This window comes from Thermus oshimai DSM 12092 (assembly GCF_000373145.1).
In the GTDB taxonomy this organism is placed as follows: Bacteria; Deinococcota; Deinococci; order Deinococcales; family Thermaceae; genus Thermus; species Thermus oshimai.
Window position 1 is genome coordinate 266,415 of record NZ_KB890602.1, and the last position, 107,686, is coordinate 374,100.

The window sequence follows — 107,686 nt, forward strand, 5'->3', positions numbered from 1 at the left end:
GGAGGAGGAGGGCCAGGACCCCCAGGAAGAGGAAGAGGAGGAGGAGGAGCAGGGGGGCCTTGGCCCGGGCCACCTGGAGGAGGGCCTCCTTGAGCGCCTCCTCGCCTTGGAGAAGGAGGAAAAGCCCTAAGGCGAGGCTTCCTCCCATGAGGAGAGCCCCCACCAAGAGGGCCCCCAGGAAGCGGAGGAGATCCCTCATCCCTCCCCCAGAAGCCTCCGCACCTCTTCCATCAGGGCCCGGGTGCTGAAGGGCTTGGTCATGAAGGCCTCCGCCCCTAAGGCCAGGGCCTTGGCCCGGTCCGCCTCCCGGCCCCGGGCGGTGAGGACCAGGACCTTGGGCCTTTCCGGCCTCCCCTTAAGGGCCTCCAGGACGGAAAACCCGTCCAGGCCCGGGAGCATCAGGTCCAGGACCACCAGGGCGAAGCCCCCTTCCTCCAGGGCCCTTAGGGCCTCCTCCCCCGTGCGCGCCAGCACCACCTCGTGCCCCCCCTTCCTCAGGAGGAACTCCAGGGGCACCAGGATGCTCTCCTCATCGTCCACCAAGAGAACCCGCATCCTCCACCTCCAGGGGCAGGGTGAAGGCGAAGCGCCCGCCGGGCCCCGCCTCCGCCCAGATCCTGCCTCCCATGGCCTCCACCATCCGCCGGGCCAGGGAAAGCCCCAGGCCCAGCCCGCCGGTTTTGCTCTGGAAGGGCTCAAACACCCGCTCCACCTCCTCCGCCCCAAGCCCCGGCCCGTCGTCCTCCACCCGGAAGAGGGCCTCCTGGCCCTCTTTCCTCAGGGTAAGCCGGACCTCCCTCCTGGCGTGGCGGAGGGCGTTGGAGAGGAGGTTGAGGAGGACCTGGAGGAGCCGGTCCCGGTCGGTCTGGGCGGAAAGGGCCTCCAGCCTTCCCGAAAGGACCACCCCCCTTTCCCCCGCCAGGGGGGCCACCAGGGCCAGGGCCTCCTCCGAAAGGGCCTTCAGGTCCACCCGTTCCCGCTTGAGGGGGAGGGCCTGGAGGCGGGAAAGCTCCAAGACCTCCTCCACCAGCCGGGAAAGCCGTTCCATCTCTTTGCGCACCAAGGTGGTGAACCGGGCCCTTTCCTCCTCCGGGAGGTCCTTGTGGTCCTCCAGGATCTCCACCAGGGCCCGGGCCGCGGCCAGGGGGGTGCGGAGCTCGTGGGCCACCGCGGCCAGGAACTCGTCCTTCGCCTGGTCCATGGCCTTGAGGCGCTCGTAGGCCTCGGAAAGTTCCGCCCGGGCCTCCTCCAGGGCCTTGGCGTAGGCCCTCACCGCCTGGGATTCCTGGGCGGCTTCCGCCACGGCCTCGAGGGGGGCCTCCTGGGTCACGGAGAGGAGGAGGAGGCGGGCGGTGGCGGGCCCCACCGCCCCCGCCAGGAGGGCCTCCGCCCGGGCGGCCAGCTCCGCCCCTTCCCCAAGCCCCCGGGCCTCTTCCAAAAAGGCCCGCTTGGCCTCAGGGCCCAGGACCCTTTCCAAAAGCTCCGCAAGCTCCTCCGCCTTCCCCAGCCGGGAGAGGGCGGGCACCCCTTGGGTGAAGGCCAAGGCCTCCCGGGCCTCCTCCTTCCGGGGGCGGGTGAGGTGGGAGACCAGGAGGTGCAGGGCCAGGTTGAGGGTGAGGCTTGCCAGGAAGCCGTGGGTCACGGGGTCCAGGTCTCTCACGCCCAAAAGCCCCTCGGGGCGGAGGAGGGGGTGGGGGCCCTCCAGGAAGGCCTCGGGAAGCCAGCCGGAGCGGGCTAGGGCGGGGAGGAAGAGGGTGTAGGCCCACACGCCCATCCCTCCCAGAAGCCCCGCCAGGGCCCCCTGCCTGGTGCTTCCCGTCCAGAAGAGGCCGAGAAGCCCCGCCGGGGCCAGCTGGGCCACGGCCACGAAGGAGATGAGCCCCATGGCCACCAGGGCGTAGGCCTCCCCCGCCAGGCGGAAGTAGAGGTAGCTCAGGAGGAGGATGAGGAGGATGGAGGCCCGCCGCCAGAAGAGGAGGCTTCCCAAAGCCCGGTAGCGGAGGAGGAAAGGGGAGAGGAGGTGGTTGGAGACCATGACCGAAAGGGCCAGGGTTTCCACGATGACCATGGCCGTGGCCGCGGAAACCCCCCCCAAAAAGGCCAGGAAGGCCAGGGCCTCGCTTCCCAAGGAAAGGGGCAGGGCCAGGACGTAGAGGTCCGGGGGGGCCTCGAGGCGGAGCCGCCCCCAAAGGGCCAGGGGGAGCACCGGGAGGTTGATGAGGAAGAGGTAGAGGGGAAAGGCCCAGGCCGCCTGGGGGAGGTGGCGCTCCTCCTGGTTCTCCACCACCGCCATGTGGAACTGCCGGGGGAGGAAGAGGAAGGCCAGGCCCGAAAGCAGGGTGAGGCTCACCCAGGCCAGGTGCCCCCCAAGCCCCTCAGGGGGGAGGAGGAGGGGGTGGAGCTCGGGCCGGGCCAGGGCCTCGGGGAAGGGGTTCCCGAGCTTCAGGAGCACCCACCCCCCCACCAGGAGGAAGGCGAAGAGCTTCACCAAGGACTCAAAGGCCACCGCCAGCACCAGCCCCTCGTGCCTTTCCGAGGGGTCCAGGCGGCGGGTGCCGAAGAGGATGGCGAAAAGGGCGAGGCTTAGGGCCACCACCAGGGCCACGTCCCCCAAAGGGCGGCTTTCCCCTTCCAGGTAGAGGAACCCCTGGGCGATGGCCTTCAGCTGGAGGGCCAGGTAGGGGAGGAGGCCCACCACCAAAAACCCCGCCACCAAGGCCCCGACAAGGGGGTCCCGGCCGTAGCGCACGGAGAGGAGGTCGGCCCAGGAGGTGAGGCGGTAGGCCCGGGCAAGCCTCAAAAGCCGGAGGTGCAAAAAAGGCCAGAGGGTGAGGACCAGGGTGGGCCCGAGGTAGACGGGGAGGAAGGTGGCCCCTTCCGTGGCCGCCCGCCCCACGCTCCCAAAAAAGGTCCAGGCCGTGGCGTAGACCGCGAGGGATAACGCGTAGGTCCAGGGGCTTCGCACCAGGGCCCGCCCCCGGCCCTCCCCCAGGAGGCCCACCAGGAAGAGGAGGCCCAGGTAGAGGAGGAGGCCCAGAAGGAGCCCGCTCATCGCCGCACCCCCAGGTAGAGGAGGAGGATGAGTCCCCCCCAGGCCAGGAAGAGGTAGAGGTAGAAGGGGGGCAGGCCCAAGGGCCCCTGAGGGCCGAAGAAGAGGGGAAAGGGCAGGCTGAAGAGGAAAGCCCCCAAGAGAAAGAGGAGAACGCTTCGCACCCTCATCGGAGCTGGAACCGGACGGCGGTGTTCTCCTGCACCTCCTGGATGGCCCGGAAGCCCTCCAGGGCCCGCCTCTTCTCCCCCGGGGAGAGGGCCTCCCAGCGCACGCGGTTTTCCGGAGGCCGCCCCTCCTCCAGGGCCTGGAGCTGGGCCTTGAGGCGGAGCCCGAAGAAAAAGCCGAAGGCCTCCTCCAGCCGTTCCGCCCCTTCCCGGCTTAGGGTGCCCCCCTGGGCCGCGGCCCTAAGCCGCGCCCCGGTGCCCTTGGCGGGGCTTCCCGCCATGAGGGCGTAGAGGCGGGCCAGGGCCACGATGGGGGCCAGGGCCTGCCGCTTTAGATCTATGAAGCCCCCTTCCGTGCGCACCCGTCCAAAGAGCCCCAGGGGAGGGCGGAACTCCAGGGCGGCCTGGGCCAGGTGGTAGAGGAAGACCCCCCGCTTGGCCCCCTGGAGGATGGCCTCCTCCAGGGGGGCGAGGGGGAGGCTTCCCCCCACGGGCCGCAGGTCAAAGAAGATCTGGGTTTCCAGGAGGGCCTTGGGTTCCGGGGCCTCCATCCAGCGGCGGAAGGTGTCCACCCATTCCTTTAGGGGCATCCGCCAGCGGGTGGCCATGTACCCCCCCTTGCACTCCGGGATGCCCGCCTGGATCAGCCCCCCCACCACCGCCTCGGCCAGGGGGGCGAAGTAGGCCTCATGCCCCCCCTCCGAAAGGACCAGGGCGTTGTCCTGGTCCGTGAGGAGGGCCTGCTCCCGCCGCCCTTCCGAGCCGAAGACCATGAAGCTGTAGGGCACAGGGGGCGGGCCCAGGCGGGCCTCCGCTTCCTTTAGGAGCCTCTTGATGAGGGCGTCGTTCAGCCCCGCCACCACCCGGCCGATGTCCCAGGGGGAAACCCCCCCCTGGAAGAGGTGGGCCACCAGCCGGGCCACCTCCTCCGCGTAGCGGGAAAGCTCCAGCCGCTCCACCCGCCTCAGGAGGACCAGGGGGCTTTCCATGCTGGGGAGGAGGTCGGTGTGGGTCACCACCCCCACCACCCGCTCCCCCTCCACGAGCACCAGGTGGTGGATGCCCCGCTCCACCATGGCCGCCAGGGCCTCGTAGAGGGGGGTGTCCGTGGGCAGGGCGAAGAGGGGCCGGGTGGCCACCTCCCCCACGGGGGTGGAGGGGGGAAGGCCCTGGGCCAGGACCCGGTTCCTCAGGTCCCGGTCCGTGAGGATGCCCAAGGGCTCCCCCTCCACCAGGAGGCTGGAAACCCCCTCCTGGGCCATCTGCCGGGCGGCCTCCTCCACCGTGGCCGTGGGGGCGATGAAAAGGGGCGCGCGGCGCACCAGCCGCCCCACGGGGGTGAAGAGGTTCGCCCGAAAGCCCTGGAGGCGCCCCCGTTCGGAGAGCCCCTCCAAGAAGAAGCGGGCGGCCTCGGGGAAGGTGAGGAGCCAGAAGAAGACCTCCTTGGGCCAGCGAAGGACCTCCACGGGCTCGAGGGCCTCCACCCCCAGGGCCGGGGGCTCCCCTAGGAGCAGGGAGGGGAAGCCGAAAAAGCGCCCTGGCCCTAAGACCTCCACCGGCCGCTCCCCGTCCTTCAGGGCCACCCGGCCCTGGGCCACCAGGTAGAGGTGGCGGGCGGGCTCCCCCCCCTGGACCAGGATCTCCGCCCCTTCGGGGTAGGTGGCCCGCTCCGCCTGGGCCCGTAGGCGCTCCAAGGCCGCCTCAGGCAGGGCCTTTAGGGGTGGGATCCGGGCGAGGTCCATGGTCTGGGGTGAGCCAGGCGAAGAGGGGGACAATAAAGTGCAGGGCCACCTGGGCCTGGAAGAGGATCAAAAGGCCGATCCCCAGCATGAAGGCCGGGGGGAGGAGGACGAAAAGCCGCACCACCCGGCCAAGCCCTGGGGGGGGCAGGGGCCAGAGGCGGTGGTAAAGGAGGCCAAGCCCCATGCCTATCCCTACCCCAAGGGCCACCTGGAAGAGGTGGAGGGGTGTGGGGAAGGGGAACCCCAAAAGGTAGTGCCCGAGGAGGTAGAAGGCGAAAAGCAGGCTTAGGCTTCCCAGAAAGAACCTTAGATGGCGCATAGCCTCACCTCTTAGCTTAAGCCGGGGGGCTGAACCCCCCAGGCCCTAAAGGGCCTGGGGGGTTAGCCGGAAGGCGTTAGTGGTCCACCGCGGCCCCGCTCCCCTTGGGGGTGCGGATCTCGTCCACCAGCTTCTGGATCTCCGCGGGGGGCGGTGGCGTGGCCCGGGAGACCAGGTAGGCCACCAGGAAGTTGAGGAGCATGCCCACGGTGCCGATGCCCTCCGCGGTGATGCCCAGGATGAAGTTGGGCCAGCCCAGGTACTTGGTGCCGATGATGTAGGCGGCGGTGAAGACCAGGCCCACCACCATGCCCGCCACCGCCCCTTGCATGTTCATCCGGCGGTCAAAGATCCCCAGGAGCAGGGCGGGGAAGAAGGTGCTGGCGGCCAGGCCGAAGGCGAAGGCCACCAGCTGGGCGATGAAGGCCGGGGGGTTGATGCCGAAGGGGGCGGCCAGGATCACCACCAGGGCGATGATCACCCGGGCAATGGTGAGCTTGGTGCCCTCCGAGGCCTGGGGGTTGATCATGCGGGTGTAGAGGTCGTGGGAGATGGCGCTGGCGATGACGATGAGAAGCCCCGCGGCGGTGGAAAGGGCCGCGGCCAGGCCCCCGGCGGCCACCAGGCCCACGATGAAGGGGGCCAGCTTGGCCACCTCCGGGGTGGAGAGGACGATGATGTCCCGGTCAATGGTGACCTCGTTTGCGTCCGCCTGCCCGCTCATCTGGAGGATGCCGTCCCCGTTCTTGTCCTCAAACTTGAGGAGGCCGGTCTTCTCCCACTTGGCCACCCAGTCGATCTGGCGCACCTCCTCTAAGGGCTTGTTCGCCAGGGTGTTCAGGAGGTTGTACTTGGAGAAGACGGCCACCGCGGGGGCGGTGGTGTAGAGGAGGCCGATGAAGAGCAGGGCCCACCCCGCGCTCCAGCGGGCATCGGAGGCCTTAGGCACCGTGTAGAAGCGGATGATCACGTGGGGCAGGCCGGCCGTGCCCACCATGAGGGTCAGGGTGATGAGGAGCACGTTGAGGGCCGAGAGGTTCTGGAAGGGGGCCACGTACTCCTTGAAGCCCAGCTCCACCTGGAGCTGGCTCAGGCGCACGGCGAAGTCGGAGAAGGTGAAGGAGAGCTGGGGGATGGGGTTGCCGGTGAGGAGGTTGGAGAGGGCGATGCCCATGATGAGGTAGGCGGTGATGAGCACCGCGTACTGGGCCACCTGGGTCCAGGTGATGCCCTTCATCCCCCCGATGACGGCGATGAAGGCGGTGACCAGAACCGCCGCCCAGACCCCCGTGGCCACGTCCACCCCCAGGTAGCGGGAGAGGACGATGCCCACACCCCTGAGCTGGGGCACCATGTACACGAAGGAGACGAAGATGGCGCTGATGATGGCCACCACCCGGGCCAGGTTGGAGTAGTAGCGGTCCCCCACGAACTCGGGCACCGTGTACTTGCCGTACTTCCGGAGGTACGGGGCGAAGAGAAGGGCCAGGAGCACGTACCCCCCTGTCCAGCCCATGAGGTAGACCGCCCCGTCGTAGCCCAGGAAGGAGATGAGGCCCGCCATGGAGATGTAGCTGGCCCCGGACATCCAGTCCGCGGCGGTGGCGGCCCCGTTGGCCACAGGGGGCACCCCCCGGCCGGCCACGTAGAAGCCCGCGGTCTCCCGCACGCGGGCCCAGTACCCGATGCCCAGATAGAGGGCGAAGCTCAAAAGAACGATAGTCCAGGTCCAAACTTCCGCGTTCATCCCCCACCCCCTAGTCGTGGACGTCGTACTCCCGGTCCAGCTTGGCCATGCGGTTGGCGTAGACGAAGATCAGGATGATGAAGACCCAGATGGCCCCCTGCTGGGCGATCCAGAAGCCCAAGGGGGCTCCCCCGAACACCCGTACCCCGTTGAGGGCTGGGGCTAGGAGGATGCCGAGCCCGTAGGCCACCACCGCCCAGATCACCAGGAGGTTGCGGATGAGGGCCAGGTTCTTCTGCCAGTACTCTTCCAGCCTTTTTCCGTCCATAGCCTCCCTCCCTACGCAAACCCGGCGCTTGGGGAAGAAGGGCGCCCTTTGGTTTGCGTGGGGGCCATCTTAGAGAGGGATGAGGGGCCTGTCAAGAAAAGGGGGTTTTTTCGCTATGCGCCAAAGGTGGGGTTTTTAAAGGGAAAGCGAAAGGGGACGCCCTTGGGCGCCCCCTTCGTCCCTAAGGAGGGTTAGGCCTCCACCTGCAAGGAGGCCGGGTCCAGGTTGGTGTAGACGTTTTGCACGTCGTCTAGGTCTTCCAGGGCCTCCACCAGACGCAGGACCTTGGCCGCCTCCTCGGGGGAGAGGGCCACGGTGTTCTGGGGGTGCTGGACCACCTCCACCGCCTCCACCCGGATGCCCTTCCCCTTTAGGGCCTCGGCGATGCGGTAGGCCTCCGCGGGCTCCGTGTAGACGGTGAGGGTTTCCCCTTCCTCCTCCAGGTCCAAGGCCCCCAGCTCAATGGCGGCCTCCTGGGCGGCCTCGGTGTTCTCCGTCACGATGACCCCTTTGCGCTCAAACTGCCAGGCCACGCTCCCCGAGGCCCCCAAGGAGCCCCCGTACTTGCTGAAGACGTGGCGCACCTCGCTAGCGGTGCGGTTGCGGTTGTCCGTGAGGGCGTAGACCAGAAGGGCCACCCCTCCAGGGGCGTAGCCCTCGTAGACGATCTCCTCGTACTGCTCCCCGCCTTCCCCGCCCCCCTGGAGCTTCTGGAGAAGGCGCTCAATGTTTTCCATGGGGACGTCGTCCGCCCGGGCGGCCTCGATGGCGTTTCTTAGCTGGACGTTGGCCTCCGGGTAGGGGCTTCCCCCCGCGCGGGCCGCCGCCTGGATGGCCCTCAGGTGCTTGGAGATGATTTTGCCCCGTTTCAGGTCGTTGGCGGCCTTTTTGCGCTTAATCTGAGCCCATTTGCTGTGACCGGCCATAGCTCACCCTATCCATTATAGCCGCCGCCTCCAGAACCCTTTCCGCCAGCTTTTCCCCTGCCTCCCGGAAGGGGTGGAAGATGAGGTCCACCCCCGCCCCTTCCAGGGCCGGGTCCTCCTCCAGGTGGAAGCTGGTGGCGGCGAGGAGCCCAGAAAAGCCCCGCTCCTTCAGCCAGCGGGCGGCGAGGAGCTTGGCCTCGAGGTCGGGCAGGGCCAGGACCACCCCCTTAAGCCCCTTTAGGTCCAGCCTTTCCCAAAGCTCCGGGTCCTCCGCGTCCCCGTAGAGGACCCGCCGCCCCTTGGCCCGGTGCCGCTCCACCTTCTCGGGGTCCGCGTCCAGGCCTACGGGAACCTCCCCTCGCTCCTCTAGCACCCGGTAGACCGCCCCCCCGGTGCGCCCCATGCCCACCACCAAGAAGGTGGCCCCGTCCAGCCGGGTGGGCTCCTGGTCCGGGTGGTGGCCCCTCCGCTCCAGGCGGAGGAGCCGGGGTTCCAGCCGCTTGTAGAGGGGGTGGGCGTACCGGGCGAGGAAGGCGGTGAAGGCCATGCTCAGGGCCACCCCCAGGGCCAGGGTGGAGAGAAGGCCCGGGGCCAGGCCCCCCGCCAGGGGCAGGGCCACGATGAGGGCGAACTCGGAGTGGCTGCCCAGGTAGGTGCCCGCCACGAAGGCCGTGCGGGCCCGAAGGCCAAAGAGGAGGAAGAGGGCGAAGAAGAGGGGGGATTTCAGAAGGTTCAGGGCCAAAAGGGCCAGGAGAAAGCCCCCTTCCACCCCCTTTAGCCCTTCCCGGAGGCCGATTTCCAGGAAAAACCCCACCAGGAAGGCTTCCTTCAGGCTCCAAAGGGCCTTGGAGAGCTCCGTGCCCCGTTCGTGCCCGGAGAGGAGGGCCCCCATCAGGAGGGCCCCGAGCTCCGGGGAAAGCCCCAGGGCCCTGAACCCCTCCCCCCCCGCCAGGGCCAGGGTGAGGCCGAAGAGGACCAAAAGCTCCTCGTGCCCGCTCCGCTCCAGGAGCCAGGCCACCCCCTGCCGGAGGAGGGGAAAGAGGAGAACGAGAAGGGCCCAGGGGCTTGGGGCCTTCTCCCCTCCAAAGGCCAAAAGCCCCACGGCCACCAGGTCCTGGAGGACCAAAACGCCGATGGCCAGGCGCCCGTGGTAGGTGGAAAGCTCCTTCTTGTCCTCCAGGACCTTGGCCACCAGCACGGTGCTGGAAAAGGCCAGTGCGAGGGCCAGGGCCAAGGGAAGCCCCGGGATGAGGAGGAAGGCCAGAAGGCCGAAGGCGAGGATCTCCACCCCCCCTACCCCCAGGACCTTGGGGTCCAGGAGGTCCTTGAGCCGGAGCTTAAGCCCCACGCTGAAGAGGAGGAGCAAAACCCCCACCTCCGCCGCCTGGTGCAAAAAGGGGGTGCTCCGCACCCCCAGGGCGTGGAGGAGGAAGCCCGCCAGGAGGTAGCCCACCAGGGCGGGCAGGCCCAGGCGGTTCACCAGAAGGCCCAAAAGGAAAGCCGTCCCCACCCACAGGGCTTCCATGGCCTAAGGGTAGCAGGGAAAAGCCCTGGGGACACCCCCAGGGCCTCGGGGTTTTTTACGCTACTTTCCTTCCAGGGCCTTGTCCAGAAGGGCCTTCCACTCCTCGTAGGGGAGGAAGCCCGTCTTTTTCTCCCCGGCGATGAAGAAGGTGGGGGTGCCGGTGAGGCCCAGGTCCGTGGCCGCCTTCTGGTCCGCCAGGACCCCGGCCCGCTTCTCCCCCGAGGCCAGGCAGGCCTGGAAGGCCCCCTGGTCTAGGCCCAGCTGGCCCGAAAGGTCCACCAGGTAGCGGTCCAAGGCCTCCCCCTGGAGGTTCCCCCAGGAAGCGGCCGCGCGGAAGAGGACCTCGTGGTACTCGTAGTACCGGCCCTGGTCAGCGGCGCAGGCCGCGGCCTCGCTCGCGCGGATCACCTGGGCCTGGCCGGGGAAGGGGAAGTCGCGGAAGAGGTAGCGGACCTTGCCCGTGTCGATGTACTCCGCCTTGAGCCGGGGCAGGACGTTCAGGGCGTGGTTCTGGCAGTGGGGGCAGAGGTAGTTGGAGAAGTCCACCACGGTTACGGGCGCGTCCTCCCGCCCCAGGGCGAACCGGGCCCCCTGGGCGGGGTCCAAGCCCTTCTGCCCCTTGGGACCGAAGAAGATCCAACCCAGGGCCAGGAGGGTCAGAAGGGCCACTATAAACGCTATAGCGCGCGGCATGGCCTTACTTTACCACGCCCTCCATGAGAGGGCTTAACCCCGGTAGGGGGCCTGGCGGGCCTCCCCCTCGGGGGTGAGGTAGAAGGGGTTTTGGTCGGTGGAGACCAGGGTCTCCCCCTCGATGGCCTCCTCGAGGTCCTTGGGCAGGACGAAGAGGGCCTCGAGGTAAGGGGCGCTGAGGTGGCGCAGGGCGAGGTTCCGCTCCAGGATGCGGGCTTCCAGGATGCCCTCGGAGAAGGCCGCGGGGTCAAAGGCGTCCGAGGCCAGGAGGAAGCCGAAGTTCAAGAAGAAGCCCGGGATGTGGTTCTTGTAGCTCCGCACGTAGCGGAAAACCTCCCGCACCGTGCGGTGCACCACGGGGTGCACCCGGTGGTGGGTGAGCATGATCATCCCCGCCTGCATGCCCATGACCCCCCCGGGGTTCAGGTGGGCCTTCACCAGGCGGTAGAACTCCACGGTGTAGAGGAGCCGGGCGGGGTTGTCCTCCCCCACGGGGTCGGTGAGGTCAATGAGGATGACGTCGTACTTTTCCTCGGTGGTCTCCAGGTAGGCCCGGGCGTCCCCGATGACCAGGACCGTCCGGGGGTCCTCAAAGGCCCCCTGGTGCCACTCGGGCATGTGGCGCTTGGCCAGCTCCACCAGCTCCCCGTCGATGTCCACCATCACCGCCCGCTCCACCGTGGGGTGCTTTAAGACCTCCCTCAAGGTGGCCCCCTCGCCCCCGCCCACGATGAGGACGCTCTTGGGCTCGGGGTGGGCCAGCATGGCGGGGTGGACCAGGGTTTCGTGGTAGATGTACTCGTCCCGCTCAGTGCTCTGGACGTCCTTGTCCAGGACGAGCACCTTGCCGAAGCCCTGGGTTTCAAAAAGGAAATAGTCCTGGTACGCCGTGCGGCCGGAGGCGATGACCCGCTCCATCCGCCGCACCATGGTCTCGTAAGGGGTGATGTGCTCAAAGAAGTACATGCCGTAGTCCATACCTAACCTCCTTGGGATCCGAAGCTCCGGCGCCGGATGGCGTGGTCCTGGCCGCGCCAGTAGCGGAAGGCCGACTCCTCCTTGGCCCCGAAGGCCCGGGAAAGCCCCTTTAGGACCTCCTCCGGGTCCACCCCGTCCCGGTAGAAGTAGAGGTCCAAGGTGGCGGAGGCGTTGTCCTCGGGCCAGGTGTGGATCATCACCGCGGCCACGGGGCTCACCACCGCCGCGGAGAGCCCCTGGGGGTGGAACTTGTACACCACGCTCTTGGCCGAGTCCTTAGGGGCTCCCAGGCGCAGCACCGCGTCCAGGAGGGCCGCCTCCACCATCTTGGGGTTTTCCAGCACGTCCAGATCGCAGCCGTAGATCTCCGCCACCCAGCGCCCGCCCGGCACCGTTTCCACAAGCCCCCATGTTAGCACACTAGCCGAAGAAGTCCTTGAGCTGGTCCTTGGTGATGAGGACCTCCCGGGGCTTGGACCCTCGGGCGGGCCCCACGATGCCCATGGCCTCCAGGGCATCCATGAGCTTCCCCGCGCGGGCGTGGCCGATGGAAAGCCGGCGCTGGAGGCGGCTTACGGAGCCGTACCCTTCCTCCACCACGATCTCCGCCGCCTTCCTCAGGAGGGGGTCGGAGAAGTCCACCTCCCCCGGGCCCGCCCCTTCGGGCCCTTTGGGGGGCTCAAAGTCCGAGGCGTAGGCCTCGGCGAAGCGGTCCTCAAAGCTCTGCCCCCGGAGGAAGCCCGCAAGCCGGGCCACCTCCTCCTCCGAGATGTAGGGCACCTGGAGGCGCACGGGCTTCACCAGCCCCGGCTGGTGGAAGAGCGCGTCCCCCTGGCCGATGAGCTTCTCCGCCCCCTGGGCGTCCAGGATGGTGCGGGAGTCAAAGCCGCTGGCCACGGCGAAGGCCAGGCGGGCGGGGATGTTCACCTTGATGAGGGAGGTGAGGATGTCCACGCTGGGCCTTTGCGTGGCCAGGATGAGGTGCATGCCCGTGGCCCGGCTCATCTGGGCCAGGCGCAGGATGGCCCCCTCCACCTCCTTGGGGGCGGTCATCATGAGGTCGGCCAGCTCGTCCACCACGATGACCAGGTAGGGGAGGGCCTCCTCCGGGCCCACCTTGGCGTTGTACTGCTCCAGGTTCCGGGCCCCCACCCCGCTCATCAGGCGGTAGCGCCGCTCCATGTGGGCCACCGCCCCCTGCAGGACCCCCGCGGCCTCCTCGGGGCTCGTGACCACGGGGCGCACCAGGTGGGGGATGCCCTCGTAGGGGGTGAGCTCCACCATCTTGGGGTCGATGAGGAGGAGGCGCAGGGTGGTGGGGAGGTGCTTAAAGAGAAGGCTTCCGATGAGGGTGTTGATGGCCACGCTCTTGCCGCTTCCCGTGGAGCCCGCGATGAGGAGGTGGGGCATCTTGGCGAGGTCGCGCACCCAGATCTCCCCCTCGATGCTCTTCCCCAGGATGAGGGGCAAAAGGGCCTTGGCGTTTTGGAAGGCGGGGGAAAAGACGGCCTCGGAGAAGCGCACCAGCTCCCGCTTGGGGTTTGGCACCTCCAGGCCCACGGTGTGCTTCCCGGGGATGGGGGCCTCGATCCGCACCGCCCCCACGGCCAGGGCCCGGGCCAGGTCGTTTTGGAGGCTCTGGATGCGGCTGATCTTCTCCCCAGGGGCGGGGAGGAGTTCAAAGCGGGTCACGGAGGGCCCCCGGGCGTGGCCCACCACCTCCGCCTGGAGGCCGAAGGTCTTGAGGGTCTCCGCGATGGCCCGGGCGGTGCGCTGGGCCTCCTCCTCCAGGGCGCGGTTTTTCTCCTTGGGCTCCGGGGGGTCCAGGAGGTCCGGGGAGGGGAGGGCGAGGGCGGCCGGTTGCGCCACGGGGGGCCTCCTTGTGGGGGTAGGCGGGGGCTCTTTGGGGGCGGGCTCGGGTTCGGGGAAGACCAGGTCCAGGTCCAGGGCCTCTTCCTGGGTGGTCTCGGGCTCCTTAGGGGCCGGAAGGGTCGGGGGGGCCTGGCCGGTGAGGAGGGCCTGAAGGCCCTCCCGCTCCGCCTCGGGGTGGGCCTCCAGGAAGTGGAGCCACTCCGAGAGGGCCTGGAAGCGCCCCTTCAGGTCCTCCAAAAGCCCCGCCGCCTCCTCCCAGGCCCCCTTTCGGGCCTCCCGGAGTTTTAGGCCCACTAGAAGCCCCTTCAGCGTGGGGGTGAGCCTGGGGGGCTGGGCCAGGCTTTCCAGCCGGGCCTTCAGGGCGCGGGCCTCGAGGAAAAGGGCCGCCCGCCGCTCCTCCAGGGCGTCCCTCAGGGGCCCCTGGCCGGGGAGGGGGGTTTTCAGGCCTTCCAGGAGGGTAAGGAGCTCGGGCAATAGGGGCCTTTGGTCCTCCTCAAGCCGCTTCCCAAGCTCCGCCACCCGCGCCTCGAGGAACTCCCTAAGGGCCTTTTCCACCTGGGGGAGCTCCGCAGGGGTTAGGCCCTGGGCCAAGGCCTTGAGGGCGGTGTGCTCGGGGTAGAGCCGGGCCAGGGCGAGGAGCCTTTGCCTGAGGAGGAGGGCTTTGAGGCGGTGGCGCAGGGCCCGCACCCCCTCCACCCCCTTCCGCACCCCCTGGCCCAGGAGGAAGAAGGGGGGGTGGCCCAGGAAGAGGTCCAGGAGGAGGCTGGCCAGGAGCAGGGGAAGGAGGAGGCCCAAGCCCCCCGCCCAGGCGAAGAGCCAGGCCCGCACCCCTTCCCCCAGGCGGCCCGACCAGGGCGGGGGCAGGAGGGGGAGGAAGAGGAGGGTAAAGAGGAGGAGGAAGCCCGCCCCGCGCAGGAAGGGCTTTAGGGGTTTTTCCAGGTAGAGGAGGAGGGCCAGGGCGAAGAGGAGGGGGGAAAGGAGGTAGGCGGAAAGCCCCAAGGCGCGGTAAAGGCTTTCCTCCAGGAAGGCCCCGATGGCCCCCGTGGGGACCGGCCAGAGGGGGGCGGTGAGGAAAAAGCCCAGGGCCCCCGCGGCCAGGGCCAGGGCCTCGAGGTCCCGGTTCTTTTTGGCCTTGGTGGAGCCCCGCTTGGCCATCAGGGGGATTATAAAGGGAAAACCCCGCCCTTAAGCGGGGGGCTTTCCCTATAGGGCCGGCTTAGCGCTTCAGCTCCCGGATCACCGCCTGGGTGAGGTCGGTGTCGTCGTCGGCGTAGACCACCAGGCCGGACTGGGCGGCCACCTGGCGGCTCATGACCACGGCGAAGCCCTGGGCCTTGGCCACCTTGGCGATGGCCTGGTCCACCTCCTCCAGGATGGGCTTAAGGACCGCGTCCTGCCTTTCTTGCCACTTCTTCAGGGTGTCCTGGTAGCTCTTGGCCAGGGCCTCGTAGTCCTGCCGCTCCTTGGCCGTGGCCTGCCCGGCGCGCACCTTCTGGTCCAGGGGCTTCAGCCTCTCCTCCAGGGGGGAGAGCTCCTTCTTGGCCTGGGCCTGGACCTCCTGGACCTTCTTGTAGTCCGGGTGGGCCTGGACCAGGGCGTTGGCGTCCACGAAGCCGATGCGGGTGGCCACGTTCTTGTTCTGGGCCAGCTGGGGGGTGAGGAGGGTGAGCCCTGCGGCCAGGAGGGCAAAGAGGGAAAACCGCTTCATGGCAAGGAGGTTACCCCTGGGGTGTGAAGGGGAGGTGAGAGAAAGCGCCCTTGCGGCTTAAGCCCAAGGGGCGTAGGGTAGGGGGCGGGAGGTTTAGGTATGCGCAAAGCCTGGGTTCTTCTCCTTCTTCTCGCCTTAGGAAGCGCGGTTCAGGCCCAGCGGGCGGTCTCCTTCAGGGTCTCCTTCCCCCCTTCGGGGGCGGGGATTGGGCTTGGCCTCGAGGCCCCCTTGGAGCGGGACACCGCCCTTAGGCTCTACGGGGAGCTCTTTCCCGGCGGGCCCAGCGTGCTCCTCATGGGGGAGTTCCTCTTCAAGCCGGACCTCGGCCAGCTGGACCGGGACTTGAGGGGGATCCGGCCCTACTTCGGCGGGGGGCTTGGGGTGAGGGTGCCCAGCGGGGCTAGCCCCGACCTGGGCCTGGGGCTCGCCTTGGGGGTGGAGTTCCTCCTGGAGGCCCGCACGGGGGTGTTCCTGGAGGGAGCCTACTTCTACCCCTTTGGAGGCGGGCAGGGGGGCCGCCTGGTCCTGGGGGCTAACCTCCGCTAGGGGCCTTCCGCCGGTGGCCCTGGCCCCGTCTTCCATACCGGAACGGGGCCAGGACATTTTTCCCCACCCTTCGGTTTAGACTGGAACCGGAGGTGAATAAGGATGTTCGTGCGGGAATGGATGACCCCGAACCCCCTCACCGTGGACCCCGATACCCCCGTATTGGAAGCCATCAACCTGTTGAAGCAGAAGGGGTTCCGCCGCCTCCCCGTGGTGAAGGACGGGAAGCTCATCGGCCTGGTGACGGACAAGGACCTCAAGGACGCCATGCCCTCCAAGGCCACCACCCTCTCCGTGTGGGAGATGAACTACCTCCTCTCCAAGCTCACGGTGAAGGAGGTCATGGCCAAGCCCGTGGTCACCGTGGGGGCAGACGAGCCCCTGGAAAAGGCGGCCCTCGTTATGGAGGAAAAGAAGATCGGGGGCCTACCGGTGATGGAGGGGGAGAAGCTGGTGGGCATCATCACCGTGACGGACGTCCTCCGGGCCTTCATCGAGGTCCTGGGCCTTAAGATGGGGGGCCTCCGCATCACCGTGGACATCCCCGACGTGCCCGGGGCCCTGGCCCAGATGGCCCAGGCTGTCCCCCCGGCCAACATCGTCTCCATCGCCACCGCCAAGCACCTCCCGGGCTACCAGCGCCTGGTCCTGAGGGTGGTGGGGGAGGGCGTGGAAGGGGTGCCCGACCGGCTTAGGGCTGCGGGGGAGAAGGTGGTGGACGTCCGCCCCGGTTAGGTGCCGTTCCGGTAGGCCGGGTAGGAGCCCAAGACCTTTAGGAAAGCCGCCCGGCGGAGGAGGGCGAGGAGGGCCTGGGCGGGGCCTGGGTCCTCCACGTGCCCTTCCAGGTCCAGGTAGAAGAGGTAGCTGAAGGGCTTGTCCCGGCGGGGGCGGGACTCCAGCTTGGTGAGGTTCACCCCCGCCTCGGCGAAGACGGAAAGGGCCTCCAAAAGCCCCCCGGGCCGGTGGCGCACCGCGAAGACGATGCTGGTCTTGTGGGGGCCCTCGCCCTTGGGGGGTTCCTGGCGGCCGATGATGAAGAAGCGGGTGTAGTTGTGGGGGTAGTCCTCGATGTTCTCCGCCAGGACCTCCAGGCCGTAAAGCTCCGCCGCCCGCCTCGAGGCGATGGCCCCCACCCCCGGCTCCGGGGCCTCGGCCAGGGCCTTGGCCGCCCCCGCGGTGTCAAAGACGGGGATGGGGGTGAGGCCCATGCGGGCCAGGAAGCCGTCGCACTGGGCCAGGGCCTGGGGGTGGCTTTTCACCGCCTTGAGGCTCCTCAGGTCCGTACCCTTGGGGGCCAGGAGGCAGTGCTCCACCCGGTGGACGATCTCCCCCACCACGTGGAGGTCGCTTTCCAGGAGGAGGTCATAGGTCTGGTTGATGCTCCCCGCGGTGGTGTTCTCCACCGGCACCACCCCGAGCTCCGCCTCCCCCCCCTCCACCGCGGCGAAGACCTGGTGGAAGGTGGGGAAGCCCAAAGGGGTGGCCCCGGGGAAGGTCTTGAGCAGGGCCTCCTCGCTGTAGGCCCCCTCGGTGCCCTGGAAGGCGATCCTCATGTCCTCCATGGTAAACCCGCCGGGGGGTCTTTAGGATAGAGCCGTGGCGCGGCTTCTGGTGGTGGACGACGACCCCAGCATCCGCTACCTCCTGGAGGTGGTCCTCTCCGCGGACGGCCACCAGGTGGTCCTGGCGGACTCCGCCCGTGCGGCCCTGGAGATCCTGAAAAGGGAAACCCCGGACCTCATCCTCCTGGATGTCATGATGCCGGAGATGGACGGGCTTACCCTCCTCGGGCGCATCCGGGCGGTGCGCAGGCTTTCCAAGGTGCCCGTGATCATGCTCACCGGGGGCGGGGCGGAGCTTTCTGGGCCCAGCCGGGCCCTGGGGGCGGACCTTTTCCTGGAAAAGCCCGTGAGCGGGAAGCGGCTCAGGGAGGCGGTGGGGGCCCTCCTCGCGCGCGAGGGCTACCTCCTGCCCGGGGGGGAGCGGGTGGAAAGCCTCGAGGCGGTGCGGGCCCACCTCCGGCCCCTCCTCCCCGAGGAGGGGCGTTTCAAGGCCCTTTGGCTCAAGACCCCAAGCCGCCGCGCCCTCCTCGCCAACCTGGTGGCCAAGGGCTGGACGGAAAGCCTCCTAAGGCGCCTCCTGCCTGGCCCCTACGACCTCTATGACCTCCTGGGCCACCTGGCCTACGGCTGGCCCCTCATCCCCTTGGAGGAGCGGGCCAAGCGGGCGGAGGAGCCCAGGTTCGCCCCTCTCCTTTCCCGGTACCGCCAACTGGGCCGCCTTCCCTTGGAGGGGGACGGCGAGGTGGAAGCCCTGGCCGCCCTCCTGTACGCTTGAGGGGTGCTCGAGGTCCGAGAGTTCACCGAAGCCCAGGCCTGGAACGAGTTCGTGGCCGCCTTCCCCATCGCCAGCGCCCTCCAGTCCTGGGGCTGGGGGGAGGTCAAGCGGCTTTCCGGGTGGGTGCCCCTAAGGCTTGGGGTGTACGAGGGGGGGCGCCCCTTGGGGGCGGCCCAGGTCCTCCTTAAGGCCCTCCCCGGGGGGCTCAGGCTGGCCTACGCCCCCAGGGGGCCGGCCCTCCTACGCCTAGAGGACCTCCCCCGGGTGGCCCGGGCCCTGGCCGGGCGGGTGAGGGGGACCTACCTTCACCTGGAGCCCGAGGCCGGCCTCCCCGCGGAGCTCCCCCCGCCCGCCTTCCCCGGCCTCCACCCCATAGAGCCCATCCAGCCCGCCTACTCCCTCTGGCTGGACCTCACCCAGGGGGAGGAGGCCCTCCTAAAGGGCATGAAGGAGATGCACCGAAGGAACGCCCGCCTAGCCCTAAAGCGGGTGGCCCTTTCCGTGGAGGGGGAGGAGGGCTTTCCCGAGTTCTTCCGCCTCTTTGAGGAGACAAACCGGCGCGCCAAGCTCCTCCAGCACAGCGAGGCCTACTACCGCGCGGTCCTCAAGGAGATGAACCAGCCCTTGGGGGAGGCCTTCCTCGCCCTGGCGCGGAAGGAGGGGGAGGCCTTGGCCGCGGGGCTTTTCGTGGCCTTCGCGGGAAAGGTGGACTACCTCTATGGGGGAAGCAGCCGCAAGCACCCCGAGGCCAAGGCCCCCATGGGGATGCACCTGGCCGCCATCCGCCACGCCCTGGCCCGGGGGTATGGGGTGTACGACCTCTGGGGGGTGCCCCGCACCCCGGAGGGGAGCCACGCGGAGGGGATCCACCGCTTCAAGGAGGGGTTTGGGGGAAGGCGGGTCCAGTTCCCCGCCTACGCCTACCCCCTTTCCCCCCTCTTCCGCCCCCTAACCCTCCTCCTCCGCCTGCGCAAGACCTGGACCAACCTCCGGGTGCGGGGGAATCCCCGGGACGTTTTGGGCTAGGCGTCATCTTTCTCAAAGGCCATGGGCTAAGGTGTAAGGCGTGTGGCGCTACCTCCTCCTTCTCCTCCCCTTGGCCCTCCTTCCCCTCCTCCTCCGGGGAGCGCCCCCCGAGGGGGAGGAGGGTGGGGGGGTGCGGCTTTACGGGGTGGAGTTCTACCTCTTCCCCGAGGAGGAGGGGGTGGAGTGGCGCTTCCAGGCGGAGGAGATGCGGGAGGAGGGCGGGGCCTTCCGCATCCTGGGGGGGCTTAAGGGGGAGCGGTACGTGGGGGGGCGGCTGGACCTGAGGCTTTCCGCCCCTGAGGTGGTGGTGGACCCCGGGGACAACCTCCGGGCCCCTTACGCCCAGGTGGAGATCCTAAAGGGTTGCTACCGCCTGGAGCTCTCCCGCCCGGGGCTTGGGGAGGTCCTCATCCGCCAGGAGGAGGGCTTTTTGGCCCCCTGGGTGCGGATAGAGGCCCCCAACCTCCGGGGGGAGGCCTGGAACTTCCGCTCGGACTTCGGGCTGAACCGCCTCGAGGCGGAGCGCCCCAGCTTTGAGTTCCCCGCCGGGGGGGCCTTTGGCCCCTGCACCGTGGAAGGAGGCGAAGGATGAAGAAAACCCTATTGTTCCTCGGCGTCTTGGGCTTGGCCCTCGCGGCCAGCAACGTGCGGGTGATCCAGGTGGAGGGGGGAAGGCTTTCCGGGGACCTGCGCTTCGGCCCCTGGACCTTTGAGGGCGGGGTGAAGGGCCGGGTGAAGGACTTGGCCATCGAGGCCCCCCGGGCCACCCTCACCGCCCCCAAGGGCAAGACCATGCAGGAGGCGGAAGGGGAACGGGAGGCCCGGTTTGAGGGGGGGGTCCTGGTCCGCCGGGGCCGGGTGGAGGCCAAAGGCCCCACGTTGGTCTACCGGGAGAAGACGGGGGAAGGGGAGCTTTTGGGCCCCGCGGAGATGCGCCAGGCCCCACGGCCCGGGGAGGACCCGGTGGAGGTCACGGCCAGCCGCATGACCTTCCAGGTGGACACGGACACCTCCACCAGCGAAAACGCCCTCCTCAAAAGCGGCAACCAGGAGGGGCGGGCGGGCTTCGTCTACTACGAGGAGGAAAAGGGCCTCGCGGTCTTCACCGACCCCAAGGAGGTGGTCCTCACCCGCAAGCGCCGGGACGGGGACCTCATCATCCGGGCCAAGGAGGTGCGGAGCCTTACCGGCCCCAAGAAGCTCATCGCCACCGGGGGGGTGCGCCTGGTGGACGGGGACCTGGTGACCGTGGGGGAGAGCCTCTACTACGACGACACCACCGGGGAGGCCCTCGTCCTGGGCCGGCCGGCGGTGAGCGAGAACAAGAAGGAGGGCTTTAAGCTCTCGGGGGCCACCCTCCTCCACAACGTGAACCGCCACCAGGTGCGGGTCTACGGCCGGCCCTTCCAGCTTCCCCTTGCCGAGTTCAAGAAGCTTGGGGAGAAGTAGGTGCGCATAGCGGCCTTCCTCCTTCTCCTGGCCTTTTTGGCCTTGGCCCAGGAGGTCTTCCGCCCGGAGGTGGAGCTCGTCCGCAAGGAGAAGCGGGTGGTGGCCTCGGTGAGCGGGGAGGAGGAAAGCCTCTTCTACGCCGATTACGGGGACCTCCACCGGGGGCCTTTGCTCGCTTTGGAGGAGGGCCGGGTCCAGGTGGGGGAAAGGGCCTTCTTCCGCGACGGGGGAAGCCTTCTGGAGGAGGGCCTACGGGTGGGGGAGGAGGTGGAGGCCGCCTACAACCCGGACCTGGAGCGGGAGGGCCTCCCCTACCTCATGCGCCTAAGGCGGGCGAGGGGAGAGGGGGCGCGCTACCTCCGCCTGGTCCTCTTTGACCCGAAGGGGGTGGAGGTGCGCATCGGGGAGGACCTCCTGGCCCAAGGCCCCCTGGCGGTGGTGGAGCGGGGCGGGGTGGAGGAGCTTTACCTAAGCGGGGGGGAGGCCCGCTACCGGGAGGAGGGCTGGCTGGAGCTTAAGCCCCTTCCGGGGACGGTGGCCGTGCGGCAGGGGGCGGTGCGGGTGGAGGGGAAGGCCCTCCGCTACCAGAACGAGACGGGGGAGGCCCTTTTGGAGGGCCCCCTATCCCTTAGGCGTGAGGGGGAGAAGCCCCTCGAGGGCCGGGCGGAGGGGCTCCGCTACCTCCTGGACGAGGACCGGCTCTGGCTTTTTGGGGTGGAGTTCCGCCAGGGGGGGAGGACCACCAAGGCCGAACGGGCCCTCCTCCGGGAGAAGGAGGGCTACGCCTACCTCTACGGGAACGTGGAGAGCCGGGACGAGAAGGGCTTCCTAAAGGGCGAGCGGGTCCTCTACGCCCTGAGGACGGGGGAGGCCCTCGTCCTCGGCAAGGTGGCGGGGGAGTTCAGGGAGTGACCCCGGCCATGAGGAGGCCCAGGCGCGCTTCCGTGGCCTCCTCGGGGGCCACCTCCCCCACCACCCGCCCCTCGTACATGACCAGGATGCGGTCGGAAAGGGCCAGGATCTCGTTCAGGTCCGCGGAGACCAAAAGGACCGCCAGGCCCCGGTCCCGGGCCTCCACCAGGGCCCGGTGGATGAACTCAATGGCCCCCACGTCCACCCCCCGGGTGGGCTGGGCGGCGATGAGGAGCTTGGGGCCCCGGAGGAGCTCCCGCCCCACCACGATCTTCTGCTGGTTGCCCCCGGAGAAGCGCCGGGCGGAAAGGGCCGTGGAGCGGGGCCGCACGTCAAAGCTTTCCACCAGCCTCCGGGCGTGGGCCTCCATGGCCCCGTCGTCCAGGAAGCCCAGGAAGCCCCGGAAGGGCCTCTCCTGCTGGTCCCCCAGGATGGCGTTTTCCTTCACGGAGAAGTCCAGGACCAGGCCCCGGGCCAGGCGGTCTTCGGGGATGTGGCTCACCCCTAGGGCCCGCACCTTGCGGGCGGAGGGGGGAAGGGGCTGGCCCAGGAAGCGCACCACCCCCTGGTGGGGCCGGAGGCCGGCGAGGGCCTCCACCAGCTCCGTCTGCCCGTTCCCCTCCACCCCCGCCACCCCCACGATCTCCCCGGCCCGCACCCCAAAGCTCACCCCCTTAAGGCGCGGGGGGGCGGCGAGGCCCTCCACCTCCAAGACGGTCTCCCCAGGGTGGGCGGGGGCCTTTTCCACCCTTAGGACCACCTCCCGGCCCACCATCATCCGGGCCAGGGCCTCGAGGGTGGTCCCCTCCTTGGGCACCGTGCCCACCACCCGCCCGTCCCGGATGACCGTGATGCGGTCGGAGACCTCCAGCACCTCCTTGAGCTTGTGGCTGATGAAGATGGCCGCGTTCCCCTGGGCCACGTAGGCCCTTAGGAAGCGGAAAAGCTCCTCCGCCTCCTGGGGGGTTAAGACCGCGGTGGGCTCGTCCAGGATGAGGATCCGGGCCTCGCGGTAAAGGGCCTTCAGGATCTCCACCCGCTGCTGCACCCCCACGGGGAGGTTCTCCACCCGCTCGTCCAAGGGCACCTGGAAGCCCAGCCGGTCCATAAGGGCCTGGGCCTTCCTGCGGGCCGCGTCCAGGTCCAGGTGGAGGGGGCTTCCGGGCTCGAGGCCCAGGACCAGGTTCTCCAGCACGGTAAAGGGCTCCACCAGCATGAAGTGCTGGTGGACCATGCCGATCCCCGCCCGGATGGCGTCCATGGGGCTTTTGGGCCGGTAGGGCCTCCCGTCCACCCACATCTCCCCGCGGTCTGGGGGCTGGAGGCCGTAGACGATCTTCATCAGGGTGGACTTCCCCGCCCCGTTTTCCCCCACCAGGGCCAGGACCTCCCCCCAGTGGAGGTCCAGGCTGATGCGGTCGTTGGCCAGGACCAGGGGAAAGCGCTTGGTGATGTCCTTAAGGACCAGGGCCTTCTCCACCCCCAAAGTATACCCCCCACCGTGGGAAGGCCCACGGCGGGGGCGCCGTTAGGGCTTAGCGGCTTTCGGGCACCTTGATCTGCCCGGCGATGATCTGCCGCTTCAGGGTCTCCAGCTTGGTCACCAGGGCCTGGGGCAGGAGGGCCTTGTTGTACTCGTCCAGGGCGTAGCCCACCCCGTTGTTGCTGAGGCCAAACTCCCGCACCCCGCCCTTGAAGCTCTTCTGCACCACGCTCTTGATGACCTCGTAGGTGGCCACGTCCACCCGCTTCAGCATGGAGGTGAGGCCGTGGTTCAGGGTGGCGGGGTTGTTGTCCGTGTCCCCCAGGTAGTTCTGGTTGGCGTCCACGCCGATGAAGAAGAGGGGGGTGGCCTTGGTGCCGTCCGTGCCGCAGCTCCGGGTGTAGTCCGCGTACTTGGGCACCTTGGCGTAGGGGTCGGCCTTGCGCACGAAGCGCACGTTGCCCCCTTCCTTGAGGCACTTGGTCTGCTTCACGTAGTCGATGAGCCCGAGGCCGGACCCCCCGGCGGCGGCGTAGATGATGTCCGCCCCCTGGCGGGCCTGGGCGGCGGCGATCTCCTTGGCCTTGGCGGGGTCGTTCCAGGCGGCGGGGGTGTTGCCCACGTACTGGACCAGGACCCGGCCCTGGATCTTGTCCTCCTTGAAGGCGTACTCCGCCCCGGCCCGGAAGCCGGCCTCAAACTTGTGGATGAGGGGGATGTCCATCCCGCCGATGAAGCCCACCACCCCGGTGCGGGTCATCTTCCCGGCGATGTAGCCCACCAGGAAGCTCCCCTCGTGCTCGCGGAAGACGAGGCCCACCGCGTTAGGAAGCTTCCCTTCCCCGGGCACCGCGTCGATCACCGCGAAGTTCACCTTGGGGAACTCCTTGGCGGTGGCGGTGATGGCGGGCTCGTTGGCGAAGCCCACGCCGATGACCAGGTCAAAGCCCTCCTGGGCGAAGGTGCGGATGCCCTGGCCCACCTGGGAGGGGTCCGCGGGCTCGAAGTCAAAGAGCCGCACCCCGAAGTCCTTGGCGGCCTTCTGCGCCCCTTCCCAGGCGGACTGGTTGAAGGAGCGGTCAAACTTGCCGCCCGCGTCAAAGGCGATGCCCACGCGCACCTGGGCGAGCCCCAGGCTGAGGGCCAGAACCGCGCTTAGAGCCAGAATCCTCTTCATGCTCACCTCCATACGGCAGTCTGCCGCCATGCATTATACCCGGGCGTAGACTAGGGCTATGACGCTGGAGGAAGCCAGGAGGCGGGTCAACGAGCTTAGGGACCTCATCCGCTACCACAACTACCGCTACTACGTCCTGAACGACCCCGAGATCTCCGACGCGGAGTACGACCGGCTCCTACGCGAACTCCAGGAGCTGGAGGCCCGGTTCCCCGAGCTCCAAAGCCCCGACTCCCCCACGGCCCAGGTGGGGGCGAGGCCCCTCGAGGCCACCTTCCGCCCGGTGCGCCACCCCACCCGCATGTACTCCCTGGACAACGCCTTCTCCTTTGAGGAGCTAAGGGCCTTTGAGGAGCGGATAGAGCGGGCCTTGGGGGAAAAGGGGCCTTTCCCCTACACCGTGGAGCACAAGGTGGACGGGCTTTCCGTGAACCTCTACTACGAGGAAGGGGTTTTGGTCTTTGGGGCCACCCGCGGGGACGGGGAGGTGGGGGAGGAGGTCACCCAGAACCTCCTCACCATCCCCACCATCCCCAGGCGCCTTAAGGGGGTGCCGGAGCGCCTCGAGGTGCGGGGGGAGGTCTACATGCCCATCGAGGCCTTCCTCCGCCTCAACGAGGAGCTGGAGGAGAAGGGGGAAAAAATCTTCAAGAACCCGAGGAACGCCGCCGCGGGCTCCCTGCGGCAGAAGGACCCCCGCATCACCGCGAGGCGGGGCCTCAGGGCCACCTTCTACGCCCTGGGCCTGGGCCTGGAGGAAAGCGGGCTCGGAACCCAGTACGAGCTCCTCCACTGGCTTAAGGAGAAGGGCTTCCCCGTGGAGCACGGCTTCGCCCGGGCAAAAGGGGCTCCGGGGGTGGAGGAGGTGTACCAAAAGTGGCTCAAGGAGCGGCACCGGCTTCCCTTTGAGGCGGACGGGGTGGTGGTGAAGCTGGACGAGCTAAAGCTTTGGCGGGACCTGGGCTACACCGCCCGCGCCCCCCGGTTCGCCATCGCCTACAAGTTCCCCGCGGAGGAGAAGGAAACCCGCCTGCTGGAGGTGGTCTTCCAGGTGGGGCGCACGGGCCGGGTCACCCCGGTGGGGATTCTGGAACCCGTCTTCTTGGGGGGAAGCGAGGTTTCCCGGGTCACCCTCCACAACGAAAGCTACATCGAGGAGCTGGACCTTCGCATCGGGGACTGGGTGCTGGTGCACAAGGCGGGGGGGGTGATCCCGGAGGTTCTAAGGGTTCTAAAAGAGCGGCGCACGGGGGCGGAACGGCCCATCCGCTGGCCCGAAACCTGCCCCGAGTGCGGCCACGCCCTGGTCAAGGAGGGCAAGGTCCACCGCTGCCCGAACCCCCTCTGCCCCGCCAAGCGCTTTGAGGCCATCCGCCACTACGCCTCCCGCAAGGCCATGGACATCCAGGGCCTGGGGGAGAAGCTCATAGAGAAGCTACTGGAAAAGGGCCTGGTGCGGGACGTGGCCGACCTCTACCGCTTGAGGAAAGAAGATCTGGTGGAGCTGGAGCGCATGGGGGAGAAGAGCGCGGAAAACCTCCTCCGCCAGATTGAGGAGAGCAAGGGGCGGGGCTTGGAGCGCCTCCTCTTTGCCCTCGGCCTTCCCGGGGTGGGGGAGGTCTTGGCCCGGAACCTGGCCCGGCGCTTCCGCACCGTGGACCGGCTCCTCGAGGCCTCCTTGGAGGAGCTATTGGAGGTGGAGGAGGTGGGGGAGCTCACCGCCAAGAACCTCCTCGCCACCCTAAAGGACCCCGCCTTCCGGGACCTCATCCGGCGCCTTAAGGCCGCAGGGGTGGAGATGGAGGCCAAGGAGGTGGGGGAAGGCCCCCTTTCCGGCCTCACCTTCGTCATCACGGGAGAGCTTTCCCGCCCCCGGGAGGAGGTGAAGGCCCTCCTGAGGCGCCTTGGGGCCAAGGTGACGGACGCCGTGAGCCGGAAGACGAGCTATTTGGTGGTGGGGGAGGCCCCGGGGAGCAAGCTGGAAAAGGCCCGGGCCCTGGGGGTGCCCGTTTTGGAGGAGGAGGCCTTCTGGCGGTTCCTGGAGGAGAAGGCGGGGGTGAGGGGAGCCTAGGCCTCCTCGGGGAAGACCTTTTCCAGGGCCTCCCGTAGGCGGCTTCCCTGGAGGCCCAAGGAGGAGAGGGCCTTCTCGTAGGCCTCGGGGGTGAGAAGCCCCCTCAAGGCCAAAAGCTCCGTGCGGGAGAGGCTCCTTCCATGGAGGACGTGCTCCTCAAAGGCGGCGTAGGCCATGGGCACGTGGGCCTTGACGATTTCCGCGATGGCCTTGGCGTACTCCCTTATCTCCAGCTGGGCCTCGGGGGCAAGCCGGAGAGCCAGGAAGTGGAAGAGGTTGTGCAGGTCCTGCTTCCAGTAGAACTCCGTGTAGAGGTTTAAGGGCAGGACCATGCGGGCCATCTCCCGGGCCACGCCCCTTTCCAGAAGGGCCTGGTAGGCCCGGTAGGCCTCCTCCTTCACCCGCTTGAGGAGGGCGGTCAGCTCTTCCCCTTCCTCCACCTCCCCCTCGGAGGCCTGCTTGTTCTTCCTGGCCTGCTTCCGCCAGGAGGCGGGCTCGTAGAACTCCTCCTTGAGGATGGAGTAGCGCCCGGAGATCTCGTTCACGCTGGCCGTGCGGTGGCGGAACCACTGCCGGGCCACGAAGATGGGGGCCTTCACGTGGAACTTGAAGACCACCATCTCAAAGGGGCTGGTGTGGCGGTGGCGCATGAGGTAGTCGATGAGGGCCCGGTCCTCCCGCACCGTCTTGGTGCCTTCCCCGTAGGACACCCGGGCGGCCTGGACGATGGAGTGATCCCCCCCCATGGCCTCCACCAGGCGCACGAACCCCTTGTCCAAAACCTTCCGCTCCATCCCCTAGAGTCTACGCCCTTGGCCTTCTCCCCCAAAAGGCGTAGGATGAAAAGGCTAGGCGCCCTGCGCCCTTCGGAGTCCATATGCGGAGCCTGCCGGATTTTCCCTTGCCCGATGCGCGGGGGCGTTTTGGCCCCTACGGGGGCCGCTATGTCCCCGAGACCCTCATCCCGGCCCTGGATGAGCTTTTGGAGGCTTACCTCGAGGCCAAACGGGACCCCGTCTTCCTGGCCGAGCTGGACCACTACCTGAAGACCTTCGCCGGCCGCCCCACGCCCCTCTTTCACGCCAAGCGCCTTTCGGAGTACTGGGGTGGGGCCCAGGTGTACCTGAAGCGGGAGGACCTCCTCCACACCGGGGCCCACAAGATCAACAACACCCTGGGCCAGGCCCTCCTGGCCAAGCGCATGGGCAAGAGGCGGGTCATCGCGGAAACGGGGGCGGGCCAGCACGGGGTGTCCGTGGCCACGGTGGCCGCCCTCTTCGGCCTGGAGTGCGTGGTCTACATGGGCGAGGAGGACGTGCGCCGCCAGGCCCTGAACGTTTTCCGCATGAAGCTTTTAGGGGCCGAGGTCCGGCCCGTGGCCGCGGGCAGCCGCACCCTGAAGGACGCCACCAACGAGGCCATCCGGGACTGGATTACGAACGTGCGCACCACCTTCTACATCCTGGGCTCCGTGGTGGGCCCCCACCCCTACCCCATGATGGTCCGGGACTTCCAGAGCGTCATCGGCGAGGAGGTGAAGCGGCAGAGCCAGGAGCTTTTCGGCCGCTACCCGGACCTCCTCATGGCCGCGGTGGGGGGCGGGTCCAACGCCATCGGCCTCTTCGCCCCCTTCGCCTACCTCCCCCAAGGGGAAAGGCCCAGGCTCATCGGGGTGGAGGCCGGAGGGGAGGGCCTTTCCAGCGGGCGGCACGCGGCCAGCATCGGGGCTGGGAAGCGGGGCGTCCTCCACGGGAGCTACATGTACCTCCTCTACGACCACGACGGGCAGATCACCCCCGCCCACTCCGTCTCCGCGGGGCTGGACTACCCGGGGGTGGGACCGGAGCACAGCTACTTCGCGGACCAGGGCCTGGTGGAGTACGCCAGCGTCACGGACGAGGAGGCGTTGGAGGGCTTTAAGCTCCTGGCGCGCCTCGAGGGCATCATCCCAGCCCTGGAGTCGGCCCACGCCATCGCCCACGCGGCCAAGGTGGTGCCCGAGATGGAGAAGGATCAGATCGTGGTCATCAACCTCTCCGGCCGGGGGGATAAGGACGTGACCGAGGTGATGCGCCTTTTGGGGGGAGAGCTATGACCACAGGGGAAGCGTTCCAAAGGGCTAAGGCGGAGGGCCGGGCGGCCCTCATCCCCTACCTCACCGCGGGCTTCCCCAGCCGGGAGGGGTTCTTGGAGGCGGTGCGGGAGGTCCTGCCCTACGCGGACCTCTTGGAGATCGGCCTGCCCTACTCCGACCCCCTAGGGGACGGCCCCGTGATCCAAAGGGCCAGCGAGGTGGCCTTGAGGAAGGGGATGAGCGTCCAGGGGGTTCTGGAGCTCTTGAAGGAGGTGCGGGCCCTCACCGAAAAGCCCCTCTTCCTCATGACCTACCTGAACCCCATCCTGGCCTGGGGGCCGGAGCGGTTTTTCAGCGCCTTCAAGGCCGCGGGGGCCACGGGGCTCATCCTCCCCGACCTCCCCCCGGACGAGGACCCCGCCCTGGTGCGGCTGGCCCAGGAGATCGGGCTGGAGACGGTCTTCCTCCTGGCCCCCACCTCCACCGACCAGCGCATCGCCACCGTGGTCCGCTACGCCACGGGCTTCGTCTACGCGGTCTCCGTCACCGGGGTCACGGGGGCGCGGGAACGCCTTCCCGAGGAGGTGAAGGACCTGGTGGCCCGCATCAAGGCCCAGACTCCCCTCCCCGTGGCCGTGGGGTTTGGGGTCTCGGGACGGGCCACCGCCCACCAGGCCGCGGTGGCCGACGGGGTGGTGGTGGGGAGCGCCCTGGTGCGGGCCCTGGAGGAAGGGCGCCCCCTGGCCCCTTTGTTGGGGGAGATCCGGGAGGGGCTTAAGGCCCGGGAGGCGGTCTAGGCCAGGGGAAGCTCCACCGGTTCGGGCTCGCTTAGGATGGCCTCCGGGTCGGGGTAGCGGAGGATGCGGTACAGCGGGTCCCGCTCCGCCGGGCGGAAGCCCGCGTCCACGATGTGCCGGACGATCTCCTTCACCGTGGCGTGGGTGCGTCCGTGCCCCCCGGCGGCGGAGACCACGTTTTCCTCCAGCATGGTGCTCCCGAAGTCGTCCGCCCCGTAGAAAAGGGCGGCCTGGGCTACCTTGAAGCCCAGGGTGGGCCAGGAGGCCTGGAAGTGGGCGAAGTTGTCCAGGGCGAGGCGGGCGACGCTGAGGGTCTTCAGGTACTCGTGGGCCGTGGCCCCGGGGGCCTTCCCCTTCAGGCGGGTGTGCTCCACCTGGAGGGTCCAAAGGGCGAAGGCGGAAAAGCCATTCCCGTAGCGTTCCAGGGCGCGGTCCTGCTGGGCGCGGAGGCCCAGGAGGTGGACCGTGCGCTCCCTCGGGCCCTCCCCGAAGCCGATGACCATGCTGGCCAGGGTGTAGAGCCCCAGGGCCTGGGCGGCGTCCATGATGCGGTACCAGTCCGCGGTGCGGATGCGGGCCGGGGCCGCTTTAAGCCGCACCTCGTCCACCAGGATCTCCGCCCCCGCCCCGGGCAGGCCGTCCAGGCCCGCCTCCTTGAGCTTTTCCAAAAGGGCCTCCGCCCTAAGGCCGGTAAGCCTTTCCAAGCCCAGGATCTCCTCCGGGCTGAAGGCGTCGATGCGCAGGTCGGGGAAGCGCTCCTTGAGGTAGCGGAGGAGGTCCAAATACCAGTCCAGGGGGAGTTCGGGGTTCACCCCCCCCTGCATGAGGATGCGCCGCCCCCCCACCTGGTAGAGCTCCTCCACCTTCCGGGCGATCTCCTCAAAGGTGAGGGTGTAGGCGTCCTGCTGCCTTCTCGTGCGGTAGAAGGCGCAGAAGGCGCAGGCCACGGTGCAGACGTTGGTGTAGTTGATGTTGCGGTCTATGAGGAAGGTGACCACCCCGGGGTCGGTCTTCCTTAGGCGCACCGCGTGGGCGGCGGCGGCCAGCTCGGGTAGGGGGAGGTGGAAGAGCTGGAGCACCTCCTCTTCGGAAAGCCTCTCCCCAGCCACGGCCTTCTCCAGGACGTCCATGCCTCCCATGCTACACCCCTTTCCCGGGGGGAGGGTGGCCTCCGGTAAAATCGGGGCATGGAGCTTAAGCTGATTCCCATTGAGAAGCCGGAGAACCTGAACGTCATCCTGGGGCAGGCCCACTTCATCAAGACCGTGGAGGACCTGCACGAGGCCCTGGTGACCGCGGTGCCGGGGATCCGCTTTGGCCTGGCCTTCTCCGAGGCCAGCGGCAAGCGCCTCATCCGCCGCTCGGGCACGGACGAGGCCCTTACTGAGCTTGCGGTGCGGAACCTCCTGAACCTGGCCGCGGGGCACACCTTCCTCATCGTGCTGGGGGAGGGGTTTTACCCCATCAACGTCCTGCACGCGGTCAAGGCCTGCCCCGAGGTGGTGCGCATCTTCGCCGCCACCGCCAACCCCCTAAAGGTGGTGGTGGCGGAGGAGGGGGAGCAGCGGGCCATCCTGGGGGTCATGGACGGCTTCAAGCCCTTAGGGGTGGAGGACGAGGCCGAGGTGGCCTGGCGGAAGGACCTCTTAAGGCGCTTTGGGTATAAGCTCTAAGTGCCCCACCGAAGCTTGCGCTTCGGTGGGGGCCCCAGAAAGAACATCCAGCACGCCTTTCCTACGGGTCCCGTGGGGGTTTTCAACACCGGGGCGCTTGGCCTTTTGGGGTGAAAGCCCCGATGGGGCGTTTAGAGGGCGCGGAAGACGGCCTCGAGGATCTCCAGCCCCATGGCCGCCTCCTCCGCCTTGAGCACCAGGGGCGGGGCGATGCGGAGCGCGGAGGGCCCCGCGGGGAGGAGGAGAAGCCCCTTATGGAAGGCGAGCTCCACCGCCTTGTCCCGGAGATCGGGCCGCTCCTCCTTTGGGCTTCCGAAGTCCAGCCCGATCATGAGCCCCCGGCCCCGCACGTCCCCCAGGAAGGGAAAGCGGGCCTGCAGGGCCCTAAGCTCCCCTAGGAGGAAGGCCCCCACCCGGGCGGCGTTTTCCATAAGGCCCCCCTCCAGGAGGTCCAGGGTGGCGAGGGCCGCGGCCGCAGAGACCGCCTGGCCCCCGAAGGTGGTGCCGTGGGCCCCCGGGCGCCAGCTCCCGAGCTCCTCCCGGAAGAGGACGGCGCTTAAGGGGTAGCCCGAGGCCAGGCCCTTGGCCAGGACGTAAATGTCCGCCTCCACCCCCTCGTGCTCCAGGGCGAAGAACCGCCCCGTGCGCCCCGCGCCCGTCTGGACCTCGTCCGCCACCAGGAGGATGCCGTGCCGCTCCAGGAGGGCCTTCAGCTTGGGGATGAAGCCCGGAGGGGGCACCACGTACCCCCCTTCCCCCTGGATGGGCTCGAGGAAAAGCGCGGCCACCTCCTCCGGGGGTAAGACGGTGCGGAAGAGGTGCTCCAGGTGGGCGAGGACCGCCTCCCCCACCTCCTCCGGCCGGGCCCCTAGGGGTGGGCGGAAGGGGTTGGGGAAGGGGAGGTGGACCACCCCGGGGAGGAGGGGGGCGAACCCTTTGCGGTACTTGGACTGGCTGGCGGTGAGGGAAAGCGCCCCCAGGCTTCTCCCGTGGAAGGCCCCGGTGAAGGCCAGGAGGTAGGGGCGGCCCGTGTGGTGGCGCACCAGCTTGATGGCCGCCTCTATCCCCTCCGTCCCCGAGTTGCCGAAGAAGACCCTATACCGCCCCCCGAGCTTTTCCGAAAGCCGCTCCGCCAGGGTGAGGGTGGGGTCGTGGGTGAAGTCGGAGAAGCACACGTGGGCGAAGCGCTCCGCCTGGGCCCGCACCGCCTCCAGCACCTTGGGGTGGGCGTAGCCCGTGGTGTTCACCGCGATGCCCGCCATGAAGTCCAGGAAGACGTTCCCGTCCACGTCCTCCAGGAAGGCCCCTTCCCCCCGCGCGGGGACGAAGGGGTAAGGGCGGACGTAGGAGGGGGAGAGGACCCTCTCCCCCCGCTCCAGCATGGCCTTGGCCTTGGGCCCCGGCAGGGGTGTTCTCACTTCCGGTCGCATGGGAGGAGTCTACCAGGAAGGGAACCTTCCCTGCAGGGGATTTTTATGCGCAGGCCCCGCGGTTTCATTCCGGGCTTTGGATTTTATTAAAGAAGATCCAGCTTTAAGAGGTGGGGCCGGGCGTAGAAGAGGGTGAGGGCGGTGGAGGCGTCCTGGATCTCCCCCCCTTCCAGAAGGGCGTAGGCCTCCTTTAGGGGAAGCTCCACCACCTCCAGTAGCTCCCCGTCCTCCAGCCTGGGCTCCGCCACCACCCGGGCCTCCAGGGCCAGAAAGGGGTGGAAGACCACCGCGGTGAAGGAGGGCTGGGGGTGGAAGGGGGGAAGGGGGATAAGGCCCCCCGCCTCCGCCCCCACCTCCTCCAGAAGCTCCCGGCGGGCGGCCTCCTCGGGGCTTTCCCCCGCGTCCACCTTCCCCGCGGGGACCTCGAGGAGAAACTTCCCCGTGGGGTGGCGGTACTGGCGGATGAAAAGCCCCGTGCCCCTTGGGGTGACGGGCAGGACGAAGCTCGCCGCCACCGGCCCCGGGCGGTAGATGTAGGTGAGCTCCCGCCCGGTGTGGGTCCTAACCCGCTCCCGGACGAGCCGCACGGGCTCGGAAAGGAGCTCTTCCAGTTCCAGGCGCTCCCAGGGGCTCATCGCATCTTCTCTATGACCCGCCGCACCTTGTCCCCGGGGGCCTTGGGGCCTAGGGCCTTGGTCACCACCCCGATGGCCGCCAGGGGGTTTTTGAACTGGGAAAGGTCCAGGTTTTCCCGGATCCAGGCCTCGATCTCCTCCTCCGTCATCTCCTTGGGGAGGAAGCGGTCCAAGAACTCCACCTCAAAGGCGTTCCCCTGCTCCAGGGCGATCTCCTTGAGGGCCTTTAGGACCTTCACCGCCTCCTCGTCGGGGAGGGGCTTGCCGTCCCCTTTCCGGTCCAGCTCCGCCTTCACCACCCGGGCGAAGTCCAGGGTCTTCTGGTCCCGGGCCTTCATGGCCTCCTTGATGGCCTCCTTGATGGCCTCGTAGATCATCCCCTTCAGTCTACCCCTTGCGGCCCGAGAGGTAGACGCCCAGGGCCACCAAGAGGAGGCCCGGGAGGTCCCAGGCCCCAGGGGCCTCCCCCAGGAGAAGGGAGAAGGCCAGGGCCGGGGTGAGGTTCAGGAGGGGGGCCACCTGGCTTGCGGGGTAGCGCCCCAGCACCCTGGCCCAGAGGGTGAAGGCCAGGAAGGCGCCCCCGAGGGCGGTGTAGAGGAGGGCCCCCCAGGCGGAAGGGGAGGCCTGGGGGAAGGGGGTGAGGAGGGCCGCGGGTAAGAGAAGGAGGCTTCCTAGGAGCATGCTGGCCGCGGTGACCTCCAGGGGGGTCCGCCTCTGGACGGCCAGGGTAACCCCCACGCTGTAAACCCCCCAGAGGAGGGCGGCCCCCACCAGGAGGAAGTCCCCCAGGAGCCGGCCTGGGGCCCCTCCCTGGACCCCGTGCCCCAGGGCCAGCAGGACCACCCCGCTTCCCGAAAGGAGGAGGCCCAGGAGGACGGGCCGTTTTAAGGGTTTTCGGAAGAAGAGGCTGTAGGCCAAGGCGGTGGCCAGGGGGTAGACCGCGGCCACCGCGGCCATGTCCGAGGCCGGGGCCAGCCGGGCCCCGGAGAAGAAGACCAGGTTGAAAAGGGCCACCCCGCTCACCGCGAGGAACAGGGTCTCCCCCCAGGGCCTCAAGGGGGGCAGGCGCCGGAGGAGGGGGAGGAAGAGGACCACCGCCAGGGCGAAGCGCAGGAAAGACCCCCACTCCGGGGGGATCTCCCGCATGGCGGCCCTCGAGGCCACCACGTTCAGGGCCCAGAGGAGGGGAGGGAGGTAGACCAAGGGGTCCCGGTGGGGGGGCATGCCCCGACTATACCGGGGTAGAATTCTTTCCGGAGGTCAGTCATGCAAGCTTTTCCCAGCAAGTACGGCAACGCCCTGGAGTTCGGGCACCTCATCGCCGGGGAGGAGGTCTTTGAGGGGCAGGTCCTGGAGCGGAGAAACCCTTCGGACCGGGAAGACCTCATCGCCCGCTTCCCCGAAGGCACCAAGGACACCCTGAGGCGGGCCGCCCTGGCGGCGCGGGAGGCCTTTGAGGCCTGGTCCCGCACCCCGGCCCCCATCCGGGGCCAGGTCCTCTTCAACCTGGCCAAGATCCTGGAGCGGGAAAAGCCCACCCTCACCCGGCTCATGGTGCGGGAGGTGGGGAAGACCCCCAAGGAGGCCGCGGGGGACGTGCAGGAGGCCATAGACACCGCGGTCTTCTTCGCCTCGGAAGGGCGGAGGCTCTACGGCCAGACCGTGCCCAGCGAGATGCGGGACAAGGAGCTCTTCACCTTCCGCAGGCCCCTCGGGGTGGTGGGGATGATCACCGCGGGCAACTTCCCCATCGCCGTACCCAGCTGGAAGCTCATCCCTGCGGTCCTCACCGGGAACGCGGTGGTCTGGAAGCCCTCCGACGACTCCCCCACCCTCTCCTACCTCTTCGTGAAGCTCTTTGAGGAGGCGGGCCTGCCCCCTGGGGTCATCAACCTGGTCTTTGGCGGCGGGAAGGACTCCACGGGCCAGTGGCTGGTGGAGCTCATGGACGAGGGGCTTTTCCAGAAGTTCGCCTTCACCGGGAGCACCAAGGTGGGGCGCTGGATCGGGGAGGTGGCGGGGCGGAACCTCATAAGGCCCACCCTCGAGCTCGGCGGAAAGAACCCCCTGGTGGTCATGCGGGACGCCGATCTGGACCTGGCGGTGGAGGGGGCCTGGTGGAGCGCCTTCGCCACCGGGGGCCAGCGGTGCACCTCCGCGGGGAACATCCTGGTGGACGCCCCCATCTACGAGGAGTTCAAAAGACGCTTCCTGGAGAGGGTGGAGGCCACCTGGGTGGGCAACCCCCTCCTCCACCCCGAGGTGACCTACGGCCCCTTCATCAACGAAAGGCTTTTTGAGCGCTGGCTGGAGCACTACGCCTGGGGGGAGAAGGAGGGGGCGGTCCTCCTCTATGGCCGGGGGCGGATCACCCGGGAGAACCCCTACCCCCATTTCCTGGGGGACCCCGAGGCGGGGCTTTTTGGCTGGCCCACGGTCTGGGAGGCCCGGCCGGGGATGCGCCAGTTTGAGGAGGAGATCTTCGGCCCCACCATCAACCTGGTGAAGGTGGACGGGATTGAGGAGGCCATCCGGGTGGCCAACAGCACCCCCTACGGCCTTTCCAGCGCCATCTACACCAACCACCGCCACTGGGCCTACCTCTTCAAGGTGGGCATCCGGGCGGGGATGACCAGCATCAACAACACCACCGTGGGGGCGGAGGCCCACCTGCCCTTCGGCGGGGTGAAGGCCAGCGGCAACGGGGCCCGGGAGTCGGGGATCTGGGTCATAGAGGAGTACACCTACTGGCACGCGGTGAACGAGGAGTACTCGGGCCGGCTGCAGCTTGCGCAGATGGACACCGGCTACATCAGCCCCAAGGCCCCCACCCCCTGGGGGGAGGTGCTGGGGTTTTAAGGAGTCCTCGCGGCAGGGGACCCCTCGTCGCCCCAAGGACAGGGGTCCCCTTTGGGGGGCGTATAATCCTTAGCGGTGATGCTATGGGAATCCCCGCCTACCGGCCCCCGGAGGACCCGGGGCTTTGGGACGTGTATTTGGAGTGGCTGGAGCGGGCCCTCAAGGTAGGGCAGGTGCACCCCACCACCCTCGAGTACCTGGCCCACCCCAAGAGGCTCGTCACCGTTTCCCTGCCCGTGGTGATGGACGACGGGAAGGTGCGCTTTTTCCAGGGCTTTAGGGTGGTGCACGACATCGCCCGGGGGCCCGCCAAGGGGGGGGTGCGCTACCACCCCCGCGTGACCCTGGGCCAGACCGCGGGCCTGGCCGCCTGGATGACCTTCAAGGCCGCGGTGTGGGACCTCCCCTTCGGGGGGGCCGCGGGGGGCGTGGCCGTGGACCCCAAGGCCCTCTCCGGGCGGGAACTTGAGCGTCTGACCCGCCGCTACACCGCGGAGCTCATCGGCCTCATCGGCCCGGACGTGGACATCCTGGGGCCGGACCTGGGCACGGACCAAAAGGTCATGGCCTGGATCATGGACACCTACTCCATGACCGTGGGCTCCACCGTGCCCGGGGTGGTCACGGGCAAGCCCCACGCCCTGGGGGGCTCTGAGGGGCGGGACGAGGCCGCGGGGTTTGGGGTGGCCCTGGTGCTCAAGGAGGTGGCCGAGCGGAGGGGCCTGCCCCTACGGGGGGCCCGGGTGGCCCTCCAGGGCTTCGGCCAGGTGGGGGCGGGCTTCGCCCTGAAGGCGGAGGCGCTGGGCCTTAAGGTGGTGGCCGTCTCCACCGGGCGGGGGGCCATGTACCGGGAGGAGGGCCTTCCCGTGAGGGAGGTTCTCGCCCACTACGAGGCCACGGGGGACCTACCCCAGTACGACCTTCCCCCGGAGGAGCTCTTCGCCCTCCCCGTGGACTACCTGGTCCTGGCGGCCCACGAGGGGGCGCTGGACGGGGAGGGGGCGCGGGCGGTGCGGGCCAAGGCGGTCCTCGAGGCCGCCAACTTCGGCCTCACCCTGGAGGCCGAGGCCCACCTCCTGGGGCGGGGGGTGCTGGTGGTCCCCGACCTCCTCACGGGGGGCGGGGGGCTTCTGGCGAGCTATTTGGAGTGGGTCCAGGACCTCAACATGTTCTTCTGGACCCGGGAAGAGGTGGAGGCGCACTTCGCCCGCAAGGTGGAGGCCACGGTGGGGGAGGTGCTTTCCGAGGCGGAAGGGAGGGGCCTGGACCTGCGCATGGCCGCGCTCTGCCTGGCCCTCAAGCGTTTGGACGAGGCCACCAGGCTTCGGGGGGTTTACCCTTAAAAGGACCTAAGCTATGAAGAGCGAACCGCTTTCCTACTTGGGTAAGGACGACGGACCTTGGCGCATCTTCACGGAGCAGGTGGACCGGGTGGTCCCCTACCTGGGGCGGCTTGCCCCCTTGGCGGAAAGCCTCAAGCGGCCCAAGCGCATCCTGGTGGTGGACGTGCCCATCCACCTGGACGACGGCACCGTGGCCTACTTTGAGGGCTACCGGGTCCACCACAACACCGCCCGCGGCCCGGCCAAGGGGGGGGTGCGCTACCACCCCCAGGTCACCCTCTCCGAGGTCATGGCCCTGGCCGCCTGGATGACCATCAAAAACGCCGCGGTGGGCCTGCCCTACGGGGGGGGTAAGGGGGGGATCCGGGTGGACCCCAAGAAGCTTTCCGTGAGGGAGCTTGAGCGCTTAACCCGCCGCTACACCTCGGAAGTGGGCATCCTCCTGGGCCCGGACCGGGACATCCCCGCCCCCGACGTGAACACCGGGGAGCGGGAGATGGCCTGGATGATGGACACCTTCTCCATGAACGTGGGCCGCACCGTGCCCGGGGTGGTCACGGGGAAGCCCATCGCCCTAGGGGGCTCTCTGGGCCGGAGGGACGCCACCGGGCGGGGGGTCTTCGTCACCGCCGCCGCGGCCGCGGCCAAGATCGGCCTCCCCATTGAGGGGAGCCGGGTGGCCATCCAGGGCTTCGGCAACGTGGGGAACGCCGCGGCCCGCATCTTCCACGACCACGGGGCCAAGGTGGTGGCCGTCCAGGACGCCACGGGCACGGTCTACCGCGAGGAGGGGATAGACCCCTACGACCTCCTCCGCCACGTGGCCGAGACCGGGGGGGTGCGGGGCTACCCCAAGGCCGAGCCCCTGCCGAACCCCGAGTTCTGGGCCCTGCCCGTGGAGTTCCTCATCCCCGCGGCCCTCGAGGCCCAGATCACCGAGCACAACGCCTGGCGCATCCAGGCCAGGATCATTGCCGAGGGGGCCAACGGCCCCACCACCCCCGCCGCGGACGACATCCTGCAGGAAAAGGGCGTTTTGGTGGTGCCGGATGTCATCGCCAACGCGGGCGGGGTCACGGTGAGCTACTTTGAGTGGGTGCAGGACTTCAACTCCTACTTCTGGTCCGAGGAGGAGATCAACGCCCGCCTGGAGAAGGTCCTGCGGAACGCCTTTGAGGCGGTGTGGCAGGTGGCGGAGGAGAAGCGGATCCCCTTGCGCACCGCCGCCTACGTGGTGGCCGCCACCCGGGTCCTGGAGGCCCGGGCCCTTCGGGGGCTTTACCCCTAGCCCATGCGCCCGGACTGGCCCCGCTTTGGCCGCGTGACCCTGAAGCCCATGGCCGAGGGGCTTTCCGAGGAGGAGTGGCGGGGCCTTTACGACACCTTTCGCGACCCCGAGGTGGCGGAGTGGAACGGGGCGAGCCCCCTAAAGACCCCCTTTTGGCTCTTCAAGCGCTTTGTATTGGCGGAGAACCGCCGCAAGGACCGCCTGGCCTTCGTCATCCTGGACGAGGAAGGGGCCTATGTGGGCACCCTGGAGCTCTACAACCTCACCCCGGAGGAGGCCACCCTGGGCATCCTCCTCAAGCGGGAGCGCTGGGGCCAGGGCTACGGCACGGAGGCGGTGCGGGCGGCTTTGGCCTACGCCTTCGGCCCCTTGGGGCTTAAGCGGGTGCGCCTCCGCACCTTTGCCCACAACCTCCGCGCCCGCCGGGCCTTCCTGAAGGCCGGCTTCCGGGAGGTGGGGGAAAGCCCCGGGCCCCGGGGCCAGCGGGACGTGCACATGGAGGTAAGGCGTGAGGATTTTAGCCCCCAGGCTTAGGGAAGAGGTCTTCGCCCTCCTCCCCGAGGGGGTGGAGGTGCGCTTCCTGGACGAGCCCTGGCCTAAGGGAGCGGACCTCTTCATCCCCCCCTTCGGCCAGGAAGAGGTGGTGCGGAAGGTGTTTGCGGAGGTGGAGGTGCGGGTGGTCCAGACCCTCTCCGCGGGGGTGGACTGGATCCTGCCCCTTCTCCCGCCGGGGGTGACCCTCTGCGACGGTTCGGGGATCCACGACGCCCCGGTGGCGGAGTGGGTGGTCATGGCCCTCCTGGCCCTCCTCAAGGACCTGCCGGGCTTCCTGGAGGCAAAGAAGGAAGGGCGCTGGGCCCCGAAGCGGCTTGAGGACCTCGAGGGCAAGACCGTCCTCCTCCTGGGCTACGGTTCCATCGGCCGGGCGGTGGAGGCCAGGCTTAGGCCCTTCGGGGTGGAGGTCCTCCCCGTGGCCAAGCACGCCCGGCCCGGGGTCTACACCCCCAAGGACCTCCCCCACCTCCTTCCCCAGGCGGACGCGGTGGTCCTCCTCCTCCCCCTCACCCCCGAGACCCAGAAAGCAGTGGACCAGGCCTTCCTGGAGCGGATGAAGCCGGGGGCCCTCCTGGTGAACGCGGGCCGGGGCGGCCTGGTGGACACCGAGGCCCTCCTTAAGGCCCTGGAGGCGGGCCGGGTGCGGGCGGCTTTGGACGTGACGGACCCCGAGCCCCTCCCCGAGGGCCACCCCCTGTGGGCCAGGGCCCAGCTCCTCACCCCCCACGTGGCCGGGCTTTCCGAGGGCTTCACCCGCCGGGCGGCCCGGTTTTTGGCGGAGCAGGTGGGGCGCTACCTCCGGGGGGAGCCCCTTCTTAACGTGGTGCAGGAGGGGTACTGATGGTGGTGATCCTCCACGGGGACCTGAGGCGCTTTGGGGAGCGGCTGGAGGTGGAGGCCAGAACCCCCCTGGAGGCCCTAAGGAAGCTCGGCATCCCCCTGGAGGAGGTTTGGCTTTTGGCGGTGGGGGATAGGCCGGTGGAGCCGGAAGAGGAGGTGGAGGGCCCCCTCGAGGTCTACCCTCCGGTGGCGGGGGGTGGTATACTTTTCTTCCTGCCCTGAGGCAGGCGGCGCACAAGGGGGGAGCCGGACGCCCACCCCGCGTAGAAAGGAGCGAAGATGGATAAGAAAACCCTCCTCTCTACGCCCGTGGAGCCCATTGACATCAAGGCCTTCGACGCCGGGCCCATCCTCGAGGCCATGGGCAAGACGGCCTTCCAGGCCAGGAACCTCCACCGCGCGGCGGAGATCTACCTGAAGATGCTCCAGGACGACTGCGCGGTGATCCTCACCCTGGCGGGGAGCCTGGTCTCGGCCGGGCAGGGCCTCATCGTCCACGACCTCATCCGCAAAGGGCTGGTGGACGCCATCGTGGCCACGGGGGCCAACATCGTGGACCAGGACTTCTTTGAGGCCCTGGGCCACCGCCACTACCAGGGGGACCCCAAGGCCGACGACGAGACCCTAAGGCGGCTCTGGATTGACCGCATCTACGACACCTACATTGACGAGGCCGAGCTCCGGCACACGGACTACACCATCGCCGAGATCGCGGACAGCCTCCCGCCCCGCCCCTACTCCAGCCGGGAGTTCATCTGGCACATGGGCCGGTATCTGGCCGAGCGGGGCCTGGGGGAGAAGAGCATCGTGCGGGCCGCCTACGAGGAGGGGGTCCCCATCTTCGTCCCCGCCTTCTCCGACTCCTCCGCGGGCTTCGGCCTGGTCTACCACCAGGTGAAAAACCCCAAGGCCCACGTGACCATAGACTCCGTGGCCGACTTCCGGGAGCTCACGGAGATCAAGCTCAAGGCCGGCACCACGGGCCTGGTCATGCTGGGGGGCGGGGTGCCCAAGAACTTCGCCCAGGACATCGTGGTGGCGGCGGAGGTCCTCGGCCACGAGGTGGAGATGCACAAGTACGCTATCCAGATCACCGTGGCCGACGAGCGGGACGGGGGGCTTTCGGGCTCCACCCTCTCCGAGGCCCAAAGCTGGGGCAAGGTGGACGCGGCCCTTTCCCAGATGGTCTTCGCCGAGGCCACCCTGGCCTTCCCCCTCCTCGCCTCCTACGTCTACCACCGGGCCCCCGCGCGGGCCAAGCGGCGCTACGCCGACCTCTTCTCCGTAGAGGTCCCCGCCTAAGCCCGGCTTTCCCCCCGGGGGGTGGCGGTCCCCCCGGGGGGTTTGCTAGACTCTTCGGCAAATGCCCGAGGAGCTGCGCGCGTATCTTAGGGAGCGTTTTTCCGTCCAGGGTCCCCTTTCCCCCGGGCGGTTTGAAGCGGAGCTCGCCAAGCGGGTGGGAAGCCCGGCCAAGCGGGCCCCCCTCCTCCGGGCCTGGCGGGCCTACCTGGGGGGCGGGGGGAAGGAGGCGGTGCGAAGTTTTTACCGCGAGGTCCTAAAGGTGCCCCGGGGGGAGGCCCTGGTGTACGGGATGCACCTTCCTTTTATGGAGTTCTACGCGGAGGCGGTGCCGGAAAGGGTGGAGGGGCGGGTGCTGGAGGTGGGGCCCTTCACGGGGGCTTTGGTGGGCTACCTCCAGAGCAAACGGCCCGACCTCTCCTGGCACGCCTTGGAGGGGGTGGAGGAGGCCTACCGCCTGGGGCAGGAGCGGGTGCCCGGGGTGGTCTGGCACCTGGGCTGGGGGGAGGAGGCGGAGCTTCCCCCCTTTGACACCCTCCTGCTCCTCTCCGTCTTCCCCGAGGGGTACCTGGGGGAGGTGGAGGGCCGGCTGGAGCCGGAGGAGTTTTGGGACCGCTTCCAGTTCTTCCCCCGCATCGCCGCCCTGGCCCGCCTCCTCCGCCCGGGGGGGCTTCTCGTCTACGGCCACGGGCCTTTCCTGGGCAAGTGCCCCGAGGGGGTGGAGGAGGGCCTTAGGCGCCTGGGCTTTTACGGGGTGGAGCGGGTGGGGGAGGGGGAGTACGTCCTGGTGCTCGCCCGCAGGCCCGAGACCCTGGCCCTGGAAAGGGCGGAGGCGGCGCGGGAGGAGGCCCAGGAGGAGCGGGTGCCCGTCCTGGCCTCCGGGGGTTACCCCTTGGAGGAGGCCCGGGCCCTTCTGGAGGCCGGGCGGTACGCGGAGGTCCTGGCCCTTCTCCCCGAGGAGACCCCGCCGGGGGCCCGGGAAGCGGCGTACCTGAGGGGCCGGGCCCTCTTCGCCCTCTCCCGCTTTGCCGAGGCGGAGGAGGCCTTCCGCGAGGCCCTTTCCGAGGAGGCGGAGGACTACAGGGCCTTGGCCCTGGTGGAGCTTGGGGACTACCAGCGGGCCCTGCCGCGCCTCGAGGGCCTGGCCGTGCGCGGGGGGCGGTACCGGCTCTATTTGGGCCGGGCCTACCTGGGCCTGGGGCGCTACGCGGACGCCCTCCGGCAGTTCGTGGAGTCGGGCCTCCCCGAGGCGGAGCTCTACATCCAAGACACCCTGGAGCGCATCGCCGAGCGCATGCGCCGCTTCGCCCGGGAAGGGGAGTGGAGCGAGGTGAGCCGCCGGGCGGAGTTCGTGGAGGACCTCTCCCCTAGGCTCCTCACCCGGGAGATCCTCCGGCTTGGGCTTAGGGCGGCCCTCCTTCAGGGGCTTTTCGCCCGGGCGGAGCGCTACGCCCGCCGCCTGGCCGACCTGGACGAGCCCGAGGGTTTCTTGGGCCTGGCCCTTTCCGCCCTTAGGGTCCGGAGCCCCCTGGAGCTTCGGGGCCAGGAGGACCTTAAGGGGGTGGAGCCCTACCTCACCGAAGCCCTGGCCCGCGCCGAAACCCCGGAGGCCCTCCTCCTCCTGGGGATGCTCCGGGAAAGGGAGGGGCGCTACCGGGAGGCCCTTTACCTCCTGGAAAAGGCGGCGGGCCGGGGGGAAGGGGAGGTGGCGGGCCTGGCCTACCACCACCTGGCCCAGGTGAAAAGGGCCCTGAGGCGCCCCCTCAAGGAGGTCTTGGGGGACCACAAGCGGGCCCACGCCCTAAGGGCCTACCCCGCCCCCTTCCTCTTCCGCCTGGCCCAGGAGGCCCTGGAGGGGGGGGAGGAGGTGCTGGCCCGGGAGCTCCTCTCCCGGGCCCGGGACGCGGGGCTTGGGGCGGTGGAGGAGGAGGACCTCTTGGGGCTTTTAACGCTCCTGGAACGGCTGGAGGGCCCCTGGGCCGCCTTCAGCGTCCTCTACGGGGCCCTGGCCAAGACCCCCCACCCCCCCTTGGAGCTCCTCGCCCTGGCCTACCGGCTTTCCCGCTCCTTCCGGGAGAGCCTCGAGGCCGAGGCGGTGCGGGGCCAGTACCTGGCGGCCCTCTACGGGGCGGGGCGGCTTGGCGAGGCGGAGGCCCTGCTCCTTTCCGAGCTGCAAAGCCGCCCCCAGGCCCTGGAGGTCCTCTTTGACCTGGCGGAGCTCTACGAGCGCAAGGGGGCCTGGGCCAAGGCGGCGGAGGCCTGGCAGAAGGCCCTGGAGGTGGCCTTCTACCGGGAAAAGGACCTGGACCTGGCCCGGGAGATCCTGAAAAACCTCCTCTTCCTGAGGCCCCAGGACGAGAGCCTGGCCCTCTACCTGGAGGAGCTAAAGGCGGTGCGGGAGGGCCTAAAGGCCTTGGGGGAGGAGGCCCGCCCCCTGCCCGAGGCCCCCAGGGAGCTTCTGGAGGAGGACCTCCCCCGCTTCCACGGGGAGCACCTTTTGGTGGTGGGGGGGCACACCCAGCTCCGCAGCCGCCTCCTCCCCTTCCTGGAGGAGCGGGGGCTAAGGGTGGACTGGTTTGACGCGGACAGCGTGGGCGTGGGGCGGGAGTCCTTGAGGCGCATCCAGACCCGCCTGGAGAAGGCCCACGGCCTCATGATCGTCTCCAGCTACGTGGGGCACGACCTTTCCGAGCCGGTGCGGGCCCAGGCGGAGGCCTTGGGGGTGCCGGTCTACATCATCCCCGGGCGGGCCCGCGGGGTGACGGGGTTCTTAAGGGCCCTCAAGGACTTCGCCCCCGAGGTCTTCAAGCGGGCCCTCAAGGGGGTACAGTAGGGGCATGGAGTTCGGTTTTTCTCCCTGCCCCAACGACACCTTCATCTTCTACGCCCTGGTGCACGGCCTGGTGCCAAGCCCCGTCCCCGTGGAGCCCGTCTTGGAGGACGTGGAAACCCTAAACCGCTGGGCCCTGGAAGGGCGGCTTCCCCTTACTAAGCTCTCCTACGCGGCCTTCGGCCGGGTGCGGGACCGGTACGTGGCCCTACGGAGCGGGGGGGCCTTGGGCCGGGGGGTGGGGCCTCTAGTGGTGGCCAGGGGGCCCCTTCGGAGCCTAAAGGGGGCCCGTGTGGCCATCCCCGGGCGGAACACCACCGCCTTCCTCCTCCTTTCCCTTTACGGGGAGGGGTTTGAGCCGGTGGAGGTGCGCTACGACCGGATCCTGCCCCTGGTGGCGGAGGGAGCGGTGGAGGCGGGGCTCATCATCCACGAAAGCCGCTTCACCTACCCCCAGTACGGCCTCGCCAAGGTGGTGGACCTAGGGGAGTGGTGGGAAGGGGAGACGGGCCTTCCCCTCCCCTTGGGGGCCATCCTGGCCCGGCGGGACCTGGGGGAGGACCTCATCCGGGCCCTGGACCTTGCGGTAAGGGCCAGCCTGGAGTACGCCTGGGCCCACCCGGAGGAGGTCCTCCCGTACCTCAAGGCCCACGCCCAGGAGCTTTCCGAGGAGGTCATCTGGGCCCATGTGCATACCTATGTGAACCCCTTCAGCCTGGACGTGGGGGCGGAAGGGGAGGAGGCGGTGCGGCGCTTCTTCCAGGAGGCGGAGGCCCGGGGCCTCCTCCCGCCCTCCCCCCACCCCCCTTTCCTATAGACTGTGGGGTATGTTCCAGGGTTTGGGCCTCGAGGCCAGGCGGGAGGCGGCCCGGGTCTTCCAGCCCCTTCGGGTGCGGCGGGGGGAGGTCCTCTACCGGGAGGGGGACCCCGCGGACGGGGTCTACCTGGTGCGGCAGGGCCTGGTCTGGCTCCACGCCGAGGAGGGGGAAGGCCTCACCTTGAGCCTTCTCGGCCCGGGGGACCTCTTCGGGGAGGAGGCCCTGGTGGGGGGGCTTCGCCGGGGCCTTTCCGCCCAGGCCCTGGCCTACACCGAGCTCCTCTTCGGGGAGAGGAAGGAGGTGGAGGCCCTAAGGGCCCGCTTCCCCGAGGTGAACGCCTTTCTGCTGGAAGCCCTTTATAAACGCCTCAAAGCCATGGAGGCGCGCTTCTTTGAGCTCCGCTTCCCCGTGGCCCAGCGCCTGGCCCGCCTCCTCCTCCGCCTGGGGGCGGAGGGGGAGGTCCTCTTCTCCCACCAGGACCTGGCCCGCATGGTGGGGGCCACCCGGGAGACGGTGACCAAGCTCCTGGGGGAGTGGGCCTTGGCGGGGGTATTGGACCTGGGCTACCGCCGGCTGGAGATCAAGGACCGGGAGGCCCTTGCCCGGTTGGCGGAGGCGCTATAAGGTTTGTAGCATGCAGGACCTCGCCGCTCGCCTTGGCCTGCCCTCGGGGGAAGAGGCCCTACGGGCCCGCCTGGGGCGGAGGGGCCACCCGGGGCTCCTTCCCGCCTTTTCCGCCTACCTCCGCCGCCTGGGGGCGCCTTCCTCGGTCCTGGAGGCCCTTAGGCGCCTGGAGGTGGGCGCGGTGGTGGCGGGCCAGCAGGCGGGGCTTTTGGGCGGCCCCGCCCTCACCTTCTACAAGGCCCACACCGCCCTGCGCCTGGCGGAGGGGGTGGGGGCGGCGGGGGTCTTCTGGATTGCCTCCCAGGACCACGACGTGGAGGAGGTGCGCCACCTCCACCTCCTCCGGGAGGAGCGCCTCGAAACCCTCTCCCTTCCCCTTCCCCCCCTGCCCGCGGGGCGCCTTCCCCTGGCCCCCTACCGGGAGGCCCTGCGGGCCTTCCTGGGCCCTTGGGCGGAGGAGGAGCGGGTGGCCTGGGCCCTGGAGGCCGAGACCCTTTCGGAGTTCTTCGCCCGGGTCCTCCTGGCCTTCCTGGGGGAGCGGGGCCTCCTCCCCTTTGACCCCATGGCCCCCGAGCTTGCCCCCCTCTTCCTCCCCGCCCTGGAGCGGGAGCTGGAAGACCCTTTGGGGAGCGCCCAGGCCATCAACCGGGAGGCGGAGCGCCTTAGGGCCTTAGGGGAAAAGCCCGCCCTGATGCGCAAGCCGGGGGCCACCAACCTCTTCCTGGAAACCGATGCCCGCCGCCTCCTCCACTACCAGGGGGGGCTTTTCACCGACGGGGTGCGCACCTACACCCGCAAGGCCCTCTGGGAGCTGGCCCAGGCGGACCCTTCCCGCCTCACCCCCGCCGCGGGGCTCAGGCCGGTGTTCCAGGACCTGGTCCTCCCCACCGCGGGGTTCGTGGTGGGGCCCAACGAGCTCCGCTACGTGGCCGAGCTTTCCGAGGTGTACGCCCTCTATGGCCTCTCCATGCCCGCCCTGTTCCAGAGGCTTAGGGCCCTGGTACTGGAGCCCCCGGTGGCCCGCATCCTGGGGAAGTACGGCCTAGACCCCTGGGCCTTTTTGGAGGAGGGGGAGGGGGCCTTCTTGAGGGCCGTGGGGGGGCGGCTTCAGGCCTTCGCCCGCTTTGAGGAGCGCCTCCGCCGCCTCCTCTCCGAGGCCGAGGCCCTGGCGGAGGAGGCGGGAGCCCTGGACCCTACCCTAAAGCGCCCCCTCCTCCGCTTCCGGGCCCGCCTGGGGGGAGAGGGGGAGCGGCTTCTCCGGAAGGCCCTAAGGGCCAGGCTCCAGGGGGACGGGGTCCTTTGGGCCCATCTGGAGCGGCTTAAGCGCCACCTCCTCCCCTTGGGCCTTCCCCAGGAGCGGGTCTTCCCCTTTCTCCAGTACGCCCTCCGCCACCCCGTGGCCCTAAAGCGCCTGGAGGAGGCCCCGGCTTTGGGGCGGGCCCTCCTTTACCTCTAGGGCCCGGGCGGGGTAGGCTAGACCCAAGGTCTATGAAGCGCCTCCTGGCCCTCCTCCTTCTCCTCCCCTGGGCCTTGGCCCAGGGCCTCACCCTGCGGGTCCTCCTCAAGGAGGTGCCCCTGGGGGAGGCCCTCCGCCTGGACCTGCCCTCGGGGCGGGTTCTGGCCAAGGGGGTGGAGGGCGGGGTGGTGGTGGACGGGAGGCTCTTCCCGAGCTTCCTTCACCCCGGCCCCACCTTCGCCCTGGACGGCACCCCCTACCGGGGCGGGCTCCTCCTCCTCCCTCAAGGGGAGAAGGTGATGGCGGTGAACGCCGTGGACCTGGAGGACTACCTCCTCGGGGTCCTCCCCGGGGAGATGCCCCCCTCCTTCCCCCTGGAGGCCCTGAAGGCCCAGGCCGTTTTGGCCCGCACCTTCGCGGTGAACCGCCTAAGCCCCTCCGCCCCCTACGACCTCTGCGCCACGGAGGCCTGCCAGGTCTACCGGGGCCTCTCCGCGGAAACCCCCAGGCACAAGGAGGCGGTCCTCGCCACCCGGGGCCTGGTGGTGAGCTACGGGGGGAGGGCCATCTCCGCCCTGTACCACGCGGACTCCGGGGGCATGACCGCGGGGAGCGAGGAGGTCTTCCAGAAGGCCCTTCCCTACCTTCGCCCCCGGGAAGACCCCTTTTCCGATGGGCCTAAAAGCCGGTGGACGGTGGACCTCACCCCGGAAAGGGTGGCGGCCGCCCTCCGGGCCTACGGCCTCGCCCCCCGCACCCTCGAGCCCCCGGAGGTCCTGGCCCTCACCCCCTCGGGGCGGGTGGGGCGGCTTTCCGCCCTGGGGGTGGTGGTGGAAGGCCCCCTGGCCCAGCGGGTGGTGCGGGCCATGGGCCTCCCCTCGGCCCTGGTGCGCTTTGAGGGCTGGCGGGCCTTGGGCCGGGGGGCCGGGCACGGGGTGGGGATGAGCCAGTGGGGGGCCAAGGGCATGGCGGAGCGGGGCTTTGAGTTTCGGGAGATCCTGGGCCACTACTTCCCGGGGACCTTCCTCTCCGACCTGGTGGTCCGGGCCGGCCTTCCCTGATGCTCCTCCCCACCCCCATCGGCCCCCTTTGGCTAGAGACCACCCCCTTGGGGGTGCGCCGCCTCGTCCCCACCCTTTTCCCCCAGGGCCGGGAGGCGGAAGGCCCCCTGGCGGAAAGGGTGGCGGAGGCGGTGGCCCGCTACTTCCAGGGGGAAAGGCCCGACTTCCTGGACCTCCCCCTGGACTACACCGGCCTTTCCCCGGCCCGGGTGGCGGTGTACGAGTGGACCCGCAGGATCCCTTACGGCAAGACGGAAAGCTACGGGGCCGTGGCCCGGGCCCTGGGCCTTGCCCCTAGGGCCGTGGGGGCGGCCCTCAGGGCCTCGCCCTTTTTCCTCCTGGTCCCCGCCCACCGGGTGGTCCACGCGGACGGCCGCCTTGGGGGCTTCGCCGGGCAGGAAGGGCTTAAGGCCTGGCTCCTCCGGTTTGAGGGCCTACACCTCCTGCCAGACCGCTAGGGAAAAGGGGGGAAGCTCCGGGCCGCAAAGCCTTCCTCCTTGGGGGTGGCAGACCGCCCCCGAGAGGAGGTCCACCGCCGCCCCACCCCGGGGGAAGTGGCCGTGGAGGGGGAGGTCCTGGAGGAAGGGCCTGTCCGTGGCGTTCACCACCACCAGGTAGGGTCCCCGGGCGAAGGCCAGGTGGCCGTCTTGGGCGTAGATGCGGGTGTAGGGGGCGCTCTTCAAGAGGGGGTGGGCCTTCCTGAGGGCGGCCATGCGCCTTATGGCCTCCCGGATCTCCCCCTTCCAGCGGGCCTCGTCCCACACCATCCCTCCCCGGTTTTCGGGGTCATGGCCCCCTTCCATGCCGATCTCCTCCCCGTAGTAGACCGTGGGGTTGCCGGGGAGGAGGAAGAGGAGGGAAAGGGCGAGCCTGGCCCGGGCCACCTCCCCCCGGAGGAGGGTGAGGAGGCGGGGGGTGTCGTGGGAGGTGAGGAGGTTCATCTGGGCGGTGACCGCCTCCCAGGGGTAGCGGCGGAAGAGGTCCTCGAGGCGGTGGCTGAAGGCCAGGGCCTGGAGGGGCTCTATCCGCCCAAGCCCCGAGCGGGTGGCGAGCTCCCGGTCCAGGGCCTCCCCCCCCACGAAGCCCAGGACGGCCCGCCCCAGGGGGTAGTTCATGGTGGCGTCAAAGAGGTCCCCCCTTAGCCAAAGGTCGGCCTCCTCCCAGATCTCCCCTACGATGTAGGCCTCGGGGTTTGCCCCCTTGACCCGCCTGCGGAACTCCCGCCAGAACTCGAGGTCCTGAATCTCGTTGGGCACGTCCAGCCGCCAGCCGTCCGCCCCGAAGCGGATCCAGTGCTCGGCCACCTTAAGGAGGTAGGCCCGCACCTCGGGGGTTTCCACCTTGAGCTTGGGAAGCTCGGGGTTCCCCCACCAGGCCTCGTAGTTGGGGGAGCTCCCGTAGGCGTTTAGGGGAAAGCCCTTCACGTAGTACCAGTCCCGGTAGGGGCTTTCCGGCCCGTTTTCCAGAAGGTGCTGGAAGGCGAAAAACCCCCGGCCCGTGTGGTTGAAGACCCCGTCCAGGATGACCCTCACCCCGTGGGCGTGGGCCACCTCCAAAAGGTGCCTTAAGGCCCCGTTCCCCCCGAGAAGGGGGTCCACCTGGAAGTAGTCCACGGTATGGTAGCGGTGGTTGGCGGTGGAGGCGAAGACGGGGTTCAGGTAGATGGCCTCCACCCCTAACTCCAGGAGGTAGGGGAGCTTCTCCGCCACACCAAAGAGCGTCCCCCCCTTGAACCCCCTTAGGGTGGGGGGCGCCTCCCAGGGCTCTAAGGGCCCCGTGGGGGCGGGGGGTGCGGGGGGTCCAGCGCGGAAGAAGCGGTCGGGAAAGATCTGGTAGAAAAAGGCGCCTTGATACCAAGCCACGCCCCTAAGCCTACCACGGGAAGAAGGTGCCCAGATCACAAAAATCCTTGCCCGGATGGAGGGGGGTCTGGTATCCTCCCGGGGTGAAGGGTATGCGGGGCCGCCTCTTCGTCATGACCGGGGCCAGCGGGGTGGGCAAGGGCACGGTGCGGGCCAAGGTGCTGGAGCGCACCCGCCTCTTCTACTCCATCTCCATGACCACCCGCCCCCCCCGCCCGGGGGAGCGGCACGGGGTGGACTACTACTTCGTGGACCGGCCCGCCTTTGAGCGGCTCATCGCCGAGGACGGCTTTCTGGAGTACGCAGAGTACGTGGGCCACCTCTACGGCACCCCCAAGGCCCCCGTGGAGCGGGCCCTTGCCCGCGGGGAGGACGTCCTTTTGGAGATTGAGGTCCAGGGGGCCCTGCAGGTGAAGGCAAAGGTGCCGGAGGCCATCCTCATCTTCCTCCTTCCCCCCTCCCTCTCCGAGCTCAAAAGGCGCCTGGTCCTCCGGGGCCAGGACCCCCCGGAGAAGATCGCCAAGCGCCTGGCCCGGGCGGAGGAGGAGATCCGAAACGCCCACCTCTTTGACTACGTGGTGGTGAACGATGTGCTGGAAAAGGCGGTGGGGGATTTCCTGGCCATCCTCACCGCCGAAAGGCGAAGGACCCCCAGGATGCAGGCCCACCTGGAGGAGGCCCTGCGCAAGGACCCCCTTTTGGAAGAGGAACTGGACGAGATCCTAAGGAGGAGCCATGGCGGAACCGGGCATTGACAAGCTGTTTGGCATGGTGGATTCCAAGTACCGGCTCACGGTGGTGGTGGCCAAACGGGCCCAGCAGCTTTTGCGCTACCGCTTCAAAAACACCGTCCTCGCCCCGGAGGAAAGGCCTAAGATGCGCACCCTGGAAGGGGTCTTTGACGACCCCAACCCCGTGACCTGGGCCATGAAGGAGCTCCTCACCGGCCGGCTGGTCTTCGGGGAAGGCCTTTTGGACGAGGACCGGCTCCAGAAGGAGCTGGACAAGCTCTACCCCGTAGAGGCGGAAGGGGCCTAGCATGGCCCGGGTCCTGGTGGCCGTCACCGGGGGGGTGGCCGCCATAAAGGCCCCCCACCTCCTGCGCCTCCTCAAGCGGGCGGGGCACGAGGTGCGGGTCCTCGCCACCCCCAGGGCCTTGGAGTTCGTCACCCCCCTTTCCCTGGCGGTGGCCGCGGGGGGGGAGGTGGCCACGGAGGAGGCCTGGTTCCGGCCGGACGGGCGGGCCTTGCACATCGACCTGGCCCGCTTCGCCGATCTGGTCCTGGTGGCCCCGGCCACCGCGGACGCCCTGGCCAAGGCCGCCTTGGGCCTGGCGGATGACCTCCTCTCCGCCACCCTCCTGGCGGGGCCTAAGCGGGTGGCCTGGGCCCCGGCCATGAACGAGGCCATGTGGCTCGCCCCCCAGACCCAGGGCCACGTGGAGCGGCTTAAGGCCCTGGGCCACGCCTTCTTCGGCCCGGGCCATGGCCCCTTGGCCGCGGAAGGGGAGGGGGAGGGGTGGGGGCGGATGCTGGAGCCCGAGGAGCTTTTGGAGAGGGTCCGGGCCCTTCTCACCCCCAAGGACCTTTCCGGCCTAAAGCTCCTGGTTTCCGCCGGCCCCACCCGGGAGTACCTGGACCCGGTGCGCTTCCTCTCCAACCCCTCCTCCGGCCGCATGGGCTACGCTCTGGCCGAGGCCGCCCGGGACCGGGGGGCGGAGGTGGTCCTGGTCTCGGGCCCCACCTGCCTCCAAGACCCTTGGGGGATGGAGGTGGTGCGGGTGGAAAGCGCCCTGGAGATGCGCGCGGCCATCCTGGAGCGTTACCCCCATCTCCAGGCGGTGGTCATGGCCGCGGCGGTGGCCGACTACCGCCCCGCGGAGGTCCACCGGGACAAGGAGCCCAAAACAGGGGAGGAGAAGACCCTCCGCCTCCTCCCGAACCCCGACATCCTGAAGGAGCTGGGCGCAAACAAGGGCAACCGGGTGCTGGTGGGCTTCGCCATGGAGACCCGGGAAGGCCTCCATCGGGCCAAGGAGAAGCTCCTGCGCAAGAACCTGGACCTCATCGCCCTGAACTACGTGGGGCGGGAGGGGGTGGGGTTCGGCTCGGAGGAGAACGAGGTGGTCCTCCTGAGCCGGACGGGGGAGGTGGAGGAGCTTTCCCGCCGGCCCAAGCGGGAGGTGGCCCACCGCATTCTGGACTGGGTTAAACTCTTCTGGAAGGAATATGGCCATGCGCAGTAGGGCAGAGCGGCTTCGCGCCATCCAGGAAATCGTCAGCAAGGAGGAGATCAGCACCCAGAAGGAGCTGGTGGAAAAGCTCCGCCAGCGGGGGTTTGAGGTGACCCAGGCCACGGTGAGCCGGGACATCGCCCGGCTCCACCTGGTCCGGGTGGCCCTGGGGAAGGGGCGGCACAAGTACGCCCTGGCCCCCATTGAGCTCCAGGAGGACGTATACGAGGAGCTTAAGCGCCGCTTCAAGGAGTTCGTGCGGGACGTGGACCGGGGGGGGAACATCCTGGTGGTGAAGACCCTCGAGGGCCACGCCTCCGGCATCGCCTTCCTCCTGGACCGCCTGCGCCGGGACGACCTGGTGGGCACCTTGGCGGGGGACGACACCATCTTGGTGGTGGCCCGGGACGAGAAGGCCGCGGAAGCCCTAGAAGAGGAGCTCGGGGGGCTTTTGGTTTAGGGGCCTTTTCCGCTGGGGACACGTGGAGTTTCTGGTCAAGTCCTTCGTCACCCTTTTCGTGGTCATGGACCCCGTGGGGCTGGTGCCCGTCTTTCTGGCCCTGGCGGGGCACTACCCCCCTGAGAAGCAGGCCCGGATCGCCCGCAAGGCGGTCCTGGTGGCGGGGGGGCTTCTCGTCTTTTTCTTTTTCTTCGGGCGGGGGCTTCTGGAGTACCTGGGCATCAGCTTTGAGGCCCTGAAGGTGGCGGGGGGGCTTCTCCTCTTCAAGATCGCCACGGAGATGGTCTTCGGCCACCACGAGCGGGAGACGGAGGAGGAGGCAAAGGAGGCCCTTGCGCGCTCGGACATCTCCGTCTTCCCCCTGGCCATCCCCCTCATCGCCGGCCCCGGGGCCCTGGCGAGCCTCCTCATCCTGGGGGCGGAGGCCCGGGGGGTGCCCTTCGGGGCCTTTTCCGTCCTCCTCACCGCCTTTCTGGTCCTCCTCCTGGCCTACCTCTTCCTGAGGGGGGCTTCCGTGGTGCGCCGGGCCCTCGGGCGCACGGGGGTCAACGTGGTGACCCGGGTCTTAGGGATCCTCCTCGCCGCCTTGGCGGTGCAGTACGTGGCGGATGGGGTGAAGGCCCTCCTTTAAGGGCCCCCCAAGCGCCTTTTCGGACCGCGCGGGGACGCCCCGCCGCTTAGACCTGGAACACCCCCACCCGGAAGGGCTCCCTCTCCGGGTTCAGGGCGCAGGCCTCGAGGCTCTTGATGAGCCACTTCCGGGTCTCGTGGGGGAGGACGATCCCGTCCACCCAAAGCCTGGCCGCGGCGTAGCGGGGGTCTAAGGTTTCCTCGTAGCGGCCCTTGATGCGCTCGTACAGCTCTTTAAGCTCCTCGTCCGAGGGCTCCTTCCCCTGGCGTTTGAGCTTTTCCACCTCCAGCTCCAAAAGGGTCTTCGCCGCCTGGGCCCCGCCCATGACCGCGTACTTGGCGCTGGGCCAGGCGTAGATGAACCGGGGCCCGTAGGCCTTCCCCGCCAGGGCGTAGTTCCCCGCGCCGAAGGAGCCCCCCAGGATGAGGGTGATCTTGGGGACGGTGGAGTTGGAAACCGCGTTCACCAGCTTGGCCCCCCGGCGGATGATCCCCGCCTGCTCGGACTCCTTCCCCACCATGAACCCGGTCACGTCCTGGAGGAAGAGGAGGGGGATGCCCATCTGGTTCACGTCCAGGATGAACCGGGCCGCCTTGTCCGCGGCCTCGGCGTAGATGACCCCGCCCACCTCAATCCGCCCCTTTTTCTTGAGGATGAGGCGCTGGTTCCCCACGATGCCCACGGGGAAGCCCCCGATGCGGGCGAAGCCCGTGACCAGGGTCTCCCCGTACCCCCCCTTGTACTCCAGAAACTCCGAGCCGTCCACGAGGCGGGCGATGACCTCCCTTAGGTCGTAGGGCCGCGCGCCCGTGGGGTCCACCAGGCCGTAGAGGTCCTCCGCGGGGTAAAGGGGTTCTTTGGGCTCCTTCCTTCCCTCGGCCCAGGGGGCAAGCTGTGGGGGCGGGTAGAGCTCGGCCAGCTTGCGGATGCGCTCCAGCGCGGCCTCGTCCGTGGGCTCGTAGAAGTCCACCGTGCCCGAGACCTCGTGGTGCATCCGGGCCCCCCCAAGCTCCTCCGAGGACACCTCCTGCCCGATGGCCGCCTTCACCAACGCAGGCCCCGCCAGATAAAGCCCGCTCCCCTCGGTCATGATGAGGACGTCGGTCATCACCGGGAGGTAGGCCCCCCCGGCCACGCAGTTCCCCATGATGGCCGAGATCTGGGGGATGCCTAGGGCGCTCATGCGGGCATTGAGGTAGAAGATGCGCCCGAAGTCGTCCTGGTCGGGGAAGACCTCGTCCTGTAAGGGCAGGAAGACCCCGGCGGAGTCCACCAGATAGACCGTGGGGATGCGGTTTTCCAGGGCCATGGTCTGGGCCCGGATGACCTTCTTGGCGGTGATGGGGAAGAAGGCCCCCGCCTTCACCGTGGCGTCGTTGGCGATGATCATCCAGTCCCGCCCCGCGATCCGGCCGAGGCCCGCCACCACGCCCCCCGCCGGGGCCCCACCCCACTCCTCGTACATCCCCCATCCGGCGAAGGCCATGAGCTCGTAGAACTCCGTCCCCGGGTCTATGAGCCTCTGGATCCGTTCCCGGGCGGTGAGGCGGCCCTTTTGGTGCTGGCGCTCCACCGCCCGTTTTCCCCCGCCTTCCCGCACCTTCTCCAGGCTTTCCCTGAACGCCCGCACCAGGGCCACCCAGGCGTCCTTGTTGGCCTTGTACTGGGCGCTTTCCCGGTCCTTAAGGTGGGTTTCCAGCACGGCCTTGGGGAGGTCCATGGCTAAAGTATAACGTTTTTTCGCTTTTATGTCTAAAAGCGTTTCCCCTGGGTGCAGGCCACCTTCCGGGCCTTGGCCTCCTCCGCCCTCCGCCTCGCCTCCCGGTCCACCCGTTCGTTCTCGGGGTGGCCGCTGTGCCCCTCCACCCAGTGGAAGCGCACCTCGTGCCCCTCCATGGCCTCTAGGAGGGCCTGCCAGAGGTCCTGGTTCTTCACGGGCTTGCCCTCCCCCGTGCGCCAGCCCCGCTTCCGCCAGCCCTCGAGCCAGCCCTCGGTGAAGGCGTTTTTGAGGTAGTGGCTATCCGTGTAGAGGTCCACCCGGCAGGGCTCTTTGAGCGCCCTTAGCCCCTCCACCGCCGCGGTGAGCTCCATGCGGTTGTTGGTGGTGCAGGGCTCGTCCCCCGAGAGGAGCTTCTCCCGCTCCCCGTACCGCAAAAGGGCCGCCCACCCCCCGGGGCCGGGGTTGCCCAGGCAGGCGCCGTCGGTGAAAAGCTCCACCGCTTTCAGGTCCTTTTCCATCCCCTTACATCTTACGGGGCCGGCCCAGGAGGAAGAGGAGGAGGAAGGCGAGAAGGGCTCCCCATACCGGAAGCGCGGGGTCCAGCCGCCCGAAGACCCCCGCCCCCAGGCCCCCGAGGGCCCCCGCCCCGTAGAGGAGGGCCCTAAGCCCGGCAAGGGCCGCGGCCAGGCCCTCCTCTGGCAGGCGCTCCCCCCTTAAGGCCCGCAGGCGGGCGCTCAGGAGGCCCACGCCCAGGCCGTAGAGGGGGAAGGCGGGGAGGAGAAGGGGGAAGGGGAGGAGGAACCCCCCTGCGGCCAGAGCTAGGGCTAGGGGCAGGGGCCGGGCCAGGCCCGGGGGGAGCCTGCCCGCGAGGAGGCCTCCCAGGGCGTAGCCCAGGTCCTCGAGGGCCAGGAGGAGGCCGAAGAGGGCTTCGGGCGCCCCCGATCGGAGGATGAGGAGGCCGAGGAGGGCCGTGGCCAGGGCGTGGCCCAGCTGGAAGAGGAGGGAGAGGAGGAGGTAGGGGCGGAGGGGCGGGTGGGCCAGGAGGGCCCGGAGGCCCGCCCGGAGGGAGGCCCGGGGAACAGGGCCGCGGGAATGCGCCTCCTGGGGGAGGTGGGGGAGGGCGGAGGTCAGGAGGAAGAGGGCCAGGAGGAGCACCCCTGCCGCCCCCAGGTAGGGCAGGGCGGGGTGGAGGAGGAGGAGAAGGGGCCCCAGGGGCCAGCCTAGAAGCCCTCCTAGGTTCCAGGCGGCGTAGAGGAGGCCGGTCTCCCGCTGGAGGCGTTCCCTTTGGAAGCGCACCTGGTAGGCGTCCCAGGCCACCACCCCCAGGTCCGTGGCCACCATGATGGGGTAGGCCCAGAGGACGAGGAGGGCGGCCTCCCGGGGGAGGAGGGGGAGGGGCAGCCAGAGGAGGGCCCGGAGGAGGCGGAGGGCCAGGAGGCCCCGGCGGGGGCCCACCCGGTCCAGCCAGGGGCTCAGGAGGAGGAGGGGCCCCAAGGTGAGGTAGCCCAGGGCCCCAAAGGCCCCCACCCAGAAGGCTTCCCCGGTGCGGGCGATCTCCAGGCTCAGGGCACCGAAGCCCAGGGCGGCCCCCAGGTCCCCTAGGGCCTCGGGGAGGTAAGCCTTGGGGAGGGCCCTCACCTTGGCCCTCCGTAGCGGGCAAAAGCCGCCAGCCCCAAGAGGCCGAGCCCCGCGAGGAGGAAGGGGAGGGAGAGGCTCTGGTCCGCCAGGAGGCCCCCGAGGAGGGGGCCCAGGGGGGCGAGGAGGCCGGTGAGGAAGAGGAACCCCCCCGCCACCCGGCCCCGAAGCTCCGGGGGGGCCTCCCCCAGGCGGACCGCGCCGGCCACCGCGGAGAAGGCCGCCCCACCCATGCCGGAGAGGAGGAGAAAGGCGGCGAGGAAGGGCCAAGAGGGCAGGAGGGCCACTCCGAGGAGGCCCAGGGCCGAGGCCAATAGGGCCCAGGCCAGGGTGGCCTTCCGGCCCAGCCGGGCTAGGGCGGGGCCCACCAGAAGCCCCCCTAGGGCCCCCCCCAGGCTGAGGGCGCTTCCCAAAAGGCCGAGGACCCAGGGCGCCGCCCCTAGGCCCCGCAGGACCAAAAAGGGGAGGAGGCCCGCCAGGAGGGCGTGGGCCAGGTCCAAGGCGCCCTCCAGGAGGAGCAGGGGGCGGAGGAGGGGGCTTTGCCAGAGGAAGCGGAGCCCCGCTAGGCTACCCCCCGTGGCCGGACGGGGGATAGGGGAGGCAAGGGGCAGGGCCCGGTAGGAGGCGGCGGCGAGGAGGAGAAGCCCCCCTCCCAGGCCCAGGGCGAGGGTCTGGGAGCGGCTGAAAAGGAGGCCCGACAGGAAGTCCGAGAGGAGGTCGGCGGCGGTGTAGGCAGCGTGGAGCCTTCCCCGAGCCCGGGCCAGGGCCTCCTGGGGGAGGAGGTCGGCGAGGAGGGCGCCCGCGGCCACCAGGCGCAAGGCCTCGAGGGCGGCGAAGAGGAAGCCCGCCAGGTAAAGGGGAAGGAGGGGGGGCGAGGGGAGGAGGGCCAGGACCCCGAGGGTGAGGAGGGCCTGCCCTAGGGCGGAAAGGCCCAGGAGAGGGCCTCTGGGCCAGCGGTCCGAGAGGAGGCCCGCCAGGAGGGCGAAGAAGGGCTCCGCCGCGAGGCGGGCCCCCAGGGCCAGGGCCGCCCCCGAGGGGCTGGGGGCCACAAGGGCGGCTAGGGCCCCATGGGCGAAGTAGAAAAACCCCGCCCCAAAGAGGCGGAAGGCCTCAAGGGCGAGGATTAAGTTTACCATCTCTAGCTTACCACGCCTTCCACCTTCCAGACAACGCCGTTCGTCGGAGAGCAAACAAACATCGTCTGTCCATCGGGGCTAAACCGAACGCAACTAGGGGAAGGTAAGTTCGTAACTACTGGGGGGTCAAAGGAGTATGCCCTTACTTCTTTGGGATCTATAGCTAAGACGGATCCAGTTGCAGGTTGGGAAACGTAGAGAAAACCGTTGTAAGGATGACCAATGATCCCTCCCATGTTGTCAAGATCAAAAGCAATTGTGTACTTTTTTGCTACTTCTGGCAACTCCTGTGGACCTTCCTGTACCGGAAAGGCAATTATTCTTCCAAGGCTGGAGACAGCCAAAATCAATACACCTTTCTCACCCGGTAGGAAGGTGGTCCATGATTTTTTGCTGCACTGACTTGCATAAACACTCCATTCTTCTGGCCAACTCCAAGGTGGTGTGAAGCCCTCTGTACCTCTAGACCTCCTGCTAAGAATCTGAGTCAGAAAAGGCAAAGCCTTCCCATTACTGATTTCGCTGACCTGCCCTACGACATCTTCCAAGGCTCTCTTTTCGCCTGAAGAAACTACAAAAACCCTATAGCTACCCTCTGTGGGAACACTTGTAATGCTATATGGCCGAATGAGGCCTTCACAAAAGACGGGGGCTTTAGAAGCAGGTCCTCCGGAGGAGATATCAAGTATCCGTCCACCCCAAAACTCGGAAATGAGGAGTCGCCCGTCTGGTAGAGGGCACATGCTAGAGGGCCCCTCCAAACCCCAAGCGAAGGGCTTGGCCTCCTCCATGTCCCCGCCCTTGGTGATGTTCTTGACCTTCCCCGTGGTGCGCTCCACCACAAGAAGCCGCCCGTCTGGAGCCCACTCCATATGGGTGGGTGCGTGCAGGTTCCAGGCGAAAGGCCGAACATGGACCCTGCGGGTCCGGCCGCCAACCTTGACCTCTTGCACCTCCTTGATCACCCTCACCACCCCTTCCTTAGGGTTGCCCTTACCCTAGCACGGGCCACGTCACGCCCGCGTCACTCACAAATCTCTTATGGAGTGGCCCTTGCGTGACGCAAGGGTGATGTTCTCCGGTGCATTCTCAAAGCATGGGCTTCCTTTGGTGGCTCATCCTTTGGGCCGGAGGGATTGTTCCCCAGTGCCTTGCCCCCCACTGCCCGCCTTTGTGAAGGGTGTCCTTCCGGGTGCGGAGAAAGGCTTCGGGTTTCTACAGGCCCCACTCCCTTCTGAGCCGCGCCACCCGCGCCCGGGCGATGGGGTGGCGGGGGTCTTCGGGGGGCAGGGCCTCGAGGAGGGCCTCCCACACCTCCAGGTCCTCCCCCAACCGCTCCGCCAGGAGGAAGAGGAGGTCCGTCCCGCCCCGGGCGAGGACCGCGGCCTTGAGGGCTTCCTCCAGATCTGCCCTCAGGGCCTCCACCCCCGGGGCGGTGCTTTCCGGGAGGAGGGGGCCCCGGTAGAGGGCCAGGGCCCCCTTTAGGTCTCCCCGGCCTAAGGCCGCCCTTAGGTCCAGGAAATCGGCCCCCAAAGGCCCTTCCAGGCGGTAGGGCCGGCTCCCCACGGGAAGCCCCCGGGCCCGGAGGCGGGCCACCTCCATGCGCACCGCCCCCAGGTGCGCCTCACCGTAAAGGGCTTCCGAGAGGGCCTCCCCAGAAAGGCCCTCGGGGTGGACCAGGAGGAGGGCCAAGACCTCCGCCTGGCGGAGGGGAAGGGGCGCTTCCCCAAGGCGCGGGGGCCCGCCTAGGGCCCAGAGGTAAGGGGCCTTGGGGCCTTCCCGCCAGAGGGCCCTCCGGCCCCTCGAGGAGAGGGCCCCCAGGAGGGGGTGCTCCGTTCCCAGGAAGAGGAGGGCCCGGAGGGCTTCTTCCGCAGCCTCCTCCAGAAGAAGGGGCAGGGTTTGGGCCACCCGTTCCCGTTCCTCCTGGAGGAGCCCGAAGGCGAGGTCCAGGAGGGCCTTGGGCAGCCCTTCCCGGGCCCAGGGCCGGGCGGCCTGGAGGAGGGGGAGGGCTTCCGCCCTAAGGAGGCGCACCCCGGCGGGGGCCAGGTAGGGGAGGCTCGCGGGCGGGGCTTCCGCCACCGCCTTTTGGAAGTAGGCCTGGGCCGCGCCCTCCTCCCCCTGGAGGAGGCGGAGGTGGGCCATGAGGAAGCGGGCGTAGAGGGCGGGGCCCTCCTCCAGGGCCAGGGGCTCCGCCAGGCGGAGGAGATGGGGCAGGGGCGGCTCCTCCTCCGCCAGGAGGCTGAGCCAGGCCCATTCCAGGGCGGCGTAGGGGCTTGGGCTTTGGAGGCGGGCCAGGGCGGCGTAGGCCAGGGCCTCCCGGAAGCGGCCCAGGCGGCGGAGGGTGCGGGCCAGGGCCCGGGCGAGGAGGGCTTTGGCCTTGGGGTCTGCCGCGCGGTGGAAGGCCTCCTCCAGGGCGGGGAGGCCCTGGCGGGGGGGCAGGGCCAGGCCCAGGTGGTAGAGGGTGAGGGGGGTCTGGGCCCGCCGGGCGGCCTCCAGGGCCAGGGCCCGGTAGCTCCCGGGGTCTCCCTGCCGGAGGCGGAGGAAGCCCAGCAGGGCTAGGCGCTCGGCCTCCTCCGCTCCCTCCCGGGGGGTTTGGAGGAGGGCCAGGGCCTCCCTATCCTGCCCCCTTTCTAGGAAGGTTAGGGCAGGGGCTAGGGGTGCGGGGTCCATGGCCTACTCCAGGCCCCAGATCCCCGCCGGGGCCAGCTCCACCAGGTTCCCCGCGGGGTCTAGGGTGTAGAGGCTCTTCCCCTTGGGCCACTCCGCCCACCAGACGGGAAACCCCGCCGCCTCCAGGCGCCTCGCCCAAAGGGAAAGCTCTTCCTCCGCCACCCGGAAGGCCACGTGCACGCTTCCCCTGGCCCCATGGGGGGGAAGGGTTTCCTCCTTTTCCGTGAGGGCGGGGTTGAAGACCAGAAAGACCCCCCGCCCCGCCCGGAAGAAGGCGTGCCGGGGGGGCTTGAACTGGAAGCAGGGAAGGCCCAAAACCCCCTCGTAGAAGGCCCGGGCGGCCTCCAGGTCCTCGGCGTAAACGCAGGTTTCCAGGACGTCCACTACTTCAGGCGGGCGATGAGCTCGGCCACGGGGATGGCCTCCAGGGTGGTGGTCTTCACGCTTCCCCTCGAGGCCAGGTGGAGCATGGCCCGGGCCACGCTGGCCGCGTCCTCCGCCTCCACGATGTTCACGAAGTCGTAGGGCCCCAGCACGGCGTACTGGGCCACCACCTTCACCCCGAAGTCCCGCTCCAGCTCCCCGTTCACCTCCTTGATGCGCTCGGGGTTCTTGATGAGGGTCTCGGCCCCCTCGTCCGTGAGGGTGCTGAGGACGATAAAGGTGGGCATCTTTGACCTCCTTTCCCCTCCAGTCTACCGCGATCCCCCTCAAAAAGGCCTAAGCCTCGGCGAACCCTGGGACGCGAAGGCCCCTGCCCAGGCGGAAGCTTCGCTAAAGCTCCACCCCCGCGTAGACCTCCTCCAGCGAAAGGGGCCTTAGGAGGCGCGCCGCCTCGCCCATCACTCCCATTCTATGGTGGCCGGGGGCTTGGCGGTGATGTCGTAGACCACCCGGCCCACCTCGGGCACCTTCTGGGTGATGCGCCTTGCGGCCTCGTCCAGGAACTCCAGGGGAAGCCGGGCCCAGTCCGCGGTCATGAAGTCCTCCGTGGTCACCGCCCGGAGGGCGAGCACATGGCCGTAGCGCCGCTCGTCCCCCGCCACCCCCACGCTCCTTAGGGGGGTGAGGACCGCCAGGGCCTGGGCCACCTGGTCGTACAGGCCCCACTCCTTGAGGAGGCTCGTGAAGAGGTCGTCCGCCCTCCTTAAGATCTCCAGCCTTTCTTCCGTCACCTCCCCCAGGATGCGCACCGCCAGGCCCGGCCCCGGGAAGGGGTGGCGGAGGCGGAGGGGGTCGGGGAGGCCTAGGAGGAGGGCGAGCTCCCGCACCTCGTCCTTGAAGAGGAGGCGGAAGGGCTCCAGGAGCTCAAACCCCAGGTCTTCGGGAAGCCCCCCCACGTTGTGGTGGCTCTTGATCTTGGCGGCCCCCTTCTCCCCCGCGGACTCGATCACGTCCGGGTACAGGGTCCCCTGGGCGAGGAAGCGGAAAGGCCCTTGGGACCTGGCCACCTCCCGGAAGACCTCCACGAAGGTGTGGCCGATGCGGCGCCGCTTCTCCTCGGGGTCCTCCACCCCCTTGAGGGCCTTTAGGAAGCGCGCCTTGGCGTCCACCACCAGGAGGTTCACCCCAAGGGCCCTTAAGGCCCCTTCCACCTCCTCCCGTTCCCCCAGGCGCAGGAGGCCATGGTCCACGAAGACCGCCAGGTGGTCCACCCCGCTTTTGGCCAGGAGGAGGGCCAGGGTGCTGGAGTCCACGCCGCCCGAGACCGCAAGGAGCACCCTTTCCCCGCCCACCCGTTCCTGAACCCCCCTAAGGAGCTCCTCCAGGATGTGCTCCGGGGTCCAGTCCCGCCGCACCCCCGCCACTTCCAGGAAGTTTTCCAGGATCTGCATCCCCTTGGGGGTGTGGGCCACCTCGGGGTGGAACTGGACCCCGAAGGTGCGCCCGTCCTTCCCCTCTATGGCCGCCACGGGGTTCTCCTCCGTGCGGGCGGCCACCTTGAAGCCCGGAGGGAGCTCGGTGACCGCGTCCTGGTGGCTCATCCACACCTGGACCTCCCCCCCAAGGCCCCGGAAGAGGGGGCCCTCGTGGGCGGTGAGGAGGGCCTTGCCGTACTCCGCCCGGCCGGCCCGCTCCACCTTGCCCCCGTAGGCCTGGGCCAGAAGCTGCATCCCGTAGCAGATGCCAAGGAGCGGAAGGCCCGCTTCCCAAAGACTGGGGTCGGGCCTAGGGGCGTCCTCCTCGTACACGCTCCTGGGCCCTCCGGAAAGGATGATCGCCTGGGGCCGGTGCTTGGCGATCTCCTCCCAGGGGGTGTCCCCCGGGAGGATGAGGGAGAAGGCCCTAAGCTCCCTAAGCCTCCTGGCGATGAGCCTCGTGTACTGGGAGCCGAAGTCCAAGACCACCACCATAGCCCGCAGTTTACCCTTTAGGATGGGGGTATATGCCGGAGGTGGAGAGCTTCAACCTGGACCACACCAAGGTGCGGGCCCCTTACGTGCGCCTGGCGGGGCGGAAGGCGGTGGGGGGCGGGGTGGTGGAGAAGTACGACCTGAGGCTCGCCCAGCCCAACCGGGAGGCCATCCCCACGGCCGCCCTCCACACCCTCGAGCACCTCCTCGCGGGGTACCTCAGGGCGCACCTCCCCGGGGTCATCGACCTCTCCCCCATGGGCTGCCGCACCGGGTTCTACCTGGTGGCGGAAGGGCCCATAGGGGAAGAGGCGGTGCTGGAGGCTTTCAGGAAGGCCCTGGAGGACGTGCTCCGCCACCAAGGGGAGATCCCCGGGGCCTCCTTCCGCGCGTGCGGCAACTACCGGGACCACGACCTAAAGGGGGCCAAGGCCTGGGCCCAACGGGTCCTGGAGGCGGGCCTAAAGGTCCAGCCCACCCCATGAAGGCCTTCTTCGCCGCGGAAGCCCAGGAGGCGGAAGCCCTCCGGGAGGCCTTAGGGGCTTCGGAGCCCCTTTCCGGCCCCCTCCCCCTGCACCGGGGGGAGGGGGTCTTGGTGGCCGAGACGGGGGTGGGGAAGGCGGCGGCCGCTCTCGCCGTGGCCCACGTCCTCACCCGCTTTCCCATAGAGGAGGCCTACTTCCTGGGGGTGGCGGGGGCCCTGGACCCATCCCTAAAAGCCCTGGACCTTCTCCTGGCGGAAGGCGCGGTGCAGTGGGACGTGGACCTCACTCCCTTCGGCCGGGCGAAGGGGGAGACCGCCTTCGGGGTGCGCCTTTTCCCCTCGGACCCCCGCCTTCTCCAAAAGGCCAAGGAGGCGGCCAGCCGCCTGGGCCTCCCCCACCGCCTGGGGGTGGTGGCCACGGGGGACCGCTTCCTGGCCGACCGGAAGGAGGCGGAGCGCCTCCGGGCGGAGTTTGGGGCCCACGCGGTGGAGATGGAAGGGGCGGCGGCCCTCTTCGCCGCCTGGCGCTTCGGGGTGCCCATGGCCCTGGTGCGGGCGGTGACGGACGGGGCGGGGGAGGGGGCGGAAGGGGATTTCAGCGCCTTCCTGAAGGCGGCCTCGAGGCGCCTCGGCCTCCTGGCCCAAGCCCTCCTATACTGAAAGGGGGAGGCCATGGAAATCCGCATCTTTTCGGGGAACGCCCACCCCGACCTGGCCCGGCGCGTGGCCGAGGCCCTCGGGGTGCCCTTGGGGAAGGCCCTGGTGGAGCGCTTTCCCGACGGGGAGGTGAGGGTGCGGCTTCTGGAAAGCGTGCGCGGGGAGGACGTCTACCTCATCCAGCCCACCTCGCCCCCGGTGAACGACCACCTCATGGAGCTCCTCCTCCTGGCGGACGCGGCCCGCAGGAGCTCGGCGGCGCGCATCAACGCCGTCATCCCCTACTTCGGCTACGCCCGCCAGGACAAGCAGACGGAAGGCCGCGAGCCCATCAGCGCCAAGCTGGTGGCGAGCCTCCTGGAGCGGGTGGGGGTGGAAAGGGTTATCGCCATAGACCTCCACGCCCCCCAGATCCAGGGCTTCTTTGACATCCCCGTGGACCACCTCTCCGCGGTGCGCCTCTTCGCCCGCTACCTGAGGGAAAGGGGCCTGGTGGAGGGGTCGGTGGTGGTCTCCCCCGACGCGGGCCGGGCGGAGGAGGCGAGGAGGCTTGCGGAACGCCTCGGCCTCCCCTTCGCCATGCTGGCCAAGCGCCGGCACGGCCCTTCGGAAACCTCCGTGACCTACGTGATCGGGGAGGTGGCGGGCCTGAGGCCCCTTATCGTGGACGACATCGTCTCCACCGGGGGGACCATCCGCCGGGGGGTGGAGGCCCTCCTCCAGGCGGGGGCGCGGCCCGAAGCCATCGTCCTCGCCACCCACCCCGTCCTGGTGGGCCCTGCGCGGGAGAACCTTGCCCACCCCGCCATCCGGGAGGTGGTCTTCACCGACACCATCCCCTTGCGGGATGGGGGCTATACGGTCCTCTCCACCGCGGAACTCCTGGCCCAGGCCATCCGCCACGTGCACACCAACCAGTCCGTGAGCGCCCTCATCTAGGGTTGTGGTACACTTTTCTCCGTGTGCCCCTTGGGGGGCTAGGGAGGAGCCATGGAGTATCGTCTGAAAGCCTACTACCGCGAGGGGGAGAAGCCTGCCGCCTTGAGGCGGGCGGGGAAGCTCCCCGGGGTGATGTACAACAAGGCCCTGAACAAGAAGGTGTACGTGGAGCTCTCCGAGTTTGACCGGGTGTTCCGCCAGGCCTCCATCCACCACGTCATCGTCCTGGAGCTCCCCGATGGGGAACTGCCCACCCTGGTGCGCCAGGTGAACTTGGACAAGCGCAAGCGCCGCCCCGAGCACGTGGACTTCTACGTCCTCTCCGACGAGCCGGTGGAGATGTACATCCCCTTGCGCTTTGTGGGGACCCCCGTGGGCGTGCGGGAGGGCGGGGTGCTCCAGGAGGTGCACCGGGACATCCTGGTGCGGGTTTCCCCCAGGAACATCCCCGAGTTCATTGAGGTGGACGTTTCCGGCCTCGGCATCGGGGACAGCCTCCACGCCGCCGACCTGAAGCTTCCCGAGGGGGTGAAGCTGGCGGTGAGCCCCGAGGAGACCATCGCCGCGGTGGTGCCCCCGGAGGACGTGGAGAAGCTGGCCGCGGAGGCCCAGGAGGTCCCCGCCGAGCCCGAGGTCATCAAGAAGGGGAAGAAGGAGGAGGAGTAGCCCAAGCGCCCCAAAGGAAGGGGTGCTTAGGCCCTTCCAAAGCCTCCCGGAGACCTCCGGGGGCTTTCCTTTAGGAGGCGGGGATGTTTTTGGTGGTGGGCCAGGGGAATCCGGGGCCGGAGTACGCCCATACCCGGCACAACGTGGGCTTCATGGTCCTGGACCGGCTGGGCCTCCCCTTTCGCAGGAAGGGGGAGGCCCTCCTGGCGGAAGGGACGGTGGGGGAGGAGAAGGGGTTTTTCCTCAAGCCCCTCACCTACTACAACCTCACCGGCCAGGTGGTGGCCCCCCTGGCCCGCTTTTACAAGATCCCTCCCGAACGCATCCTGGTGGTTCATGACGAGATGGACCTCCCTCTGGGCCGCCTGCGCCTAAAGGCCGGGGGGCGGCCTGCGGGAAACCGGGGGGTGGCCTCCATCGGGGAGGCCCTGGGCACCTGGGCCTTTCACCGCCTCAGGATCGGCATCGGCAAGCCCCCCCGCCCGGAGGAGGGCGCGGCCTACGTGCTGTCCCCCTTCCGCGAGGAGGAAAGGCCCCTGGTGGAAAGGGTGCTGGAGGTGGCCAAGGAGGCGGTGCTCTGCTGGGCGGAGCGGGGCCTCCTCCCTTGCGCGGACCGCTTTAACGGCCTGGACCTCCGCCTGGGGTAAGCTTTTCCCATGCGTGTCCTCCTCCTGGCTGGCGGCAAAAGCCCCGAGCACGAGGTCTCCCTGGTCTCCGCCAGGGGGGTGCTGGAGCACATCCCCTTCCCCACGGAGCTTGCGGTCATCGCCAAGGACGGCCGCTGGCTCCTGGGGGAGGAGGCGAGGAGGGCCCTCGAGGCCGGCCTTGCCCCCACAGGCCCCCACCCCTTCCCCCCGCCTTTGGACTGGGGCCGCTACGACGTGGTCTTCCCCCTCCTCCACGGGCCCTTCGGGGAGGACGGGACGGTCCAGGGGTTTTTGGAGCTTTTGGGCAAGCCCTACGTGGGGGCGGGGGTGGCGGCCAGCGCCCTATGCATGGACAAGGACCTCTCCAAAAGGGTCCTGCAGCAGGCGGGCCTGCCCGTGGTCCCCTGGGTGGCCCTCTACCGGGGGGAGACCCCCCTCATCCCCTTTGAACCCCCCTACTTCGTGAAGCCCGCCAACACCGGCTCCAGCATCGGCGTCCGCCGGGCGGAGGATTACGGGGAGCTGGAGGAAGCCCTGGCCGAGGCCTTCCGCTACGACCGCAAGGCGGTGGTGGAGAAGGCCCTGGGGGGGGTGCGGGAGCTGGAGGTGGGGGTTTTGGGCAACGTCTTCGGCCAGGCCAGCCCCGTGGGGGAGATCCGCTACCAGGCCCCCTTCTACGATTACGAGACCAAGTACACCCCGGGGCGGGCGGAGCTCCTCATCCCCGCGCCCCTGGACCCGGGCACGGCGGAGACCATCCAGGAGATGGCCCTCAAGGCCTACCGCGTTTTGGGCATCCGGGGCATGGCCCGGGTGGACTTCTTCCTGGCCGAAGGGGAGGTCTACCTGAACGAGGTGAACACCATCCCCGGCTTCACCCCCACCAGCATGTACCCCCGCCTCTTCCAGGCGGGGGGGGTCAGCTACCCGGAGCTTTTAAGGCGGCTTCTGGAGCTCGCCCTTCAGCCCTAGGCCTCCCCCGAGCGCTGCACGGTCTGGGTCTCCTTAAGGATGGCCCGCACCCGCTCCCCGGGGATGGTCTCTTCCCTTAAGAGCTCCTCCGCCAGGCGGTGCATGGCCTCCGCGTGGGCCAGGAGCACCTCCCGGGCCCGGGCGTAGGCCTCGTCCAGGATCTGGCGGATATCCTGGTCTATGAGGCGGGCCGTCTCCTCGGAGTGGTCCTTCTTCTTGGCGATCTCCTCCCCCAGGAAGATGGGCCCCGAGTCCGAGCCCCAGGCGATGTTCTTGAAGTGCTCCCCCATGCCCCAGTCCAGGACCATGCGCTTGGCGAGGCCCGTGGCCCGCTTGAAATCGTCCTGGGCCCCGGTGGTGACGGTGCCGGTGAAGAGCTCCTCCGCGGCCCGGCCCGCCAGGAGCACGGAAAGCTCGTCCATGAGGTGCTCCCGGGAGACCAAGACCCGTTCTTCCGGCTTGCTCCAGCGCGCCCCCAGGGCCATCCCCCGGGGGACGATGGAGACCTTTTCCGTCTTGTCCGCGTGGGGCAGCACCTCCCCCACCACCGCGTGCCCCGCCTCGTGGTAGGCCACCGCCCGCCGCTCCTCCTCGGAGAGCTTGAGGGCGGGCCGTTCCAGCCCCAGGACGATCTTGTCCAGGGCCTTTAGGAAGTGCTCCTTGCGGATCCTCTTCTCCCCCGCGCGGGCGGCGAGCAGGGCGGCTTCGTTCACCAGGTTCTTGAGGTCGGCCCCGGAGAAGCCGGGGGTGAGGTGGGCGAGCTCCAAGGGGTCCACGTCCTCGGCGATGGGCTTGTTCCGCATGTGCACCAGGAGGATCTCCTTCCTTTCCTCCAAGGCGGGCAGGCCCACCACCACCTGCCGGTCAAACCGGCCCGGGCGGAGGAGGGCGGGGTCCAGGATGTCCGGGCGGTTGGTGGCGGCGAGGACGATGACCGAGGTGTCCTTCTCAAACCCGTCCATCTCCGAGAGGATCTGGTTCAGGGTCTGCTCCCTTTCGTCGTGTCCGCCGCCGATGCCGGCCCCCCGCTTCCTTCCGATGGAGTCCAGCTCGTCAATGAAGATGATGCTGGGGGCGTTCCGCCGGGCGTCCTCAAAGAGGCTCCGCACCCGGCTGGCCCCCACGCCCACGAACATCTCCATGAACTCGCTGGCGGAGACGGAGAAGAAGGGCACCCCCGCCTCCCCCGCCACCGCCCGGGCCAGGAGGGTCTTGCCCGTGCCCGGAGGGCCCACCAGGAGCACCCCCTTGGGGATCTCCGCTCCCAGCTCCAGGTACTTCTTGGGGTTTTTGAGGAAGTCCACCACCTCCATGAGTTCCCGCTTGGCCTCCTCGTGCCCGGCCACGTCCTTGAAGGTGGTGTTCACCGTCTTTTCCTTGCCGTAGAGCTTGGCCCGGCTTTGGCCGAACTGCATCACCTGCCCCGCCCCTCCTTGGGCGCGCATGAAGAAGAACCAGAAGAAGAGGATGAGGAGGAGGGTGGGGCCCACGTAGAGGAGGAACTGGGGCCAGAAGGAAGGGGGCTTGGTGACGATCCGCACCCCGTTTTCCTCCAGGAAGCGCAGGAGCTCGGGGTCCTGCACCTGGGCGGGGGGCAGGGGCACCTGGAAGCGCCGGGCCACCCGCTCCCCTTGGGGGGTGGGGAAGCGCTCAGGCTCTTTGAGCTCGCCCAGGATGCGGGTTTCCTCCAGGGTTACCTGGGCCACCCGGCCCTGGCGCACCATCTCCCGGAACTCCGTGTAGGAGAGGGTGGGGGCCGGGGGGCCGGTGAAGGCCGTATAGGCCAGGTAGCCGAGGAGGAGCAGGAAGAACAGGGTGAAGGGGTTAATGCGCTGGGCCAAGGTCAACCTCCTTTCCCCATGGTAACGCCTGGAGCGGGGAGGGACTGGGGCCTGTGGTATCCTTCTAGCCGCGATGGGGGGCATGGGGGTCCTGGAGGCCCTACACCACGGCGACTACGAGACGGCCATAGAGGCCCTTACCCGGAAGGCCCTCTTCGGCCGGAAGGAGGAGGCCAAGGAGGCCCTTCTCCTCCTGGCCGAGGTCCACAGCCTCTACGGGGAGGAGGGCCTGGAGCGGGCCCACCAGGCCCTGGAGGAGGCCTACGAGCTTGGGGGGGTGGAGCACCTGCCCCTTTACCGGGCCCTTCTGGCCGAGCTTCTGGCCCTCGAGGGCCGCTCGGAGCGGGAGGTCCTCCCCCTTTTCCTCCCCACGGAGGACCCCCGGGCCCGCTACCACCAGGCCCAGGCCCTCTTCTACCTGGGCCGGTTTGAGGAGGTCCTAAGGACCCTGAAGGAGGGCCTTCCCGCCTTCCTGGCCTGGCGGGCGGAGGGGCTTAAGGGCAGGGCCTTGGAGCGCCTGGGGCGCTTTGGGGAGGCCGCCCTTGCCTACGAGGAGGGGGCGGGGATCGCCCTGGGCCTCGAGCGCTACTGGCTCCTTCTGGACGCGGCCGCCATGTGGCTGGAGGCGGGGGAGGGCGAAAGGGCCCTTCTGGCCTTGAAGGAGGCGGAGGAGGCGGTGGGGGAGGAGGGCCCGGAGGACGGGGCCACCCGCCACTACCTCCTGGCCCGGGCCCACCTCCTCCTGGGGAACCCCACCCTGGCCCTGGAGGCCATCGGGAAGGCCCTGGAGCTGGAGGAGGAAAGCGGCCACAGGGCCTACGGCACCCCCTTGGTGAAGGGCCAGGCCCTCCTCCAGCTTGGGCGCTACGCGGAGGCCATGGAGAGCTTCCGGGAGGCCCTAAGGCGGGCGGAGCCCGGGGAGAGGCCCTACGTGCTCCACGAGATGGGGGTGGCGGCCTTGGACCAGGGGGCCTACCTCGAGGCCGAGGAGCACCTCCGGGCCCTTCTGAAGGAGGAGGGCTACCCCTACCGGGCCTCCGCCCGGGCGGACCTGGCCGAGGCCCTGTACCGCCAGGGCCGCTACGGGGAGGCGGAGGAGGAGGCAAGGAGGGCCATAGCGGAAGGGGCCTTGGCCCAGGGGGAGCTGGTGCTCGGGCACATCGCCTACGACCTCATGCACCTGGAGGAGGCCCTGGAGCACTACCGGCGCGCGGCGGAGGCCGCGGACGAAGGGAGCCGAGACTGGACCGCGGCCCAGGAGATGGTGGTGGACACCCTGGCCCAGCTGGGCTACCGCCACCCCGAGGAGATGGTGGCCAGGGCCCAGGCCGTTCTCCCGTACCTCCACCCCACGGACGAGTGGCACGCGACCCTTTCCGCCTACCTGGAGCGGGCCCGGGCCCTGCTCCAGGGGGGGAGGCGGTTGAACTAAGTACCCCCCCGAAGCCAACGCTTCGCCGGGGGCCCCAGGAAAAAGGTCTAGGGCGCCTGTCCTAGGTCCCTCCCCTCAAGGGGGCGAGGGCCTTTAGGACCTCCTGGCTCCTTAAGGGCTTGGGTAGGTGCAGGACCCTGAGGGGCCGGAAGAGGAGGCCCGGGGGGGTTTCGCTCACCAGGTAGAGGGAGGCGAGCCGCCCTTCGGGCAGGGCCCGGATGCGGCGGGCGGCCTCCAAGGCCCTTTCCCCCTGGAGGATGATGCCCTTGGGCCTTTCCTTGAGGAGGCGCAGGGCCATCTCCAGGTCCTTGGCAAGCTGTACGCGGAAGCGGTGGGCCTCCAGGAGGTAGAGGAGAAGCCTCCGCACCACCCCGCTTTCCGCCAGAACCAGGACCAAGGGGTCCTCGGGGGCCAGGGCGGAGGGGCGGATGAGCCCCCGGCCCAGAAGCTCGTAGAGGAGGTGGTAGACCTCCTCCTCGGGGAGGCCGGAGAGGAGGGCCACGCTCCGGGCCCGCCGCACCCCGTCCAGCTGCTCCAGCACCGCCCAGGCCTCGGGGGTGAGGGGGTGGCGGGTGGGGTCGCCGGAAAGCTGGAAGACCGCGTCCGGGTCCACCTGGCCCCGGCGCCACTCGTCCAGCCTGCGGGCCGCCTCCATGAGGGCCGCGCCCGTATCCAGGGTCTCGGGCAGGGCCACCTGGCTTCCCTCGGTGAAGGGCTCGGCCAGGATCTCCCCCTCCTTTTCCCCAAGAAGGGTGGCCAGGGCCTCCAGGACCTGGGCCCAGAGGGCCTCCTTGAGCTCCTCCTCCCCGATGAGCCCGAGCTCCAGGGCCAGGGCCCCCAAGGGGGTGCCCGGGTTCTCCCGCCCCTGGCGCTCCACCAGCTCCTGCACCTCTTCCAAGGAGAGGTGGCCGAGCCGCACCAGGTACTCCCCCAGGTGGGGCCCCGGCTCCGTGCGGGCGTAGAGGATGCGCCCCCCGAGGAGGTGGACCCGGCCGTAAATCCTCCCCTGGAAGGTGACCACCGCGTTCTTGCGGTTCGCTTCCAGGGCTTTTAGGAGTTCGCCCAGGTCCAGCTCTTCCAGGGTGGCCCGGATCATGGCTCTAAGAGGGGCTCCACCGGTGGGGGGAAGCCCAGGTGGCGGTAGGCCTTCTCCGTGGCCATGCGGCCCCTGGGGGTGCGTTTTAGAAGGCCTTGCTGGATGAGGTAGGGCTCGTAGACCTCCTCCAGGGTGCCCGGGTCTTCCGAGAGGGCGGTGGCCAGGGTGGAAAGCCCCACCGGCCCCCCGCCGAAGCGGAGGATGAGGACCTCCAGGATCTCCCGGTCCCGCCGTTCCAGGCCCAGCTCGTCCAGGCCCAAGGCCTCGAGGGCGAGGAGGGCCCTTTCCCGGGTGATGGTCTCCTCCTTCGCCACCTGGGCGAAGTCCCGCACCCGGCGGAAAAGCCTTTTGGCGATGCGCATGGTGCCCCGGCTCCGGCGGGCGATCTCCAGGGCGGCCTCCTCCGTGATGCCCACCCCGAGAAGGCGGGCGTCCCGCCGGATCCCTTCCGAAAGCTCCTCCAGGCTGTAGTACTCCAGGTGCTCCACGATGCCGAAGCGGCTCCTTAGGGGCGCGGTGATGAGGCCCGGGCGGGTGGTGGCCCCGATGAGGGTGAAGCGGGGGAGGTCCAGCCTTATGCTCCTCGCCGCCGGCCCCTGGCCGATGACGATGTCCATGCGGAACTCCTCCATGGCGGGGTAGAGGTGCTCCTCCGCCTGGCGGCTTAGGCGGTGGATCTCGTCGATGAAGAGGATGTCCCCCTCCTCCAGGGTGTTGGCCAGGATGGCCGCCAGGTCCCCCGGCTTCTCAATGGCCGGCCCCGAGGTGATGTGGAGCTTGACCCCCAGTTCATGGGCGATGACGTGGGCCAGGGTGGTCTTCCCCAGGCCCGGGGGGCCGAAGAGGAGGAGGTGCTCTAGGGGTTCGCCCCGGGCTTTGGCGGCTTCCAGGTAGACCCTGAGCTTCTCCTTGAGCCGCCTCTGCCCCACGTACTCGTCTAGGGTTTTGGGCCTTAGGGTGAGGTCGTCCACGCCCCCTTATGATAGACCCGTGCGCAGGACGGTGAAGGAGTTCCGCCACGCCAAGGGGAAGCGCCTCGTGTACCTCACGGCCTACGACTACCCCACGGCCCGCCTGGCGGAGGAGGCGGGGGTGGACGCCATCCTGGTGGGGGACTCCCTGGGGATGGTGGTCCTGGGCTACCCCTCCACGGTGCCCGTGACCCTGGAGGAGATCCTCCACCACACCAAGGCCGCCCGCCGGGGGGCTCCGGAGACCTTTTTGGTGGCCGACCTTCCCTACCTCTCCTACGCCACCTTGGACCGGGCCCTTTCCGCCGCGGAAAGGCTTCTGAAAGAGGGCGGGGCGGACGCGGTGAAGCTGGAGGGGGGCGAGGAGGTGGCGGAGATCGTCCAGGGGCTCACCCGGGCCGGGGTGCCGGTGATGGGCCACGTGGGCCTCACCCCCCAGACGGCAAGCCAGCTTGGGGGGTTTAAGCTCCAGGGGAAGCGCCCCGAGGAGGCGGAGCGGATCCTTAAAGGGGCCTTGGCCCTCGAGGCCGCCGGGGCCTACGGGGTGGTCCTGGAGATGGTCCCGGCCCTTCTCGCCAAGGAGATCACGGAGCGGCTTTCGGTGCACACCGTGGGCATAGGGGCCGGGCCCCACACCGACGCCCAGGTGCTGGTCTTCCACGACGCGGTGGGGCTTTACGGCGAGTTCAAGCCCCGCTTCGTCAAGCGCTACCTGGAGGGGGGGAAGCTCATCCGGGAGGCCCTCCAGCGTTACGCGGAGGAGGTGCGCCAGGGGGTGTTCCCAGGGGAGGAGCACAGCTTTTAGGTACCCCGCCGAAGCTTGCGCTTCGGCGGGGGCCCCAGAAGGCTGTCGGCACGCTGGGCGCCCGAGGGGGGTTACAATGGGTCTTCGTGGTGCGCTTTCGTAAAGAAGGCGTCCGGCTGGACCAGGCCGTGGCCGAGGCCCTAGGGGTGAGCCGGGCCCGGGCCCAGGCCTGGATCGCCGAGGGCCGGGTGCGGGTGGGGGAGAAGGTGGTGGAAAAGCCCGCCTACCGGCTTAGGGGGGAGGAGGTCCTGGTGGAGCCCCCGGAGGAGAAGCCCATGGTGGTGCCGGAGGACCTCTCCATCCCCGTCCTCTACGAGGACGAGGACATGCTGGTCCTGAATAAGCCCCCGGGCCTCCTCACCCACCCGGCCCCCGGGGTCTACACGGGCACGGTGGTGAACGCCCTTCTGGGCCGGTACTACGAGGTGGAGGAGGCCGAACCCCCTGAACGGGTGCGCCCCGGCATCGTCCACCGCCTGGACAAGGACACCAGCGGGGTCCTGGTGGTGGCCAAGCACGGGGGGGCCCTCGAGGCCCTGGCCCGGGCCTTCCGCGACCGCCTGGTCTTCAAGCGCTACCTGGCCCTCACCGAGGGCCACCCCAAGGAGGGGACCCTCATCGCCCCCATCGGCCGCCACCCGGTGGAGCGGCACCGGATGCACGTGGGGGGGATCGCCGCCCGGTACGCGGAGACGGACATCGCCCTTCTCGCCACCCAGGGGCCCTACGCCCTGGTGGAGGCCCGGCCCCACACCGGGCGCACCCACCAGATCCGGGTGCACCTGAAGCACCTCCGCGCCCCCATCCTGGGGGATGAGCTCTACGGGAGGAAAAGCCCCCACATCCCCCGCCAGGCCCTCCACGCCTACGAGCTCCGCCTGCCCCACCCCCGCACGGGGCGCATCCTGGAGTTCCGGGCCCCCGTTCCTCAGGACATGGTCCGGGCCTGGGAGGCCCTGGGGGGGGTGTGGCCGGAAGGGCTGGTGCTGGAGCCTTCTTAACGGGCTCTTAGGGGCAGAAGGCTCTCCAGGGCCCGGGCAAGCCGCTTAACCCCCTCCTGGATCCGCGCCCGGTCCATGGTGGCGTAGGAGAGCCTTAGGGTGTTCTCCCCGCCCCCGTTTGCGAAGAAGGGCCCTCCGGGCACGAAGGCCACCCCTTCGGCGATGGCCTTTTGGAATAGCTCCTCCGAAGAAACCCCCTCGGGGAGCTCCATCCACACGAACATCCCACCCTGGGGCCGGGTGTAGCGCACCCCTTGGGGCATGGCGCTGTCCAGGGCCTCCAGCATGGCCTGGGCTTTCTCGCGGTACACCTGGCGCACCCGTTCCAGGCGGGCGGGAAGGCCCTCCTTGAGGAGCTCTAGAACCAGCATCTGATTGAGGGTGGGGGTGTGCAGGTCCACCCCCTGCTTGGCCTGGACCAGCTTCTTTAGCGCCTCCTTGGGGGCCACGGCGAAGGCCACCCGGAGGCCTGGGGCCAGGATCTTGGAGAAGCTGGAGAGGTAGATGACCCCCTCGTACCCCGCGCTCCGGGCCAGCTCAAAGAGGCTTGGAAGGCGCCTCTCCCCGAAGTAAAGCTCCCGGTAGGCGTCGTCCTCTACCACCACCACGCCCGCTTCCATGACCAGCTCCAGAAGCTTTTGCCGTTTGGCGAGGGGCATGAGGCCGGAGGCGGGGTTCTGGAAGGAGGGGATGAGGTAGAGGAAGCGGGGCCGCTCCCGCAGGAGGGCTTCCCTTAGGGCCTCGAGGTCCGGACCCTCCTCCCCCGTGGGCACGGTGAGGAACCTCGGCCCGTAGGCCCGGAAGGCCTGGATGGCCCCCAGGTAGCTTGGGGCCTCTAGGAGCACGGGGCTTCCCTCCTCCAGGAAGACCTTGCCCAGGAGGTCCAGGGCCTGCTGGCTCCCCGTGGTGATGAGGACCTCCTCGGGATCCACCCCGAGCCACGCCCCCACGAAGGCCCTTAGGGGGGTGTACCCCTCCGTGGGGCCGTACTGGAGGGCCACCTCCCCCCGCTCCCGTAGGAGCTTGGCCGCGGCCTCCGCCGCCTCCTCCTTGGGGAAGAGCTCGGGGGCGGGAAGCCCCCCGGCGAAGCTGAGGATCCCGGGCCTTTGGGTGAGCTTGAGGAGCTCCCGGATGGTGGAGGCCTGGATCCTTTCCGCCCCTTGGCCGAAAAGGCTAGACCAATCTACGGGTTTCACCTTATCAGTCTACGCCTCCTGGAGGGGCCTAGGGTGAGAGCCTGCGGTATTCCTCCAGGGCGAAGCGGTCCGTCATCCCCGCCAGGTAGTCGCAGACCGCCCGGTATAGGCCCTCCTCCCCGATCCGCTCCTGGACATGGCGGGGGAGGAGTTCGGGGGCCTCGGTGTAGGCCTTGAAAAGCCCCTCCAGCACCGCTTCCGCCTTGCGCCTTTCCCGTAAGACCTCGGGGTGGCGGTAGAGCCGTTCCATCAGGAAGGCCTTGAGGGCCCTGTGGTGCCCCTCCACCTCCTCGGAAAGCCCGGCGAGCCTTCGTGGGTGGCGGCGCACCTCCTCCGCGCTCTTTACCCCTGCGGCCTCCACCCGCCGGTGGGTGGCCAGGGTGGCGTCGGTGATGAGAAGCCCCAGGAGTTCCCGAATAAGGACGCGCCGGGAAAGCTCCTCCATCCCTTCCAGCCTCACCCCCGCCTCTTGGGCTAGGGCCTTCAGGAAAGGCACCTCCTGGAGCTCCTTAGGGTTTAGGAGGCCGCTCCTAAGCCCATCGTCCAGGTCGTGGGCCGCGTAGGCGATGGCGTCCGAGAGGTCCACCACCTGGGCCTCGAGGGTCCCCTGCCCCTGGTAAGCGGGCTTGAAGGCTGGGGCGTAGGGGGTCTCGTGGGTGGCGATCCCCTCCAGGACCTCGTGGGTGAGGTTCAGACCCCGGAAGCCGGGGTAGCGCACCTCCAGGTGGGTGAGGATGCGGAGGGCCTGGGCGTTGTGCTCAAACCCCCCGTGGTCCCGCATGAGCTCGTCCAGGACCTTCTCCCCCGTGTGGCCGAAGGGGGGGTGGCCCAGGTCGTGGGAGAGGGCGATGGCCTCCGTGAGGTCCTCGTTGAGGCCGAGGGCCCGGGCGATGGACCGGGCCACCTGCACCACCTCCAGGGTGTGGGTGAGCCGGGTGCGGTAGTAGTCCCCGGCCCAGTTGGGGAAGACCTGGGTCTTGTACTCCAGGCGGCGGAAGGCGGTGGTGTGGAGGATGCGGTCCCGGTCCTTCTGGTAGGGGGTGCGGTAAGGGGATTCGGGCTCTGGATGGGCCCGCCCCCGGGTGTCCTTGGCCTTTTGGGCGTAGGGGGCGAGGCGCTCTTCCAGTTCCAGAAGCCTTTCCCGGGGAAAGAGCATCAGACCCTCTTGAAGAGGAGGACCGCGTTCTGCCCGCCGAAGGCGAAGGAGTTGGAGAGGGCGTAGTCCACCTTGGCCTCCCTGGGGGTGAAGGGGACGAAGTCCAGGTCCAGCTCGGGGTCGGGGTCCTCGAGGTTGAGGGTGGGGGGGATGACCCCATGGTGGAGGGCCTGCACCGTGGCGATGGCCTCCACCGCCCCCGCCGCCCCCAGGAGGTGGCCGATCATGCTCTTGGTGCTGGAGACCATGAGCCTTCTGGCGTGGTCCCCGAAGACCCGCTTGATGGCCAAGACCTCCGCCCGGTCCCCCACGGGGGTGGAGGTGCCGTGGGCGTTGATGTAGCCCACCTGCTCCGGGGCCACCCCGGCGTCCTTCAGAGCCCTTTCCATGGCCAAGGCCGCCCCCAGGCCCTCGGGGTGGGGCTCGGTGATGTGGTGGGCGTCGGCGCTCCGGCCAAAGCCGATGAGCTCGGCGTAGATCCGGGCCCCCCTACGCTTCGCGTGCTCGTACTCCTCCACCACCAGAACCCCCGCCCCCTCGCCCATCACGAACCCGTCCCGGGAGCGGGTGAAGGGGCGGCTGGCCTTCTCGGGTTCCTCGTTCCGGGTGGAAAGGGCCCGCATCACCCCGAAGGCCCCGATGGCCATGGGGGTGATGGCGGCCTCCGTGCCCCCCGCGAGGACGATGTCCGCCTCGCCCAGCTGGATCATCCTCAGGGCGTTTCCGATGGCGTCCGAGCCCGTGGCGCAGGCGGTGACCACGGTGGAGGAGGGCCCGTGGAAGCCGTAGCGCATGGCGATGTGGGCCGAGGCCATGTTGGCGATCATCATGGGGATGAAGAAGGGGCTGATGCGGTTTGGCCCCTTTTCCAGGAAGACCTTGCTCTGGGCCTCCCAGGTCTCCATCCCCCCGATCCCCGTGCCCACCAGGGTGCCCACCCGCTCGGGGTTGAGCTTTTCCGGCTCCAGCCCCGCGTCCTTAAGGGCCAGCTCCGCGGCGATGAGGGCGTACTGGACGAACCGGTCCAGGCGCCTCAGTTCCTTTTTGTCCAGGTAGTCCTCGGGGTTGACGTCCACCTCCGCGGCGATCTGCACGGGGAGGCTGGAGGCGTCAAAGCGGGTGATGCGGCGGACCCCGCTTTGCCCCGCAAGCTGGGCCTTGTGGAAGGCTTCGGCCCCAAGCCCGATGGGGGTGAGGGGCCCAAGCCCGGTGATGACCGCGCGGCGCATGGGGGTAGTATACCAGCCCCCCTAGGGCCAAAAGGGTTAGGCCCCCACCCTAGGGCGGGGGCCCTAAGGGGCCAAGCCTTTAGCCCAGCTTGGCCTTGATGTACTCCACCGCGTCCTTGACGGTGCGGATCTTTTCCGCTTCCTCGTCGGAGATCTCCAGGCCGAACTCGTCCTCCAGGCCCATGATGAGCTCCACCGTGTCCAGGCTGTCCGCCCCCAGGTCCTCAATGAAGCGGGCCTCGAGGGTCACCTTCTCCGGCTCCACGGAGAGCTTGTCCGCGATAACCGCCTTCACCTTTTCAAAGATCTCCTGCTCGCTCATGCAAAACCTCCCGCGAGGGATTCTATCACTAGTGGGGCGCAAGCCCCCCGTCCACGCAGATCGTCTGCCCGTTCACGTAGCCCGCGGCCTCGGAGACCAAGAAGGCCACCACCTCCGCCACCTCCTCCGGTTTCCCGAAGCGGCCTGCGGGGATCTGGGCCAGGTAGGCCTTCTTCACCTCCTCAGGGAGGCCTTCTGTCATTTCCGTCTCGATGAAGCCGGGGGCCACCGCGTTCACGGTGATGCCCCGGGCGGCGTACTCCTTGGCCACGGCCCGGGTGAAGCCGATGAGCCCGGCCTTGGAGGCCACGTAGTTGGCCTGGCCCGGGTTTCCGAGAAGGCCCACCACGCTGGCGATGTTCACGATGCGGCCGAAGCGGGCCTTCATCATGAGCTTCACCGCCTCCCGGGTGGTGCGGAAGGCGGAGGAGAGGTTGGCCTCGAGGACCGCCTCCCAGTCCTCGTCCTTCATGCGCACGAGAAGGGTGTCCCGGGTGATCCCGGCGTTGTTCACCAGGGTGTCCAGGCCCCCGAGGGCCTCCGCCGCCTGGTGGACCAAGGCGCTGGCCGCCTCCGCTTCCAGGAGGTTGGCCCCCAGGACCGCCACCAAGGGGCTTCCCAGGCGGCGGGCCTCCTCGGCCACCTCCTCCGCCTTTTCCCGGTTCTTGCCGTAGTGGATCGCCAGGGCAAAGCCTTCCCGGGCAAGCCTCAAGGCGATGGCCCGGCCGATGCCCCGGCTGGCCCCCGTGATGAGCGCTTTACGCATCCGCCACCTCCTTGGCCTTTTCCAGGTCTTCCGGTTCCCCCACGCTCAGGGCCTCGGCCCCTTCCAGGGTGCGGGCCACGAGGCCCTTTAGGACCTCCCCCGGGCCGAACTCCAAAAACCGCCTTAGGCCCCGCGCCTCCATGTCCTTCAGGATCTCCACCCAGCGCACGGGGTGGGTGATCTGCTCCAGGAGGAGGGCCTTGATGCGCTCGGGGTCCTCCTCGGGCCTTGCGGTGACGTTGGAGTAGACGGGGAAGCGGGGCCTCCTAAAGGGCACCCCTTTCAGGTCCTCCGCGAGCCGGGCTTTGGCGGGCTCCATGAGGGAGGAGTGGAAGGGGGCGGAGACGGGCAGGAAGACCACCCGGGCCCTTAAGGCCTTAAGCCGCTCCGCCGCCTCCTCCACGGCCTCTTTTAGCCCCGAGATCACCGTCTGTTCCGGGGCGTTCAGGTTGGCGACCTCCACCCCGGAAAGGCCCTCCAGGGCCTTCTTGATCCCCTCCAGGGGAAGCTTCAGCACCGCGGCCATGGCCCCCCGGCCAGGGGGCACGGCCTCCTGCATGTACCGCCCCCTTAGGCGCACGAGCCGAAGGGCGTCTTCCAGCCCCAGGGCCTCCGCCGCCACCAGGGCCGTCCACTCCCCTAAGGAGTGCCCCGCGGCCAGGTGGGGCAAGGGCCCTCCCCTTTCCAGAAAGGCCCGGTAGGCGGCGTAGCCCACGGCGAGGAGGGCGGGCTGCTGGTTTTCCGTAAGGCGGAGCTCCTCCTCGGGGCCTTCCCACATGAGCTTGAGGAGGCCGGGGAGGGCGGCCTCGGCCCGGTCCAGCACCTCCCGGGCGGCAGGGGAGGCCCGGTAAAGGCCCTGGCCCATCCCCACCCTCTGCGAGCCCTGGCCGGGGAAGAGCGCGGCGTACATCAGGCCCCTCCCCAGGTGAGGACGGCCGCGGCCCAGGTGAGCCCGGCCCCAAAGGACACCAGAAGGACGTGGTCCCCCTCCCGGATGCGCCCGTCGTCCACCGCCTCCTTCAGGGCCAAGGGGATGGAGGCGGTGGAGGTGTTGCCGTAGCGGTCCACGTTCACCACCACCCGCTCCCAGGAGAGGCCGAGCCTTTCCCGGGCGGCGTCGATGATGCGCAGGTTGGCCTGGTGGGGCACGAAGGCCTTGATGTCCTCCGGGGTGAGCCCGGCCTTCTCTATGGCCTCGAGGGTGGCGGTGTTCATCACCCGCACCGCGAACTTGAAGACCTCCCGGCCGTTCATGTAGAGCCGGTTTTTCATGCTGGTGCCGTCTGGGAGCCTGGGGGCCACGCAGGCGTGGTAGAGCTCCTTAGCCCCGCTTCCGTCCGCCCCCAGCACGAAGGAGCGGAAGCCGAACCCTTCCCTCACGGGCCCCACCACCGCCGCACCTCCCCCGTCCCCGAAGAGCACGGCGGTGGCGCGGTCGTTCCAGTCCAGGATCTTGGAGAGGGCCTCCGCCCCCACCACCAGGACCTTCCGGGCCAGGCCTGCCTCCACCAGGGCGTGGGCCTGGGCCAGGCCGTAGAGCCAGCCGGGGCAGCCCGCAAGAAGGTCGTAGGCGAAGGCGTTCAGGCCGAAGCGGGCCTGGACCAAAGCGGCGGTGTCGGGGAAGAGGGCGTCCGGGGTGTTGGTGGCCACGATGACCCCCTCCACCCCTTCCAGGGCGCCCGGGTGGCGCTTCAGGAGGTCTTCCACCGCCTTGAAGGCCAGGTCCGAGGTGTACTCGTCCTCCGCGGCGATGCGGCGCTCGCGGATGCCCGTGCGGGTGACGATCCACTCGTCGGAGGTGTCCAGGTAGGCCTCAAACTCCTCGTTGCGCATGACCCTCTCCGGGGCGTAGGCCCCCAGGGCCAGGATGCCGCTCATCCTCTCCCTCCCGTCATGGGCTTTACTATACCCAACCGTCCAAGTTTGGGAAGGAGAGGCCCATAAGGGGCGGGTTTTGGGACAAGGAAGGCGCCCCACCAGTGTGGGGCGCCTTGGGGGCGTGAAGGCCTAGACCTCCAGGACCTTCCGCCCGTCGTAGTACCCGCACTCGGGGCAGACGGTGTGCGGGGGCTTCATCGCCTTGCACTCGGGGCAGGGGACCAGGGTCGGGGGGGTGAGGGCGTGGTGGCTCCGGCGGGCGTCGCGCCGGGCCTTAGAGGTCTTCTTCTTGGGTACAGGGTGCTTGGCCATCTCCTATCCTCCACAAGGGGCCCAAGGGCCCCTAAACCCCAAGCAGTATAGCAGACCCCCTAGAGTTCGGGAAGGAGGTTCTTGAGAGCGGTGAAGGGGTGGAAGCCTTCTTCCTCGTGCCCGCAGTCCACCAGGTTGCGGTCCGCCCCGCACACCGGGCAAAGCCCCTTGCACCCCTCCTGGCACAAGACGGTGTAGGGCATCTCGGTGACGAAGGCCTCGGTGAGGAAGGGGAGGAGGTCCAGGTCCGGCTTGCCGAAGGCGTAGTACTCGTCCTCCGCTTCCTCGTGGAAGGCCACGGCCTCGAGGCCCTGCTCGTAGCGGAGCATGTGCTGGAAGTAGGCGTGGATGGGGGTGGGGGTGGGCTTCAGGCAGCGGCGGCACTCCATGAGGGCCACGCCCTTCACCTCTCCCGAAAGCCAGTACTCGTCCCCGCCCACGGAGGAGACGGAAACCTGCCAGGTGGCCTCCCCTTCCAGGGGAAAGCGCTCTTCGCCCACCAGAAAAGCTTCCCTCACCACCCCCGAGGCGCGGACCGTTCCCCCCTCCTTTAGGAGGCGGGCCAGATTGATGCTCATCACCTCGCGGTGCTCCATCCTTATAAGTGTAGCGCGAAGGGCGCCCTTTTCCTAGGGGCATAAACTTCCCAAGCGATGCAAAGGGGTTTCTGCTACCATGGCCCGCATGGACCGGGTGGCCATCTTGGGCGTGCCCATGGACCTGGGGGCGGGGCGGCGTGGGGTGGACATGGGGCCTTCCGCCCTGCGCTACGCCAGGCTTCTGGAGGGCCTCGAGGCCTTGGGGTTTTGGGTGGAGGACCTGGGGGATGTCCGGGTCCCCCTGGCGGAGACCCTGCGCCGCAGGGGGGGCATGGCCTACCTGGAGGAGATCCGCCAGGCGGCCCTGGAGCTCAAAGAGAGGCTCCGCGCCCTCCCCGAAGGGGTCTTTCCCATCGTCTTAGGGGGCGACCACTCCTTAAGCATGGGCTCCGTCTCCGGGGTGGCCCGGGGGCGGGTGGGGGTGCTCTGGGTGGACGCCCACGCGGACTTCAACACCCCCGAGACGAGCCCCTCGGGGAACATCCACGGGATGCCCCTGGCGGTCCTCTCGGGCCTTGGGCATCCCCGGCTGGTGGAGGCCTTCGCCGCGGTGGACCCTAAGGACATCGTCCTCATCGGGGTGCGGAGCGTGGACCCCGGGGAGGCCCGCCTGCTTAGGGAGCAGGGGGTGAAGGTCTACACCATGCACGAGGTGGACCGCCTGGGGGTCGCCCGCATCGCCGAGGAGGCCCTGGCCCACCTGGAGGGCCTCTCCCTCCACGTCTCCTTAGACGCGGACGTCCTGGACCCCGCCTTAGCCCCCGGGGTGGGCACCCCCGTGCCCGGGGGGCTTTCCTACCGGGAGGCCCACCTCCTCATGGAGATCCTGGCGGAGTCGGGCCGGGTGAAAAGCCTGGATCTGGTGGAGGTGAACCCCGTTCTGGACGAGCGGAACCGCACCGCGGAGATGATGGTGGGCCTGGCCCTAAGCCTTCTTGGAAAGCGGATCCTCTAGCCGGTGCAGACCTCACCGGGGGAGCCTCCGGGAAAGGGTACCCTGGTCCCTATGAAACGGTACCTTTTTCTCGCGGGGGTGTTGGTCCTTTTGGGGGTGGGGGCTTACTTTGCCGCTCCCTACCTGGCCCTAAGGGGATTGGCCCAGGCGGTGGAGCGGCAGGACCCCCAGGCCCTGGAGCGCTACGTGGACTTCCCCCGGGTGCGGGAGGCCCTGAAGGCCGATCTCAACGCGGCCCTGGTGAAGGAGATGGGGAAGACCCAAGACCCTTTTGCCGGGCTCGGCCTCCTCTTCGCCATGGGGATGGTGAACACCCTCACCGACGCCCTTCTCACCCCCGAGGGCCTGGCGGCCTTGGGTACGGGGATGGAGCCAGGGGAGGCCCCTCCGGAGGAGGCCCGGAAGTGGCGGCTTAGGTGGGAGGGCCTGGGGCGGGTCTTCGTCCACCACCCCGAGGACCCCTCCACGGGCCTGGTCATGGAGCGGCAGGGCCTCCGCTGGAGGGTGGTGCGGCTTCGCCTTCCCCCGCCCTGACCACCAGGGTGTCCGCGATGAGGTCGTGCCAGGCCTGGCGCTTTGGGTGGAAGAAGGCCCAGAGGTAGCCGAGGCCTAGGGGCAGGGTGGAGAGGGTCTTGCCCACCACCTCCCTTAAGAAGGCGGTGAGGAGGTCCATGGGCCTGCCGTCTTCCCGCACCACCTTAAGCCCCAGGAGCATCTTCCCCGGGGTGGCCTCGAGGTAGGCGGTGAAGAGGGTGAAGTAGGCCCAGCTGGGGATCCAGTTGAAGAGGAGGTCCTGGAGGAGGGTGGCGTTCAGGGGGTCGGCCCCGGCCAGCCGGGCTAAGAGGAAGGAGAGGGGGATGAGGAGGAAGCTGTCCACCACCGAGGCCACCAGGCGGCGCCAGGGGCTGGCTACCATAGCCCACCCCCTAGGTAGCGGTACTCCAGGCGGAGGCCTGGGCCCCGGAGGGCCTCCAGCAGGGCCTCCACCTCGCCCTTAGCCTGTAGGCCGAACACCTCCTCCCCCAAAAGCCCTTCCAACAGGCCCCGGGGCTTCTCGTAGCGCACCAGGCGGAAGCCCTCCAGCCCGGCCAGCTCCGCCGCCCTCCTGGCCGCGTCCTCCAGGTACCCCTCCCGGTCCGCCAGGCCCAGGGCCACCGCCTGCTTCCCGGTGTAGATCCGCCCGTCCGCCAGGCGCCGGACCTCCCCTAGGGGTAGCCCCCGCCCCTCGGCCACCCGGCTTAGGAAGAGCTCGTAGGCCTCCTTTAGGAAGCCCTGGAGCACCGCCCTTTCCTCGGGGCTGAGGGGCTTCAGCCCCGAGGCCATGTCCTTTAGGGCCCCTTCCTTCAGCACCTCCACCCGCACCCCCAGCTTCTCTAGAAGCCCCCCGACCTCGGGCATCACCGAGATGACCCCGATGGAGCCGGTGACCGCGGTGGGCGGGGTGAAGATCTCCCGGGCGGCCAGGGCGGCGTAGTAGCCCCCGCTGGCGGCCACGCTCCCGAAGGCGGCCACCAGGGGCTTTTCCGAGGAAAGGGCCTTGAGTGCCCGGTAGAGGGCCTCCGTTTCCGTCACCCCGCCCCCCGGGCTTTCCACGAAGAGCACCGCGGCCCGCACGCTCCCGTCCTCCCGGGCCTGGCGGATCTGGGCGAGGAGGTCTTCCAGGGCTTTCCCCGTGGGGATGCTTCCCTTAAGTTCCAGGAGGACCACCTTTTCCCCTGCCCCAAAGACCGTGGCCTCCCGCCAGGGGCCCTTCTCCCTTCCCGGAAGGGCCCGCCCCAGGAGCGCCAGGCCCACCAGGACCAGGAGGAAAAGGAGGAGGGCCAGCCACCGCTTGCGGTTCATGGGAGGAGTTTACCATGGCTCCAAAGTGGTCTGGCGTATGGTGAAGGGGTGCTGAGGGTTCTCGCCAAGCCGGGCAAAGGGCGCAAGGTGCAGAACTTCTACCCCCACCTCTACCGGGACGAGATCGCCGAGGCCCCGGAAGGGGCGGGGGTGGCGGAGGCCTACGGGGCGGAAGGGGAGTTTTTGGCCGTGGGCTACTACGACCCCCAAAGCCGCATCCCCTTCCGGGCCTTCCGCTTTGACCGGGGGCCCTTGAACCGGGCCTTCTTCCTGGCCCGCTTTGAGAGGGCCCTGGCGCGGCGGGCGGGGCTGGGTTCCGCTTACCGCCTGGTCCACGGGGAGGCGGACGGGCTTCCCGGCCTCGTGGTGGACCGGTTTGGGGAGATCTTGGTCCTCCAGGTGCGGGCCCGGGCCATGGAGGCCCTAAGGGAGGTCTGGTTCCCGGCCCTCCTCGAGGCCGTCCGCCCCAAGGGGGTCTACGAGCGGAGCGACCTCGAGGCCCGCCGCCAGGAGGGCCTCCCGGACCGCACCGGCCCCCTCTTCGGGGAGGTGCCGGAGGTCTTGGAGGTGGAGGAGGACGGCCTCCTTTTCCCCATCCCCCTGGCCTTGGCCCAGAAGACGGGGTTTTATCTGGACCAGCGGGAAAACCGGAGGCTTTTGGAGGCCATGGTACGCCCCGGGGAGCGGGTTTTGGACGTGTACAGCTACGTGGGGGCCTTTGCCCTAAGGGCCGCCCGGAAGGGGGCCTACGCCCTGGCGGTGGACAAGGATCTGGAGGCCCTGGCCGTCCTGGACCGGGCCGCCCTAAGGATGGGCCTCAGGGTGGACATCCGCCACGGGGAGGCCCTGGAGGTGCTGAGGGGCCTGGAGGGGCCCTTCCACCACGTCCTCCTGGACCCCCCCACCCTGGTGAAGCGGCCCGAGGAGCTTCCCGCCATGAAGCGGCACCTGGTGGACCTGGTGCGCCTGGCCCTAAGGCTCCTCGCCCCCGAGGGGTACCTTTGGCTTTCCGCCTGCAGCTACTACCTGAGGCTGGAGGACCTCCTGGAGGTGGCCCGCCGGGCGGCAGGGGACGAAAGGCGGCGCCTCCGGGTCCACCGGGTCACCTACCAGCCCCAGGACCACCCCTGGAGCCTCCACATCCCGGAAAGCCTTTACCTGAAGACCCTCATCCTCCAGGACGACCCCCTTTAAGGCGCCCATCCCAAAGGAGGGGTGGGCGTTTAGGCCCCGCCTAGGGCTCCCCCCGGCTTCACCTTGGGGACCACCCGGGGGGCCTCCCGCTCCTCCTTGGCCTCCTGTGGCGCGGGCTCCTCCAGGGGCAGGCCCTCCACCACCCTCTGGAACTCCTCCGCGGTGAGGGTTTCCCGCTCCAAAAGGGTTTCCGCCACCCGTTCCAGGACCTCCCGCTTCTCTTCCAAAAGGGCCTTCACCCGGGCGTACTGCTCCTCTATGAGGCGGCGCACCGCCTCGTCAATGCGCCTTGCGGTTTCCTCGGAGTACTGGCGCACGTCGTACCCGCCCAGGTAGGTGTCCTCCCTTAGGGCGTAGGCCACGGGCCCGAACTCGGGGTGCATGCCCCACTCGGTGATCATCCGGCGGGCCAGCTCCGTGGCTTGGCGGAAGTCGTTCTCCGCCCCCGTGGTGATGTCCTCAAAGATGAGCTCCTCCGCCGCCCGCCCCGCCAGGGCCACGGCGATCTGGTCTAAAAGGCGCTTTTTCGTCCAGTGGAGCATGTCCTCCCGCCTGGGCATCATGAAGCCCAGGGCGCGGCCTCGAGGCACGATGGTCACCTTGTGCACCCCGTCCGCGTGCTCCAGGAAGTGGGCGGCCAGGGCGTGCCCCGCCTCGTGGTAGGCGGTGATGCGGCGGTCTCTTGGGGTAAGGACCAGGCTCTTCTTGGCCGGGCCCATCATCACCCGGTCCGCGGCCTCCTCCAGGTCCTTCATGGTGATCTTCTTCCGCCCCTCCCGGGCGGCCAGGAGGGCGGCTTCGTTGAGGAGGTTTTCCAGGTCGGCCCCCACGAAGCCCGGGGTGCGTTTGGCGAGAAGGGCCAGGTCCACGTCCTCCGCCAGGGGCTTGCCCCGGGCGTGGATCCTCAAGATCTGCTCCCTTCCCCGCACGTCGGGGGCGTCTATGGCCACCTGCCGGTCAAACCGGCCCGGGCGGAGGAGGGCGGGGTCCAGGACGTCGGGGCGGTTGGTGGCGGCCATGACGATGATGGTGGAGTCCTTCTCAAACCCGTCCATCTCCACCAGGAGCTGGTTGAGGGTCTGCTCCCGCTCGTCGTTCCCGCCCCCCACGCCGCTTCCCCGCCTGCGGCCCACCGCGTCGATCTCGTCTATGAACACGATGCAGGGGGCGTGGCGCTTGGCGGTCTCAAAGAGGTCCCGCACCCGGGCCGCCCCCACCCCCACGAACATCTCCACGAAGTCCGAACCCGAGGCGGTGATAAAGGGAACCTTGGCCTCCCCGGCCACCGCGCGGGCGATGTGGGTCTTGCCCACCCCAGGAGGGCCCACCAGGAGGACCCCCTTGGGGATGCGGGCCCCCATCTCGTGGAAGCGCCCGGGGTTTTTCAGGAACTCCACGATCTCTTTGAGCTCCTCCTTGGCCTCCTCGGCCCCCGCCACGTCCTTAAAGGTCACCTTGGGGGCCTCGGTGAGAACCTTGGCCCGGCTTTTGGTGAAGCTGAAGGCCCCGTCGGAAGGCCCGGTGCGGGCGGTGCGGGAGAAGTAGAAGAGGGCCCCCAGGAGAAGGCCCACCAGAAGGAGAGGCCAGAGGAAGCCCAAAGGGCTCTGCCCCGCGGGGGGTTCCACCCGCACCGCCACCCCGAGCCGCCCCCAGTCCTCCAGGAGGCGGGTGTCCGGGGGGGTGGGGGCGTAGGTGGTGAAGGTGGAGCCGTCGGTGAGGGTGCCCTGGATGCGGGTTTCCCCCGAGCGCACCGCCACCTCCTTGACCCGGCCCGCCTTGAGGTCCTCGAGGAAGGTCGTGTAGTTCACCGTGCCCGTGCTTCCCCCCACCGTGCCCGCCAGGCTGATGGCCCAGGCCAGGAGGAGAAGCCCCAGGATGAGCACCAGGAAGTTTAAGGGTACGCGGGACATCCCACCTCAGGGTACACCCTGGCCCCGGGCCTGGGGTAGCGGGCCGCACAATGATAAAGATACGCTCAACTCTCTTGACAAATGATTGGATGGAAGCTTACACTGGGCTCTGAGGTGAAGTATGGCCAAGGCAGTGGGCATTGACCTGGGTACCACCAACAGCGTGATCGCCGTCATGGAGGGCGGGAAGCCCGTGGTGCTGGAGAACGCGGAAGGGGAGCGGACCACCCCCAGCGTGGTGGCCTTCCGGGACGGGGAAACCCTGGTGGGCCGCATGGCCAAGCGCCAGGCGGTCCTGAACCCCGAGGGGACCATCTTTGAGGTGAAGCGCTTCATCGGCCGCCGCTACGAGGAGGTGCAGGAGGAGGCCAAGCGCGTGCCCTACAAGGTGGTCCCCGGCCCCGACGGGGGGGTGCGCATCGAGGTGAAGGGCAAGCTCTACACCCCCGAGGAGATCAGCGCCATGGTCCTCCGCAAGCTGGTGGAGGACGCCTCCAAGAAGCTTGGGGAAAGGATCACCAAGGCGGTCATCACCGTGCCCGCCTACTTCAACAACGCCCAGCGGGAGGCCACCGCCAACGCGGGGCGCATTGCGGGCCTCGAGGTGCTGCGCATCATCAACGAGCCCACCGCGGCCGCCCTGGCCTACGGCCTGGACAAGAAGGGGAACGAGACGGTCTTGGTCTTTGACCTGGGGGGCGGGACCTTTGACGTGACCGTGCTGGAGATCGGCGAGGGGGTCTTTGAGGTGAAGGCCACCTCCGGGGACACCCACCTGGGCGGCAGCGACATGGACCACGCCATCGTGAACTGGCTGGCCGAGGAGTTCAAGCGGGAGTACGGGGTGGACCTCAAGGCCGACCGCCAGGCCCTCCAGCGGCTTATTGAGGCGGCGGAGAAGGCCAAGATTGAGCTTTCCAGCACGGTGGAGACCACCATCAGCCTCCCCTTCATCGCCCTGGACCCCGCCACCAAGACCCCCCTCCACTTGGAGAAGAAGCTCACCCGGGCCAAGTTTGAGGAGCTCATCGAGCCCCTCTTAAAGCGCCTCCGGGGTCCCGTGGAGCAGGCCCTAAAGGACGCGGGCCTCACCCCCGCCCAGATCGACGAGGTCATCCTGGTGGGTGGGGCCACCCGGGTGCCCGCGGTGCAGCGGGTGGTGAAGGAGTTCCTCGGCAAGGAGCCCAACCGCTCCGTGAACCCCGACGAGGTGGTGGCCATGGGGGCCGCCATCCAGGCGGGGGTGCTCATGGGCGAGGTGCGGGACGTGGTCCTCCTGGACGTCACCCCCCTCTCCCTGGGGGTGGAGACCAAGGGTGGGGTCATGACCGTCCTCATCCCCCGGAACACCACCATCCCCACCCGCAAGTGCGAGATCTTCACCACCGCCGAGCACAACCAGACCGCGGTGGAGGTCCACGTCCTCCAAGGGGAGCGCCCCATGGCCCAGGACAACAAGAGCCTTGGCCGCTTCCGCCTCGAGGGCATCCCCCCCATGCCCGCCGGGGTGCCCCAGATCGAGGTCTGCTTTGACATCGACGCCAACGGCATCCTCCACGTGACCGCCCGGGAGAAGTCCACGGGCAAGGAGGCCTCCATCACCATCCAGAACACCACCACCCTCTCCGAGGAGGAGATCCAGCGCATCATTGAGGAGGCCCAGCGCCACGCGGAGGAGGACCGGCGCCGCAAGGAGCACGCGGAGCTCAAAAACGCCCTGGACACCGCCCGCATCCAGGCCGAGCGGGTCCTCCAGGAGAAGCAGGGCACCCCCGAGGCCCGGGCCCGGCTGGAGGAGGCCATCCGCAAGGCCAAGGACCTGGTGGAGCGGGACGCCCCCGACCAGGAGCTCAAAGGGGCCACGGAGGAGCTCCTTCGGGCGGTCCAGGCCTACGAGGCGGGGGTCCAGGCCTCGGGCAGGGGTCCGGACGACGTGATCGACGCCGACTACAAGCCCGCGGAGTAAGCCTGCCCCTTCCCCCGCCGCGGGGTCCCTCGCGGCGGGGGAAGGGCCCAAGGAGGAAGGCATGGAACGGGAAAACCACCTGGAGGAAACCCTGCAGGAAGACCTGAAGGAGGTGGCGGAGGAGACCCTTCGCCTGGAGGAGCGCCTGGCCCAGACGGAGGCCGAACTCCAGGCCCTAAAGGACCGGTACCTCCGCCTCCTGGCCGACTTTGACAACTACCGCAAGCGCATGGCCGAGGAGCTCAAGGCGCGGGAGGAGGAGGGGGTTTTGAAAGCCCTAAGGGCCCTCCTTCCCGTGCTGGACGATCTGGAAAGGGCCTTGGAGTTCGCCGAGGCCAAGCCCGAGACCATCCTCCAGGGGGTGAGGGCGGTGCGGGAGGGCTTTTACCGCATCCTCTCCACCCTAGGGGTGGAGGAGGTGCCCGGGGAAGGGGAGGCCTTTGACCCCCGGCACCACGAGGCCATCGGCCTCCTCCCGGGGGAGGCGGGCAAGGTGGCCAAGGTCTTCCAGCGGGGCTTCCGCCTGGGGGCGCACCTGGTCCGCCCGGCCCGGGTGGCCGTGGGCCAGGAGAAAAGCCCCGAGGAGGAGGGCGTGGAGTAGGCCATGAAGGATTACTACGCCATCCTGGGCGTGCCTAAAAACGCCACCCAAGAGGAGATCAAGCGGGCCTACAAGCGCCTGGCCCGCCAGTACCACCCCGACGTGAACAAGAGCCCGGAGGCGGAGGAAAGGTTCAAGGAGATCAACGAGGCCTACGCCGTCCTCTCCGACCCCGAGAAGCGGAGGATCTACGACACCTACGGCACCACCCAGGCCCCGCCCCCTCCGCCCCCTGGGGGGTACGACTTCTCGGGCTTTGAGGTGGAGGATTTCTCCGACTTCTTCCAGGAGCTCTTCGGGGGCGGGCTCTTCGGGGGGTTTGGCCGGAGGCGGGGCCCTAGGCGGGGCCGGGACCTACGGGCCGAGCTCCCCCTCACCCTGGAGGAGGCCTTCCGGGGCGGGGAAAGGGTCTTGGAGGTGGGGGGGCGGCGGGTCGCGGTCTCCATCCCGCCCGGGGTGGGGGAGGGGGCTACCCTCCGCCTTTCGGGGATGGGAGGCCCTGGGGAGCCGCCGGGGGACCTCCTCCTCACGGTGCGCCTCCTGCCCCACCCCCGCTTCCGCCTCGAGGGCCAGGACCTCTACGCCACCTTGGACGTCCCCGCGCCCATCGCCGTGGTGGGGGGCAAGGTGCGGGCTGAAACCCTGGAGGGGCCGGTGGAGGTCACCATCCCCCCCAGGACCCAGGCCGGGCGGAAGCTCCGCCTAAAGGGGAAGGGCTGGCCGGGGCCCGGGGGGCGGGGCGACCTCTACCTGGAGGTGCGCATCACCATCCCCGAGCGCCTCACCCCCGAGGAGGAGGCCCTTTGGAAGAAGCTTGCGGAGGTGTACCATGCTCGCGCGTAGCGCTTTCCTCTCCCTGGAGGCCCTGGAGGCCTACGGCCTCTCCTTGGGGGCGGTGCGGGCCTACGTGGAGATCGGCTTCGTGGAGCCCGTGGAGGTGGAGGGGCGGTGGTACTTCCGGGAGGCCGATCTCCTGCGCATGGCCAAGGCGGAGCGCATCCGCCGCGATCTAGGGGCCAACCTCATCGGGGCGGCCTTGGTGGTGGAGATCCTGGAGCGTTCCTAGGGACATTCCTCCCAGCCTTTTTCCCTTAAAATCCCTCTTGAGACCTCCCCTTTCCTTCTCGCGTTGCCCCCCTGGTTGCTCCCCACCTTCTCTAGCGGCTTTCCTCATAAAACTTGACAATATGTTTGTTAGGTGATATGCTAACATCAGCAGGAGGTAAGGGATGAACCTGGAACGCTGGACCCAAGCCGCGCGGGAAGCCCTGGCCCAGGCCCAGGTCCTGGCCCGGAGCATGAAGCACCAGGCCCTGGACCGGGCCCACCTCTGGGCCGTGCTCCTTAAAGATCCCACGGGCCTCCCCGCGCGGCTTCTCGCCAAGGCCGGGGTGGAGGCGGCCGCGGTGCGCAAGGAGGCGGAGGCCGCCCTGGCCCGCCTCCCCCGGGTGGAGGGGGCCGAAGGGGGGCAGTACTTGACCCGCGAGCTCGCCGCCACCCTGGACCGGGCGGAGGCCCTCATGGGGGAGCTCGGGGACCGCTTCGTGGCCCTGGACACCCTGGTCCTGGCCTTGGCGGAATCCACCCCAGGCCTCCCGCCCCTGGAGGCCCTTAAGGCCGCGCTCAAAGAACTTAGAGGAGGTAAGACCGTGCAGACGGAACACGCGGAGGGCACCTACAACGCCTTAGAGCAGTACGGCATTGACCTGACCAGGATGGCCGCGGAGGGGAAGCTGGACCCGGTGATCGGCCGGGACGAGGAGATCCGCCGGGTGATCCAGATCCTCCTCAGGCGCACCAAGAACAACCCCGTGCTCATCGGCGAGCCGGGGGTGGGGAAGACGGCCATCGTGGAGGGCCTGGCCCAGCGCATCGTCAAGGGGGATGTGCCCGAGGGGCTGAAGGGGAAGCGCATCATCTCCCTGCAGATGGGCTCCCTCCTCGCCGGGGCCAAGTACCGCGGCGAGTTTGAGGAGCGCCTGAAGGCGGTGATCCAGGAGGTGGTGGGGAGCCAAGGGGAGATCATCCTCTTCATCGACGAGCTCCACACCGTGGTGGGGGCGGGCAAGGCGGAAGGGGCCGTGGACGCGGGCAACATGCTGAAGCCCGCCCTGGCCCGGGGGGAGCTCAGGCTCATCGGGGCCACCACCTTGGACGAGTACCGGGAGATTGAGAAGGACCCGGCCCTAGAGCGGCGCTTCCAGCCCGTCTATGTGGACGAGCCCAGCGTGGAGGAGACCATCTCCATCCTCCGGGGCCTTAAGGAGAAGTACGAGGTCCACCACGGGGTGCGCATCTCGGATAGCGCCCTCATCGCCGCGGCCACCCTTTCCCACCGCTACATCACGGAAAGGCGCCTGCCCGACAAGGCCATTGACCTCATTGACGAGGCCGCGGCCCGCCTGCGCATGGCCCTGGAAAGCGCCCCTGAGGAAATAGACGCCCTGGAGCGCCGGAAGCTCCAGCTGGAGATTGAGCGGGAGGCCCTGAAGAAGGAGAAGGACCCCGAGGCCCAGACCCGCCTTAAGGCCATAGAGGAGGAGATCGGGAAGCTTGCCCAGGAGATCGCCACCCTCCGGGCGGAGTGGGAGAAGGAGCGGGAGGTCCTAAGGCGCCTCCGCGAGGCCCAGCAGCGCCTGGACGAGGTGAGGCGGCAGATTGAGCTGGCGGAAAGGCAGTACGACCTGAACCGGGCCGCCGAGCTCCGCTACGGGGAGCTGCCCAAGCTCGAGGCCGAGGTGGAGGCCTTAAGCCAGGAGCTCAAGGGGGCCCGCTTCGTGCGCCTGGAGGTCACGGAGGAGGACATCGCCGAGATCGTCTCCCGCTGGACGGGCATCCCCGTGTCCCGCCTCCTGGAGGGGGAAAGGGAAAAGCTCTTGAGGCTTGAGGACGAGCTCCACAAGCGGGTGGTGGGGCAGGACGAGGCCATAAGGGCGGTGGCCGACGCCATCCGCCGGGCCCGGGCCGGCCTCAAGGACCCGAACCGCCCCATCGGGAGCTTCCTCTTCCTGGGCCCCACGGGGGTGGGGAAGACGGAGCTGGCCAAGACCCTGGCGGCCACCCTCTTTGACACCGAGGAGGCCATGGTGCGCATTGACATGACGGAGTACATGGAAAAGCACGCGGTCTCCCGGCTCATCGGGGCCCCGCCCGGGTACGTGGGCTACGAGGAGGGCGGCCAGCTCACGGAGGCCGTGCGCCGCAGGCCCTACACCGTCATCCTCTTTGATGAGATTGAAAAGGCCCACCCCGATGTCTTCAACCTCCTCCTGCAGATCCTGGACGACGGCCGCCTCACGGACAGCCACGGGCGCACGGTGGACTTCCGCAACACGGTCATCATCCTCACCTCCAACCTGGGTAGCCCACTGATCCTGGAAGGGCTCCAGCAGGGTCTCCCCTACGAGGCCATCCGGGATCGGGTCTTCCGCGAGCTCCAGCGCCACTTCCGCCCCGAGTTCCTGAACCGTTTGGACGAGATCGTCCTCTTCCGGCCCCTCAGCAAGGAGCAGATCCGGCAGATCGTGGAGATCCAGCTGGCCAACCTGCGGGCGCGCCTAGGGGAGCGCCGCATCAGCTTGGAGCTCACGGAGGCCGCCAAGGACTTCCTGGCGGAGCGGGGCTACGACCCGGTCTTCGGGGCGAGGCCCCTCAAGCGGGTCATCCAGCGGGCGCTGGAAACGCCCTTGGCGGAAAAGATCCTCTCCGGGGAGATCAAGGACGGGGACAAGGTGGTGGTGGAGGCCACGCCCCAGGGCCTGAGCTTCCAGGTGGCCGCCCGGATAGAGGCCTAAGGAGGAGCCTATGCGGCTGGAGGAGTTCCTCGCCAAGGCTTACCAGGACGAGCTTCTGGACGCCTTCCGGGCGGAGCGGGCGGCGGAAGGGGTGCCCTACCCCCATGTCCGCGCCCTCCTCCTGGAGGTGGCGAAAAGGGAGCGGGCCCACGCGGAGGCCATCGCCGAGGCCCTAAGGGCCCGTTCCCTGCCCCTTCCCCCAAGCCCTAAGGCGGAGGAGATCGCCCCCGAGGCCCTCCTCCGCCTCCTCTCGGAGGAGGGGTTTGACCGGGCCCACTATTTGGAAAGCACCTTCCCCGACCCCGCACTGGAGGCCCTCTTCACCCGCATCGGGCGGGAGGAGGCCCTGAACCAGGAGGCGGTGCGCAAGGCGGTGGTGCTGATGGGAGGTAGCCTATGATCCGCAAAGAGGAGATTCGGCGCATTAAGGAGACCGTTCTGCCCAAGGAGGCCCCGGTCCTTTCCCTCTACCTGGATGTAAACCCCGCCCACCCCGAAAACGCGGGGCGGGCCTACGCCCTTCGGGCCAAGGACGCCATGAAGGCCCTGGGGGTGCCCGAGGGGCTTATGGAAAGGGTCTTGGAGGTGCTCAAGAACCAGGTGCTGGAGGCCAAGACCGCGGTCTTCTTCGTGGGGGAAGACCTGTTTGAGACCCTCCTCCTCCAGGTGGAGCTGCCCTTGGTGCGGAGCGTCGAGACCGCTTTCCTGGACGAGAAGGGGGGGCGCTACCTGGTGGACGGGGTTCTGGCCCACTGGGGCGAGCCCTTTGCCCTCCCCTTGGTCTACGCCCTGGACGAGTACGAGCGCTACGGCGTGGTCTACGTGGACGGGGAAAGGTGGCGGGTCTTTGAGATCTTCCTCGGCGAGATAGAGGAGGTGGAGGACGCCTTCTTGGCCCTGGATACCGAGGCCTGGCGGCGCCTCTCCCTGGATGCCCCCGGCCGGCGCTTCAACCTGGGAGGGATCGCCCGGGGTGGGGCGGGGCAGGACCTCTTCGCCAAGCGCCTCGAGGCCTGGGAGGGCCGCTTCTACAAGACCCTGGCCCACGAGCTGGAGCGCCTTTCTGAGGCGCGGGGCTTCACCCGCCTCATCCTCATGGGCCCCCTGGAGCACACCGCCCTCTTCAAGGCCCACCTCTCCAAGCGGCTCAGGGAGCGGGTGGTGGCGGAGCTCCCCTCCCTGCCCCACCCCGGGGCCACCCCGGGCCAGGTCTTAAAGCGCCTGGAGCCCGAACTTTCCAAGATTGAGCGGGAGGCGGAGCTCAGGCTCCTTAAGGAGCTGGAGGAGGCCTACCCCAAGGCCCTCTTCGGCCCCGAGGTGCTGGAAAGGCTCCAGGAGGGCCGGGTGGAGCTTTGGGTTCTCCCCTGGAGCCTGGGGGAGGAGGTGTACCTCTGCGACGGCCTGGCCTTTGCGGAGGAGGCCAGGGCCTTGGCCTTCTGCGAGGCCCCTTTGAAGAAGCCCCTCGCCCTTCTGGTGCCGGAGCTTTCCGCGGGCTACGGCGCCAAGGTGGAGTTCGTGCGGGGCGAGGCGGAAAAGGAGCTGCTGGAGCGCGGCGGCATGGCCGCCCGCTTGCGGTGGTAAAGGAGGTGAGGAAGGATGGTGCGGTTTGACCCCTTCAAGGAGCTGGAGGAGCTTCAGGAGCGGCTGGCCCGGGCCCTGGGGGCCCAGGGGCAGGGGCCCAGGACCTACGCCCCCCCGGTGGACATCGTGGAGGACGGCGAGGGGCTTCACATCCTGGTCTACCTCCCGGGGGTGGACCCGGAGAAGGTGGAGGTGGTGGCCGAGGAGGGCGTGCTCTCCGTGAAGGCGGAGCGGCCTTTTGAGAAGCGGGAGGGCGCCACCTACCACCGCCTGGAGGGCCCCTACGGCACCTTTGCCCGGGGCTTCAACGTGCCCAACACCTTCGACCTCTCCAGGGTGCAGGCCCGCTTCCGCCACGGGGTGCTCCACCTTCTCGTCCCGCGGGCGGAGGCCACCCGGCCCAAGAAGATCCAGGTGCAGGTGGAATGAGGAGGTGAGGTATGCGGCGCACCACGCGGTACATCCTGGCCACCTCCAACCCCATGGGGGACTTGGAGGCGTTGGAGAAGCTGGTCCGCCTGGCCCCGGACACGGGGGCGGACGCCATCGCCCTGGTGGGCAACCTCATGCCCAAGACGGCGAAGAGCCGGGACTACGCGGCCTTCTTCCGCATCCTCTCCGAGGCCCATCTCCCCACCGCCTACGTCCCGGGCCCCTTGGACGCCCCCATCTGGGAGTATCTCCGGGAAGCGGCCAACGTTGAGCTCGTCCGCCCGGAGATGCGCAACGTCCACGAGACCTTCACCTTCTGGAAGGGGCCCTACCTGGTGGCGGGCATTGGGGGCGAGATCCTGGACGACGGGGAGCCCGAGGAGAAGGAGGCCCTCCGTTACCCCGCCTGGGTGGCGGAGTACCACCTGAAGGCCCTCTGGGACCTCAAGGACTACCCCAAGATCTTCCTCTTCCACACCATGCCCCACCACAAGGGGCTGGGCGAGGGGGGGAGCCACGAGGTGGCCCACCTCATCAAGACCCATAACCCCCTCCTGGTCCTGGTGGCCGGCCGGGGGCAGAAGCACGAGATCTTGGGGGCGAGCTGGGTGGTGGTCCCGGGGGACCTTTCCGAAGGGGAGTATAGCCTCTTGGACCTCCGCTCCAGGAAGCTGGAGACGGGGAACGTGCGCTAGGGACCGGCCCCCCACTGAAGCGAAAGCTTCGGTGGGGGGCCAAAGGATAAGGTTTCGCGGCCGTTTTCTTCCGCGTGGGGATTTTCCCAGGGGAGGGTGTCTGGCCGACATGAGCGTGGCGATCTGTCCCAACTGCGGGGCCAAAAACCGCCTCGGCCGGCCGCCGGCGGGCCAGGTGCCCGTCTGCGGGGCCTGTAAGGCGCCCCTGCCCTGGGTGGTGGAGGCGGACGGGAAGACCTTCGCCCAGGAGGTGGGGGGTGCGCCCTTGGTCCTGGTGGACTTCTGGGCCCCCTGGTGCGGCCCCTGCCGCCTGGTGGCCCCGGTGTTGGAGGAGCTCGCCCGGGAGCACGCGGGCCGGCTCAAGGTGGTGAAGGTCAACACCGACGAGAACCCGGATCTGGCCGGGCGCTATGGGGTGCGGAGCATCCCCACCCTGGTCCTTTTCCAAAAGGGGCACCCGGTGGCCACCTGGGTGGGGGCCCAGCCCAAGCGGGTTCTTTGGGAGCGGCTTAAGCCCTACCTGGCGTAGGGGGTGGAGCATGTTGGAGAAGATCTGGCCTTTCCGTTCCCGGTTCCGTAAGGTGGTGGAGGAGGCTTTGGAGAAGGCCTTTGGGGAGGAAGGAGGGGTGCTGGAACCCCTTTCCGAGCTCTCCGAGGCGGAGGACCACTACCTCCTCCGGGTGGAGGTGCCGGGGCTCGGCCCCGAAAACCTCGAGGTCCGCCTGGAGGGGGACCAGCTGGTGATTGAGGGGGAGAAGAGGGAGGAAAAGCGCACCAAACACCTTTCCGAGATCGTCTACGGCCGGATCTACCGGGCCTACCTCCTGCCCAAGGACGCCAAGAAGGAGGGCCTCGAGGCCCGCCTCTCCAAGGGGGTGTTGGAGGTTAGGATCCCCCGGGAGAAGCGCCCCGAGGAGCCCCCGGTGCGGATTCCCGTCCAGGAAGGGTAAGTGTTCAGGCCTATCTGGGAGGTGAACCCATGCTGATGAAGGTGGCCGAGTTTGAGCGCCTCTTCCGCGAAGCCGCGGGGCTGGATGTGGACAAGAACGACCTGAAGGTCCTTTCCGATTTCCTGCGGAACAAGCTCCACGACCTCCTTTTGCTGGCGGAGCGGAACGCCAAGTACAACGGCCGGGACATCGTCTTTGAGCCCGACCTCCCGGTCACCAAGGGCCTTTCCGAGACCCTCAAGGAGTTCCGAAAGCTTGGGGTGGCCCTGGAGCTTAAGCCCGTTCTGGAAGCCCTTGCGGCCTTGCCCCCTCTGGATCTCGCGATTTCCGAGGATGTGGAAAGGCTCCTTCCCGAGCTGGCGGGGGCCTTGGTGGTGGCCTACGCCCGGGTGATCCGGGAGCTGGACCCGGCGGTCAAAAACCCCACCCCCGAGCACCACGAGCGGGCCCGCCGGGTTTTTGACCTCCTCCTATGAGCCAGGTCCAGCTGGTCCGCCTGTTCCGCCTGGGGGTTCAGGCGGTGTTCAACCTGGTCATCGTGGCCCTCCTCATCGGGCTCTTCGTGGGGGTGGTCCGGACCTTTTTGGAGCTGGGCCTCACCCTCTCGGAGCCCACGGTGCGGCTGGGCCTGAAAGAGCTCATCACCAACGTGCTCAGCCTGGTGGTGGTCCTGGAGCTGGTCCGGGCTTTTGTGGAGTACTTTGAGTTTGAACGGGTGCGCCTGGAGATCCTGTTGGAGGTGGGGGTGGCCCTGGCCCTCCGGGAGCTCCTTCTCCTCCTCTTTGCCGAGAAGCTCGGGGGCCTGGAGGTCTTCTTATGGTCCTTGGGGATCCTGGCCCTGGTGGTGGGGCGCACCCTGGCGGTGTACTACTCCCCGGTTAGGAGGAAGGCGTGAGGGTGGAGGAAGTGGTCCTGCCCGGCGTGGGGCGGAAGTTCACCGTGACCGTGGGCAGCGGGGACCGCATCGTCATCGTGGTCCACAACTCGGGCAAAAGGGAGCTCCAGTACTTTGAGGCCGGGGAGGAGGACGAGCCCGCCGCGGCCCTGGACCTCACCGACGAGGAGGCCCGGGAGCTTGGGGCCATCCTGGCGGGGGTCCTCTTCCATCCCGAGGCGGTGGGGGACACGGAGAGCAAGCTGGGGAGCAAGGTCATTGAGTGGGTGCGGGTCCTCCCCGGCTCCCCCCTGGCGGGGCGGCGCCTGGGGGAGATCGCCCTTCCCCCGGGGGCCCACATCCTGGCGGTGGACCGCCCCGGGGCCCCCCTCATCCCCCACCCCGGCCCCGAGGTGGTGCTGGAGCCGGGGGACACCCTGGTGGTGGCGGGGAGCCGGCAGGCGGTGGAGGCCTTGAGGAGGCAGTTCTGATGCACCCTTCCCTCGAGGCCTTCGCCTTGGCCGCGGGGCTTCTGGCCCTGGGGGCGGCCTTGGTCCACCGCCTGGGCTTTCCCCCGCTTCCCGTCTACCTCCTCATCGGCCTCCTGGTGGGGGAGAGGCTTCCGGTGGAGGAGCTGGAGCCCCTGCCCTCCTTGGGGCTTTTGCTCCTCCTCTTCAGCGTGGGGCTGGAGTTCGGCCCGGACCGGCTTAGGTCCCTTTCAGGGAAGGCCTTGAGGGCGGGGTTTTGGGATGCCTTGGCCCTCCCTTTGGGGTTCCTCTTGGGGCTCCTTCTGGGCCTGGACCTGCGGGGGGCGGCCCTCCTGGCGGGGGTGGTCTACGTGAGCTCCAGCGCGGTCATCGTCAAGCTCATCGTGGACCTCCGCCGGGCGGCCAACCCCGAAAGCGAGGTGGTCCTGGGGGTCTTGGTCCTGGAGGACGTGGCGGTGGCCCTCCTCCTGGCCCTTCTGGGCGGGGAGGGGCCTTGGGGTTTCCTCCTTAGCCTTTTCCTGGCCCTGGCCTACCTGGCCTTCGCCCGGTACCTGGGCCCTCCCCTGGTGCGCGCCGTGGAGGCCTTTTCCGATGAGCTTGTCCTCCTCCTGGGGGCCGCCCTCACCACGGGCACCGCCCTCCTCTTCCACGCCGCGGGGGCTTCGGAGGGCGTGGGGGCCTTCCTCATGGGGGTGGTGGCGGCAAGCCTGGGCCTTAGGGAGCGCCTGGAGCACCTCTTCGGCCCGGTGCGGAACCTGGGGGTGGCCCTCTTCTTCCTGGTGGTGGGGGCCGAGGCGCTGAAGCTTCTTCAAGGCTTCTCCCCCGGGCTTTTCCTCTCCGTCCTCCTGGCCCTTCTCCTGAAGCTTCCCCTGAACCACCGGGGGGCGGCCTTGGCGGGGTTGGGCCTTCGCCGGAGGCTTTACGCCGCGCTTTACCTGGTGCCCCGGGGGGAGTTCAACCTGGTCCTGGGGACGCTGGCCCTGGGCCAGGGGTATCCCGTGGTGGCCCAGTTCGCGGTGCTTCTCGTGCTCATCTCCATCCCCCTGGGGGCCCTGCTTATCCGCTTTGCCCCCGAGATCGGGGCGCGGCTTTACCCCCGCAAGGCCATGGGAACCGCTTAGTAGGGCTTGGGAGAGCCGTTAAGATAGCCAAGGAGGCCCTATGGAGGTGTTCTTCCAGCTTTTCTGGCTTTTTTTCATCCTTTCCGCCCTTTCCCCTTACTTCCAGCAGCAGTGGCTCCTAGGAGCCCGGGCGCGCAAGATGGCCGAACTGGAGCGGAAGCGGGGGAGCCGGGTCATCACCCTCATCCACCGGCAGGAGGCGGTGAGCTTTTTGGGGATTCCCATCAGCCGCTTCATCAACATCGACGACTCCGAGCAGGTCCTTAGGGCCATCCGCCTCACGGACAAGAACGTGCCCATAGACCTCATCCTCCACACCCCAGGGGGGCTGGTCCTGGCGGCGGAGCAGATCGCCGAGGCCCTCCTCCGCCACCCCGCCAAGGTCACGGTCTTCGTGCCCCACTACGCCATGTCCGGGGGGACCCTCATCGCCTTGGCCGCGGACGAGATCGTCATGGACGAAAACGCCGTCTTGGGCCCCGTGGACCCCCAGCTTGGCCAGTACCCCGCGGCCAGCATCCTCAAGGTGTTGGAGAAGAAGCCCCTTTCGGAGATCGACGACCAGACCCTCATCCTGGCGGACGTGGCGGAGAAGGCCCTCAGGCAGGTGAAGGCCACGGTGAAGAACCTGCTTCTCAAGCACATGCCCGAGGAAAAGGCCGAGGAGGTGGCCCACCTCCTCTCCCAGGGCACCTGGACCCACGACTACCCCATTGACGTGGCCCAGGCCCGGGCCATGGGGCTTAAGGTGTCCACGGAGATGCCCCTGGAGGTCTACGAGCTCATGGAGCTTTACCCTCAACCCCAAGGGGGCAAGCCCAGCGTCCAGTACGTGCCCGTGCCCTACCGGGGGGAGCCCGGGGGGAGGTAGGGGGTGCTCCCCCTTTACGACGTCAACCGGGCCCGGCGCCCCGCCTTGGTGGTGAAGGCCCTGGTCCTCCTCAACGCTCTGGCCTTCCTCCTGGAGCTGGCCTGGGGTCCGGAGGCGGTGATCCAGGCCTTGGGCTTCATCCCCGCCCTCTTCTTCCAAGACCCCTTGGGGGAGGGGTACCGCCTCCTCACCAGCATGTTCCTCCACGGGGGGTTCTTCCACATCTTCTCCAACCTGTGGTTCCTTTGGATCTTCGGGGACAACGTGGAAGACCGCCTGGGCCACGGGCGCTTTCTCCTCTTCTACCTCCTTGGGGGGGTGGCGGCGGCCCTGGCCCAGGGGATCATGGACCCCGCCTCTTCCGTGCCCATGATCGGGGCCAGCGGGGCCGTGTCCGCGGTGCTTGGGGGTTACTACGTCCTTTTCCCCCGGGCCTACGTGGTGGCCCTGGTGTGGTTCATCCTGCCCTTCACCTTGGCCCTGCCCGCGGGGTTCTACCTGGGCTACTGGGCCCTCTTGCAGCTCCTTCAGGGCCTCGCCGGGGTGCCCGGCATCGCCTTCTGGGCCCACCTCGGGGGGTTCCTCTTCGGGGCCTTCACCGTGCGGGCCTTTGCCCCCAGGTGGCGGCGCTGGTAGACTCCTAACCATGAAAGTCCAGGACCTCATGACCCAAGACCCCGTCTGCGTGGGACCGGAGGAGACCCTGGAGCGGGCGGCGGAAATCCTTCTGGAAAAGCGCTACGGCGGGCTTCCCGTGGTGGACGGGGAGGGGCGGCTTCTGGGCCTCCTCCAGGTGGAGGACCTCCTGCCCCGACCCGAGAACATCCCCTTTTCCGACGTGGAGGCCTGGCAGCTCTTCGGGGAGTGGGTGGACGAGGGGGTGCTGGAGGAGATCTACCGGCGCTACCAGAAGACCCCGGTGGAGGCGGCCATGCAAAGGGAGATCCCCCGGGTCCACCCCGAGACCCCTCTGGGGGAGGCCCTTAGGATTCTGGTGACCACGGGGGTGCGCCACCTGCCGGTGGTGGACGGGGAGGGGCGGGTGGTGGGCATCATCACCCGGAGCGACTTCCTCAAGTTCTTCCTGCGGAGGGCCTGATGCACGGGGCGGGGCATATCCTCGAGGTCTTCTACCTTCTCCTGGCCGCCCAGCTCATGGCCTACCTCTTCCGCAGGCTGGGCCAGCCGGTGGTCATCGGGGAGGTCCTGGCGGGGATTCTGGTGGGCCCGGCCCTCCTCGGCTGGGTGCACGAGGGGGAGATCCTGGAGTTTTTGGCGGAGCTTGGGGCCATCTTCCTCCTCTTCATGGTGGGCCTCGAGACCCGCCTGAGGGACATCCTGGCCGTGGGCAAGGAGGCCTTTTTGGTGGCCGTCCTGGGGGTGGCCTTCCCCTTCGTGGGGGGGTACCTCTTTGGGCTCCAGATCGGGTTCCAAACCCTTCCCTCCCTTTTCCTGGGCACCGCCTTGGTGGCCACCAGCGTGGGCATCACCGCCCGGGTCCTGCAGGAGCTCGGGGTGCTCTCCCGCCCCTACGCCCGCATCATCCTGGGGGCCGCGGTCATTGACGATGTCCTGGGCCTCATCGTCCTGGCGGTGGTGAACGGCGTGGCCAAGACCGGGGCCGTGGAGTTTGGGGCCATCCTCCAGCTCATCCTCCTCTCCCTGGCCTTCGTGGGGGTGGCCGTGGCCCTGGCCCCCCTCTTCGCCCGCCTCCCCCTGGACCGCCTCCCCGTGGGGAGCCCCGTGGGCTTTGCCCTGGCCTTTGGGGTGGGGATGGCCGCCCTGGCGGCCACCATCGGCCTCGCCCCCATCGTGGGCGCGTTCCTGGGGGGGATGCTCCTCGCCGAGCTTCGGGAAAAGTACAAGTTGGAGGAGCCCATCTTCGCCATCGAGGGTTTCTTAGCCCCCATCTTCTTCGCCATGGTGGGGGTGAGGCTGGAGCTTGCGGCCCTGGTTCAGCCCGCCACCTTGGTGGCGGGGGCCGTGGTGAGCGTCATCGCCATCCTAGGGAAGGTCCTGGGCGGGTTCCTGGGGGCCCTCACCCAGGGGTACCGGGCGGCCACCGTGGTGGGGGTGGGCATGGCCCCCCGGGGGGAGGTGGGCCTCATCGTGGCCGCCTTGGGCCTGGCCGCGGGGGCGGTGAACGAGGAGGAGTACGCCATCGTCCTCTTCATGGTGGTGGCCACCACCCTCTTCGCCCCCCTGGCCCTGAAGCCCCTCATCGCCTGGGCGGAAAGGGCCAGGAGGGTGGGTGGGGACTAGAGGGTTAGGGCCCGGTAGGCGGCGTAAGCGGAAAGGACCCCGGCCAGGTACTCCCGGGGCTCGTCCCTTTCCTGGAAGCGGAGAAAGGCCCAAAGGTCCCCCTCCCGGGCCAGACCCCTCAGGGTGTAGCCGATCCCGCCGTTGTAGGCGGTGACCGCGCAGGCCAGTACCCCTTCCGGGGGCACGGCGTTTTGGCACCGGTCCAAGAGCCAGCGCAGGTAGCGGGCGGCGTAGCGGATGCTCGTCCTTGGGTCAAAGGGGTCTCCCGGGGCCTCCCCCAGCATCCGGGCCACGTCCCGCCAGGTGGCCTCCACGAACTGCCCAAGCCCCTTGGCCCCCGTGGGGCTCACCGCCAGGGGGTCAAAGCGGCTTTCCACGTGGAGGAGGGCGAAGAGAAGGTTGGGGTCTAGGCCTTCCCTCTGGGCGTACCCCTCCACCCAGGCCCGGTAGGGGCGGGGGTAGGCCAAGGCGCTGGGCCAACTGGCGCGGATCCCCTCCCGGTAGGCCCCGCCCTCGTAGAGGAGGGGGACCAGGGCGGGCCAGTCCCCGGGCCTCATCCAGAGGGCGTGGCGCACCACCCCCCGGGCCCATCCGTCCCGGTCGGCCTGCAGGAGGCCCCGGAAGAGGGGCGCTTCGGGCGGGGAAGGGGTCTTTGGGGCCGGGGGAGGTGGGGGCGGCCTCTTGCCCACCAAAAGGCCCAGCCCCCCTTCCAGGAGGGCCAGGGCCTGGGCTTGGGCCTCCCCTAAGCCCAGCCTCCCCGCCAGGAGGTAGGCCCGAAGGGCGGCGTCGTCCCGGTAGGGGCTTTCCCGCCGGGCAAGCTCCAGGTAAAGGGGCAGGGCCTCCTCCGCCCTTCCTGCCCGTTCCAGAAGGGCCGTGGCCCGCCAGAGGCCCCCTGGGGTGCTTTCCCGGTAGAGGGCCACCGCCTCCTCCCGGCGCCCCTGCCGCTCCCGGATAAGCCCCAGGGCGTAGCGGCTTTCGGGGTGGGGGTAGCGGCGGAAGGCGGCCTCGGCCTCCTCCAGCCGCCCGAGTTGGAAGAGGGCCCAGCCCAGGCCCAAAAACCCCCTGGGGTCCCGTTCCGCCCAGGCCCGGTAGTGGGGAAGGGCCTCCCGGTAGCGGCCCAGGCGGTAGAGGGCCTGGGCCCTAAGATCCGGACGCCCGCCTTCCGGGAGCACCTCCAGGAGCACCTGGTAGGCCCGGCCTTGGAAAAGGGCCTCGTAGAGCCTCTCCCCGCTTCCCAGGCGGAGGAGGGCAAAGGCGGCCTCCTCCTCCGGAAGAAGCCTCGCCCAGGCGGAGAAGGCCCGGGGGTCTTTGGCCTCCTCCAGGAGGCGGGCCGCTCTACGCCAAAAGGGCCTCGCCTCCCAGCCCGGCTCAAAGGCCCGCACCTCCTCCAGGAAAAGGGCGTAGCGCCAGGCGTACTCCGCCCGCTCAGCTAAGGGTAGGCCCTCCTCTTCCAGGAGGGCCACCCCCGCCAGGAGGCTGGCGTACCCCTCCCCCCGGAGGGCCAGGTCCCTCAGGGCCACAGGATCGCTCCCCTCCAGGAGGTGGAAGGGCGGGGGGACCTCCTGGCCCCGGCAGGCGGAAAGGAGGAGGAGAAGGCCCAGAAGAAGGCGGCCCATGCCCCAAGCCTAGCCCCTTTTCTTGAGAGGGCGGTAAGGGTCCAATCCTTACCACGGGGAAAGGCCCCCTGGCGGAAGGCGGGGGGGGCAGCTTAGCCTAGGAGGGCTTATGGAAGGCCGGATTCCCCCCCATAACCTCGAGGCCGAGCAGAGCGTCCTCGGGGCCATTATGCTGGACCACAGCGTTTTGGACGATATAGAGGGCCTCCTCCCTTCCCCCGAGGCCTTCTACGCGGAGGCCCACCGGAAGATCTACGCCGCCATCCAGACCCTGAGGGCCCAGGGCCAGCCCGTGGACCTGGTCACCCTGCAGGAGGAGCTCCGCCGGAGGGGGGAGCTTGAAGGGGTGGGGGGGCTTTCCTACCTCCTGGAGCTCTCCGAGGCTACCCCCACCGCGGCCTACGCGGAGCACTACGCCCGCATCGTGGCGGAGAAGTGGGCCCTAAGGCGCCTCATCCAGGCCGCGGGGGAGGCCATGCGCCTGGCCTACGAGGAGGCGGGGGGCCTGGACGAGATCCTGGACCAGGCGGGGAAGAGGATCCTCGAGGTGGCCCTCGCCCAAAAGGAGGCGGAGGCCCGCCCCATGCGCGAGCTGGTCCACGACACCTTTGAGCACATCGAGGCCCTCTACCAGAGCAAGGGCCAGGTGGCGGGGGTGCGCACGGGCTTCAAGGAGCTGGACGAGCTCATCGGGGCCCTGGCCCCGGGCTCCTTAAACATCATCGCCGCCCGCCCGGCCATGGGCAAGACGGCCTTCGCCCTCACCATCGCCCAGCACGTGGCCTTGAAGGAGGGGGTGGGGGTGGGGATCTACTCCCTGGAGATGCCCGCGGCCCAGCTCACCTTACGCATGATGTGCTCCGAGGCCCGCATAGACATGAACCGGGTGCGCTTGGGCCAGCTCACGGACCGGGACTTCACCCGGCTGGTGGACGTGGCGGGCCGCCTTTCCGAGGCCCCCATCTACATTGACGACACCTCGGACCTCACCCTCATGGAGCTCCGCGCCCGGGCCCGCCGCCTAAAGCACCAGTACGGGGTGGGGCTCATCGTCATCGACTACCTCCAGCTCATGTCCGGCCCCGGGGGGGGCAAGAACGGGGAAAACCGCCAGCAGGAGATTGCCGCCATCTCCCGGGGGCTCAAGGCCTTAGCCCGGGAGCTGAACCTGCCCGTCCTGGCCCTAAGCCAGCTTTCCCGGGCGGTGGAGAACCGCCCCAACAAGCGCCCCATGCTCTCTGACCTAAGGGAGTCGGGCTCCATTGAGCAGGACGCGGACCTGGTGATGTTCATCTACCGGGACGAGTACTATAACCCCCACTCGGAGAAGGCGGGCATCGCGGAGATCATCGTGGGCAAGCAAAGGAACGGCCCCACGGGCACGGTGGAGCTCCAGTTCCACGCCCAGCACGTGCGCTTCAACGACCTGGCCAAGGAATAAAGCTCCCCGGGGCCTTTAGGCCCCGGGGAGGAAAGGGAAGCCTCTATTTATTGGCCCCCTGCCGCCAGAGCGGGGAGGACGGTCCCCGGGAAGAGGCCGAGGAGGAGGAGCAGGAGCCCCACCAGGAGGGCCACGTTCCGGGCCAGGGGCCTGGGGGCGGCCTCCGCCTCCCCCTTCTGGAAGGGGGCCAGGGCCAGGGCCAGGTAGTAGTAGGCGCTCGCCGCGCTGGTGAGGAGGGCGAGGACCAAAAGCCCCCACTGCCCCGCCTTGGCGGCCTCGCTGAAGACCAGGTACTTCCCCCAAAACCCCGCCAAGGGGGGAAGCCCGAGGAGGGAGAGGGCGGAGAGGAAGAGGGCCAGGCCCAGGAAGGGGTCCTTATGGAAAAGCCCCTTGAGCCTTTCCAGGGGCACCCGGTCCGGGGAGACCTCCGAGAGCACCGCGAAGGCCAGGCCCGTGGCCAAGACGTAGGTGAGGAGGTAGAAGCCCAGGGCCTGGGCGTTATTGGTGTAGAGGGCCAGGGCCATGTAGCCCGCGTGGGCGATGGAGCTGTAGGCGAGAAGGCGCTTGGCCTCCTTCTGGACCAAAGCGGCCAGGTTCCCGAGGAGGACGGAAAGGGCCACGAGGAGGGCCAGAGCCTCGCTGGGCCCCGGGGTGGCGATCCGGAGCAGAGCGGCGAAGGCCGCGGCCTTGACCCCGGTGGCCATGAAGAGGACCACGGGGGTGGGGCTCCCCTGGTAGACGTCCGGGGTCCAGAAGTGGAAGGGGGCCAGGGCCACCTTGAAGCCCAGGCCCACCAGGAGGAGGCCCAGGGCCAGGGCGTAGAGGGGGCCCGCCCCGGGGGCGCCCGCCTCGAGGCTCCCCGTGGCCCCGAAGTGGAGGGCCGCCCCGAAGAGGAAGAAGGCCGCGGCCAGGGCCCCCAGGAGGAAGTACTTGAGGGCGGCCTCCAGCCCCTCCCCCCGCCGCCAGGCGGCCAGGGCGTAAAGGGGGAGGGAGAGGGCCTCCAGGGCCACCAGCATGAGGATGAGGTTCTTCGTGGAGGCTAGGAGGTGCATCCCTAAGGCGGCGTAGAGGACGAGGAGGTGGAACTCAAACCGCCTGGAGCGCACCAGCCCCACCGTCCAAAGGGCCCCCAGGAGGGCGAGAAGGGTGAAGGTCTGGCTCACCCCGTCCACGCGGTAGGGGCCCACCTCCAGGGGCTTCCCCCAGGAGGCGAGGAGGGCCACCACCCCCAGGGAAAGCCCCAGGATGGTGAGCCGCTTCAGGAGGCTTGCCGAGACGAAGAAGCCCAAAAGGGTCAGGGCCACGGCGAAGAGGGCGAGGACAAGAAGGGTCATGCGCCACCTCCTAAGGCCCGGGCCAGGGCCTCGGCCAGGGGCTCAAGGCCCTCCAAGAAGAAGCCCGGGAAGAGCCCGAGGGCGAGCAGGGCCAAGGCGGAAAGGCCGGCGAAGGCCCACTCCTCCCCCTTTAGGTCCGCCACCTCCTTGCCCCCCTCCTCCCAGAAGGCCTTCTGGAAGGGGGTAAGGGCGTAGGCCGCGGCGGCGATCACCGAGAGGAAGGCCAAAGCGGCGAGCCAGGGGCTTGCCTGATAGGCCCCAAGAAGGGTGAGGAGCTCCCCCGGGAAGCCCGCCAGCCCCGGAAGGCCGATCATGGCCAGGAAGAGGAAGAGGAAGAGCGCGGCAAGCCCCGGGGCGCTTCTCGCCAGGCCCCGGTAGCGCCCGATCTCCAGGGTGCTGGTCCGCTCGTAAAGCCGGCCTACCAGGAGGAAAAGGGCCCCGGTGTACACGCCGCTGGCCGCAAGGAGGAAAAGCCCCCCCAAAGCGCCCTCCTCCGTGCCGGAGAAGACCCC

The 107,686-nt window shown here is 68.9% G+C and carries 113 protein-coding genes (2 of these 113 only partly in view); 61 read left to right on the top strand and 52 right to left on the bottom strand.

Features of this window, described 5'->3' with window-relative positions; all coding sequences use genetic code 11:
* From B043_RS0101515 to B043_RS0101590, 15 genes are all read right to left on the bottom strand, one after another.
* Positions 1 to 199, bottom strand: the beginning of a protein-coding gene (locus B043_RS0101515; RefSeq protein WP_018460697.1) for a 3'-5' exonuclease. 1,685 nt of this gene lie to the left of the window's left edge; the window shows 199 of its 1,884 coding nt (coding positions 1–199); it begins with the start codon at positions 197 to 199; its stop codon lies off the left edge, out of view.
* Entirely contained in the window at positions 196 to 555 is a 360-nt protein-coding gene (locus B043_RS0101520; RefSeq protein ID WP_016328847.1) for a response regulator transcription factor, read from the bottom strand. Before B043_RS0101520 ends, B043_RS0101515 begins: the two co-directional genes overlap by 4 nt.
* Positions 530 to 3,052, bottom strand: coding sequence for an ATP-binding protein (locus B043_RS0101525; RefSeq protein ID WP_018460698.1), 2,523 nt, complete (start codon positions 3,050 to 3,052; stop codon positions 530 to 532). The genes B043_RS0101520 and B043_RS0101525 overlap by 26 nt, the downstream gene beginning before the upstream one ends.
* On the bottom strand, positions 3,049 to 3,213 hold the full coding sequence (locus B043_RS12885; RefSeq protein WP_169335125.1) for a hypothetical protein: 165 nt from the start codon (positions 3,211 to 3,213) through the stop codon (positions 3,049 to 3,051). The genes B043_RS0101525 and B043_RS12885 overlap by 4 nt, the downstream gene beginning before the upstream one ends.
* A gap of 2 nt (positions 3,214 to 3,215) precedes the next feature.
* Positions 3,216 to 4,958 carry a DUF294 nucleotidyltransferase-like domain-containing protein gene (locus B043_RS0101535; protein ID WP_018460700.1) on the bottom strand — a complete coding sequence of 581 codons (1,743 nt, stop codon included), beginning with the start codon at positions 4,956 to 4,958 and terminating at the stop codon, positions 3,216 to 3,218.
* Entirely contained in the window at positions 4,918 to 5,277 is a 360-nt protein-coding gene (locus B043_RS0101540; RefSeq protein ID WP_016328851.1) for a hypothetical protein, read from the bottom strand. The genes B043_RS0101535 and B043_RS0101540 overlap by 41 nt, the downstream gene beginning before the upstream one ends.
* A gap of 76 nt (positions 5,278 to 5,353) precedes the next feature.
* Positions 5,354 to 7,024 (bottom strand): sodium:solute symporter family protein, encoded by a 1,671-nt coding sequence (locus B043_RS0101545; protein ID WP_018460701.1) that lies wholly within the window; start codon positions 7,022 to 7,024, stop codon positions 5,354 to 5,356.
* Positions 7,025 to 7,034: 10 nt separating this feature from the next.
* The gene (locus tag B043_RS0101550; RefSeq protein ID WP_016328853.1) at positions 7,035 to 7,292 is read right to left on the bottom strand and encodes a DUF4212 domain-containing protein; all 258 of its coding nucleotides are present in this window, start codon (positions 7,290 to 7,292) and stop codon (positions 7,035 to 7,037) included.
* 191 nt (positions 7,293 to 7,483) lie between these two features.
* Positions 7,484 to 8,218 carry a YebC/PmpR family DNA-binding transcriptional regulator gene (locus tag B043_RS0101560; protein ID WP_016328854.1) on the bottom strand — a complete coding sequence of 245 codons (735 nt, stop codon included), beginning with the start codon at positions 8,216 to 8,218 and terminating at the stop codon, positions 7,484 to 7,486.
* A complete protein-coding gene (locus B043_RS0101565) occupies positions 8,187 to 9,743 on the bottom strand; it encodes a cation:proton antiporter family protein (protein WP_018460703.1) in 1,557 nt (518 codons plus the stop codon). The genes B043_RS0101560 and B043_RS0101565 overlap by 32 nt, the downstream gene beginning before the upstream one ends.
* 60 nt (positions 9,744 to 9,803) lie before the next feature.
* Entirely contained in the window at positions 9,804 to 10,436 is a 633-nt protein-coding gene (locus B043_RS0101570) for a DsbA family protein (protein WP_026234077.1), read from the bottom strand.
* Between the two features lie 33 nt (positions 10,437 to 10,469).
* Complete coding sequence (gene speE, locus B043_RS0101575) at positions 10,470 to 11,414, bottom strand: polyamine aminopropyltransferase (protein WP_016328857.1); 945 nt, start codon at positions 11,412 to 11,414, stop codon at positions 10,470 to 10,472.
* A 2-nt stretch (positions 11,415 to 11,416) separates the two neighbouring features.
* The gene (locus B043_RS0101580) at positions 11,417 to 11,815 is read right to left on the bottom strand and encodes an S-adenosylmethionine decarboxylase family protein (protein WP_016328858.1); all 399 of its coding nucleotides are present in this window, start codon (positions 11,813 to 11,815) and stop codon (positions 11,417 to 11,419) included.
* 19 nt (positions 11,816 to 11,834) lie between these two features.
* Positions 11,835 to 14,441, bottom strand: a complete 2,607-nt coding sequence (locus B043_RS0101585; RefSeq protein WP_018460705.1) for a DNA translocase FtsK — start codon at positions 14,439 to 14,441, stop codon at positions 11,835 to 11,837.
* Between the two features lie 61 nt (positions 14,442 to 14,502).
* Positions 14,503 to 14,994: an OmpH family outer membrane protein gene (locus B043_RS0101590; protein ID WP_016328860.1), complete on the bottom strand. Its 492-nt coding sequence runs from the start codon at positions 14,992 to 14,994 to the stop codon at positions 14,503 to 14,505.
* Between the two features lie 99 nt (positions 14,995 to 15,093).
* On the opposite strand from B043_RS0101590, the gene B043_RS0101595 reads away from it, so the two are divergent.
* Both B043_RS0101595 and B043_RS0101600 read left to right on the top strand, forming a co-directional pair.
* Positions 15,094 to 15,540: a hypothetical protein gene (locus tag B043_RS0101595; RefSeq protein ID WP_016328861.1), complete on the top strand. Its 447-nt coding sequence runs from the start codon at positions 15,094 to 15,096 to the stop codon at positions 15,538 to 15,540.
* A gap of 102 nt (positions 15,541 to 15,642) precedes the next feature.
* Positions 15,643 to 16,275, top strand: a complete 633-nt coding sequence (locus B043_RS0101600) for a CBS and ACT domain-containing protein (protein ID WP_016328862.1) — start codon at positions 15,643 to 15,645, stop codon at positions 16,273 to 16,275.
* Here B043_RS0101600 and pheA read toward each other — a convergent pair.
* The gene (gene pheA / locus B043_RS0101605) at positions 16,272 to 17,093 is read right to left on the bottom strand and encodes a prephenate dehydratase (RefSeq protein ID WP_018460706.1); all 822 of its coding nucleotides are present in this window, start codon (positions 17,091 to 17,093) and stop codon (positions 16,272 to 16,274) included. The two genes, B043_RS0101600 and pheA, sit on opposite strands and share 4 nt — an antisense overlap.
* A gap of 43 nt (positions 17,094 to 17,136) precedes the next feature.
* Here pheA and B043_RS0101610 point away from each other — a divergent pair, with 43 nt between their 5' ends.
* From B043_RS0101610 to B043_RS0101630, 5 genes are read left to right on the top strand one after another with little or no spacing between them, the layout of a single operon-like run.
* Entirely contained in the window at positions 17,137 to 17,877 is a 741-nt protein-coding gene (locus B043_RS0101610) for a response regulator (RefSeq protein WP_018460707.1), read from the top strand.
* A gap of 3 nt (positions 17,878 to 17,880) precedes the next feature.
* Positions 17,881 to 18,903, top strand: a complete 1,023-nt coding sequence (locus B043_RS0101615; protein WP_018460708.1) for a lipid II:glycine glycyltransferase FemX — start codon at positions 17,881 to 17,883, stop codon at positions 18,901 to 18,903.
* Between the two features lie 40 nt (positions 18,904 to 18,943).
* Complete coding sequence (locus tag B043_RS0101620; protein ID WP_018460709.1) at positions 18,944 to 19,495, top strand: hypothetical protein; 552 nt, start codon at positions 18,944 to 18,946, stop codon at positions 19,493 to 19,495.
* Positions 19,492 to 20,352 (top strand): LptA/OstA family protein, encoded by an 861-nt coding sequence (locus tag B043_RS0101625; RefSeq protein WP_018460710.1) that lies wholly within the window; start codon positions 19,492 to 19,494, stop codon positions 20,350 to 20,352. The genes B043_RS0101620 and B043_RS0101625 overlap by 4 nt, the downstream gene beginning before the upstream one ends.
* Positions 20,353 to 21,264 (top strand): hypothetical protein, encoded by a 912-nt coding sequence (locus B043_RS0101630; protein ID WP_018460711.1) that lies wholly within the window; start codon positions 20,353 to 20,355, stop codon positions 21,262 to 21,264.
* Here B043_RS0101630 and B043_RS0101635 read toward each other — a convergent pair.
* Together B043_RS0101635 and B043_RS0101640 are read right to left on the bottom strand one after the other, a co-directional pair.
* Positions 21,254 to 22,744, bottom strand: coding sequence for an ABC transporter ATP-binding protein (locus B043_RS0101635; RefSeq protein ID WP_026234078.1), 1,491 nt, complete (start codon positions 22,742 to 22,744; stop codon positions 21,254 to 21,256). The two genes, B043_RS0101630 and B043_RS0101635, sit on opposite strands and share 11 nt — an antisense overlap.
* Positions 22,745 to 22,799: 55 nt before the next feature.
* Entirely contained in the window at positions 22,800 to 23,924 is a 1,125-nt protein-coding gene (locus B043_RS0101640; RefSeq protein WP_016328870.1) for a BMP family lipoprotein, read from the bottom strand.
* Positions 23,925 to 23,982: 58 nt separating this feature from the next.
* Between B043_RS0101640 and ligA the strand changes: the two genes are divergently transcribed.
* Entirely contained in the window at positions 23,983 to 25,995 is a 2,013-nt protein-coding gene (gene ligA, locus B043_RS0101645; RefSeq protein ID WP_018460714.1) for an NAD-dependent DNA ligase LigA, read from the top strand.
* Here the strand turns inward: ligA and thyX are convergent.
* On the bottom strand, positions 25,992 to 26,789 hold the full coding sequence (gene thyX, locus B043_RS0101650; RefSeq protein WP_018460715.1) for an FAD-dependent thymidylate synthase: 798 nt from the start codon (positions 26,787 to 26,789) through the stop codon (positions 25,992 to 25,994). The two genes, ligA and thyX, sit on opposite strands and share 4 nt — an antisense overlap.
* 83 nt (positions 26,790 to 26,872) lie before the next feature.
* Here thyX and trpB point away from each other — a divergent pair, with 83 nt between their 5' ends.
* Both trpB and trpA read left to right on the top strand, forming a co-directional pair.
* The gene (gene trpB, locus B043_RS0101655; protein ID WP_018460716.1) at positions 26,873 to 28,090 is read left to right on the top strand and encodes a tryptophan synthase subunit beta; all 1,218 of its coding nucleotides are present in this window, start codon (positions 26,873 to 26,875) and stop codon (positions 28,088 to 28,090) included.
* On the top strand, positions 28,087 to 28,866 hold the full coding sequence (trpA, locus tag B043_RS0101660) for a tryptophan synthase subunit alpha (RefSeq protein ID WP_016328874.1): 780 nt from the start codon (positions 28,087 to 28,089) through the stop codon (positions 28,864 to 28,866). Before trpB ends, trpA begins: the two co-directional genes overlap by 4 nt.
* Here the strand turns inward: trpA and B043_RS0101665 are convergent.
* Complete coding sequence (locus tag B043_RS0101665; RefSeq protein ID WP_018460717.1) at positions 28,863 to 30,005, bottom strand: CofH family radical SAM protein; 1,143 nt, start codon at positions 30,003 to 30,005, stop codon at positions 28,863 to 28,865. The genes trpA and B043_RS0101665 overlap by 4 nt on opposite strands.
* A 48-nt stretch (positions 30,006 to 30,053) precedes the next feature.
* On the opposite strand from B043_RS0101665, the gene B043_RS0101670 reads away from it, so the two are divergent.
* A complete protein-coding gene (locus B043_RS0101670) occupies positions 30,054 to 30,539 on the top strand; it encodes an adenosine diphosphatase (RefSeq protein ID WP_018460718.1) in 486 nt (161 codons plus the stop codon).
* Between the two features lie 131 nt (positions 30,540 to 30,670).
* On the opposite strand, the gene B043_RS0101680 is transcribed toward B043_RS0101670, so the two are convergent.
* From B043_RS0101680 to B043_RS0101695, 4 genes are all read right to left on the bottom strand, one after another.
* Positions 30,671 to 31,969: an acetyl ornithine aminotransferase family protein gene (locus tag B043_RS0101680; protein WP_026234079.1), complete on the bottom strand. Its 1,299-nt coding sequence runs from the start codon at positions 31,967 to 31,969 to the stop codon at positions 30,671 to 30,673.
* Between the two features lie 86 nt (positions 31,970 to 32,055).
* Complete coding sequence (locus B043_RS0101685; protein ID WP_018460721.1) at positions 32,056 to 32,604, bottom strand: NUDIX domain-containing protein; 549 nt, start codon at positions 32,602 to 32,604, stop codon at positions 32,056 to 32,058.
* On the bottom strand, positions 32,601 to 32,981 hold the full coding sequence (locus tag B043_RS0101690) for a GatB/YqeY domain-containing protein (protein ID WP_016328879.1): 381 nt from the start codon (positions 32,979 to 32,981) through the stop codon (positions 32,601 to 32,603). The genes B043_RS0101685 and B043_RS0101690 overlap by 4 nt, the downstream gene beginning before the upstream one ends.
* A gap of 10 nt (positions 32,982 to 32,991) precedes the next feature.
* On the bottom strand, positions 32,992 to 33,828 hold the full coding sequence (locus B043_RS0101695; RefSeq protein WP_018460722.1) for a DMT family transporter: 837 nt from the start codon (positions 33,826 to 33,828) through the stop codon (positions 32,992 to 32,994).
* 42 nt (positions 33,829 to 33,870) lie between these two features.
* Between B043_RS0101695 and B043_RS0101700 the strand changes: the two genes are divergently transcribed.
* From B043_RS0101700 to B043_RS0101760, 13 genes are all read left to right on the top strand, one after another.
* The gene (locus B043_RS0101700; RefSeq protein ID WP_018460723.1) at positions 33,871 to 35,463 is read left to right on the top strand and encodes an aldehyde dehydrogenase family protein; all 1,593 of its coding nucleotides are present in this window, start codon (positions 33,871 to 33,873) and stop codon (positions 35,461 to 35,463) included.
* A gap of 83 nt (positions 35,464 to 35,546) precedes the next feature.
* Positions 35,547 to 36,806 carry a Glu/Leu/Phe/Val family dehydrogenase gene (locus tag B043_RS0101705; protein WP_016328882.1) on the top strand — a complete coding sequence of 420 codons (1,260 nt, stop codon included), beginning with the start codon at positions 35,547 to 35,549 and terminating at the stop codon, positions 36,804 to 36,806.
* Between the two features lie 13 nt (positions 36,807 to 36,819).
* Positions 36,820 to 38,094, top strand: coding sequence for a Glu/Leu/Phe/Val family dehydrogenase (locus B043_RS0101710; RefSeq protein ID WP_018460724.1), 1,275 nt, complete (start codon positions 36,820 to 36,822; stop codon positions 38,092 to 38,094).
* A 3-nt stretch (positions 38,095 to 38,097) separates the two neighbouring features.
* Positions 38,098 to 38,628 carry a GNAT family N-acetyltransferase gene (locus B043_RS0101715; RefSeq protein WP_018460725.1) on the top strand — a complete coding sequence of 177 codons (531 nt, stop codon included), beginning with the start codon at positions 38,098 to 38,100 and terminating at the stop codon, positions 38,626 to 38,628.
* Positions 38,603 to 39,490: a 2-hydroxyacid dehydrogenase gene (locus B043_RS0101720; RefSeq protein ID WP_018460726.1), complete on the top strand. Its 888-nt coding sequence runs from the start codon at positions 38,603 to 38,605 to the stop codon at positions 39,488 to 39,490. The genes B043_RS0101715 and B043_RS0101720 overlap by 26 nt, the downstream gene beginning before the upstream one ends.
* Positions 39,490 to 39,711 carry a hypothetical protein gene (locus B043_RS0101725; protein ID WP_016328886.1) on the top strand — a complete coding sequence of 74 codons (222 nt, stop codon included), beginning with the start codon at positions 39,490 to 39,492 and terminating at the stop codon, positions 39,709 to 39,711. Before B043_RS0101720 ends, B043_RS0101725 begins: the two co-directional genes overlap by 1 nt.
* A gap of 57 nt (positions 39,712 to 39,768) precedes the next feature.
* Complete coding sequence (locus B043_RS0101730; protein ID WP_016328887.1) at positions 39,769 to 40,791, top strand: 1,9-bis(guanidino)-5-aza-nonane synthase; 1,023 nt, start codon at positions 39,769 to 39,771, stop codon at positions 40,789 to 40,791.
* Between the two features lie 61 nt (positions 40,792 to 40,852).
* On the top strand, positions 40,853 to 43,621 hold the full coding sequence (locus B043_RS0101735; RefSeq protein WP_018460727.1) for a tetratricopeptide repeat protein: 2,769 nt from the start codon (positions 40,853 to 40,855) through the stop codon (positions 43,619 to 43,621).
* A 4-nt stretch (positions 43,622 to 43,625) separates the two neighbouring features.
* The gene (locus B043_RS0101740; RefSeq protein WP_018460728.1) at positions 43,626 to 44,435 is read left to right on the top strand and encodes a menaquinone biosynthesis family protein; all 810 of its coding nucleotides are present in this window, start codon (positions 43,626 to 43,628) and stop codon (positions 44,433 to 44,435) included.
* Positions 44,436 to 44,445: 10 nt separating this feature from the next.
* On the top strand, positions 44,446 to 45,060 hold the full coding sequence (locus B043_RS0101745) for a Crp/Fnr family transcriptional regulator (RefSeq protein ID WP_018460729.1): 615 nt from the start codon (positions 44,446 to 44,448) through the stop codon (positions 45,058 to 45,060).
* A gap of 10 nt (positions 45,061 to 45,070) precedes the next feature.
* Entirely contained in the window at positions 45,071 to 46,516 is a 1,446-nt protein-coding gene (bshC, locus tag B043_RS0101750; RefSeq protein ID WP_018460730.1) for a bacillithiol biosynthesis cysteine-adding enzyme BshC, read from the top strand.
* 32 nt (positions 46,517 to 46,548) lie between these two features.
* Positions 46,549 to 47,577 carry a SpoIID/LytB domain-containing protein gene (locus tag B043_RS0101755; protein WP_018460731.1) on the top strand — a complete coding sequence of 343 codons (1,029 nt, stop codon included), beginning with the start codon at positions 46,549 to 46,551 and terminating at the stop codon, positions 47,575 to 47,577.
* Entirely contained in the window at positions 47,577 to 48,035 is a 459-nt protein-coding gene (locus B043_RS0101760) for a methylated-DNA--[protein]-cysteine S-methyltransferase (RefSeq protein WP_018460732.1), read from the top strand. Before B043_RS0101755 ends, B043_RS0101760 begins: the two co-directional genes overlap by 1 nt.
* Here B043_RS0101760 and B043_RS0101765 read toward each other — a convergent pair.
* Complete coding sequence (locus B043_RS0101765; protein WP_018460733.1) at positions 48,012 to 49,439, bottom strand: glycoside hydrolase family 13 protein; 1,428 nt, start codon at positions 49,437 to 49,439, stop codon at positions 48,012 to 48,014. The genes B043_RS0101760 and B043_RS0101765 overlap by 24 nt on opposite strands.
* A gap of 92 nt (positions 49,440 to 49,531) precedes the next feature.
* Between B043_RS0101765 and gmk the strand changes: the two genes are divergently transcribed.
* From gmk to B043_RS0101790, 5 genes are read left to right on the top strand one after another with little or no spacing between them, the layout of a single operon-like run.
* A complete protein-coding gene (gmk, locus tag B043_RS0101770; RefSeq protein ID WP_016328895.1) occupies positions 49,532 to 50,194 on the top strand; it encodes a guanylate kinase in 663 nt (220 codons plus the stop codon).
* The gene (rpoZ, locus tag B043_RS0101775) at positions 50,175 to 50,477 is read left to right on the top strand and encodes a DNA-directed RNA polymerase subunit omega (protein WP_016328896.1); all 303 of its coding nucleotides are present in this window, start codon (positions 50,175 to 50,177) and stop codon (positions 50,475 to 50,477) included. Before gmk ends, rpoZ begins: the two co-directional genes overlap by 20 nt.
* Before the next feature lies 1 nt (position 50,478).
* Complete coding sequence (gene coaBC, locus B043_RS0101780) at positions 50,479 to 51,684, top strand: bifunctional phosphopantothenoylcysteine decarboxylase/phosphopantothenate--cysteine ligase CoaBC (protein WP_018460734.1); 1,206 nt, start codon at positions 50,479 to 50,481, stop codon at positions 51,682 to 51,684.
* Positions 51,674 to 52,132 (top strand): arginine repressor, encoded by a 459-nt coding sequence (argR, locus tag B043_RS0101785; RefSeq protein ID WP_016328898.1) that lies wholly within the window; start codon positions 51,674 to 51,676, stop codon positions 52,130 to 52,132. Before coaBC ends, argR begins: the two co-directional genes overlap by 11 nt.
* Before the next feature lie 22 nt (positions 52,133 to 52,154).
* On the top strand, positions 52,155 to 52,763 hold the full coding sequence (locus B043_RS0101790; RefSeq protein WP_018460736.1) for a MarC family protein: 609 nt from the start codon (positions 52,155 to 52,157) through the stop codon (positions 52,761 to 52,763).
* Between the two features lie 46 nt (positions 52,764 to 52,809).
* Here the strand turns inward: B043_RS0101790 and B043_RS0101795 are convergent, their stop codons facing one another.
* From B043_RS0101795 to guaA, 9 genes are all read right to left on the bottom strand, one after another.
* Positions 52,810 to 54,483 carry an acyl-CoA carboxylase subunit beta gene (locus B043_RS0101795; protein ID WP_016328900.1) on the bottom strand — a complete coding sequence of 558 codons (1,674 nt, stop codon included), beginning with the start codon at positions 54,481 to 54,483 and terminating at the stop codon, positions 52,810 to 52,812.
* A gap of 32 nt (positions 54,484 to 54,515) precedes the next feature.
* Positions 54,516 to 55,001, bottom strand: a complete 486-nt coding sequence (rnhA, locus tag B043_RS0101800; RefSeq protein ID WP_018460737.1) for a ribonuclease HI — start codon at positions 54,999 to 55,001, stop codon at positions 54,516 to 54,518.
* Between the two features lie 4 nt (positions 55,002 to 55,005).
* Entirely contained in the window at positions 55,006 to 56,121 is a 1,116-nt protein-coding gene (locus B043_RS0101805; protein WP_018460738.1) for an MFS transporter, read from the bottom strand.
* On the bottom strand, positions 56,118 to 57,254 hold the full coding sequence (locus tag B043_RS0101810; protein ID WP_018460739.1) for an MFS transporter: 1,137 nt from the start codon (positions 57,252 to 57,254) through the stop codon (positions 56,118 to 56,120). The genes B043_RS0101805 and B043_RS0101810 overlap by 4 nt, the downstream gene beginning before the upstream one ends.
* A 2-nt stretch (positions 57,255 to 57,256) precedes the next feature.
* Positions 57,257 to 58,219, bottom strand: coding sequence for an SMP-30/gluconolactonase/LRE family protein (locus tag B043_RS12545; RefSeq protein WP_081623126.1), 963 nt, complete (start codon positions 58,217 to 58,219; stop codon positions 57,257 to 57,259).
* Positions 58,220 to 58,469: 250 nt separating this feature from the next.
* Entirely contained in the window at positions 58,470 to 59,924 is a 1,455-nt protein-coding gene (locus tag B043_RS0101815; protein ID WP_018460740.1) for a hypothetical protein, read from the bottom strand.
* A 3-nt stretch (positions 59,925 to 59,927) separates the two neighbouring features.
* Positions 59,928 to 60,308: a VOC family protein gene (locus tag B043_RS0101820; RefSeq protein ID WP_018460741.1), complete on the bottom strand. Its 381-nt coding sequence runs from the start codon at positions 60,306 to 60,308 to the stop codon at positions 59,928 to 59,930.
* The gene (locus B043_RS0101825) at positions 60,308 to 60,595 is read right to left on the bottom strand and encodes a glutamine synthetase/cystathionine beta-lyase binding protein (RefSeq protein WP_016328907.1); all 288 of its coding nucleotides are present in this window, start codon (positions 60,593 to 60,595) and stop codon (positions 60,308 to 60,310) included. Before B043_RS0101825 ends, B043_RS0101820 begins: the two co-directional genes overlap by 1 nt.
* Positions 60,596 to 60,766: 171 nt before the next feature.
* Positions 60,767 to 62,278 carry a glutamine-hydrolyzing GMP synthase gene (guaA, locus tag B043_RS0101830; protein WP_018460742.1) on the bottom strand — a complete coding sequence of 504 codons (1,512 nt, stop codon included), beginning with the start codon at positions 62,276 to 62,278 and terminating at the stop codon, positions 60,767 to 60,769.
* 32 nt (positions 62,279 to 62,310) lie between these two features.
* Here guaA and B043_RS0101835 point away from each other — a divergent pair, with 32 nt between their 5' ends.
* The 6 genes from B043_RS0101835 (at position 62,311) to ddl (ending at position 66,643) form a co-directional block, all read left to right on the top strand.
* The gene (locus B043_RS0101835; protein WP_018460743.1) at positions 62,311 to 62,763 is read left to right on the top strand and encodes an S-ribosylhomocysteine lyase; all 453 of its coding nucleotides are present in this window, start codon (positions 62,311 to 62,313) and stop codon (positions 62,761 to 62,763) included.
* Positions 62,760 to 63,422 (top strand): 5'-methylthioadenosine/S-adenosylhomocysteine nucleosidase, encoded by a 663-nt coding sequence (gene mtnN, locus B043_RS0101840; RefSeq protein WP_018460744.1) that lies wholly within the window; start codon positions 62,760 to 62,762, stop codon positions 63,420 to 63,422. The genes B043_RS0101835 and mtnN overlap by 4 nt, the downstream gene beginning before the upstream one ends.
* Before the next feature lie 12 nt (positions 63,423 to 63,434).
* On the top strand, positions 63,435 to 64,358 hold the full coding sequence (locus tag B043_RS0101845) for a ribose-phosphate diphosphokinase (RefSeq protein ID WP_018460745.1): 924 nt from the start codon (positions 63,435 to 63,437) through the stop codon (positions 64,356 to 64,358).
* A 51-nt stretch (positions 64,359 to 64,409) separates the two neighbouring features.
* A complete protein-coding gene (locus tag B043_RS0101850; protein WP_016328912.1) occupies positions 64,410 to 65,024 on the top strand; it encodes a 50S ribosomal protein L25 in 615 nt (204 codons plus the stop codon).
* A gap of 83 nt (positions 65,025 to 65,107) precedes the next feature.
* Positions 65,108 to 65,671, top strand: coding sequence for an aminoacyl-tRNA hydrolase (gene pth, locus B043_RS0101855; protein ID WP_018460746.1), 564 nt, complete (start codon positions 65,108 to 65,110; stop codon positions 65,669 to 65,671).
* Positions 65,672 to 65,680: 9 nt separating this feature from the next.
* Positions 65,681 to 66,643 carry a D-alanine--D-alanine ligase gene (gene ddl / locus B043_RS0101860; protein WP_016328914.1) on the top strand — a complete coding sequence of 321 codons (963 nt, stop codon included), beginning with the start codon at positions 65,681 to 65,683 and terminating at the stop codon, positions 66,641 to 66,643.
* Here the strand turns inward: ddl and ftsH (B043_RS0101865) are convergent.
* Positions 66,640 to 68,484: an ATP-dependent zinc metalloprotease FtsH gene (gene ftsH, locus B043_RS0101865; RefSeq protein WP_026234081.1), complete on the bottom strand. Its 1,845-nt coding sequence runs from the start codon at positions 68,482 to 68,484 to the stop codon at positions 66,640 to 66,642. The two genes, ddl and ftsH (B043_RS0101865), sit on opposite strands and share 4 nt — an antisense overlap.
* 73 nt (positions 68,485 to 68,557) lie before the next feature.
* On the opposite strand from ftsH (B043_RS0101865), the gene B043_RS0101870 reads away from it, so the two are divergent.
* Positions 68,558 to 69,916, top strand: a complete 1,359-nt coding sequence (locus B043_RS0101870; RefSeq protein WP_018460748.1) for a tetratricopeptide repeat protein — start codon at positions 68,558 to 68,560, stop codon at positions 69,914 to 69,916.
* 61 nt (positions 69,917 to 69,977) lie between these two features.
* Here the strand turns inward: B043_RS0101870 and B043_RS0101875 are convergent, their stop codons facing one another.
* The gene (locus B043_RS0101875; protein ID WP_016328917.1) at positions 69,978 to 71,012 is read right to left on the bottom strand and encodes a DUF4388 domain-containing protein; all 1,035 of its coding nucleotides are present in this window, start codon (positions 71,010 to 71,012) and stop codon (positions 69,978 to 69,980) included.
* On the bottom strand, positions 71,009 to 71,983 hold the full coding sequence (gene ruvB, locus B043_RS0101880; protein ID WP_016328918.1) for a Holliday junction branch migration DNA helicase RuvB: 975 nt from the start codon (positions 71,981 to 71,983) through the stop codon (positions 71,009 to 71,011). Before ruvB ends, B043_RS0101875 begins: the two co-directional genes overlap by 4 nt.
* Positions 71,984 to 72,002: 19 nt before the next feature.
* Between ruvB and panB the strand changes: the two genes are divergently transcribed.
* Positions 72,003 to 72,788: a 3-methyl-2-oxobutanoate hydroxymethyltransferase gene (panB, locus tag B043_RS0101885; protein ID WP_018460749.1), complete on the top strand. Its 786-nt coding sequence runs from the start codon at positions 72,003 to 72,005 to the stop codon at positions 72,786 to 72,788.
* An 86-nt stretch (positions 72,789 to 72,874) separates the two neighbouring features.
* Positions 72,875 to 73,789, top strand: a complete 915-nt coding sequence (locus tag B043_RS0101890) for an RluA family pseudouridine synthase (RefSeq protein ID WP_026234082.1) — start codon at positions 72,875 to 72,877, stop codon at positions 73,787 to 73,789.
* Here the strand turns inward: B043_RS0101890 and lysN are convergent.
* The 9 genes from lysN to B043_RS0101935 all read right to left on the bottom strand — a co-directional run bounded on the left by lysN (position 73,786) and on the right by B043_RS0101935 (position 81,244).
* Positions 73,786 to 74,985, bottom strand: coding sequence for a 2-aminoadipate transaminase (gene lysN / locus B043_RS0101895; protein WP_018460751.1), 1,200 nt, complete (start codon positions 74,983 to 74,985; stop codon positions 73,786 to 73,788). The two genes, B043_RS0101890 and lysN, sit on opposite strands and share 4 nt — an antisense overlap.
* A 28-nt stretch (positions 74,986 to 75,013) precedes the next feature.
* Complete coding sequence (locus B043_RS0101900; RefSeq protein WP_018460752.1) at positions 75,014 to 76,141, bottom strand: deoxyguanosinetriphosphate triphosphohydrolase; 1,128 nt, start codon at positions 76,139 to 76,141, stop codon at positions 75,014 to 75,016.
* Positions 76,141 to 77,370, bottom strand: a complete 1,230-nt coding sequence (fabF, locus tag B043_RS0101905; RefSeq protein ID WP_016328925.1) for a beta-ketoacyl-ACP synthase II — start codon at positions 77,368 to 77,370, stop codon at positions 76,141 to 76,143. Before fabF ends, B043_RS0101900 begins: the two co-directional genes overlap by 1 nt.
* 79 nt (positions 77,371 to 77,449) lie before the next feature.
* Positions 77,450 to 77,692: an acyl carrier protein gene (gene acpP, locus B043_RS0101910; RefSeq protein WP_016328926.1), complete on the bottom strand. Its 243-nt coding sequence runs from the start codon at positions 77,690 to 77,692 to the stop codon at positions 77,450 to 77,452.
* A gap of 28 nt (positions 77,693 to 77,720) precedes the next feature.
* Positions 77,721 to 78,458 carry a 3-oxoacyl-[acyl-carrier-protein] reductase gene (fabG, locus tag B043_RS0101915; protein WP_016328927.1) on the bottom strand — a complete coding sequence of 246 codons (738 nt, stop codon included), beginning with the start codon at positions 78,456 to 78,458 and terminating at the stop codon, positions 77,721 to 77,723.
* A complete protein-coding gene (gene fabD / locus B043_RS0101920; protein ID WP_018460753.1) occupies positions 78,451 to 79,368 on the bottom strand; it encodes an ACP S-malonyltransferase in 918 nt (305 codons plus the stop codon). Before fabD ends, fabG begins: the two co-directional genes overlap by 8 nt.
* The gene (locus B043_RS0101925) at positions 79,368 to 80,336 is read right to left on the bottom strand and encodes a beta-ketoacyl-ACP synthase III (RefSeq protein ID WP_018460754.1); all 969 of its coding nucleotides are present in this window, start codon (positions 80,334 to 80,336) and stop codon (positions 79,368 to 79,370) included. Before B043_RS0101925 ends, fabD begins: the two co-directional genes overlap by 1 nt.
* Positions 80,337 to 80,465: 129 nt before the next feature.
* Positions 80,466 to 80,648: a 50S ribosomal protein L32 gene (rpmF, locus tag B043_RS0101930; RefSeq protein WP_015716502.1), complete on the bottom strand. Its 183-nt coding sequence runs from the start codon at positions 80,646 to 80,648 to the stop codon at positions 80,466 to 80,468.
* A 59-nt stretch (positions 80,649 to 80,707) separates the two neighbouring features.
* Complete coding sequence (locus B043_RS0101935; protein ID WP_016328930.1) at positions 80,708 to 81,244, bottom strand: YceD family protein; 537 nt, start codon at positions 81,242 to 81,244, stop codon at positions 80,708 to 80,710.
* A 79-nt stretch (positions 81,245 to 81,323) separates the two neighbouring features.
* Between B043_RS0101935 and rocF the strand changes: the two genes are divergently transcribed.
* Both rocF and B043_RS0101945 read left to right on the top strand, forming a co-directional pair.
* On the top strand, positions 81,324 to 82,202 hold the full coding sequence (rocF, locus tag B043_RS0101940; RefSeq protein WP_018460755.1) for an arginase: 879 nt from the start codon (positions 81,324 to 81,326) through the stop codon (positions 82,200 to 82,202).
* Positions 82,203 to 82,253: 51 nt separating this feature from the next.
* The gene (locus tag B043_RS0101945; RefSeq protein WP_018460756.1) at positions 82,254 to 82,736 is read left to right on the top strand and encodes a DUF2939 domain-containing protein; all 483 of its coding nucleotides are present in this window, start codon (positions 82,254 to 82,256) and stop codon (positions 82,734 to 82,736) included.
* On the opposite strand, the gene B043_RS0101950 is transcribed toward B043_RS0101945, so the two are convergent.
* Together B043_RS0101950 and sppA are read right to left on the bottom strand one after the other, a co-directional pair.
* Positions 82,678 to 83,118 (bottom strand): RDD family protein, encoded by a 441-nt coding sequence (locus B043_RS0101950; RefSeq protein WP_018460757.1) that lies wholly within the window; start codon positions 83,116 to 83,118, stop codon positions 82,678 to 82,680. The genes B043_RS0101945 and B043_RS0101950 overlap by 59 nt on opposite strands.
* A complete protein-coding gene (gene sppA / locus B043_RS0101955; protein ID WP_018460758.1) occupies positions 83,112 to 84,044 on the bottom strand; it encodes a signal peptide peptidase SppA in 933 nt (310 codons plus the stop codon). The genes B043_RS0101950 and sppA overlap by 7 nt, the downstream gene beginning before the upstream one ends.
* A gap of 48 nt (positions 84,045 to 84,092) precedes the next feature.
* On the opposite strand from sppA, the gene B043_RS0101960 reads away from it, so the two are divergent.
* Positions 84,093 to 85,238, top strand: coding sequence for a class I SAM-dependent rRNA methyltransferase (locus tag B043_RS0101960; RefSeq protein WP_018460759.1), 1,146 nt, complete (start codon positions 84,093 to 84,095; stop codon positions 85,236 to 85,238).
* A gap of 29 nt (positions 85,239 to 85,267) precedes the next feature.
* On the opposite strand, the gene ftsH (B043_RS0101965) is transcribed toward B043_RS0101960, so the two are convergent.
* Complete coding sequence (ftsH, locus tag B043_RS0101965) at positions 85,268 to 87,148, bottom strand: ATP-dependent zinc metalloprotease FtsH (RefSeq protein WP_018460760.1); 1,881 nt, start codon at positions 87,146 to 87,148, stop codon at positions 85,268 to 85,270.
* Between the two features lie 121 nt (positions 87,149 to 87,269).
* Here ftsH (B043_RS0101965) and dnaK point away from each other — a divergent pair, with 121 nt between their 5' ends.
* The 19 genes from dnaK (at position 87,270) to B043_RS0102060 (ending at position 102,783) form a co-directional block, all read left to right on the top strand.
* A complete protein-coding gene (dnaK, locus tag B043_RS0101970; RefSeq protein ID WP_018460761.1) occupies positions 87,270 to 89,114 on the top strand; it encodes a molecular chaperone DnaK in 1,845 nt (614 codons plus the stop codon).
* A 61-nt stretch (positions 89,115 to 89,175) separates the two neighbouring features.
* Complete coding sequence (locus tag B043_RS0101975; protein ID WP_018460762.1) at positions 89,176 to 89,715, top strand: nucleotide exchange factor GrpE; 540 nt, start codon at positions 89,176 to 89,178, stop codon at positions 89,713 to 89,715.
* A 3-nt stretch (positions 89,716 to 89,718) separates the two neighbouring features.
* Positions 89,719 to 90,558: a DnaJ C-terminal domain-containing protein gene (locus B043_RS0101980; RefSeq protein ID WP_016328939.1), complete on the top strand. Its 840-nt coding sequence runs from the start codon at positions 89,719 to 89,721 to the stop codon at positions 90,556 to 90,558.
* Entirely contained in the window at positions 90,545 to 90,781 is a 237-nt protein-coding gene (locus B043_RS0101985; RefSeq protein WP_016328940.1) for a chaperone modulator CbpM, read from the top strand. The genes B043_RS0101980 and B043_RS0101985 overlap by 14 nt, the downstream gene beginning before the upstream one ends.
* Before the next feature lie 163 nt (positions 90,782 to 90,944).
* Positions 90,945 to 93,509, top strand: a complete 2,565-nt coding sequence (gene clpB, locus B043_RS0101990; protein ID WP_018460763.1) for an ATP-dependent chaperone ClpB — start codon at positions 90,945 to 90,947, stop codon at positions 93,507 to 93,509.
* 10 nt (positions 93,510 to 93,519) lie between these two features.
* Positions 93,520 to 93,909, top strand: a complete 390-nt coding sequence (locus B043_RS0101995) for a ferritin-like domain-containing protein (protein ID WP_018460764.1) — start codon at positions 93,520 to 93,522, stop codon at positions 93,907 to 93,909.
* Positions 93,906 to 95,090 carry a VLRF1 family aeRF1-type release factor gene (locus B043_RS0102000; RefSeq protein ID WP_018460765.1) on the top strand — a complete coding sequence of 395 codons (1,185 nt, stop codon included), beginning with the start codon at positions 93,906 to 93,908 and terminating at the stop codon, positions 95,088 to 95,090. Before B043_RS0101995 ends, B043_RS0102000 begins: the two co-directional genes overlap by 4 nt.
* A 15-nt stretch (positions 95,091 to 95,105) precedes the next feature.
* Positions 95,106 to 95,519, top strand: a complete 414-nt coding sequence (locus tag B043_RS0102005; protein WP_016328944.1) for an Hsp20/alpha crystallin family protein — start codon at positions 95,106 to 95,108, stop codon at positions 95,517 to 95,519.
* 11 nt (positions 95,520 to 95,530) lie between these two features.
* Entirely contained in the window at positions 95,531 to 96,217 is a 687-nt protein-coding gene (locus tag B043_RS0102010) for a metallophosphoesterase family protein (RefSeq protein ID WP_018460766.1), read from the top strand.
* A gap of 109 nt (positions 96,218 to 96,326) precedes the next feature.
* Positions 96,327 to 96,746, top strand: coding sequence for a thioredoxin (trxA, locus tag B043_RS0102015; protein WP_026234083.1), 420 nt, complete (start codon positions 96,327 to 96,329; stop codon positions 96,744 to 96,746).
* 10 nt (positions 96,747 to 96,756) lie between these two features.
* Positions 96,757 to 97,167: an Hsp20/alpha crystallin family protein gene (locus B043_RS0102020; RefSeq protein WP_016328946.1), complete on the top strand. Its 411-nt coding sequence runs from the start codon at positions 96,757 to 96,759 to the stop codon at positions 97,165 to 97,167.
* Positions 97,168 to 97,196: 29 nt separating this feature from the next.
* The gene (locus B043_RS0102025) at positions 97,197 to 97,643 is read left to right on the top strand and encodes a DUF1931 family protein (RefSeq protein ID WP_018460768.1); all 447 of its coding nucleotides are present in this window, start codon (positions 97,197 to 97,199) and stop codon (positions 97,641 to 97,643) included.
* Positions 97,640 to 98,062, top strand: coding sequence for a phosphate-starvation-inducible PsiE family protein (locus tag B043_RS0102030; protein ID WP_016328948.1), 423 nt, complete (start codon positions 97,640 to 97,642; stop codon positions 98,060 to 98,062). Before B043_RS0102025 ends, B043_RS0102030 begins: the two co-directional genes overlap by 4 nt.
* On the top strand, positions 98,059 to 98,532 hold the full coding sequence (locus B043_RS0102035; protein ID WP_018460769.1) for a cation:proton antiporter regulatory subunit: 474 nt from the start codon (positions 98,059 to 98,061) through the stop codon (positions 98,530 to 98,532). Before B043_RS0102030 ends, B043_RS0102035 begins: the two co-directional genes overlap by 4 nt.
* A complete protein-coding gene (locus B043_RS0102040) occupies positions 98,532 to 99,650 on the top strand; it encodes a cation:proton antiporter (RefSeq protein WP_018460770.1) in 1,119 nt (372 codons plus the stop codon). Before B043_RS0102035 ends, B043_RS0102040 begins: the two co-directional genes overlap by 1 nt.
* 40 nt (positions 99,651 to 99,690) lie before the next feature.
* On the top strand, positions 99,691 to 100,521 hold the full coding sequence (locus tag B043_RS0102045; protein WP_018460771.1) for an SDH family Clp fold serine proteinase: 831 nt from the start codon (positions 99,691 to 99,693) through the stop codon (positions 100,519 to 100,521).
* A gap of 3 nt (positions 100,522 to 100,524) precedes the next feature.
* Entirely contained in the window at positions 100,525 to 101,157 is a 633-nt protein-coding gene (locus B043_RS0102050; RefSeq protein ID WP_018460772.1) for a rhomboid family intramembrane serine protease, read from the top strand.
* Positions 101,158 to 101,167: 10 nt separating this feature from the next.
* Positions 101,168 to 101,620 carry a CBS domain-containing protein gene (locus tag B043_RS0102055; protein WP_026234084.1) on the top strand — a complete coding sequence of 151 codons (453 nt, stop codon included), beginning with the start codon at positions 101,168 to 101,170 and terminating at the stop codon, positions 101,618 to 101,620.
* Complete coding sequence (locus B043_RS0102060; RefSeq protein ID WP_016328954.1) at positions 101,620 to 102,783, top strand: cation:proton antiporter; 1,164 nt, start codon at positions 101,620 to 101,622, stop codon at positions 102,781 to 102,783. The genes B043_RS0102055 and B043_RS0102060 overlap by 1 nt, the downstream gene beginning before the upstream one ends.
* Here B043_RS0102060 and B043_RS0102065 read toward each other — a convergent pair.
* Positions 102,780 to 104,399 (bottom strand): transglycosylase SLT domain-containing protein, encoded by a 1,620-nt coding sequence (locus B043_RS0102065; protein WP_018460774.1) that lies wholly within the window; start codon positions 104,397 to 104,399, stop codon positions 102,780 to 102,782. The genes B043_RS0102060 and B043_RS0102065 overlap by 4 nt on opposite strands.
* Positions 104,400 to 104,508: 109 nt before the next feature.
* Between B043_RS0102065 and dnaB the strand changes: the two genes are divergently transcribed.
* Positions 104,509 to 105,840 carry a replicative DNA helicase gene (gene dnaB, locus B043_RS0102070; RefSeq protein WP_016328956.1) on the top strand — a complete coding sequence of 444 codons (1,332 nt, stop codon included), beginning with the start codon at positions 104,509 to 104,511 and terminating at the stop codon, positions 105,838 to 105,840.
* 47 nt (positions 105,841 to 105,887) lie between these two features.
* On the opposite strand, the gene B043_RS0102075 is transcribed toward dnaB, so the two are convergent.
* Positions 105,888 to 107,174: an NADH-quinone oxidoreductase subunit N gene (locus B043_RS0102075; protein WP_016328957.1), complete on the bottom strand. Its 1,287-nt coding sequence runs from the start codon at positions 107,172 to 107,174 to the stop codon at positions 105,888 to 105,890.
* Positions 107,171 to 107,686, bottom strand: the end of a protein-coding gene (locus B043_RS0102080) for a complex I subunit 4 family protein (protein ID WP_018460775.1). The gene runs 894 nt beyond the window's last position; 516 of the gene's 1,410 nt are visible here — the last part of the coding sequence; its start codon lies beyond the right edge, outside the window; its stop codon occupies positions 107,171 to 107,173. The genes B043_RS0102075 and B043_RS0102080 overlap by 4 nt, the downstream gene beginning before the upstream one ends.

Excerpts from the sequence above, each read along its gene's own strand:
- B043_RS0101815 (WP_018460740.1), bottom strand. The coding sequence starts at position 59,924 with ATGGACCCCGCACCCCTAGCCCCTGCCCTAACCTTCCTAGAAAGGGGG.
- B043_RS0101745 (WP_018460729.1), top strand. The coding sequence starts at position 44,446 with ATGTTCCAGGGTTTGGGCCTCGAGGCCAGGCGGGAGGCGGCCCGGGTC.
- B043_RS0101735 (WP_018460727.1), top strand. The coding sequence starts at position 40,853 with ATGCCCGAGGAGCTGCGCGCGTATCTTAGGGAGCGTTTTTCCGTCCAG.
- B043_RS0102055 (WP_026234084.1), top strand. The coding sequence starts at position 101,168 with ATGAAAGTCCAGGACCTCATGACCCAAGACCCCGTCTGCGTGGGACCG.
- coaBC (WP_018460734.1), top strand. The coding sequence starts at position 50,479 with ATGGCCCGGGTCCTGGTGGCCGTCACCGGGGGGGTGGCCGCCATAAAG.
- B043_RS0102030 (WP_016328948.1), top strand. The coding sequence starts at position 97,640 with ATGAGCCAGGTCCAGCTGGTCCGCCTGTTCCGCCTGGGGGTTCAGGCG.
- B043_RS0101665 (WP_018460717.1), bottom strand. The coding sequence starts at position 30,005 with ATGGGAGGCATGGACGTCCTGGAGAAGGCCGTGGCTGGGGAGAGGCTT.
- B043_RS0101835 (WP_018460743.1), top strand. The coding sequence starts at position 62,311 with ATGCCGGAGGTGGAGAGCTTCAACCTGGACCACACCAAGGTGCGGGCC.
- thyX (WP_018460715.1), bottom strand. The coding sequence starts at position 26,789 with ATGGAGCGGAAGGTTTTGGACAAGGGGTTCGTGCGCCTGGTGGAGGCC.
- B043_RS0101950 (WP_018460757.1), bottom strand. The coding sequence starts at position 83,118 with ATGGTAGCCAGCCCCTGGCGCCGCCTGGTGGCCTCGGTGGTGGACAGC.
- trpB (WP_018460716.1), top strand. The coding sequence starts at position 26,873 with ATGCGGAGCCTGCCGGATTTTCCCTTGCCCGATGCGCGGGGGCGTTTT.
- rocF (WP_018460755.1), top strand. The coding sequence starts at position 81,324 with ATGGCCCGCATGGACCGGGTGGCCATCTTGGGCGTGCCCATGGACCTG.
- B043_RS0101625 (WP_018460710.1), top strand. The coding sequence starts at position 19,492 with ATGAAGAAAACCCTATTGTTCCTCGGCGTCTTGGGCTTGGCCCTCGCG.
- B043_RS0101585 (WP_018460705.1), bottom strand. The coding sequence starts at position 14,441 with ATGGCCAAGCGGGGCTCCACCAAGGCCAAAAAGAACCGGGACCTCGAG.
- trpA (WP_016328874.1), top strand. The coding sequence starts at position 28,087 with ATGACCACAGGGGAAGCGTTCCAAAGGGCTAAGGCGGAGGGCCGGGCG.
- B043_RS0101825 (WP_016328907.1), bottom strand. The coding sequence starts at position 60,595 with ATGCCCACCTTTATCGTCCTCAGCACCCTCACGGACGAGGGGGCCGAG.
- sppA (WP_018460758.1), bottom strand. The coding sequence starts at position 84,044 with ATGAACCGCAAGCGGTGGCTGGCCCTCCTCCTTTTCCTCCTGGTCCTG.
- rnhA (WP_018460737.1), bottom strand. The coding sequence starts at position 55,001 with ATGGAAAAGGACCTGAAAGCGGTGGAGCTTTTCACCGACGGCGCCTGC.
- B043_RS0101565 (WP_018460703.1), bottom strand. The coding sequence starts at position 9,743 with ATGGAAGCCCTGTGGGTGGGGACGGCTTTCCTTTTGGGCCTTCTGGTG.
- B043_RS0101550 (WP_016328853.1), bottom strand. The coding sequence starts at position 7,292 with ATGGACGGAAAAAGGCTGGAAGAGTACTGGCAGAAGAACCTGGCCCTC.
- pth (WP_018460746.1), top strand. The coding sequence starts at position 65,108 with ATGTTTTTGGTGGTGGGCCAGGGGAATCCGGGGCCGGAGTACGCCCAT.
- B043_RS0101525 (WP_018460698.1), bottom strand. The coding sequence starts at position 3,052 with ATGAGCGGGCTCCTTCTGGGCCTCCTCCTCTACCTGGGCCTCCTCTTC.
- B043_RS0101640 (WP_016328870.1), bottom strand. The coding sequence starts at position 23,924 with ATGAAGAGGATTCTGGCTCTAAGCGCGGTTCTGGCCCTCAGCCTGGGG.
- B043_RS0101925 (WP_018460754.1), bottom strand. The coding sequence starts at position 80,336 with ATGAGCGGCATCCTGGCCCTGGGGGCCTACGCCCCGGAGAGGGTCATG.
- B043_RS0101995 (WP_018460764.1), top strand. The coding sequence starts at position 93,520 with ATGCGGCTGGAGGAGTTCCTCGCCAAGGCTTACCAGGACGAGCTTCTG.
- fabF (WP_016328925.1), bottom strand. The coding sequence starts at position 77,370 with ATGCGCCGCGCGGTCATCACCGGGCTTGGGCCCCTCACCCCCATCGGG.
- rpmF (WP_015716502.1), bottom strand. The coding sequence starts at position 80,648 with ATGGCCAAGCACCCTGTACCCAAGAAGAAGACCTCTAAGGCCCGGCGC.
- B043_RS0101545 (WP_018460701.1), bottom strand. The coding sequence starts at position 7,024 with ATGAACGCGGAAGTTTGGACCTGGACTATCGTTCTTTTGAGCTTCGCC.
- guaA (WP_018460742.1), bottom strand. The coding sequence starts at position 62,278 with ATGGTGGTGGTCTTGGACTTCGGCTCCCAGTACACGAGGCTCATCGCC.
- B043_RS0102040 (WP_018460770.1), top strand. The coding sequence starts at position 98,532 with ATGCACCCTTCCCTCGAGGCCTTCGCCTTGGCCGCGGGGCTTCTGGCC.
- B043_RS0101520 (WP_016328847.1), bottom strand. The coding sequence starts at position 555 with ATGCGGGTTCTCTTGGTGGACGATGAGGAGAGCATCCTGGTGCCCCTG.
- B043_RS0101680 (WP_026234079.1), bottom strand. The coding sequence starts at position 31,969 with ATGCGACCGGAAGTGAGAACACCCCTGCCGGGGCCCAAGGCCAAGGCC.
- dnaK (WP_018460761.1), top strand. The coding sequence starts at position 87,270 with ATGGCCAAGGCAGTGGGCATTGACCTGGGTACCACCAACAGCGTGATC.
- B043_RS0101730 (WP_016328887.1), top strand. The coding sequence starts at position 39,769 with ATGGATAAGAAAACCCTCCTCTCTACGCCCGTGGAGCCCATTGACATC.
- B043_RS0101535 (WP_018460700.1), bottom strand. The coding sequence starts at position 4,958 with ATGGACCTCGCCCGGATCCCACCCCTAAAGGCCCTGCCTGAGGCGGCC.
- B043_RS0101935 (WP_016328930.1), bottom strand. The coding sequence starts at position 81,244 with ATGGAGCACCGCGAGGTGATGAGCATCAATCTGGCCCGCCTCCTAAAG.
- B043_RS0101695 (WP_018460722.1), bottom strand. The coding sequence starts at position 33,828 with ATGCCCCCCCACCGGGACCCCTTGGTCTACCTCCCTCCCCTCCTCTGG.
- B043_RS0101595 (WP_016328861.1), top strand. The coding sequence starts at position 15,094 with ATGCGCAAAGCCTGGGTTCTTCTCCTTCTTCTCGCCTTAGGAAGCGCG.
- B043_RS0101685 (WP_018460721.1), bottom strand. The coding sequence starts at position 32,604 with ATGAGCCCCTGGGAGCGCCTGGAACTGGAAGAGCTCCTTTCCGAGCCC.
- B043_RS0102065 (WP_018460774.1), bottom strand. The coding sequence starts at position 104,399 with ATGGGCCGCCTTCTTCTGGGCCTTCTCCTCCTCCTTTCCGCCTGCCGG.
- B043_RS0101870 (WP_018460748.1), top strand. The coding sequence starts at position 68,558 with ATGGGGGGCATGGGGGTCCTGGAGGCCCTACACCACGGCGACTACGAG.
- gmk (WP_016328895.1), top strand. The coding sequence starts at position 49,532 with ATGCGGGGCCGCCTCTTCGTCATGACCGGGGCCAGCGGGGTGGGCAAG.
- B043_RS0101760 (WP_018460732.1), top strand. The coding sequence starts at position 47,577 with ATGCTCCTCCCCACCCCCATCGGCCCCCTTTGGCTAGAGACCACCCCC.
- rpoZ (WP_016328896.1), top strand. The coding sequence starts at position 50,175 with ATGGCGGAACCGGGCATTGACAAGCTGTTTGGCATGGTGGATTCCAAG.
- fabG (WP_016328927.1), bottom strand. The coding sequence starts at position 78,458 with ATGCGTAAAGCGCTCATCACGGGGGCCAGCCGGGGCATCGGCCGGGCC.
- B043_RS0101590 (WP_016328860.1), bottom strand. The coding sequence starts at position 14,994 with ATGAAGCGGTTTTCCCTCTTTGCCCTCCTGGCCGCAGGGCTCACCCTC.
- clpB (WP_018460763.1), top strand. The coding sequence starts at position 90,945 with ATGAACCTGGAACGCTGGACCCAAGCCGCGCGGGAAGCCCTGGCCCAG.
- B043_RS0101845 (WP_018460745.1), top strand. The coding sequence starts at position 63,435 with ATGGAAATCCGCATCTTTTCGGGGAACGCCCACCCCGACCTGGCCCGG.
- B043_RS0101700 (WP_018460723.1), top strand. The coding sequence starts at position 33,871 with ATGCAAGCTTTTCCCAGCAAGTACGGCAACGCCCTGGAGTTCGGGCAC.
- B043_RS0102000 (WP_018460765.1), top strand. The coding sequence starts at position 93,906 with ATGATCCGCAAAGAGGAGATTCGGCGCATTAAGGAGACCGTTCTGCCC.
- B043_RS0101980 (WP_016328939.1), top strand. The coding sequence starts at position 89,719 with ATGAAGGATTACTACGCCATCCTGGGCGTGCCTAAAAACGCCACCCAA.
- B043_RS0101560 (WP_016328854.1), bottom strand. The coding sequence starts at position 8,218 with ATGGCCGGTCACAGCAAATGGGCTCAGATTAAGCGCAAAAAGGCCGCC.
- B043_RS0101945 (WP_018460756.1), top strand. The coding sequence starts at position 82,254 with ATGAAACGGTACCTTTTTCTCGCGGGGGTGTTGGTCCTTTTGGGGGTG.
- B043_RS0101725 (WP_016328886.1), top strand. The coding sequence starts at position 39,490 with ATGGTGGTGATCCTCCACGGGGACCTGAGGCGCTTTGGGGAGCGGCTG.
- B043_RS0101705 (WP_016328882.1), top strand. The coding sequence starts at position 35,547 with ATGGGAATCCCCGCCTACCGGCCCCCGGAGGACCCGGGGCTTTGGGAC.
- B043_RS0101755 (WP_018460731.1), top strand. The coding sequence starts at position 46,549 with ATGAAGCGCCTCCTGGCCCTCCTCCTTCTCCTCCCCTGGGCCTTGGCC.
- B043_RS0102010 (WP_018460766.1), top strand. The coding sequence starts at position 95,531 with ATGCGGCGCACCACGCGGTACATCCTGGCCACCTCCAACCCCATGGGG.
- B043_RS0101975 (WP_018460762.1), top strand. The coding sequence starts at position 89,176 with ATGGAACGGGAAAACCACCTGGAGGAAACCCTGCAGGAAGACCTGAAG.
- B043_RS0101740 (WP_018460728.1), top strand. The coding sequence starts at position 43,626 with ATGGAGTTCGGTTTTTCTCCCTGCCCCAACGACACCTTCATCTTCTAC.
- B043_RS0101600 (WP_016328862.1), top strand. The coding sequence starts at position 15,643 with ATGTTCGTGCGGGAATGGATGACCCCGAACCCCCTCACCGTGGACCCC.
- pheA (WP_018460706.1), bottom strand. The coding sequence starts at position 17,093 with ATGAGGATCGCCTTCCAGGGCACCGAGGGGGCCTACAGCGAGGAGGCC.
- trxA (WP_026234083.1), top strand. The coding sequence starts at position 96,327 with ATGAGCGTGGCGATCTGTCCCAACTGCGGGGCCAAAAACCGCCTCGGC.
- B043_RS0102075 (WP_016328957.1), bottom strand. The coding sequence starts at position 107,174 with ATGACCCTTCTTGTCCTCGCCCTCTTCGCCGTGGCCCTGACCCTTTTG.
- dnaB (WP_016328956.1), top strand. The coding sequence starts at position 104,509 with ATGGAAGGCCGGATTCCCCCCCATAACCTCGAGGCCGAGCAGAGCGTC.
- B043_RS0102025 (WP_018460768.1), top strand. The coding sequence starts at position 97,197 with ATGCTGATGAAGGTGGCCGAGTTTGAGCGCCTCTTCCGCGAAGCCGCG.
- B043_RS0101850 (WP_016328912.1), top strand. The coding sequence starts at position 64,410 with ATGGAGTATCGTCTGAAAGCCTACTACCGCGAGGGGGAGAAGCCTGCC.
- mtnN (WP_018460744.1), top strand. The coding sequence starts at position 62,760 with ATGAAGGCCTTCTTCGCCGCGGAAGCCCAGGAGGCGGAAGCCCTCCGG.
- B043_RS0101540 (WP_016328851.1), bottom strand. The coding sequence starts at position 5,277 with ATGCGCCATCTAAGGTTCTTTCTGGGAAGCCTAAGCCTGCTTTTCGCC.
- B043_RS0101810 (WP_018460739.1), bottom strand. The coding sequence starts at position 57,254 with ATGGTAAACTTAATCCTCGCCCTTGAGGCCTTCCGCCTCTTTGGGGCG.
- ftsH (WP_018460760.1), bottom strand. The coding sequence starts at position 87,148 with ATGTCCCGCGTACCCTTAAACTTCCTGGTGCTCATCCTGGGGCTTCTC.
- fabD (WP_018460753.1), bottom strand. The coding sequence starts at position 79,368 with ATGTACGCCGCGCTCTTCCCCGGCCAGGGCTCGCAGAGGGTGGGGATG.
- B043_RS0101710 (WP_018460724.1), top strand. The coding sequence starts at position 36,820 with ATGAAGAGCGAACCGCTTTCCTACTTGGGTAAGGACGACGGACCTTGG.
- B043_RS0101690 (WP_016328879.1), bottom strand. The coding sequence starts at position 32,981 with ATGATCTACGAGGCCATCAAGGAGGCCATCAAGGAGGCCATGAAGGCC.
- B043_RS0101875 (WP_016328917.1), bottom strand. The coding sequence starts at position 71,012 with ATGATCCGGGCCACCCTGGAAGAGCTGGACCTGGGCGAACTCCTAAAA.
- ligA (WP_018460714.1), top strand. The coding sequence starts at position 23,983 with ATGACGCTGGAGGAAGCCAGGAGGCGGGTCAACGAGCTTAGGGACCTC.
- B043_RS0101715 (WP_018460725.1), top strand. The coding sequence starts at position 38,098 with ATGCGCCCGGACTGGCCCCGCTTTGGCCGCGTGACCCTGAAGCCCATG.
- bshC (WP_018460730.1), top strand. The coding sequence starts at position 45,071 with ATGCAGGACCTCGCCGCTCGCCTTGGCCTGCCCTCGGGGGAAGAGGCC.
- speE (WP_016328857.1), bottom strand. The coding sequence starts at position 11,414 with ATGGACTACGGCATGTACTTCTTTGAGCACATCACCCCTTACGAGACC.
- argR (WP_016328898.1), top strand. The coding sequence starts at position 51,674 with ATGCGCAGTAGGGCAGAGCGGCTTCGCGCCATCCAGGAAATCGTCAGC.
- B043_RS0102005 (WP_016328944.1), top strand. The coding sequence starts at position 95,106 with ATGGTGCGGTTTGACCCCTTCAAGGAGCTGGAGGAGCTTCAGGAGCGG.
- B043_RS0101795 (WP_016328900.1), bottom strand. The coding sequence starts at position 54,483 with ATGGACCTCCCCAAGGCCGTGCTGGAAACCCACCTTAAGGACCGGGAA.
- B043_RS0101570 (WP_026234077.1), bottom strand. The coding sequence starts at position 10,436 with ATGCCGCGCGCTATAGCGTTTATAGTGGCCCTTCTGACCCTCCTGGCC.
- B043_RS0101900 (WP_018460752.1), bottom strand. The coding sequence starts at position 76,141 with ATGCTCTTTCCCCGGGAAAGGCTTCTGGAACTGGAAGAGCGCCTCGCC.
- B043_RS0101670 (WP_018460718.1), top strand. The coding sequence starts at position 30,054 with ATGGAGCTTAAGCTGATTCCCATTGAGAAGCCGGAGAACCTGAACGTC.
- acpP (WP_016328926.1), bottom strand. The coding sequence starts at position 77,692 with ATGAGCGAGCAGGAGATCTTTGAAAAGGTGAAGGCGGTTATCGCGGAC.
- ddl (WP_016328914.1), top strand. The coding sequence starts at position 65,681 with ATGCGTGTCCTCCTCCTGGCTGGCGGCAAAAGCCCCGAGCACGAGGTC.
- B043_RS0102045 (WP_018460771.1), top strand. The coding sequence starts at position 99,691 with ATGGAGGTGTTCTTCCAGCTTTTCTGGCTTTTTTTCATCCTTTCCGCC.
- B043_RS0102020 (WP_016328946.1), top strand. The coding sequence starts at position 96,757 with ATGTTGGAGAAGATCTGGCCTTTCCGTTCCCGGTTCCGTAAGGTGGTG.
- B043_RS0101985 (WP_016328940.1), top strand. The coding sequence starts at position 90,545 with ATGCTCGCGCGTAGCGCTTTCCTCTCCCTGGAGGCCCTGGAGGCCTAC.
- B043_RS0102060 (WP_016328954.1), top strand. The coding sequence starts at position 101,620 with ATGCACGGGGCGGGGCATATCCTCGAGGTCTTCTACCTTCTCCTGGCC.